This window comes from Pseudomonas fragi, from assembly GCF_900105835.1.
Lineage (GTDB): Bacteria > Pseudomonadota > Gammaproteobacteria > Pseudomonadales > Pseudomonadaceae > Aquipseudomonas > Aquipseudomonas fragi.
The window spans coordinates 2,938,031-3,050,596 of the sequence record NZ_LT629783.1; the positions used below are offsets into that span (position 1 = coordinate 2,938,031).

Here is a 112,566-nt window from a genome sequence, read left to right on the forward strand (position 1 = left end):
GGCCGCACCGCACTCACGCCGCAGCTTGCTGCCGACGTATTTCTCGACTTCCATCGAGGTAAACGGGTGCTTGCCAGCGCGCTTGCAACGCACCGAAAAGAGTTTGCCCGCCAGTGCATCGCCGAAGTGCAGCTTGCACTTCTCAACGATGTCGTCGAAGTCGCCCAGAGGGTACTCGTCGACCTGCAGGAAATGCGCGATGCCCGGCATGCAGCTCAGGCGTTCGGTCATTTCTTTCAAGGCTTTAGGGTCGGTTACGCGCGTTTGCAGCTCGATGTTGTCCCACACGCCCGTCACCACCACAGCCGGGTCCAGATCGCGGAGCACAGTGCGGATGTTTTTGGCCAATTGACGGACGAAACGCATCCGAACCGGACGGCTCTTGATAGTGATTTCGGGGAAGACTTTAACGATTAGTTTCATGAAAACAGCGCGCGAGCAGCCTGCCAAAAAAGGGGGGCGCGGATTATAGCGGAAATTGCTCAAGGTTTAACCAGTTATCGTACAAACGGTTTTCGTCGCACCAAAATGGAACATAAACGCTCGATTTCGCTTCATTTGGGTGCGATAAACGCCGCTAATCGGTAGTCTGCCCCGCTTACCTGCTTGAGATTGGCGCATTACGCCCAAGTCGGGGCACTGGCATGCAATTTGCTCCCTTGTGAGGCAGGTTGCCTTGGCAGAGTATTCGCGCCGGCATCAACCACTTATTAAGGGCATTCCACTACCCGCCCTAAGCCACCCCGGAGGACACTATGTCGAAGTCGGTTCAACTCATCAAAGATCATGACGTCAAGTGGATTGATCTGCGCTTCACTGATACCAAAGGCACTCAGCACCACGTGACCATGCCGGCCCGTGATGCGCTGGATGAAAACTTCTTCACCGACGGCAAAATGTTCGACGGCTCCTCCATCGCTGGCTGGAAAGGCATCGAAGCGTCCGACATGATCCTGCTGCCAGACGACAGCACGGCCGTTCTGGACCCGTTCACCGAACAGCCTACGCTGATCCTGGTGTGCGACATCATCGAACCTTCGACCATGCAGGGCTATGACCGCGACCCACGCGCCATCGCTACCCGTGCCGAGGAATACCTGAAGTCCACCGGTATCGGCGACACCGTTTTCGTTGGCCCGGAGCCAGAGTTCTTCATCTTCGACCAGGTGAAATTCAAGTCCGACATCTCCGGTTCGATGTTCAAGATCTACTCCGAACAAGGTTCGTGGATGTCCGACCAGGACGTGGAAGGCGGCAACAAAGGCCACCGTCCTGGCGTCAAGGGCGGCTATTTCCCGGTTCCGCCATTCGACCATGACCACGAAATCCGTACCTCCATGTGCAACGCCATGGAAGAAATGGGCCTGGTTATCGAAGTTCACCACCACGAAGTGGCAACTGCTGGCCAGAACGAAATCGGCGTGCAGTTCAACACCCTGGTGAAAAAAGCTGACGAAGTTCAGACCCTGAAGTACTGCGTACACAACGTGGCAGACGCCTACGGCCGTACCGCTACCTTCATGCCAAAGCCTCTGTACGGCGACAACGGCTCGGGTATGCACGTTCACATGTCCATTTCCAAAGATGGCAAGAACACCTTCGCAGGCGAAGGCTATGCCGGCCTGTCCGACACTGCCCTGTACTTCATCGGCGGTATCATCAAGCACGGTAAGGCCCTGAACGGCTTCACCAACCCGGCTACCAACTCCTACAAGCGTCTGGTACCAGGTTTCGAAGCGCCGGTCATGCTGGCCTACTCGGCTCGTAACCGTTCGGCTTCGATCCGTATTCCTTACGTGTCCAGCCCTAAAGCTCGCCGTATCGAAGCTCGTTTCCCGGACCCGGCAGCCAACCCATACCTGTGCTTTGCCGCACTGATGATGGCTGGTCTGGACGGTATCCAGAACAAGATCCACCCTGGCGACGCAGCTGACAAAAACCTGTATGACCTGCCGCCTGAAGAGGCCAAAGAGATCCCACAAGTTTGCGGCAGCCTGAAAGAAGCCCTGGAAGAGCTGGACAAGGGCCGTGCGTTCCTGACCAAAGGCGGCGTTTTCAGCGACGACTTCATCGACGCGTACATCGCCCTGAAAAGCGAAGAAGAAATCCAGGTTCGTACCTTCGTACACCCACTGGAATACGAGCTGTACTACAGCTGCTAATCCGGTGACGCCCGCGCAAGCGGCGTGATTCGAAAAAGCCTCCTTCGGGAGGCTTTTTTGTGGGCGTCGTCTTACGCAAGCATCGGATCAGAGCCTCTGGATTCGTGTCAGTCCCTGACAGCCACCTGATTGGGTGATGGGTAGTTTATGGCCCTCAACCACTGGAGACTGACATGCACCCCCTACTCACCCTCAAAGCCCTGCTGTTGTCGTTCGCCTGCCTGCTTCTGCTGGGCTGCGCCAGCCCACCCACTGCTGTGAAGGTCGAGCAACTGCTCAAGACCGGGCAATCGTGGATTGGCACCCCTTACACCTGGCCGGACGGCAAGCCGGAATTCACCGTGGTCAAAATCACCCTTCCGGCCAGCACCGCACTGAAATGGCACACGCACCCCATGCCTAATATCGCCTATGTGGTGGCTGGCGAACTGACGGTTGAAACCGAAGACGGCCTGCACAAAACCACACTTAGGCCTGGCCAGGCACTGCCCGAGATGGTCAACACCGCCCATCGCGGCACCAGCGGAAAGGCCCCGGTTGAACTGATCGTGTTCTATGCCGGCACACCTGGCATGCCCTTGTCCCATTAACCACGCAAGGCCCGTAGCAGCTGCCGGAGGCTGCGTCCGAGCGCGAAGCGGTCGCCACATCAGAGATCGCGGTGTCTCAGTTCAATCGCGCACTCAGGGTTTGCGACCGCTGCGCGCTCGAACGCAGCCTTCGGCAGCTGCTACAGACGCCCGGCTGCGGCAATAACAACAATCCCATGCCCTTTTTCAAGCAACTGAATCCATTCACCTAAATTGCACTATATTGGTGCAACTATAGTTTGATAGTGCATTAACCAGCCCAATTTGGTTCAAAAACACTCGCGAGCCGGATTGCGGCGATATGCGTTCAAGTTGTAAACGCCTATTTCAGGGGGGCGACGCTTCTTTTCGGAGCCTTGGTTTGGTTTTTGCATTTTCCTTGCACCAGCGCTTCACCCGCGCACGCAATCCGGGATCGGCCCATGACCATCAGTGACGCCCTGCACCGACTGTTACTCGACAACCTGACCACCGCAACGCTTCTACTCAATGCCGACCTGCGCCTTGAGTACATGAACCCGGCGGCAGAGATGCTGCTGGCGATCAGCGGTCAACGCAGTCACGGGCAATTCATCAGCGAGCTGTTCACTGAGTCCACCGAGGCACTGCACTCGCTGCGCCAGGCGGTTGAGCAAGCACACCCGTTTACCAAGCGCGAAGCCATGCTGACCTCGCTGACGGGCCAGAACCTGACGGTGGACTATGCAGTAACGCCCATCTTGAGCAACGCCGGCACCCTGCTGCTGCTTGAGGTGCACCCCCGCGACCGCCTGCTGCGCATCACCAAAGAAGAAGCCCAGCTGTCCAAGCAGGAAACCAGCAAGATGCTGGTGCGCGGCCTGGCCCACGAAATCAAGAACCCGCTGGGCGGCATTCGCGGCGCGGCCCAGTTGCTGGCCCGCCAACTGCCCGACGAAAACCTGCGCGACTACACCAACGTCATCATTGAAGAAGCTGACCGCCTGCGTAACCTGGTCGACCGCATGCTGGGCTCCAACAAACTGCCGTCGCTGGCCATGACCAACGTCCACGAAGTGCTTGAACGCGTGTGCAATCTGGTCGAGGCCGAGACACAGGGCAGCATCACGTTGGTGCGTGACTATGACCCCAGCCTGCCCGACCTGCTGATCGACCGTGAACAGATGATCCAGGCAGTACTCAATATCGTGCGCAACGCGATGCAGGCCATCGGCAGCCAGAACGAGCTGCGCCTGGGGCGCATCAGCCTGCGCACCCGCGCCATGCGCCAGTTCACCATTGGCCATATACGCCACCGGCTGGTCACCAAAATCGAAATTATCGACAACGGCCCGGGCATACCGGCCGAACTGCAGGACACCCTGTTTTTTCCGATGGTCAGCGGCCGCCCGGACGGTACCGGGCTGGGCCTGGCCATCACGCAAAACATCATCAGTCAGCACCAGGGGTTGATCGAGTGTGAAAGCCACCCCGGCCACACACTCTTCTCGATCTTTCTACCACTGGAACAAGGAGCCGCATCGACATGAGCCGAAGTGAAACCGTGTGGATCGTCGACGACGACCGTTCAATCCGCTGGGTCCTGGAAAAAGCCTTGCAACAGGAAGGCATGACCACACAAAGTTTCGACAGTGCCGATGGGGTCATGAGCCGACTGGCTCGCCAGCAGCCTGACGTGATCATTTCCGATATCCGCATGCCCGGTTCCAGCGGCCTGGACCTGCTCGCCAAAATCCGCGAGCAACACCCGCGCCTGCCGGTGATCATCATGACGGCTCATTCCGACCTGGACAGCGCAGTGGCGTCCTACCAGGGCGGGGCATTCGAATACCTGCCCAAACCGTTCGACGTCGACGACGCCGTGTCCCTGGTCAAGCGCGCCAACCAGCACGCCCAGGAACAACAAGGCCTGGCCGTGGCGCCGACGCTGGCCCCCACCCCGGAAATCATCGGCGAAGCGCCGGCCATGCAAGAGGTGTTTCGGGCCATTGGCCGCCTGAGCCACTCCAACATCACGGTGTTGATCAACGGCGAGTCAGGCACGGGCAAAGAGCTGGTGGCCCACGCCCTGCACCGCCACAGCCCGCGCGCCGCATCACCGTTTATCGCGTTGAACATGGCTGCGATCCCCAAGGACCTGATGGAATCCGAGCTGTTCGGCCATGAAAAAGGCGCTTTCACCGGCGCTGCGAACCTGCGCCGCGGCCGTTTTGAACAGGCCGATGGCGGCACTTTGTTCCTCGATGAAATCGGCGACATGCCGGCCGACACCCAGACCCGCCTGCTGCGGGTGCTGGCCGATGGCGAGTTCTACCGGGTTGGCGGGCACATGCCGGTCAAGGTCGATGTTCGCATCATCGCCGCCACGCACCAGAACCTGGAAACCCTGGTGCAGGCCGGCAAGTTTCGTGAAGACCTGTTTCACCGCCTGAACGTGATCCGCATCCATATCCCGCGCCTGTCGGACCGCCGCGAAGATATCCCGACCCTGGCCCGGCATTTCCTCAGCAGCGCTGCGCAAGAGCTGTCAGTGGAGCCCAAACTGCTCAAGGCCGAGACCGAGCAATATCTGAAAAACCTGCCGTGGCCGGGCAATGTGCGCCAGCTGGAGAACACTTGCCGCTGGATCACGGTGATGGCATCGGGTCGCGAAGTACATATCGGTGACCTGCCCCCTGAGCTGCTGAACCTGCAACAGGACGCCTCCCCTGTCACCAACTGGGAGCAGGCGCTGCGCCAGTGGGCTGATCAGGCGCTGGGGCGTGGCCAGTCCAATCTGCTCGACAGTGCCGTACCCACCTTTGAGCGGATCATGATCGAAACCGCGCTCAAGCACACCGCAGGCCGTCGCCGCGACGCTGCGGTGCTGCTGGGCTGGGGCCGCAACACCTTGACCCGCAAGATCAAGGAACTGGGCATGAAGATCGATGGCGACGAGGATGAGGGCGACGAGGCCTGAAGCCGTTCAAAAGCGCCCTCACCCCAACCCTCTCCCGGAGGGAGAGGGAGCTGATTGGCGGTGTTGCATAAATCTGCTTTTGCTTTTAGTCCCCCTCTCCCTCCGGGAGAGAGAGCTGATTGGTGGTGCTGCATAAATCTGCTTTTGCTTTTAGTCCCCTCTCCCTCCGGGAGAGGGTTAGGGTGAGGGGCTCTTGATCTGACCGCACCACCCTCAAGCAACCTGCCCCAATATCGTGCACAGCTCTAGCCCAAGGGTTTGCGCCAAACCCTGGAACAAAATCAGCCCCCAAACAAAAGCCCCGGAATCCGGGGCTTTTGCGTACTCAAGAGGCAATTTTTACAAAGAGTCAAAAACTGGCACGCCCCCTGCAATACCTATTACACGCAACACCGGTTTAGGGGACCTTGATACAGGCAGGTCAAGACTCCCCACTTTTACACCCGCAGCCTTGATGCCTTTTGCATCAACGCGCACAACGCTTTTGGGGAACCCGGTACAGGCAGGCTGGAATTCCCTCTTTTATTACTCTCGCAGGTTCACCTGCAACCGCCAGCGCCCATCCTGCGGCGCCCCGGCCCAGTCGCCCCGCAAGGCACGGGCCGCCACCAGGGTCAGCAGCAACCCGCTATCTGTATCACGCACCCGCCAGTTCACACTCTTGCCGTTAAACGTCAACTGGCCGCTCTGCACCTTGCCCTTGGCATCGAACAGCAACCCCAGCGTGCCGTCGACCAACTCGCCATGCAGCTTGGGCTCGGCGCTGAACCACACCACCAGGCCACCGGGCAGCACGTCCACCTGTTGCAGCTCAACCGGGGTTGGCGCGGTCAAACGACCGATCATCATCCCCACCATCACGCCCACTATCACCAAAGAACCCAAAACCCGTGGCCATAGTTTCGGTCGCGGGTCTTCTTCAGGCGTAGAATGCTGCCCATCTTTAAGTTCGGAGCCGTGCATGTTTCACGTCATCCTTTTTCAACCAGAAATTCCGCCGAATACCGGCAACATTATCAGGCTGTGCGCCAACAGCGGCTGCCACCTGCATTTGATCGAGCCTATCGGTTTTGAGCTGGACGACAAGCGCTTGCGCCGGGCAGGGCTCGATTACCACGAGTATGCGCCACTCAAGCGGCATGCCGACCTGGCCAGTTGCCTTGAAAGCCTGGGCCATCCGCGCCTGTTTGCCTTCACCACCAAAGGCTCGAAGCCGTTTCACGACGTGCAGTTTGCCGAGGGCGATGCCTTTCTCTTCGGCCCTGAAAGCCGTGGCTTGCCGCCTGAGGTGCTCGACGCCCTGGACGGCGATCACCGCCTGCGCCTGCCCATGCGCGAAGGCTGCCGCAGCCTGAACCTGTCCAACACCGTGGCCGTGGCGGTGTACGAAGCCTGGCGCCAGCAAGGGTTCAAGTAATCACACCACCCCTGTGGGAGCGGGCTTGCCCGCGATGCAGGCTACGCGGTGTACCTGTTGCACTGCAGCGATTCCATCGCGAGCAAGCCCGCTCCAACACACAAAAAAAGCGCCCTTAAGGCGCTTTTTTTGTGGCATCGGCTGTTTATTGAACAGTCGGGCTGCCTTCTTCCTGCATGCGCTGCAGTTCTTGCGCGTACAGGGCATCGAAGTTCACCGGAGCCAGCATCAACGCCGGGAACGAGCCGCGAGTTACCAGGCTGTCCAGGGTTTCACGGGCATACGGGAACAGGATGTTCGGGCAGAACGCGCCCAGGGTGTGGTTCATCGACGCTGGATCAAGGTTTTTGATCAGGAAGATGCCAGCCTGTTGCACTTCAGCAATAAACGCCACTTCGTCGCCGTTTTTAACGGTAACCGACAGGGTCAGAACCACTTCGTGGAAGTCGCCTTCCAGCGGCTTTTGACGGGTGTTCAGGTCCAGGCCAACGCTCGGCTCCCACTGCTGACGGAAGATCGCCGGGCTTTTTGGCGCTTCGAACGACAGGTCACGCACGTAGATGCGCTGCAGGGAGAATTGTGGAGCGGTGTCTTCATCGCTAACAGCAGCGGTGTTCTGTTGGTCAGTCATCACAGATCCTTGTTGATCTTGGGGCTTATAGAGAATGAGAGTCAGACGTTCAGCAGCGCATCCAATTTACCTGCGCGCTCAAGAGCAAACAGGTCATCGCATCCGCCAACATGCTTGTCACCGATCCAGATTTGCGGGACCGACGTGCGACCGGCCTTCTGCGCCATCTCGGCGCGTACCTGTGGCTTGCCGTCGACCTTGATTTCTTCGAAGGCAACACCCTTGTTCTCAAGCAGGGCCTTGGCCCGCATGCAGTAAGGGCAGTAGTCGCTGGAGTAAACGATGACCTTGGACATGCTTACTTCACCACTGGCAGGTTGTCGGCGCGCCAGCTGGAGATGCCGCCAGACAGCTTGGCCGCATTGTAGCCAGCCTTGAGCAGCTCACGGGCATGGCCGCCCGAGTGCTGGCCGGCAGCGTCGACCAGAATGAGGGTCTTGCCCTTGTGCTTGTCCAGCTCGGCAATGCGCGCCATCAGTTTGTCTTGCGGGATATTAATAGCACCCACGATGTGGCCGGCGGCAAAATCCTTGGCCGGGCGAATATCAATCACCACACCTTCGTCGCGATTGACCAGGCCGGTCAGTTCGCCCGTGCTGATGCTGCGCCCGCCACGGCTCATCTCGTGGGCGATCAACAGCGCCAGCAGGATGACAAACGCGCCTACAAGCAGGTAGTGAGAAGTCGCAAATGCAATCAGGTGCTCAACCATCAGAAGGTTCCAGGGTCGTAAAATGTGGGCCAGTATACACAGCCACCTTGGTCGGCCAAACCCCGCCCGGCGGTGACGCCACATGAACTTCGCTTTAAACTGCGCGTCCTCTGCATACCTTCTTATAAACCAGCCACGAGTGGGATCTATGACTACCACGCCTAAACCTTTGGTCCTGATCATCCTGGATGGCTTCGGTCACAGTGAAAGTCACGAATACAACGCCGTTTATTCGGCCAAGAAACCGGTGCTGGATCGTCTTTGCGCGAGCATGCCGAACGGCCTGATCTCGGGTTCGGGCATGGATGTCGGTCTGCCTGACGGCCAGATGGGCAACTCCGAGGTCGGCCACATGAACCTGGGCGCCGGCCGCGTGGTGTATCAGGATTTCACCCGTGTCACCAAATCCATCCGCGATGGCGAGTTCTTTGAAAACCCGACCATTTGTGCCGCGGTCGACAAGGCCGTGGGTGCAGGCAAGGCCGTGCATATCCTGGGTTTGCTGTCCGATGGTGGCGTACACAGCCATCAGGACCACCTGATCGCAATGGCCGAGCTGGCCTTTAAACGCGGCGCAGAAAAAATCTACCTGCACGCCTTCCTCGATGGCCGCGATACCCCGCCAAAAAGCGCGGCTTCGTCCATTGAGCTGCTGGACGAGGCGTTCAAGGACCTGGGCAAGGGCCGTATCGCCAGCCTGATTGGCCGTTACTTCGCAATGGACCGCGATAATCGCTGGGACCGCGTAGAGCAGGCGTACAACCTGATCGTCGACGGCAAGGGCGAGTTCAACGCCGCCACCGCCCAACAAGGCCTGGAAGCGGCCTACGAGCGTGGCGAAAGCGACGAGTTCGTCAAGGCCACCACCATCGGCGAGCCCGTGAAGGTTGAAGACGGCGACGCCGTGGTCTTCATGAACTTCCGTGCCGACCGCGCCCGCGAACTGACCCGGGTGTTCGTTGAAGATGATTTCGACGCCTTCGCCCGCGCCCGTCAGCCAAAGCTGGCCGGTTTCGTGATGCTGACCCAATACGCTGCCAGCATCCCGGCGCCCAGCGCATTTGCCCCCGGCAGCCTGGAAAACGTACTGGGCGATTACCTGGCCAAAAACGGCAAAACCCAGCTGCGCATCGCCGAAACCGAAAAATACGCCCACGTGACCTTCTTCTTTTCGGGCGGGCGTGAAGAACCGTTCCCGGGCGAAGAGCGCATTCTGGTGCCGTCGCCGAAAGTCGCCACCTACGACCTGCAGCCGGAAATGAGCGCCCCCGAAGTCACCGACCATATCGTCGACGCCATCGAAAACCAGCGTTATGACGTGATTGTGGTCAATTACGCCAACGGCGACATGGTCGGCCACAGTGGTGTATTCGACGCCGCCGTCAAAGCGGTTGAGTGCCTGGATGCCTGCGTGGGCCGTATCGTTGAAGCGCTGGACAAGGTTGGTGGCGAAGCCCTGATCACCGCTGACCACGGCAACGTCGAGCAAATGGAAGACGAGTCCACAGGCCAGGCACACACCGCCCACACCTGCGAACCCGTACCGTTCATCTATGTGGGCAAGCGTGCGCTCAAGGTTCGCGAAGGCGGCGTACTGGCCGACGTGGCGCCGACCATGCTCAAGCTGCTGGGCCTGCCTCAGCCGCAAGAGATGACCGGCAAATCGATTCTGGTTGACGCATAAAACAATGCAATGCCTGTGGGAGCGGGCTTGCTCGCGATACCGGCGACGCGGTGCATCAGGCATTGTGTGGTGATGCTATCGCGAGCAAGCCCGCTCCCACAGGATCAACGGCTACAATTTCACCTTCATCCATTTCTTATAGGTGACGAGGGCGGGCATACTAGGCCGTCCCGTTCCCCAGGTGTCGCCCGCCCCATGCTTCGCGCCCTTATAGCCCTGACCCTCGCATGCCTGCTCCAACCGGCGTTTGCCGACGAGCGCGCGCAAACCCAACAGCAGCTGGATGCTACGCGCCAGGATATCAGCGAGCTGAAAAAGCTCCTGGGCAAGCTCCAGGAAGAAAAATCCGGCGTGCAGAAAGACCTGCGCGGCACCGAAACCGAAATCGGCAAGCTGGAGAAGCAGGTAGAAGCCCTGCAACAAGAACTAAAAAAGAGTGAAGGCGAGCTGCTGCGCCTAGATAGCGAGAAAAAAAAACTCCACAGCGCAAAACTTGAACAGCAACGCCTGATCGCCATTCAGGCCCGTGCCGCCTATCAGGGCGGGCGTCAGGAATACCTGAAGATGCTGCTCAACCAGCAAAACCCCGAGAAGTTCGCCCGAACGCTCACCTATTACGATTACCTGAGCGAAGCCCGCCTGGCCCAGCTCAAGGGTTTTAACGAAACCCTGCGCCAGTTGGCCAATGTCGAAGCCGATATCAACTTGCAGCAAGCGCAACTGCTGACCCAGAAAAGCAGCCTGGACGCCCAGCGCGCCGAGCTCGACAAGGTGCGTGCAGAGCGTCAGCAAGTCCTGGCCAAGCTCAATACCGACGTCAAGGACCGCGACCAGAAGCTGCAGGCTCGCGAGCAAGATCAGGCCGATCTGGCTAACGTCCTCAAGACCATCGAAGAAACGCTCGCCCGCCAGGCCCGCGAAGCCGAACAGGCACGACAAAAAGCCCTGATTGCGCAACAGGAAGCCGAGAAAAAACGCCAGCGCGAGGCTGCCTCGGTGGCCACCGACGCCCCGCGCAAACCGGTGCAATCCACGCCGGGTCCCTTGGTCTCCAGCGCAGGTGCGTCCTACGGCGGTGCTTTTTCTCAAGCCCGGGGCAAACTTCCGTGGCCGGTTGATGGTCGACTGCTTGCACGCTTCGGTGAAACCCGTGGCGACGACTCGCGCACCAAGTGGGACGGCGTGATGATCAGTGCAGGTGCCGGCACCCAGGTACACGCCGTACACGGTGGTCGCGTGGTGTTTGCCGACTGGCTGCGCGGTGCAGGCCAACTGGTGATTCTGGACCACGGTAATGGTTTCTTAAGCTTGTATGGCCACAATCAGACGTTGCTCAAGTCTGCCGGCGACGTTGTAAAAGCCGGCGAGGTGATTTCCACCGTGGGCAACAGCGGTGGTCAGGCCACGCCAGCACTGTATTTTGCTATTCGTCAGCAGGGACGCCCAAGCGACCCTGCACAATGGTGTCGCACTCAGGGATGAGTCCATCACCTTTAATACGTAGGAGTTCGCTCAACATGCCGCATTTGTCCCGCCTCAACTCGCTGGCCCTGACGATCGCTCTGCTGATCGGCTCGCCATTGGCATTTGCTGCCGAGCCGAGCATTCCGCCAGCCGGGGCTGCTACCAGCGCCAAGGCACCGCTGCCTCTGGAAGAGCTGCGCACATTTGCCGAGGTCATGGATCGGATCAAGGCCGCCTATGTTGAGCCGGTAGACGACAAAACCCTGCTGGAGAATGCCATCAAGGGCATGCTCAGCAACCTCGACCCGCATTCTGCCTACCTGGGGCCGGAAGATTTCGCCGAGCTGCAGGAAAGCACCAGCGGCGAGTTCGGCGGGTTGGGTATTGAGGTCGGCACTGAAGACGGCAACATCAAAATCGTCTCGCCGATCGACGACACCCCTGCCAGCAAGGCCGGCATCCAGGCCGGTGACTTTATCGTCAAGATCAATGGCCAGCCCACTCGCGGCCTGAGCATGACCGAAGCCGTGGACAAAATGCGCGGCAAGATCGGCCAGAAAATCACCCTGACCCTGGTGCGCAACGGCGGCACGCCTTTCGACGTGACCCTGACCCGCGCCAATATCCAGGTCAAGAGCGTCAAGGCCCAGCTGCTTGAAGATGGCTACGGCTATATCCGTATTACCCAGTTCCAGGTCAAGACCGGCGAAGAAGTGGCCGCAGCACTGTCCAAACTGCGCCGCGAAAACGGCAATAAACGCCTCAAGGGCATCATCCTCGACCTGCGCAACAACCCGGGCGGCGTGCTGCAGTCGGCAGTTGAAGTGGTAGACCATTTCATCACCAAGGGTCTGATCGTCTACACCAAGGGCCGCATTGCCAACTCGGAGCTGCGTTTCTCGGCCACCGGCAAGGACTTGAGCGAAGGCGTGCCATTGGTGGTGCTGATCAACGGCGGCAGCGCCTCGGCGTCCGAGATCGTCGCCGGTGCCTTGCAGGATCAGAAACGCGGCGTGGTGATGGGCACCACCAGCTTCGGCAAAGGCTCGGTGCAAACCGTACTGCCACTGAACAATGACCGCGCGCTGAAGATCACCACGGCGCTGTACTTCACTCCGAACGGGCGCTCGATCCAGGCCCAGGGCATCGTGCCGGACATCGAAGTCAGCCGCGCCAAGATCACCCGCGAGCAAGACACCGAGTACTACAAGGAGGCCGACCTGCAAGGTCACCTCGGCAATGGCAACGGCGGTGCCGACAAACCGACCGGCTCCGGCCCCAAAGCCAAGCCAATGCCCCAGGACGATGACTTCCAGCTGAGCCAGGCCCTGAGCCTGCTTAAAGGCTTGAGCATCACACGCGGCAACTGAGGTGCGTCTTCCCCTGGCCTTCGCCCTGCTCTGCTGCCTGACCGGTGCCGCCCACGCGGCACCGGCCAGCGCGCCCGCCACACCGCACAAGGCTTACTTGAGCCTGATCATCGATGACCTGGGGCAAAACCTGCCCCGGGACCGCCGCGTGCTGGCCTTGCCCGGCCCGGTTACCACCGCTGTGATGCCCGACACCCCCCATGCCGCCGAGTTTGCCCGCGAAGCCCACAAGGCCGGCAAGATCGTGATCTTGCATATGCCGATGGACCCGGCCACCGGGCCTTTTGCCTGGCACCCGGACTTGCCAGTCGACGAACTGGCAAAACGCCTCAACGCCGCATTCAAGGCCGTGCCCTACACCAGCGGCATCAACAACCATATGGGCAGCCGCATGACCTCCCAGCCGCAAGCAATGGCCTGGCTGATGGGCAATTTGCAGCAGCGCCATAAGTTCTTTGTCGACAGCCGCACCAGCGCGCAAACGGTCGCCGCAGCCGAAGCACAAAAAATCGGCCTGGCCAGTGTTTCGCGGGATGTGTTTCTCGATGATGTGCGCACAGAACAGGCGATCACCACGCAACTGCAAACCGCGATCAAGTTGGCGCACAAGCAGGGTTCGGCAGTGATGATCGGCCATCCTTATCCACAGACCCTCGCTGTGCTCGAACGCGAACTGCCCAGGCTCAAGGCCCAGGGCATTGACTGGATCGATATCAGGCAGATGATCGGTGTGCGCAGCAACAAGGCGATGGCCGGGCATGGGAAGGATGGGGTTTATCGCTGAAAACGGGATACGCACCAGCTGGCTCTTGTGGGCGCTGGCTTGCCTGCGATGCAGGCATGCGGTCTGTCAGGCAAACCGGGGGGATGCCATCGCGGGCAAGCCCGCTCCCACAGGTTAGGCAGTACCTGGGGTTACAGGTACTTCGCGCTGATCTTCTGCAGCACGCCCTCAGCCCTTAGCTGATCCAGCGCCTTCTGCAACTTGCTCACCAACTCGTCAGGCACATCCTTGTTCAGCGCCAGATACAACTCGGCCTGATGAAAGCGCAACACCGTCTTGAACCCGGAAATCCCCACTTGCCGCGCCAAAAACTGCCCGGCCGGCGCCCCCGTGGCCCACAGGTCGATTTGCCCGGCCTGCAACTTGCGGGCGTTGTCCTGATCACGCAACACGATCACCGGCGCCAGCCCCTGCTTCTCAAGGGACAGGGCAATGGCGTCGCCCTTGTAAGCCCCCACCCGGTACTGGCGGGCCTGTTCAAGGGACGTCAGGGTAATCGGGCTATCCCCTCGGGCCAGCAACACCCAGTCGTCCGGGCCGATGGGGCCTACCCACTTGAACAGTTTTTCACGCTCGGGCACGCGGGCCGTGACGAACACGCCGTAGCCGGGGTTTTCAAGGGCGAGGTGATAAATACGCTCCCAAGGGAAACGCAGGGTCATGCTGTAGGAGATATCGGCACGTTTAAAGGTTTCACGCAGGATATCGACGGCGATGCCTTCAATATTGTCGTTTTGCGCAAAATTCTTGCCGTTTTTGGCCATGTTGTAGGGCGGGAAGTTTTCAGTCAGCAATACGATCGACGGGTTCGACGTATCGGCCGCAAAAGCGGTACTCGCCAGCCACATCGTGGAACTGACGAGAACAGGCAAAAAGCGTTTGAACATGACAGGCGACCTGAATCCATGGCGTGCTCAAGAGTGCCGTGGGCACGCCATGCTGTCCAGTAGCCTTTGGCCTTAACGGACCACGATTCCGCGCTCAGCCATGTACGCCTTGGCCTCTGGCACAGTGTATTCGCCGAAGTGGAAAATACTCGCTGCCAGTACCGCACTGGCGTGACCTTCAAGGATGCCGTCAGCCAGGTGCTGCAAGTTGCCCACGCCACCCGAGGCAATCACCGGAATGCCCAGCGCATCGCTGATGGCACGGGTCACGCCCAGGTCAAAACCACTTTTCATGCCGTCCTGATCCATGCTGGTCAGCAAGATCTCGCCAGCGCCCAGGCCTTCCATCTTCATTGCCCACTCGACCGCATCGAGCCCGGTAGGCTTGCGCCCGCCGTGGGTGAAAATCTCCCAGCGCGGGGTTTCGCCCGGCAAGGAGACTTTCTTGGCATCAATGGCAACCACAATGCATTGCGAACCAAAATGCTGCGCCGCTTCGCCCACAAACTCGGGGTTGAACACCGCTGCAGTGTTGATCGAAACCTTGTCGGCCCCGGCATTGAGCAGGTTGCGGATGTCCTGGATGCAGCGCACGCCGCCGCCAACGGTCAGCGGGATAAACACCTGGCTGGCCATGCGCTCGACGGTATGCAGCGTGGTGTCGCGACCATCGACGCTGGCAGTGATATCGAGAAAGGTAATCTCGTCAGCACCCTGCTCGTCGTAGCGACGAGCGATTTCCACCGGGTCGCCGGCATCGCGAATGTTCTCGAACTTGACGCCCTTGACGACCCGGCCGTTATCCACGTCCAGGCAAGGGATGATGCGTTTGGCCAGCGCCATGGGTCTCTCCTCAGGCCTTGTAGCTGTCGCAGAAGGCTTGAGCCTCGGCTACATCCAGCGTGCCTTCATAGATGGCACGACCGGTGATGGCGCCGACGATGCCAGGAGCCCTGGCATCCATCAGGGCCTTGATATCACCCAGGTTGTGGATGCCACCCGAAGCGATCACCGGGATGCTGGTAGCAGCAGCCAATGCAGCGGTATAGCTAACGTTACAGCCCTGCATCATGCCGTCTTTGGCAATGTCGGTATAAACGATGGCCGACACGCCGTCCGCTTCAAAACGCTTGGCCAGGTCGATGACCTGCACGGTGCTGACTTCAGCCCAGCCGTCGGTGGCCACGAAGCCGTCTTTGGCATCCATACCGACAATGATCTTGCCCGGGAATGCGCGGCAGGCCTCGGCCACGAACTCCGGGTTTTTCACTGCCTTGGTGCCCAGGATCACATAGCTCACGCCCGCCTTGACGTAATGCTCGATGGTTTCCAGGGAGCGAATCCCGCCGCCGATCTGAATCGGCAGGTGCGGGTACAATTTGGCAATGGCAGTGACCACTTCGCCGTTGACCGGCTGGCCTTCAAAGGCACCGTTCAGGTCGACCAGGTGCAGACGGCGGCAACCGCCCTCTACCCATTTGGCAGCCATGCTCACCGGGTCATCGGAAAACACCGTGGAGTCTTCCATGCGGCCCTGACGCAGACGTACGCAGGCACCGTCTTTAAGATCGATAGCGGGAATAATCAGCATGTGGCAAACCTTCAAATTCGGGAGTCTGAGACTCGGAAATCAGTTCTTCTCGAGCGCCCACAGGTCGCTTTCGATGCTCTCGAACCTCTCTTTGAGGTGCGCTTGCACATCGAAAATCGCCCGATTGTAGTAATGCGGGGCGATTTCGCGGGTGAACAGCTCAAGGATTTCAGCCGCCTCGAACGAACCCAGGTCCAGTTCGAAGCGGTCTTCCATAAAGCGTTTGATCTTGCTGTTGGCTTCGCTCTCTTGCTCGGGGGTGAGCGTGAGAATCGGCGGCTTCTTGCGCGGCGCCATTACCAGCGGCCATCCCAGGCCGCAAAGTTTTCCAGCAGCTGCAAGCCGTGGGTATGGCTTTTTTCCGGGTGGAACTGCACCGCGAAGCGCGAGCCCTCGGCCAGCGCTGCGGCGAAATCAACACCGTAATGCCCGCCACCGACTACCTGGCGGGGATTGCCCGCCGCAATGTAGTAGCTGTGTACAAAGTAGAACCGCGCCAGGTCGGGGATACCGTGCCACAGCGGGTGATCGACTTTTTGCTGCACTTCGTTCCAGCCCATGTGCGGCACCTTGAGGTGCTCGCCGTCTTCGTGCAGGTCCTTGCCGAAGAACTTCACGGCGCCCGGAAACAGGCCGATGCAATCAACGCCGCCGTTCTCTTCGCTGCTGTCGAGCAAGGCTTGCATGCCGACACAAATACCGAGAAACGGACGATCCTGACTGACTTCGCGTACCAGCGAGTCAAAACCCAGACGACGGATTTCCGCCATGCAGTCGCGAATCGCGCCCACACCCGGAAACACCACGCGGTCGGCTTCGCGAATCACGCTGGCATCGCTGGTAATCAGCACCCGGCCGGCGCCAACGTGCTCCAGCGCCTTGGCCACCGAGTGCAGGTTACCCATGCCGTAATCGATTACCGCAACTGTCTGCATCAGAGCACGCCCTTGGTAGAAGGCATTTGCCCAGCCATGCGCTCATCCAGTGCAACGGCCATGCGCAGCGCGCGGCCGAAAGCCTTGAACACGGTTTCGATCTGGTGGTGGGTGTTGGTACCGCGCAGGTTGTCGATGTGCAGGCTGACATTGGCGTGGTTGACGAAGCCCTGGAAGAACTCCTGGAACAGGTCAACGTCGAAACCGCCTACGGTGGCGCGGGTATAGGGAACATGCATTTGCAGACCAGGACGACCGGAAAAGTCGATGACTACACGGGACAGCGCTTCGTCCAGCGGGACATAGGCGTGGCCGTAGCGGGTCATGCCTTTTTTGTCGCCGACGGCTTCGCTGAAGGCTTTACCCAGGGTAATGCCGACATCCTCGACGGTATGGTGATCGTCGATATGCAGGTCGCCTTTGCACTCGATGTCCAGGTCGATCAGCCCATGTCGGGCGATCTGGTCGAGCATGTGCTCAAGAAAAGGAACACCGATATCGAATCGGGCCTTACCGGTACCATCCAAGTTGATCGAGGCTTTAATCTGGGTTTCCAGAGTATCGCGCTCGACTGACGCCTTACGTTCGGCCATCACCAGCTCCGCAAAATCATTGGGCGAAAAAGGTGGCCATTATAGGCACGGGTCAGGCAAACAGAAACATTAAGGGTGCGGTGGCTGACGTAATGCGCATTGACGCACAGGCCGCGCCGCCTGAATCGCGAGCAAGCCCGCTCCCACAGAGACGCAATCCGTCTGTGGGAGCGGGCTTGCTCGCGATGGCGTCAGCGCAGACTCAACACGTCAATCAGTGAAACAACACCGCCGTCTTCTGCACCGTTACCCACACGCCCCACAGCAAGGGAATGCCCACGGCCAGCCAGGCGGCGATCACCAATGGCCGGCTGCCCGGCGCGGCTTTCCACTCCAGCGATGTGCTGGCGTCTGCGCCCTTGTCGTGCCCCAGCGCCTGTTCGGCTGCCAGTTCGGCGTCGGTCATAAAGTATTTGTCGGCCACCGGGCGCACCAGCAGGTTGCAGATAAAGCCCAGCACCAGCAGCCCGGCGAGGATGTACAAGGTGATGTCATACGCCGCCGCACGCTCTACCCCGATGCTCAGCTGATACTCGCGCAGGTAGTTGACCAGCACCGGCCCCAGCACGCCCGCAGCGGCCCAGGCCGTCAACAGGCGACCGTGGATCGCGCCGACCATTTGCGTACCGAACAGGTCGGCCAGATACGCCGGCACCGTGGCAAACCCGCCGCCGTACGTCGACAGGATGATGCAGAACGCCGCCACGAACAGCGATACGTTGCCCAGATGGCCCAGGTTCGGAATCATCGCGTACAGCGCAAAGCCCAGTGCGAAGAACACAAAGTAGGTGTTTTTTCGCCCCAGGTAATCCGAGAACGACGCCCAGAAGAATCGCCCGCCAATGTTGAACAGGCTCAGCAAACCGGTGAACCCCGCGGCAATCGCGGCGATCTGCGCCAATTGCGCGGCATCCAGCTGGCTGAAGGTGAGGTCATTGCCCAGCAACTTGCCCGCGAACACTTCCTGCAACAATGGCGAAGCCATGCCCAGGATGCCGATACCGGCCGAAACGTTAAGGCACAACACCAGCCACACCAGCGCAAACTGGGGGGTTTTCCAGGCCACACTGACGTGTACATGGCGCTGGGTGATCATCGCGTTAGACGCTTTTTTTGCCGGTGCCTTCCAGCCCTCAGGCTTCCAGCCGGTTGGTGGCACGCGATAAGACAAGGCGCCGCCGATCATGAACACGAAGTAAATCGCCGCCATTGCCACAAAGCTCTGCCACACGCCCACACCGTCAGGCCCGGCAAAATGGTTCATCAGTGCTGCAGCCAGCGGCGCACCCACCATTGCCCCGCCACCAAAGCCCATGATCGCCATGCCCGTAGCCATGCCGCGCTTGTCCGGGAACCACTTGATCAGTGTCGAAACCGGCGAAATATAGCCCAGCCCCAGGCCAATACCGCCGATAACCCCCGAGCCCAGCCACATCAACCAGATCTGGTGGGTATAAATACCCAATGCAGAAATCAGCAAGCCGCCGCACCAGCACAACGCCGACACCACACCGGCCTTGCGCGGCCCGGCGTGCTCAAGCCAGCCACCCCACACGGCTGCAGAGCAACCGAGGAAGATGAAAAACAGGGTGTAGATCCAGCCGAGCATCGAAATCGGCCAGTCGCATTGCGACGAGAACACTTGCGCGATAAAACCCATGTCCGGTGCGCAGGCCACCGGCGCAGTCACGCCCAGGGCTTTGGACAGCGGCAACCAGAACACCGAAAAACCATACGCCATGCCGATGCACAGATGGATGGCCAGTGCAGCTGGCGGCACCAGCCAGCGGTTGAAGCCGGGTTTGGCTATGATGCGTTCCTTGGACAGGAACGCAGGCTGTAGAGCAGGACTGCCTGCAGCGTTGCTGCTAGTCATGGTTATTTCCCCCAGGTAATGAAGTGATTCCCCGGACACACTCGACCCCTGACTTTGGCGCCCTTGGGCACACAGCCGTTTTTGTTGGGTAAAGACGCGGCATTTCGCCGCAGAAGGCCCGAAAAACAGACGAAGATTACCATTTGAGCGCAGGCCTGGTCCTAACCTGATGTGGTCTTTGGCCGAGCAACTGATCCGCAACTATCCACCCCCCAGTCAGCGTGCGCGTGGCGCTATACTCTGCGGCTGAATTTAAAACTTACCTTCACACAGACCTACAAGGACTCGCCCATGAAAGCGTTCGGCAAAATCCTGGGTCTGGTGCTTCTCGGATTGTTGCTGATCGTCGTGGCCCTGGGTTTTGCCCTCAGCCATCTGTTCGATCCCAACGACTATAAAGACGAGATCCGCCAGATAGCCCGTGACAAAGCCCACATTGAGCTGACCCTCAATGGCGACATCGGCTGGAGCCTCTTCCCCTGGCTTGGCCTGGAGCTGCACGACGCCAGCGTCGCCACCCTCGCGGCGCCAACCCAGCCTTTTGCCGATCTGCAGATGCTCGGCCTGTCCGTGCGCGTGCTGCCACTGCTGCGCAAAGAAGTGCAGATGAGCGACGTGCGCGTCGAAGGCCTGAACCTGCGCCTGACCCGCGACAAGGACGGCCACGGTAACTGGCAGGACATCGGCAAACCGGCCACCGCCGCCACCGCGCCAACCGCCGGCACCGAACCCGCTGCGGCCAGCAAGCCTGACAGCGTCAGCCAGCCGCTCAAGCTCGATATCGACAGCCTGACCGTGAACAACGCGCGGGTTGAATACAACGACGAGCAAAGCGGCAAGCAGTTCAGCGCCGAGAGCATCCAGTTGAGCACCGGCCCGGTTCACGAAGCCACCAGCATCCCGGTCAAGCTGACGGCCTTCCTGGGCACCAACCAGCCAGTGATGCGAGTCAAGACTGAAGTCGACGGCAAGCTGCGTTTTGACCGCGTGCTCAAGCGCTATCAGTTTGAAGACATGAAGGTCACGGGCGAAGCCTCGGGTGAACCGCTGCAGGGCAAAACCATGACGTTCGCCGCGCAGGGGCAAATCCTGGTTGATCTGGCAGCGAACGTCGCCGAATGGAGCGGCCTGAAGATCTCCGCCAACCAGCTGCGCGCCCTCGGTGAACTCAAGGCCAACAGCCTCGACACCACACCGCAAATCAGCGGCGGCCTGTCGATTGCCCAACTCGACCTGGCGCGGTTCCTCGACAGCATTGGCCACCCGCTACCTGCGATGGCACCGGGCAGCCTGAGCAAGGTCGAGCTGGTCAGCCGCCTGTCGGGCACGCCCACCAGCGTGACCCTTGACGAGCTGAACCTGAAAGTCGATGACAGCACCTTTACCGGCCTTGTCGCCATTGACGACTTCGCCAAACAAGCCGTGCGCATCCAGCTCAAGGGCGACACTTTCGATGCCGATCGCTACATGCCGCCAAAATCGGCCGAAGCCAACAGCGCCAGCGTTGCGCGCAAGGCCGAAGTACAGGGCAGCGAAGCCGGCGCCCTGGCCGCATCGGGCGATACGCCACTGCCCGACGCACCGACCAAAAGCGGCTGGAGCACCGCCAAAATCATTCCGGTCACCCGCCTCAAGGCGCTCGACCTGAATGCCGATATCAGTTTTGGTCAACTGACCCTGAGCAAACTGCCGATCCAGAATGCCGCGCTCAAGGCCAGCAGCAAGGCAGGCGTGCTGACCCTCGAAAACCTCAGCGGCAGCCTCTACAAAGGCAGCTTTGCCGCCAACGGCAGCCTGGACGTACAACCCATGCTGCCGGTGGTCAAACTGCAGACCCGCATCACCAATGTGCCGGTAGAAAAAATCCTGCAAAGCCAGGGGCAAAAACCACCGGTGACCGGCCTGCTGACCCTCAACAGCAACGTCACGGGCAGCGGCAACAGCCAGAGTGAGCTGATTTCCAGCCTCAACGGCACCGCCAGTTTTGTGCTCAATGACGGCGTGCTGCTCAATGCCAACCTTGAGCAACAGCTGTGTAAGGGCATCTCCGTGCTTAACCGCAAGACCTTGAGCGGCGCCCCTTTGGGCAAAGACACCCCGTTCAAGGAGCTCAAGGGCAGCCTGGTGTTCCGTAACGGCGTAGCCAGTAACCCGGACATGATCGTGCGCATCCCCGGCCTGAGCGTTAAAGGCGATGGCGACATCGACCTGCGCGTGCTGGGCATGGACTACCGCCTGGGCATCGTGATTGAAGGCGACACCCGTGCCATGCCGGACCCGGCGTGCCAGGTGGGCAAGAACTTTGTCGGCATCGAGCTGCCATTGCGCTGCCGCGGCCCGCTGGAACTGGGGGCCAAGGCCTGCCGTCTGGACAAGGAAGGCCTGGGCAAGGTCGCAGCCAAGGTTGCGGGCAACAAGCTCACCGACAAGCTTGAAGAAAAGCTTGGCGACAGGGTCAGCCCTGAACTTAAAAACGCCCTCAAGGGGCTGTTCAACCGATGAGAGACGAGCAATTTTCAACGGCGGTACTGGACTGGTATGACCACCACGGCCGCCACGACCTGCCCTGGCAACAGGGCATCAACCCGTACCGGGTGTGGGTCTCGGAAATCATGTTGCAGCAAACCCAGGTCAGCACCGTGCTGAACTACTTCGACCGGTTCATGGCTTCACTGCCGACGGTCGAGGCCCTGGCCGCCGCCCCGGAAGACGAAGTGCTGCACCTGTGGACCGGCCTTGGCTACTACACCCGTGCGCGCAATTTGCAAAAGACTGCCAAGATCGTCGTCGCCGAATATGGCGGCCAATTCCCCCGCGATGTGGAGAAACTGGTCGAGCTGCCCGGTATCGGCCTGTCCACAGCCGGTGCAATTGCCAGCCTGAGCATGGGCCTGCGGGCGCCGATCCTGGACGGCAACGTCAAGCGGGTGCTGGCCCGCTACACGGCGCAGGAGGGCTACCCGGGCGAACCCAAGGTGGCCAAACAGCTGTGGGCCACTGCCGAGCGCTTCACCCCCCACGACCGTGTCAACGCCTACACCCAGGCGATGATGGACATGGGCGCCACGCTCTGCACCCGCAGCAAGCCCAGTTGCCTGCTGTGCCCACTGGAAAGCGGCTGTGAAGCGCATTTGTTGGGCCTGGAAACCCGCTACCCGATCCCCAAGCCGCGCAAGACCATCCCGCAAAAGCGCACGCTGATGCCGATGCTGGCCAATGCCCGGGGCGAGATCCTGCTTTACCGCCGTCCGTCGACCGGTTTGTGGGGCGGCCTGTGGAGCCTGCCCGAGCTGGATGACCTGCAAGACATCGAGCATCTGGCCCTGCAACACTCCCTGGCCCTGGGCGCGCAACACGAACTGCCCGGCCTGACCCATACCTTTAGCCATTTCCAACTGGCCATCGAACCCTGGCTGATCCACGTCAACGAGTCTGGCCATCACGTGGCCGAGGCCGACTGGCTCTGGTATAACCTCGCCACCCCGCCGCGCCTGGGCCTTGCCGCCCCGGTCAAGAAGCTGCTCAAACGCGCAGCCGACCTATTGAACGCTGGAGAGACGTCATGACCCGCACCATCATTTGCCGCAAGTACAAAGAAGAACTGCCTGCCCTTGAGCGCGCTCCGTTTCCGGGTGCCAAAGGCCAGGACATTTTTGAACACGTTTCGGCCAAGGCCTGGGCTGACTGGCAAAAACACCAGACCCTGCTCATCAACGAAAAGCGCTTGAACATGATGAACGCCGAAGACCGTAAATATTTGCAGGGCGAAATGGACAAGTTCTTCAGCGGCGAAGAATACGCCCAGGCCGAAGGCTACGTTCCGCCAACCGAATAAACCCCGGTTTTAAAGGCTTTGGTCCGTAAGCGACGGTAATAATTAAATATTTTTCAAAAAAGTGTTTGACGGGTTATCGAAAAAGGCTTCTAATGCGCCCCGTTGCCCAGATAGCTCAGTCGGTAGAGCAGGGGATTGAAAATCCCCGTGTCGGCGGTTCGATTCCGTCTCTGGGCACCACATTCAGTTTTGATGTGGTGTTCACACCACGCCAAAACACAGAAAAACCCGCCTAGTGCGGGTTTTTTTTTGGCCGCAATTTATACCCGGCGGCGCCACCTCTCTTGGCGATTGCAAAGAGATGGGGTTCAATCCTCTGATCAGCCTGCAAAGGACACACCTTTATGTCATCGCCAAAAAAGCAGCAAAAAAACGCGCAGCGGGCCAAAACCAAAGCCAAGCAGAACCGCGTGGGCAAACCGGCCAAGGCATCGGCCGGGGCACTGATCGACAATCCGTTCGATGATGTGAAGATCGACCTCAGCACCTTCAACTTCCAGGACATCCTCGACAACGGTTTCGACCCGGCCGATTTCGACGACCTGTTCCAGGCCATGAAGGCCGCCGAAGCCATCAACCTGCAGACCCTGTGCCTGGTGTTCCTGCAATACCCGGTACTGGAGCTGGTGATCTCGGAAGAGGAAGAAGAACCGGCCACCGATTTCCTCATGGGCCTGTTGATCGAATACCGCATTGCCGTGCATGGCGACGATGAAGACAGCGCCGTGGCCTGGATCGAAACCCCGGCATTCCAGAAAGCCTACGTCGAAGCTTCGCGCCTGCTGACAGAGCGCAACGCCCGGAGCGTGCACTGACCGCAGCCCTGCTCGAACCTGTCAGCCGGGCGTTCACCGAGCCTGCTGCTGACGGTTACCTGCTGGGCGGTTTCGAATGGCGTCAGCGCACACCGGACAGCACGCGGGCAGTAGTCATCATCAACGCCGCCACCTCGGTGCGTTGCCAGTATTACTCGCGGTTTGCCGAATACCTGTTCAGCCACGGCATGGATGTGATGCTGTTCGATTACCGCGGCATCGGTGCCTCACGCCGCGGATCGTTACGCGGCTTTGCGGCCTCCTGGTCAGACTGGGGCGCACTGGACACAGACGCCATGCTCAAGCGCGCCCTGCGCGAATACCCCGGCCAGCCGGTCGACGTGGTTGGCCACAGCTTTGGCGGCTGCGCGGCGGGCCTGGCGGCGTCCGGGCAAGCTATTCGCCATCTGGTGACAGTGGGCGCGCAATTTGCCCACTGGCGCGACTACGCGCCCGCACAACGCTGGCAGATGCTCGCCAAATGGCACGGAGTCATGCCGTTGCTGACCCGTGTGTGCGGCTACTTCCCCGGCAAGCGCCTGGGTTGGCTTGAAGATACCCCGGCCGGCGTGGTCAAGGACTGGGGTGCCTTCAGCACGCGCTTCGAACAACTCCCCAGCGCACGCAGCCTGGCTGCCCTGCCCTTTGCCGACGTTAGCGCCAGAACCCTGGCCATCAGCTTCAGCGACGACCCTTTTGGCACCGTGGCGGCCATCGACCGATTGCTGAGCTACTTCAGCGCCAGCCCGCGTACGCATCTGCGTATCAAGCCGCAGGATATTGGCGAAACAGCCATCGGCCATTTCGCGTTTTTCCATAGCCGCTTTCAGAGCAGCTTATGGCCGATTGCCTTGCAGTGGTTGCAGCAGGGGGAATTGAGCGCAGATGTGCCAGGCCAGGTACTCAGCCGCACCCCCTGAAAGACCGCGTCGCCCCTATCGCGAGCAAGCCCGCTCCCACAGGTTTTGCCAAGCTCATAACACGGGATGCCGGCAGGGCCATTGTGGGAGCGGGCTTGCTCGCGATGCAGGCACCACAAATGGGTCTGGCTGACGCCACCTCAAACCATCAACGCGCCGTACAGCCTTCAGGCTTGAACACTCGCTCACTGGACGGCGGATTATTCGCCAGCTTGCTCACCGGCCTGCGCGGGCGCACCAACAGCTCGCCCCCACAATTGGGGCAAAGCCCGCCCAAATGCTGTTCGGAACACGTCGCGCAAAAGGTGCACTCGAATGAACAAATCCGCGCTTGTGCTGAATCTGGCGGCAAATCGCAATCACAGCATTCGCAATTGGGGCGTAATTCGAGCATGAGCACCTCACATTGAATCGGTAATTTTCATCTTTACATTTAAGACGCTTCCCGCAAAAAACCAACTGCCAATACAAAATGGCAGTGACATTCTCAATGCCCCCTTTGGTCAATGCGCGGCACTTGCCATGACCCTACCGCTTCCCGTGAACACACCCAACACCGCTCTGAGCCCCCTGCTCAACTCCTTGAGCGAACTGATCCGCCAGGCCCGGCAAAAAGCCCTGCGCGTGGTGGATACGCTGCAAGTGCAAACCTGCTGGAACATGCGGGGGTTTTATCAGGCATTTCCAATTTGGAACGCAGTGCGTACCGAATTGAGCTAGACCCATTACCGCACCCTGCTACGGGTCGAAAGCGAGCATGCTCGCCAGTGGTACATGAACGAAGCCGCCACGCTGAACTGGTCTACCCGCACACCCATGCCAACCGCCGTTCTGCCCGGTTTTGTGGCAAATTAATTGCACTTTTTTATTGCCATGACCTCCTACAGTCATGAGCGCCGATTTCACGCGCACACAGAGAGCCGTCTTACAAGGCATGTCACAAGACCAACCTTTATCAGCGGTATCGGCCGTTCTGCATGAGCTGCGCGCCGGCACACATACACGTCATGTAGCCCTTGAGAAACGCCTGCCGTTTTTCAGCGACACACTCGACCTTGAACGCTATACGCGGCTGCTAAGCGCCTATTACGGGTTCTACCACGAACTGGAGAACCGGCTGCTGCACAGCCCCTGGCATGTGGACGGATTTGACCTGCAGCAACGGCTCAAGACCCCCGCACTGGGTAAGGACTTGCAGGCTCTGGGTGTAAGCGTTCAACCCCTTGCGCTGTGCGAAACCCTGCCCGCAATACACAGTCAAGCCGCCATGCTGGGGGTGCTGTATGTGCTGGAAGGCGCCACCCTGGGCGGTAACATTCTGCGCAAGCAGATGTCGGAACGCCTGGGCCTGGAAGCGCACAACGGCTGCGCTTTTCTTTACGTCTACGGCGAAGCGACCGGCCGGCAGTGGAAGGCGTTTATGGATTTTCTGGGCAGCGTGCCCCTCGATGCACAAGCGCGAGGCGAAACCGTACAGGCTGCCCGCTCTACGTTTAGCTGTTTCGAGCACTGGCTCGAACGTCAGGAGGTTTTGTTATGAATCCACAGGACCCTCAAGCTTTTGAACGCTTGCTGGCCAATTGTGCTGATGAACCCATTCGCTTTCCCGGAGCAATTCAGCCCCACGGTCTGCTGGTCACACTGTCGGAGCCCGATCTGCAGATCCAGCAGGTCAGCGCCAATGTGCAGGCCATGTTCGGCATCAGTGCCGAATCGCTACTGGGCCTGCCGCTGGCCGCGCTGAGCGGCTCCGAGGCCGCCAACGCAGTGCAGCAGGCCGCGGTCTACGCCACCCTGGCCGATGCACCGCCTTTGGCCCTGACGCTGCTGGGGCGTGAATACGAAGGCCTGCTGCACCGCGACAAGGGCATTCTGGTTCTGGAGCTGGAACTCAAGCCCGACGCTTCGCAAATCCACAGCACCATGAACAAGGTGCGCAACCTGAGCCGCATGCTGCAACGCCTGCAAGGGGCCAAGACCCTCACCGCACTGTATGAAATTTGCGTACGCGAGATCCAGGCGCTGACGGGCTACGACCGCGTTCTGATCTACCGCTTTCAGGATGAAGGCCACGGCCAGGTCATCGCGGAAGCTTCTTCGCCCGCGATGGAGTTGTTCAACGGCATGTTTTTCCCTGCCTCCGACATCCCGGAGCAAGCCCGCGAGTTGTACCGCACCCACTGGTTGCGCATTATTCCGAACGCCGATTACCAGCCCGTGCCGCTGATTCCCACATTGCGCCCGGACACCGGCGAAGCACTGGACCTGAGCGGGGCCGTGTTGCGCAGCGTTTCGCCGATTCACTGCCAGTACATGAAGAACATGGGCGTGCTGTCGTCCATGAGCATTTCGTTGATGGACGGCGAGCGCCTGTGGGGCCTGATCAGTTGCGGGCATCGCCAGACGCTGCATGTACCCCATGAACTGCGCATGGCCTGCCAGACCATCGGCCAGGTGCTATCCCTGCAGATCAGCGCCCTGCAAACCCTGGAAATCAGCCGTCAGCGCGAAGCCAAGATGGATGCCCTGGTGCGCCTCAACGCGGCCATGGTGCACAGCACCGAAGCCGTGTTTGATGGCCTGGCGCAAATGCCCGAAGCCTTGATGGCACTGACCGGCGCCAGCGGTGTGGCGATTATTGAGGACAAGGTGCTGCACCGTTATGGCCAGTGCCCGTCCCCCGAAGCCACCCGTGAGCTGTACCAATGGTTCAAGGACAGCGCCCAGCCGGTGTTCTCCAGCCATAACCTCAGCGCCCTGCATGCCCCGGCGGCGCAGTACAAGGACATCGCCAGCGGCTTGTTGGCCATGACCCTGCCCAAGCCCGTGGACAACGCCGTGCTGTGGTTTCGCAGTGAGGTCAAGGAAAGCATCCAGTGGAGCGGCGATCCCAACAAGCCGCTGAACCTGGAAGCCGGCAGCAACGGCCTGCGCCTGAGCCCGCGCACCTCGTTCGAAATCTGGAAAGTCGAGATGGACGGCATCTCGACCAAGTGGAGCCACGGCGATCTGTTTGCTGCCAATGACCTGCGCCGCTCGGCCCTGGAAAACGACCTGTCGCGCCAGGTGCTGCGCGAGCAACAGGCCGTGCGCGCACGGGATGAACTGGTGGCAGTGGTCTCCCACGACCTGCGCAACCCCATGACCATTATTTCGATGCTCTGCGGCATGATGCAAAAGGCCTTCAGTAGCGACGGCCCTCATACGTCGCGGCGCATCACCTCGGCCATCGACACCATGCAACAGGCCAGCAGTCGCATGAGCGTGCTGCTCGACGACTTGCTCGACACCTCGAAAATCGAAGCCGGGCGCTACACCATCAGCCCGCAGCCGCTGGATGTTAGCCAGATTTTTGAAGAGGCCTTGTCGTTGCTTGCGCCGCTGGCGCTGGACAAGGCCGTGGAGCTGACCTTTCACGCCGAGCCCGATCTGAAAATCAACGCCGACCCCGAGCGGCTGTTCCAGGTGCTGTCCAACCTGATCGGCAACGCGATCAAATTCACCCCCGCACAGGGCAAAATCGGTGTGGCGGCCATGTCCAACGGGGACGATATCGTGTTCAGCGTGCGGGATTCGGGCAAGGGCATTGCCCCCGAGCAGTTGCCATATATCTTCGACCGCTACTGGACGGCAAAGGAAGGCAACGCACTGGGCACGGGCCTGGGGCTGTATATCTCCCAGGGCATTATCAAGGCCCACGGCGGCCAGTTACTGGCCGAAAGCACACCGGGAGAAGGCAGCGAGTTTCGCTTCACGGTCCCAAGAATGGTCTGATGGTTAACAGCGCAATGCCCTGCAGCTATCACATTTGAATGCTGCATAAAAACGGCCGCCTCCTTGACGGGAGAGCGGCCGTTTTACATCCACCCCATCAGCTGAAGGCGTTGATAAACCAGGTGATCATCGGGATCGCCACGATATCGATCAGCACCGCCCCACACAGCGGCACGATGATAAAGGCCTTGTACGAGAAGACTTTATAGTGATCGCAGATGGCCCCCATATTGGCCACGGCATTGGGCGTCGCGCCCAGCCCGTGCCCCATGAAGCCCGCGCACAAGACCGCGGCGTCGTAGTTGCGGCCAAACAGGCGGAACAGGACGAACACGCACAGCAGGATCATGATCACCACCTGCACCACCAGAATCACCAGCAACGGCAAGCCGAGCTTCTCCAGCTCCCAGAACTTCAAGCTCATCATGGCCATGGTCAGGAACATGCCCAGGCACACATCGCCGATCGTGCTGACGGCATGGTCAGGCACCTCGATCACCTGGGCCCGGTCATTGAGGTTGCGCAGGATGATCGCGACGAACATGGCCCCCACATAGCTCGGCAACACGATACCCAGATGCTGCTGCAAGCTGGAGCCCAGCCAGAACCCCAGCACCATGATCACCACAATACAGGTCAACAAACGCAGCAGGGTTGCGGCATCCAGCGCGGCCACAGGGGTGTGGACCACCTCTTCGAACGCCTTGAGGCTGCCCGCGGCTTCGGCCTTGACCACCAGCTTGTTGCGCTCGATCAGCCAGCGCGCCAGCGGGCTGCCCAGCAAACCACCAGCCACCATGCCAAAGGTTGCAGCGGCCAGCGCGGCAGTCGTAGCCCCGACCGCCCCCAGGTTTTCAGCAATCGGTCCAAAGGCTGCCGCCGCACCAAAACCGCCCTCCAGTGACACCGCCCCGGCCATGATCCCCAGCAACGGGTCGATGCCCAGCAGCTTGGCCACACTCACCCCCACCACGTTTTGCACCAGCGCCAGGCCCCAGCACGCGCCCAGGTAGATAAACAGCAGCTTGCCGCCCTTGCGCAACAACCCCAGGCTGCCGCCCAAACCTACGGTGGTGAAGAACGCCACCATCAGCGGGGTTTGCAGGCTGGTGTCGAGGGTCAGGTTGAGCAGTTGCTGATCACGTAATAACCAGATCACCAAGGCAAACCCGAAACCACCGATGACCGGTGCAGGGACACACAATTGACGCAGCCAGTAGCTGCGCTTTTTCAGTTGGGCACCCAGGCCCAGCAGGAGTAACGCGAGAGCAAGGGTGCTCAGCGCATCCAGTTCGAATGTCAGCATGGCGAATTTCTCTTTTTCTTATGATTCAACAAGCGGTTTCAGGGATTTGCGTAAAACTTAATCAATCAGGCTGGCGAGCAGACGCGCACCAATGCGGGCGGTTCGGTTATCGATGTCCAGGCTCGGGTTGAGCTCGGCGATGTCGGCCATGCGCAATTTGCCGCTGGCTTTGGCGTGGCGCACCAGATGCTCGACGATCTGCATGTCCACCCCGTGGGCAGACGGCGCACTGACGCCGGGTGCCTGGCTGGCGGGCAGGACATCGAGGCAAAGGGTCATGTAGAGGTGATCGACGTCTTGCAGGAAATCATCGATCAACGCTTCGCAGGCGCGGATGTCCCAGCTGTTCATTTGCCGGTCGAGGCGGTAACGCACATTCAGGCGTTCGGCCTGTGCAAACAGGGCCTGGGTATTGTTCAACTGGCTGACACCCAGGCAGCAATAAGTGAACGGCATGTCGAAACGCTGGCAAGCCTCGGCAATCTGCCGGAAGGGTGTGCCTGAGCTGCTTTGTTCGGCGTGGCGCAAATCGAAATGCGCATCGAAATTGAGAATACCGATCCGTGGCTGCGGGTGTTTGCGGCGCAAGTGATCGAGCAGACCACTGAAGCTGGCAAAGGCGATTTCGTGCCCGCCACCCAGGCCCAATGGCAAATGCCCCTGGTCGAGCAAATGGCTGACCTGTTCGCCATAGCCTTGCTGTGCCCCCTCCAGATCCTCGCCCGCGCAGCTCACATCACCGGCATCGTACAGCGGCGCGTGACCGTGCCATGCCAGGTTGGCCAAGGCCTTGCGCAAAGCCTGCGGCCCCTTGCGTGCGCCGGTACGGCCCTGATTGCGCCTGACCCCTTCATCGCAGGCCAAACCAATCAATGCAGCCCCCGCTGGCAGGCCATCGGCCACAGGCTTGACCCATTGATGCCAGCGCAACGCGCCCTGCCCTTCAGCGGCATCAATACGGCCTGTCCACAAGGACATGTCGGGTACAACCGTCATGTTTGAAACTCCAGTCAAATTCAGTCGAGCCGGGCGCTCAGGCGCAGGGCTACGTCCTGGGTCCAGCGGATCAGGCGTTCACTGCGGGTGTGTGCCCGGGTGGCCGGGGCCATGAGGCTGATGGCGCCTTGCAGGCGATTGCGGCTGTCGAGCAGCGGCGCGCTGATACCCCAAATACCGTCGTCGATCTCACTCACACTCACGGCATAACCGGCAGCGCGGATCTGGGCAAAGCTGCGCTGATAGGTGGCAACTTCTTCAGGCTCGACGCCTTGCGCCAGAAGCGCCGACACGCTTTGCGCCTCATCCATATACGCCAGCAGCACCCGCGCAGAAGCGCCGACCAACAGCGGCTGGGCCAGCCCTTTCTGGTAACAGCAGCGCAGGGGTTGCGGGCTGTCGACCAGCTCAATGCAAATCGCCTGACCGTTGCTCGGCACCATCAAGGCCACGCTCTCCTGGCTTTGCTCGGCCAGACGCTTGAGTTCAGGTTTGGCCAGCGTCACCAGCACCGCTTCGCGGTCGAATTTTTTCGCCAGCTGCAAACAGGCAGGCCCTGGCAGATAGCGGCCCTGGCCGTTCTCTTCGGCCAGGCCCCAGCGCAACAGCGTGTTGAGGTGGCGATAGGTGCTGCTCAGCGGCTGCCCCAGTTGCTCGGAAAGCGCCTTGGCGGAGATCGCCTCAGCGGATTGCCCCAGACTGACGAGGATTTGCAGCAAGCGATCAGTTGGCGTGTTGTAGTTCATTGTCGGCCCCATGCTCTTGCCTGCATGGTGCACGGTGTTTCCCATTAGCTGAAATTCGATTCCCACTGAATGGGAAAAAACCGCCAGATAGTGATCAGCGGTCGCAAAATGACCACCTTACAGGCACAAAAAAACCGCCATCCCGAAGGATGACGGTTTTTCTGGGTATTCAACCGCGAGAACCGTCCTGGCCTCAGTTGAGTACCGGTGCCCCCAACTTCTCAATGCGACGACGGCGTGCCACCAGCAGGCCTGCCACCACCACCAGAATGCTTAGCAAACCGGTAGCCATGATTTCAACGCGATGCGCTTCCTGGAACAGCATGACCGTCAGAATAGCCACGATAAAGACGATTACTGCATAGGTCAGGCCCGGGAACAGCCACATCTTGAACGAAATATTCTCGCCCAGAGCCGTGCGCTTCTGGCGCATGCGCAGTTGCGACACGGCAATCACCAGATACACCAGCAATGCAATGGCACCAGAGCTGGCCAGCAGGAACTCGAACACGGCTGCCGGAGCCACGTAGTTGGCGAATACCGCTACAAAGGCTGCGCCCGTGGACATCATCACCGCCCAGTAAGGCGTGCCCGCAGCGTTGGTGCGCTTGGCCGCGGCCGGTGCATCACCACGTTTGCTCAGGGAGTAGAGCATGCGCGAAGAGGTGTAGAGCGCCGAGTTCAGGCAACTGGTGACGGCAATCAGTACCACGATATCCACGATCAGCTTGGCATTCGGGATGCCCATGCGATCAAGCACGGTCTGGTAGGAACCCAACTGCGCCAGGCTCGGGTCGTTCCACGGCACCAGGGCCACAACGATGAAAATCGACACCAGATAGAACAAGCCAATACGCCAGATCACCGAGTTGGTGGCCTTGGTGATCTGCTTGCTCGGGTCTTTGGATTCCGCCGCCGCGATGGTGACGATTTCAGTGCCCATGAACGAGAACATGGTGGTCAGCATGGCAGCCAGAACGGCGCCCATGCCATTGGGCATAAAGCCGATGGTATCGGACAGATGCGCGACACCGCTGACCTGGCTGGTAGGCAGATAGCCGAAAATGGCCAGCAGACCCAAAATGATAAAGCCGATAATCGCCAGCACCTTGACCAGCGCAAACCAGAACTCGAACTCGCCGTAGTTCTTGACGCTAAACAGGTTGGTGGCGGTCAGCAACAGGGTGATGACCAGGGTAAACACCCAGATCGCCGTGCCCGGGAACCACGCATGCAGGATGGTACCTGCGGCGACAGCTTCCAGCGGGATCACCAGGACCCAGAACCACCAGTACAGCCAGCCAATGGTAAAACCGGCCCAGTGCCCGATGGCACGGTCGGCGTAAGTGGAGAACGAACCGGTGTCCGGCGAGGCAACGGCCATTTCGGCCAGCATGCGCATCACCAGTACAACCAGCGTGCCTGCTGCGGCATAGGCCAGCAGCACAGCGGGGCCCGCCTGGGCAATCGCGTGTCCGGAACCGACAAACAAACCGGCGCCGATAACACCGGCAATCGACAGCATGGTCACATGCCGTGGTTTGAGCCCTTGTTCCAGGCCGCTAGAGGATTGCGTATTGCTCATTGGGACTACCTTTCATTGAAGCCATTCCGAGCACCCGCGTTGACCTTCGTAAAAAGTAACCAACGGGGCGTTTAGAATCCTTGACGCAATAAGTGAGCCAGAATGTGACAAATGCACGGTTTGCGCGGGCTGCAACGATTTGCAACAGACGTTGCAAGCCATTGAGGCTAATGGCTTTTCGCCCATTCGTTACCGAAACACTCAGTTACGCGGCTGTCGGCGCACCAAAAATACCCAAAACCGCCCATATGGCCCAAAAGCAGTGCACATCTTTAACCTTTAGTAGGTTCGCGCTTCCAACACCGGGCCAAAGCTGGCAACATCGCGACCTTTTTTAAGCGACACCTGTCTGGCCGAACGGCGAAATACAGGGTCGGTTGTTGTCGGCGCGACACTCTGCTGTAGCGATGCGACAAACTGCCACCCCCACGCCTTTTGTGTCTTCAGGGCGGCTGGTTGCCTCTGCAACCCTATGCTAGCTTGGCCTGCGCCAGGAAGGCCGCCCAACAGCAGGATCGCACCCGAACACAATGAGGAACGCACATGGCTTTGGCCACGCCCGCGCTTGAAATCCGCAACTTGCACAAACGCTACGGCGAGCTTGAGGTACTCAAGGGTATCTCGCTGACCGCACGCGACGGCGACGTGATCTCGATCCTGGGTTCTTCCGGTTCCGGCAAGTCCACTCTGCTGCGCTGCATCAACCTGCTCGAGAACCCCCACGAGGGGCAGATCGTGGTCGCCGGTGAAGAGCTCAAACTCAAGAAAGCCAAAAATGGCGAACTGATCGCGGCCGACGGCAAGCAGATCAACCGCATGCGCAGCGAACTGGGTTTTGTGTTTCAAAACTTTAACCTGTGGCCGCACATGACCATCCTCGACAACATTATCGAGGCGCCACGTCGCGTGCTGGGGCAAAGCAAGGCCGAGGCCATCGAAGTGGCTGAAGCGTTGCTGGCCAAGGTCGGCATTGGCGAAAAACGCCATGCCTACCCCTCTGAATTGTCCGGCGGCCAGCAGCAACGCGCAGCGATTGCCCGCACCCTGGCCATGCAGCCCAAAGTCATTCTGTTCGATGAACCGACATCGGCACTTGACCCGGAAATGGTTCAAGAAGTACTTAGTGTGATCCGCGCGCTCGCCGAAGAAGGTCGCACTATGCTGCTGGTCACCCACGAGATGGGCTTTGCCCGCCAGGTGTCCACCGAAGTAGTGTTTTTGCACCAGGGCCTGATCGAAGAGCAAGGGTCGCCAGAACAGGTGTTCGACAACCCGGTTTCGGCGCGCTGTAAACAATTCATGTCCAGCAACCGCTAACGGAGCAACACGAATGCAGACCTATAAAAAGCTTCTCATGGCCGCTGCCGCCACACTGGTTTTCAGCGCCAACGCCCTGGCTGTAGACAAGTACAAAGTCGGTATTGAAGGGGCTTACCCACCGTTCAACAACAAGAACGCCAGTGGTGAAGTCGTCGGCTTCGACCCGGACATCGCCATGGCCCTGTGCGCCAAGATGAAAGCCGAGTGTGAAATCGTCACCTCGGACTGGGACGGCATCATCCCGGCCCTGAACGCCAAAAAGTACGACTTCATCGTGTCGTCGCTGTCGATCACTGACGAGCGCAAGCAGGCGGTGGACTTCACCGACCCGTACTACTCCAACAAGCAGCAGTTCATTGCGCCGAAAAAAGTCGACTTCAAAACCGACCTCGCGTCCCTCAAGGGCAAGGCCCTGGGCACCCAGCGTTCGACCCAGGCCGCAACCTGGCTGGATGACAACCTGGGCACTGACGCTACCATCTCCCTGTACGACACCCAGGAAAACGCCTACCTCGACCTGACGTCGGGCCGCGTAGATGCGCTGCTGGCTGACAAGTATGCCAACTACGACTGGCTGAAAAGCCCGGCTGGCCAGGCATACGAGTTCAAGGGTGAGCCGGTCAACGAAGACGACAAGGTCGGTATTGCCCTGCGCAAGGGCGACAACGAACTGCGCGCCAAGCTGAACCTGGCCCTCAAGCAAATCGTTGAAGACGGCACGTACAAGAAGATCAACGACAAGTACTTCCCGTTCAGCATCTACTGACCTGCCTGACCGGTGCGCCTGCGGGCGCGCCGGTCCCTAGCAAAGCCTGCCTACCCCATGACTATCGATTTATACGGATTCGGCCCGGCGCTTGCCGCTGGCGCGCTGATGACCGTCAAACTGGCACTCACTGCGCTGTGTCTGGGCCTGGTGCTCGGATTGCTCGGTGCCTTGGCCAAGACGTCCCCCTTCAAACCGCTTAGATGGTTGGGCGGCGCCTATTCGACCCTGGTTCGTGGCGTGCCCGAACTGCTCTGGGTGTTGCTGATCTACTTCGGCAGCGTGAATCTGGTGCGCGCCATCGGCGAATACATCGGCATGCCCGACCTCACCCTCAGCGCCTTTGCCGCGGGTGTGCTCGCCTTGGGCCTGTGCTTTGGTGCCTATGCCACCGAAGTATTCCGTGGTGCCATCCTGGCCATCCCCAAGGGCCACCGCGAAGCGGGCATGGCACTGGGCCTGTCCAAACCACGGATCTTCACCAAGCTGGTGCTGCCGCAAATGTGGCGCATCGCCCTGCCCGGCCTGGGCAACCTGTTCATGATCCTGATGAAAGACACCGCACTGGTGTCGGTTATCGGCCTTGAAGAAATCATGCGTCAGGCGCAAAACGCCGTGACCTTCGCCAAACACCCGTTCACCTTCTACATGGTGGCAGCCGTGATGTACCTGGGTCTGACCGTACTGGCCATGGGCACCATGCACGTGCTTGAAAAACGCGCAGCGCGCGGCTTCGTGAGGAGGACGTAATGGAGTGGGAAGTAATCCTCAAGTGGCTGCCCAAGCTGATGCAGGGCGCAACCCTGACCCTGGAGCTGACCGCCATCTCGGTGATCGCCGGTCTGATCGTGGCCATCCCGCTGGGCATCGCCCGCTCGTCCAAGCTCTGGTATGTGCGTTCGCTGCCTTACGCCTACATCTTTTTCTTCCGTGGCACGCCACTGCTGATCCAGCTGTTTTTGGTCTATTACGGCCTGGCGCAGTTCGATGTGGTGCGTGAAAGCGCGTTGTGGCCGTACCTGCGCAGCCCGTTCTGGTGCGCGATCATCACCATGACCCTGCACACCGCCGCCTATATCGCCGAGATCCTGCGCGGTGCGATTCAGGCCATCCCGCCGGGTGAGATCGAGGCGGCACGGGCGCTGGGCATGTCGCGCTTCAAGACCCTGGTGCATATCGTCCTGCCTCGCGCGGCGCGCATCGGCCTGCCGGCCTACAGCAACGAAGTGATCCTGATGCTCAAGGCCAGCTCGCTGGCAAGTACCGTGACCCTGCTGGAACTGACCGGCATGACCCGCACCATCATTGCGCGCAACTACCAGACAGTGGATATGTTCCTGGCTGCCGGGGCCATTTACCTGATCATGTCGTTTGTGCTGATCCAGGGCTTCAAACTGCTGGAGCGCTGGTTGCGCGTCGATGCCTGCCAGGGCCGCTGACCTGCTGGCCCGCTTCGAGGCGCTGGACAGGTTTCTGCACGACCACCAGCACCTCTGGCGCCCACGGCCCTTCACTCACCTGAACCTGCCGTGGGAAGCGCAACACCCCGAACTGGCGCAGTGGTTGCGCCAGCGTTCGCTGCAAGACGCCGAAGCCAGCCACAACCATCCCCAACTCTTGCCCGCCCCTGCGCCATTCCCTGAACTGGCGGCGACCTCACTCGCCCTGAGCCGGGTCGAGCGCTTGCCCACCCACGCCCTTGCACCCGCCAACCCGCGCTTGCAGGTGGATGTACCGGGGCGCAAATGGCAACAGATCGAAGCCTTCGCCCAAAGCCTGAGCTTTGCGCAAAAGCCCGCCCACTGGCTGGACTGGTGCTCGGGCAAAGGCCATCTGGGGCGACGGTTGTTGAGCACCGACCAGCAGCTGACGTGCCTGGAATACGACCCGGCCCTGATCGAGGCCGGGGAGCAACTGAGCCAGCGCCATCACTTGCCCGCCCGGCATGTGCAACAGGACGTACTCGCCCCCGACACGGCCATGCAGCTCACCGCCCACATGACCCCCGTGGCGCTGCACGCCTGCGGCGATCTGCATGTGCGCCTGCTGCAGTTGGCCACGGCGGCAGGCTGTGGACAACTTGCCGTGTCACCCTGCTGCTACAACCGCATCAGCGCGACGCACTATCAAGCGTTATCCACAGTGGCCAAGGCTTCGCACCTGCAGTTGTCACTGGAAGACCTGAGCCTGCCCATGAGCGAAACCGTGACCGCCGGCAGCCGCGTGCGGCGCCAGCGCGACGAGTCGATGGCACGGCGTTTGGGTTTTGATTTGTGGCAACGCCAGCATCGTCAGTGCGACGAATACTTATCCACACCCTCGCTGCCGAGTGCCTGGCTGGGCAAACCGTTTGCCGAGTATTGCGAGGGGTTGGCGACGCTGAAGAACTTATCCACAAGCGGCGACGAAGACTGGCCAGCACTGGAAGCGGCAGGCCGGGAGCGCTTGGCGCAGGTGCGCAACCTGGAGTTGGTGCGCGGCCTGTTTCGCCGCCCGCTGGAGCTGTGGTTGGTGCTCGACCGGGCGCTGTACCTGCAAGAAAACGGCTACGAGGTACAGGTCGGCGAGTTTTGCGACAGCCAGCTGACGCCGCGCAACTTGATGGTGCTTGCGCAGCGCTGTGGATAACTCTGTGAGAGCAGGCTTGTTGTGGGAGCGGGCTTGCCCGCGATGGGATCGCCGTGGTTTACCTGAAAAACCGCAGCGCCTGAATCGCGAGCAAGCCCGCTCCCACACAGGTTTTTGCAGGCCTACGAACCGCGATACGTCGAGAACCCATAAGGGCTGAGCAACAACGGGATGTGGTAATGCTGATCCACATTCTTCACTTCAAAAATCACCGGAATTTCCGGGAAAAACGTATCGCGGCCCACCTTCTTGAAGTACTCGCCGGTCTTGAACACCACCCGGTACTCCCCCGCTTCAAACGCCTGCTTGCCCGGGAACAGTTCGCCGATACGTCCCTGTTCATTGGTCACGCCCTGGGCCAGCGGCTGCCAGTCTTTGCCTACGTGTTTTTCCAGGGTCACGTTGACGCCCGGGGACGGCAGACCATTTTCCAGGTTGAGCACATGCACGCTCAACGGGTTACCCGCCGCCATTGCCAGGCTCGACACCGCACTCAGACTCAACGCCGCCAGGGTGATTCGCAACGATTTCATGGATATTCCTCAGTGGTTAAAAAGTAATCAATGTTGAATGGTCAGGCCAACTTGCCCGGCAGCCTTGATCGCGCAGGCTTCGTCCTGCTCAGCACCGCCCGCCCCGGCCACGCCCAGCGCGCCCACCAGTTCCCCTTCGGCGAATAACGGCACACCGCCGCCCAACAGCAACAGCTCGGCGATGGAGTTGAGATTGGCGGCCTCGGGGTTGTTACGCGCACGCTCGGCAAACAGGCGGGTCGGGGTTTTGGTCGACAGCGCGGTATAGGCCTTGCGCTGGCTCGCCAGCAGGTTGTGCGGGCCAACGCCTTCCGGGCGCTGCGCCATCAGCACGTTGCCACCGCGGTCGAGCACGCTCAGCGCCCCGGTGCAGTGCTTGAGGGTCGCGTCGGCCAACTGGCGGGCGGTGGCCAGGTCCAGATCGGCATGGCGCGCCAGATTCGGCGCCGCCTGGGCCGCGCCGGCAACGCCAACGGCAGTCCACAGCAACAAGGTTTTCAGCATCATGGGCAAGCTCCTGTACGAATGGGGCCACCGTAACCTGCGACCTTCGTCAGAACCCCGTCAGTTGCATTACAAGTTTGTAATAGGCAACACCGCCGAAGGCGCCTAGCCTGTGCAGACGATTGATCGAGGTGTGCGATGCGTTTGTTAGTGGTTGAAGACGAAGCCAAGACGGCCGACTTCCTGGCCAAGGGCCTCAGGGAGTCCGGGTTTGCCGTGGATGTGGCGCTGAACGGCCTGGACGGGCGTTACTTTATCGAGCAGCAGGAATACGACCTGATCATCCTCGACGTCATGCTGCCGGGGCTCAATGGCTGGCAATTGCTGCAACTGATTCGCCAGCGCGGCGCCACGCCAGTACTGTTCCTGACCGCCAGGGACGCCATCGAAGACCGCGTGCGCGGCCTGGAGCTGGGCGCCGACGACTACCTGCTCAAACCCTTCGCCTTTGCCGAGTTGCTCGCCCGGGTCCGCACCTTGCTGCGCCGCGGCCCCCTGCGCGAGGCCGAGTCGTATGCCATCGCCGATCTTGAAATCGACGTGCTGCGCCGCCGCGTCAGCCGGGGTGGCCAGCGCATCAGCCTGACCAACAAGGAATTCGCCCTGCTGCAACTGCTGGCCAGCCGCCAGGGCGAAGTGCTGTCCCGTACCCTGATCGCTTCGCAGGTGTGGAACCTCAATTTCGACAGTGACACCAATATGGTCGAAGTCGCCGTGCGCCGCCTGCGGGCCAAGATCGACGACCCCTACATGCCCAAGCTGATCCACACCGTGCGCGGTGTGGGTTATCAACTGGAAGCGCCCGATGAGTAAATCCATCGCCTGGCGTCTGGCGCTGGCGATTGCCCTGACCTGTGCGCTGGTGCTGAGTGCGGTGGGGGTGTTCCTGTACCGCTCACTGGCTGCAGAATTGACCTTTCGCGACGATCAGGCCCTGCTCGGGCGCCTTGAACAAGTGCGCGCCCTGCTGCATGACAGTGACAGCCTCGAAGCCCTGCAAGAGCGCCCACGCCTGTACCAGAACATGCTCGGCAACCTGGACAGCGTGCTGCTGGTCAAGCGTGCCGATGGCAGCCCGCTCATCGCCATCAACCCCCACCAACAAGCCTTGCCGGACTTGCCACCCATCGCCCAGGACCGGGCGCCGCAGCGCGCCGATATCAAGACCGTGGACGCGACCGTATTGCTCGCCGGCATGGCCCGTGGCCCGGCCAATGAAATCCTCAGCGTGACCGTAGGCAAGCGCCTGGATGAGCGTGAGCAAATGCTCGCCAGTTACCGCATGCGCTTGTACATGGCCGCCGGGCTGGGCACCTTGCTGGCCTTCGGCCTGGGCTTGCTGCTGTTGCGCCGTGGCCTCACGCCGCTGCGCGAACTGGCCCAGGCCATGCGCCATATCGACCCGCGCAGCCTTGACCGGCGTATGCCCACCGAAACCATGCCCAGCGAGCTCAAGGAGCCGGTGCTGGCCCTCAACGCCATGCTCGCGCGGCTGGAAGACAGCTTTGCCCGGCTGTCGCAGTTTTCCGCCGACCTGGCCCATGAAATCCGCACGCCGCTGCACAACCTGCTGGGCAGCAACAGCCTGGCCCTGAACCAGCAACGCAGCGCGGCTGAGTACCAGGAGGTTCTGGCATCGAATATCGAGGAATATGAACGGCTCAACCGCATGGCTGAAAACCTGATGTTCCTCGCCCGTGCCGAGCACGGGCAGCGCCCGTTGCAGCTGCAAACCCTGGACCTTGGCGAAGTGGGTGACGGGCTGTGTGATTACTTCGAGGCGCTGGCCGAGGATCGCGGCTTGCTGCTGGAAAATCAGCTGCGCGGGCCGTTAACGGTGGATCAGCAACTGCTGCAACGGGCACTGGGCAACCTGCTGGCCAATGCCGTGCGCCATGCCCGGGCGGGTTCAACCGTGAGCCTGCAGCGGCACGATGAGGCGGGAATGTGCTGGATCGGCGTGCACAACCTCGGCCAGCCGATTGACCCGCAGCATATCGACAGGCTGTTCGACCGCTTTTACCGGGTCGACCCGTCGCGGGCCCAGCCGGGGGATTCGGGCGGTCTGGGGCTGGCGATCGTGCAGTCGATCATGCAATTGCATGGCGGGCAGGTGCGGGTGATCAGCAATGACAGCGGCACCCTGTTTGAGCTGGGGTTTGCCCTCTAAATCCCCACGCCCCTGTGGGAGCGGGCTTGTTGTGGGAGCGGGCTTGCTCGCGATTCAGGCGCTGCGGTCTGTCAGGTAAACCACAGCGATCCCATCGCGAGCAAGCCCGCTCCCACATGAGCAAAGTCATACCCCCTGAAGCAAACGTTCCAGCTCTTCGATGCGCGCCAGCAAGGCCTGGCGTTCGGCGCGTTCGCGAGTGATGTCGTCGATCACGCTGATCAGGTGCTCGGGGCTGTCGTCCTGGGAGTTGCGCTGCAACGAGGTGCGCACATGGGTCCAGATAAAATGCCCGTCCTTGCAGCGCAGGCGCTTTTCCAGGTCGTAGTTGCTGATCTTGCCCTCGAGCAATAGCTGCAACTGCTCCAGGTTGGCCTGCAGGTCATCGGGGTGGGTAAGGTCCTGGAAGGTCAGCTGGCGCAGCTCCTGCTCGCTGTAACCGAGCAACTGGCACAGGCTGTCGTTGACCCGACGCCAGCTGCCGTCCAGGTCCACATAGGCAATGGCGCCGCAGGCCAGTTCGAACAGCGCGCGGAAGGCTTCTTCGCTTTTGCGCAAGGCTTGTTCGGCGGTTTTACGGGCGGTGTTGTCCATGCTGATGCCGATCATTTTCACCGGGCGCCCGGCGCTGTCGTTCAGCGGCATGGCCCGCGACGAAATCCAGCGCATCTCGCCATCGGGGCGAAATATCCGGAAGTCGTATTCATAGGGCGTGTTGTTGGCGAAGCACTCGTCGTAGAGCGCATTCATGACCACCTTGTCTTCAGGCAGTACATGGGGCCAGAAATCGTCGTTGCTGTTGACCTGCCAGCCGTACACCCGCTCGACGTTGGCCGAGTAGAACACCTCGTCGGTGATCAGGTTCCACTCCCACGTCACGATCCCGGCGTTCTCTTGCGCCAGGGTCATGCGTGCTTCGCTTTCCATGATGTCGGCGATGTACTTGCGGCGCACATCGGTCATCGGCAGCTCCACCGAGGCCGCCCCCTGCAGGTCCTGCACCGCCTGTTCGCCATAGCGCAGCCACACCCAGTTGACCTTGAACAGGTCAGCCAGTTTGCGCAGATTGCTGTAGTCGATTTCGCCACCACGGGTCCATTTATGCACCGCCGTACGGGAAATGCCCAAGGCAGTGCCGACCGCTTGCAAGGTCATTTTGTGGTGTTCGAGCAGCTCCTTCAGGCGAAAGGCAAAGCTATCTTCAGTCATGACAAGTCCGTGATCACGCAAGGCGCAGGGCGTCGCGATTATACACACACCCCTGTCGCCCCCCGGCGCGATCACGCCAAGCGCATTACAAGTCCAGCACCAGCCGCTCGCCCCGGGCACGGGACACGCAGATCATCATGGTTTGCTGGGCGGCCTTTTCGTCATCGCTCAAATATTGATCATTGTGCGCCGCTTCGCCCTCAAGGATGCGCGTCTCGCAGGTGCCACACACGCCTTCGCGGCACAGGCATTCAACGTCGACATTGGCTTTTTCGATGGCCTTGAGAATGCTCATGCCTGCTTCGACGCGCAGCTCCTGGCCGGACTTGGCCAATACCAGCGTAAAAGCGCCGCCGGTCACGGGCGCGGCGGCGAACTGTTCCCAATGCACGCGATCATCGGCCAGGCCCAACTGCTTGCCGGTGGCGATCACCGCATCGATCAACGGTTTGGGGCCACAGACATAGACGTGCGCATCGCTGGCCAGCGCGCCCATCAGTTCGACCAGGTTCAGTGACTGCCCCAGGCTGTCGGCATACAGCCGAGTACGGTCGGCATGAGGTCCGGCGCTGAGTTCATCCTGGAACGCACCGTGCTCGGGGCTGCGGAAGGCATAGTGCAGCTGGTAGTCGGCGCCGCTGTCGCGCAGTTCATAAACCTGCGACAGGAACGGGGTAATGCCGATGCCACCAGCAATCAACACATGCCGGCCGGCCTTGGGGTCGATGGCAAACAGGTTGTTGGGTGTGGAAATCATCAGCTCGGTGCCGACTTCGACCTGCTGGTGCATGAAGGCCGAGCCGCCTTTGGATTGCTCCTCAAGGCGCACGCCAATCTGGTAACTGGCAGTCTGGCGCGGGTCGCTCATCAATGAATAGGCATTGCTGTGCTGACGGCCGTCGGCGTCTTTCATCTGCACGATGATGTGGCTGCCACCGGTGAAATCCGGCAGCAATTTGCCGTCCTGACGTACCAGGGTGAAACGTTTGATCAGCGGCGTCACCTGCTCCACCCCGATCACACGGGCGGCAAGCATTTGATATGTGTTGGCCATCGCAAAACCTCTACTGCGCTAAAGGGCGGCACTCGCGTACCGCCTGATTCATGACCCGGTGCGGTCGGCTCAGACCGCCAGGCACAGGTATTTCAGTTGCAGGTAATCTTCGATCCCGTATTTGGAACCTTCGCGGCCCAGACCGGATTGCTTGACCCCGCCAAACGGCGCGACTTCGTTGGAAATCAGCCCGGTATTGACGCCGACCATGCCGTATTCCAGTTGCTCGGCGATGTGCCACACGTGGCCGATATCACGGCTGTAGAAGTAGGCCGCCAGGCCGTACAACGTGTCGTTGGCCAGGGCCACGACTTCAGCGTCGCTGTGGAAGCGCACCAGGGGCGCAACCGGGCCGAAGATTTCCTCGTCCAGCAGCAACATGCCTTTGCGGATATCACCCAGAACGGTGGGTTCGAAGAACTGCTCGCCCAGCGCGTGCACGCCGCCGCCCAGCAACAGGGTCGCGCCCTTGCTCACGGCGTCGTCGATCAGCAGGCGCACTTTTTCCACGGCCTTGAGGCTGATCAGCGGGCCGATTTGCGCACCGGTTTCATTGCCATGGCCAACCTTCAGCTGCGCGACTTTGGCGGCGAATTTACTGGCAAACTGGTCATAGACCGCGTCATGCACATAGAAGCGGTTGACGCACACGCAGGTTTGCCCGGCGTTGCGATATTTGGCGGCGATGGCCCCCTCAACGGCGGCCTCGATATCCGCGTCGGCGAACACGATAAACGGCGCGTTGCCGCCCAGCTCCAGCGAGACTTTCTTGATGCTCTCGGCGCACTGGCTCATCAGCAGGCGACCCACCGGGGTCGAGCCGGTAAAGCTCAGTTTGCGCACCAGCGGGTGGCCGGTCAGCTGCGCGCCAATGGCCTGGGCATCGCCCGTCACAATATTCAGCACACCGGCCGGGATGCCTGCACGCTGGGCCAGTTCCGCCAGGGCCAGGGCCGAAAACGGTGTTTCGTTGGCCGGCTTGACCACAATAGTGCAACCGGCTGCCAGCGCCGGCGCGACCTTGCGGGTGATCATCGCCGCCGGGAAATTCCACGGCGTAATAGCAGCGCAGACACCGATGCCCTGCTTGATCACCAGCAGGCGCTTGTCGGTAGACGGCGATGGAATCACGTCGCCATAAATGCGCTTGCCCTCTTCGGCAAACCACTCGATAAACGATGCGGCGTAGCGAATCTCGCCCACGGCTTCATGCAGCGGCTTGCCCTGTTCCAGGGTCATAAGCTGCGCCAGATCGTCTTCGTGTTGCAGGATCAGCTCGAACCAGCGGCGCAAGATCTGTGCGCGGTCCTTGGCCGTGCGCTCGCGCCAGGCGGGCAACGCGGCGTCGGCGGCTTCGATGGCGCGAATCGCTTCGCTGCCACCCATAAGCGGCACATTGCCGAGCAACTGGCCCTGGGCCGGGTTGGTGACATCTACGGTTTGCCGGCTGTCGGCATTCACCCAGGCTCCATCGATAAAAGCCTGTTGGCGAAACAATTGGGGGTCGTTGAGCTGCACGCAGGACACTCCTCTTTATGGGGTAAAACGCCGCAGGCACACTGCGGCGTGATCGGGATCAGTCGTCCAGATGGGCGACGGCGATCAGGTTGTGGAAGTGCGCAATGCCGTGCTCGCTCATGCCGCTGCGGGTGCGGTCGGCCATGATCCGGCCCTGGCCGCGATAACCACGCGATTGCAGGCCGCGCTGCACGCTCTCGACCAGACGCAGGTCTTCGGGGCGGAACACGTCGCGGTACCACTCGATCAGCGCCTGCTGCTCGGGGGTGATGTCCTTGTTGAGGAAGTAGATGTCGTAGTGCTGCATGGTCACGCCAGCGCTGACCGGGAACTCGTAGATCACGGTCATGAAGTTGCCGCCCGGTGGCGCGTTGAACATGGTGCACGGCCAGGCCCAGAAACCGCTAAAGGAAGGATCTTTGATCGATTCATCGAACTTGAAGGATTTTTCCGACGACTTGGCGTGCCCGAATTGCAGCGACCAGTTGCCGTGCAGGGTGTGCCAGTACTCGTCGACGCTCACCGAATCGGCAAAGCCGGGGTGGGCCGGGGCGCAGTGGTAACACTCCAGGTAGTTGTCGACGATGGACTTCCAGTTGGCCGGCGTATCGCTGACGAAACGGGCCGCCAGGTGCAGGTCATCCACCACCGGGCAGGCTTCGCGCAGGCGGGCTTGCAGGCCCGGCAGTTGCTCTTCCACGGTGCCGGCTTCGTTGTTCATGTTGATGTAGATGAAACCGGCGTATTCCTCGACCCGCAGGGCCACGAGGCTGGAGTTTTCCTTGTCGAAATTGACCACGTTGTCGCAGTTGCGCGCGTGGGCCAGTTCGCCATCGAGCTTGAAGGTCCAGGCGTGGTACGGACAGGTGATCACGTTTTTGGCCTTGCCGCTGCCGCTCAGCAACTGATGGCCACGGTGCGGGCATACGTTGTAGAACGCGCGCAGCACACTGTCGCGACCGCGCACGACGATGATGCTTTCGCCGATCACTTCGCGGGTGATGTAGTCGTTGCTATTGGCAACTTCGCTGCGGTGACCAACACAAATCCAGGTGTTGGCGAAGATCTTTTCCTTCTCCAGCTCGAACACGCTCTGATTGGTGTAGTAGGACGCGGGAATGGTGTGCGCTTCGTCAGCATTGGTGCAGAAGTCGGCAGGCAATTTCACGATAGTGTTCATCTGGTCTCTCTCAGGCAATTCAGAGGGCGGGGCAGGCCGCACGTCGCCCTGTTTCAGGCTGTTTTTATGTAACCAGTGAATTACAGACAACCACTGGTTAACAAGACATGCAAAAAAAACCGCTCAGGTCCCGGCACCGGAGTGCCGGGGCCTGCGCGTGGTTCACAACAACAATCAGCTCAGGGCTGCGGGTACCGCTTTCGCCTCGACCTTGAGTGCAGGGCTGTGGGCTGCGACTTCAAACGCCGCCACATAATCAAGGTCGTTACCGCGAGATACGGCTTCCTCCTCGATCAGATAAGCCGGCATGGCGCTGTAGTCCTCGAACATCCATTTGAGGAAGCCGTAGATCTTGGTCAGCAGGATCACCATGAACGGAATGGCAGTCAGCACCACGGCGGTTTTCATTGTCGACAGCGAGACCTTGGCAAACAGCATGGCCAGCGGCACCAGGGTCAGGGCGATGCACCAGAACAACCGGTGAGTCGGCGACGGATCCTGGCCTTCCTGCATGTTGCGGGTACTGGTGGCGGCCACGGCGTAGGCCGCTGCGTCCATGTGCGAGGCGCAGAACACCGCCATGATGAACAGGTAAACGCCCAGGAAGATCTGGCCGAACGGCAGCGCACTGAGCAGCATCTCCACCGCCGTTTCACCGCCCTGCTCGGTCAGGATGCGCGGCACATCAATGGCCCCGCTCATGAACTGGTGCATGCTGTAGCTTTCCAGCGTGCCGAAGAAGAACCAGCAGCCAAAACTGCCGCCCATCAACATCGCGGCGACCACTTCTTTCATCTTGCGGCCCTTGGACACACGGGTCACAAACATGGCCACGCCCGGTGCGTAGGAAACCCACCACAGCCAGTAGAAAACCGTCCAGTTGCGGGTGAAGGCACCATCACCTTGCGGGTCGGTAAACAGGCTCATGTGTACGTAGTTCTGCATCATCAGGCCAATGGAATTGGCGGTGTTGTTGATGATGAATTGCGTGGGGCCAACCAGCAGCACCACGCCGGCAAACACCAGCGCGCCGATACACACCATCTTCGACAGACGCTGCATGCCACTGGCAATACCGATGTAGGAACTGAGCGAGAACACCACCGCCACCACACCGATCACCATCAATTGGGTGGTGAAGGTATCCGGCATGCCGGTCAGCGCCGACAGGCCGCGGGTCAGGGTGGAGGCGGTGAGCACCAGGGATACGGTCAGGGCGCCAAACATGGTCAGCAAAAACACCAGGTCGACGATCCGCCCTACTGGCCCCTGGGCCTTGAAACCGGTGACGGCTTCGATGACGGAAGACAGGCTCAGGCCGCTCTTTTTGCGCACATGGAAGTGATATGCCATCGCCAGAGACGACAAGGCGTACAACGACCAGGCACTGATCCCCCAATGGAAGAACGAATAACTGACGCTGTAATCCAGCGCTTCTCGCGAGCCTGCGGCAATGTTCAGACCGGGCGTCTGGTAGTAATACGCCCACTCCATCACGCCCCAGTACAGGGTCGACGAGCCCATGCCCGCGCAGATAAACATGAACACCCAGGTGACCGTCGGGTATTCGGCTTTGCCGTTACCCAGGCGGATGTTGCCGTACTTGCTGAACGCGATGTACAGCACCACCAGGGCGCAGCAAAACACGAACACCTGCACCGAAGTGCCAAAGGTACGGGAGGCCAACTCGAACAGCATGTTGGCGGTGGTCTCGGCTTGTTGCGGAAAGAAGGCAAGGCCTGCAACGGTGGCCAGTACAGCAATCAGGCTAGTTGATATCAAAAAGACATCTTTTTTATTGTTATTGGACATTTAAGTCTCCAGAGAGAGAGTTTTTTCTCTTACTGCACGGTTCTACGTCAGCACTTACCGCTGTTAAGGACTCCTTTCACGCCGTTGAACCCGAACGTTAACTATCAGTTAACGCATATCTTTCGGTTAACAATATGCCCTGAGATTTGGTCTTTTGCAACTGGATCCGCAGGAATTTTCGCCATACCCCACTCATCTTTGAACACGCCAAAAAGCCCGCCAAACCCCCGTTTTTCGGGAGGTTTAGCGGGCTTGCAAGTGTCTGTTCCGCGGCTTTTGCCTTACGCGGCCGGAACGTTACGCCAGTGCAGCGGCGATCGCTTTTCCGACGTCCTGAGTCGATGCCGTGCCACCCAGATCCGGTGTTTTCGGACCACTGGCAATCACATTTTCGATGGCACGCAAGATCCCGTCATGGGCGGCCTGATAACGCTCATCACCCTTGCCCAAAAATTCCAGCATCAGCGCACCCGACCACACCATCGCGATCGGGTTGGCGATGTTTTGTCCGTAAATATCCGGTGCCGAACCGTGTACCGGTTCAAACAGTGACGGGAAGTTGCGTTCCGGGTTGAGGTTGGCCGATGGCGCAATGCCGATGGTGCCCGCACAGGCCGGGCCGAGGTCGGAGAGAATGTCGCCGAACAGGTTGGAGGCCACTACCACATCAAAACGGTTGGGCTGCAGGACGAAACGGGCGCACAGAATGTCGATGTGCTGCTTGTCCCAGCTGACCTGTGGATAGTTGGCCGCCATCGCTTCGGTGCGTTCGTCCCAATACGGCATGCTGATGGAAATACCGTTGGACTTGGTGGCCGAAGTGACGTGCTTGCGTGGGCGCTCCTTGGCCACTTCAAAGGCGTACTTGAGAATCCGGTCTACGCCGCGTCGGGTAAATACGGATTCTTGCAGGACCAATTCGTTTTCGGTGCCTTCAAACATCCGCCCGCCTACCGAGGAATATTCACCTTCGGTGTTTTCACGGATCACCACAAAGTCGATATCGCCGGGCTCACGCCCCGCCAGCGGGCATGGCACGCCAGGGAACAGGCGCACCGGGCGAATGTTCACATATTGATCGAAGTCGCGACGGAACTTGAGCAACGAACCCCACAGCGAGATGTGATCCGGCACCTTTTCGGGCCAGCCCACGGCACCAAAATAGATGGCGTCGAAGCCCTTGAGCTGCTCGAACCAGTTGTCCGGCATCATCTGCCCGTGACGCTCGTAGTAATCGCAACTGGCCCACTCGATGATCTCGATCGACAGGTCCAGGTTCCACTTTTTGGCCGCCGCTTCCACAACGCGCAGGCCTTCCGGCAGTACTTCGTTACCAATACCGTCACCGGCGATGGCGGCAATTCTGAATGTCTTGCTCATGGGGCGAACTCTTGATGAGGAGAAGTGGGCCCATGATATAAAGCGCCAATACAAAGATAATCAGGCGAACTGATGATGGATAAGACACGATTCGTGAACAATCTGCCGAATCTCGACGACCTGCGCGTGTTCGTGGTCGTGGCCCGGCGCTCCAGTTTTGCCGCCGCGGCCAGCGAGCTGGGGGTGTCCCCGGCGTATGTCAGCAAACGCATCCAACTGCTGGAGCAAAGCATTGGCGTGCGCCTGCTGCACCGCACCACCCGTCGCGTGGCCGTCACCGATGATGGCGAGCGTGTCTACCACTGGGCCTTGCATATCTTTGATGCCGTGGAGCAAATGAGCGACGAAGTGTCGGCGCTGCATCAGGAGCCCCGGGGGCAGTTGCATGTCGTCAGCAGTTTCGGATTAGGCCGTCGCCATGTTGGCCCCGCGCTATCAGAACTGTCGCACCGCTACCCAGCGCTGGACATCCGCTTCGACATGTTCGACCGCCTGGTGGACTTGATCGAAGAAGGCTACGACCTGGATATCCGCATCGGCGACCACATTGCGCCCAACCTGATTGCCAAACTGCTGGCCAACAACGCCCGCGTGCTCTGCGCCAGCCCGGAGTACCTGCAACGCCACGGCGAGCCGCGTACCCTGGCGGAACTGGCGGGCCACGAATGCCTGGTGATCAAGGAGCGCGACCACCCGTTCGGGCTGTGGCGCCTGCAAGGGCCGCAGGGCGAAGAAAGCGTGAAAGTTACCGGCGCGCTGTCGGCCAACCACGGCGAAGTGGTGCACCAATGGGGGATCGACGGACGTGGCATCCTGCTGCGCTCGCAGTGGGACGTGCGCGAAAGCCTGGAAAACGGCAAGTTGGTACATATCCTTCAGGACTATCGCCAGCAGGCCAATATCTGGGCGGTCTACGCAGCGCCACTGGCCAATTCGGCCAAAGTCCGGGTCACGGTCGAGCACTTGCGCCAGTACTTCGACGAGCGCCGGTCAGAAACGTGAAAATAGTCTGTTATCAGGGGTTTACAAGCTCAAACATCCGGGTATACTCGTCGCCCATAACGCCGGTATAGCTCAGTTGGTAGAGCAACTGACTTGTAATCAGTAGGTCCCGAGTTCGACTCTTGGTGCCGGCACCATACGCAATACCGAAAGAGGCTCACCGCAAGGTGGGCCTTTTTTGTTTTCGGGGTTTGGAGAAGACTGAAGAGCACCACATGGTGACGCTCTTGAACCGATCAAAAGTTCTGAACGCTCAGCTCGCGCAATGCCGCTGTTGCCAGAAACCCTGAACGGGACGCATAGCGGTGGTCCCTGCTGACTCGTTCATCGATGCGCTGCAACAGATTCTCTGGCAAAGACGCATTGAACCGAACCGACTTGCCGAGATAAGGCGTCAAATCAAAGTCAACGATTGCCCATATACCGCCGACATAATCCGGATTCTCCAGATGGGCGTCCACGTCCTTGCCCTGCGGTAGCTCACCGCCGTCCGCAACAATACCTTCCAGATGCAAAGCCAATGCTTCCTGCACGTTATCCAGCGCTTGCGAAAAGGTGGCCCCTGCAGAAAAACAGCCCGGCACATCAGGCACCGTTACGCTGAATTCGGAATCTGCGTCTTTATGTATTACCACTGGAAATTTCATGACCGTAACTCTCCTTTGAGACCTGCGGATTTGAGAATGCTGTGCAGCGTCCCTTTGGCAATTTCTGTCCTGGGATGCGGAACCGTTACCCGACCCGCTTTGGCTGGGTGCTTGAACTGATGGTGACTTCCTTTAACCGCGATCTCAAACCACCCATCCGCCATCAGCAACTCGATAAGTTCACGACTTCGCATTTGATCACCACGCATTGTGTGTACGCTACACACCACTGAAAAATGGTGCAACCGAAAAATACACACACTACACACAGAAAAACACGATCGGCTTAGAGTTGTGTTACACGCTGTGCACTCGGACGAATCAATTTCCAGCAGTGCTGCCCCTGCCCGCCCCCCTCCCAATAAAACCCTCTTGCATAAACACTCTGCCATCACAATAATGCGAACAATTACCAATTACATTTTGGTCGCATCCTTATGTCGGCGCTCGATCATTCAGTTCTTCAGCAGCTCTACAGTGAGCACAACGGTTGGCTAAAGGGCTGGTTGCGCGCGCGCCTGGGCAATACGGCGGATGCCTGCGACCTGGCCCAGGACACGTTCCTGCGGGTGATGACCGCACGCCATGACGCCCCCATCCGCGAGCCACGCGGGTATCTGAGCGCCATCGCCCGTTCGCTGTTGATCGACAAGGTGCGCCGCCGCACCATCGAGCAGGCTTATCTGCAGGCATTGGCCCTCAAGCCCGAGCCTGTGGATATTTCCCCCGAAGTCCGCCTGTCGATTATCGAAACCCTGGTTTCCATCGACAGCCTGCTCGATGAGCTGGGGCCCCGCACACGGGATATTTTCCTGGCCGTGCAGCTTGAAGGCTTGACCTATGTGGCCGCCGCTGAGCGCTTTGTGGTGTCGGTCACCACGGTCAAGAATCATTTGATTCGCGCCATGACCCGCTGCCTGTTGCTGGTCGACAGTTGATGCCCACCGCCCTGGACTTCAAGACCCTTGAAGCCGCTGCCACCTGGTATGTACAGCTTAACGACGGCAGCGCCGACGAGGCACGCACCCGCGCCTGGCAAACGTGGCTCAAAGCCAGCCCACAACACGCCGCAGCCTGGGCCCGGGTCGAAAAGTTGCAACGCCAATGGGCGATGATCGCGCCAAAAGCAGCCCTCAGCAGCCTGGATGCCGCCAGGGCCCAGCGCCGAGACGTGCTGAAAATACTCGGCATGCTGCTGGCCGTTGGCAGCGGGACATGGCTGGCTGCCGGGCAGGTGCCCTATCGCTCGATGCTTGCCGAACACCGCACCGGTTTCCGTGAGCGGCGCTCGCTGCGCCTTGACGATGGCTCGCAGCTGGAGCTGAACACCGACACGGCGCTGGATATCCACTTCGACGCAAAACAGCGGCTGATCCGCCTGCACCGTGGCGAAATTCTGGTGCAGACCGCCAGGGACCCAGGCCAGCGGCCCTTTATCGTCCACACCGAAGACGGCAGCGTGCGCGCCCTCGGCACCCGCTTCAGCGTCCGGCAGTTGCCCGGGCAAACGCGGGTCGGCGTGGAGCAATCGGCCGTCGAGATTCGTCCATACGGGCACATCGACCAGTGCCTGCGCCTGGAGGCCGGGCAACAAGTGACGTTCGACAGCGATGACATCGGCGTGGTCGAGCGTTTGCCCCTTGCCTCCACGGCCTGGGTAAAAGGCATGTTGAGCGTGGACGACTGGCGCCTGGGCGATTTTGTCGAGGCGCTGGGCCGCTATCGCCCGGGGGTTCTGCGCTGCGCGACAGCGGTGGCGGACTTGCGCATCTCCGGGGCTTTTCGTATCGATGACACTGAAACAATCCTGGAAAACCTGAGCAAAACCCTACCAGTGAAGGTGCGTTTTCTGACCCGCTACTGGGCCAGCATCGAGCCGGCCTGAGTGCAGGGGCAAATGCTTTGGCCTTTAACCTTGCTGATTTTGATTCTCATCCGTCAATGACATAAGTCGCGATCACAGCGAATTTCTGCCATGACAACGCAAGGATCACCCAATGCCCCCGCTTCGCCGCATTGCCACCACTCAATTAACCCGCGCTGTGCGCCTGGCGGTATTGGGCGCGTCCCTCGCCAGCCTCTACGGTTTTGCCCTGATGCCCACCGAGGCGTCGGCGCAAAGCCAGACGGTGTATCGCATTGGCGCAGGTCCTCTAGGCAGCGCCCTCACCCAGTTCGGCGTGCAAGCGGGGGTTACCATTTCGTTCGACACTGAACAGGCCCGCAATCTAACTACCGCCGGGCTCGAAGGTTCATACAGCATCGAGGAAGGCCTGGACCGCCTGCTCGCCAACAGCGGCTTGCAAGCTGAGCGCCAGAGCAATGGCGGTTATGTACTGGTCGCCAGCGGCACTGCAGATGCTCTGGAGCTGGGGGCCACCCAGGTGATCACCAACCAGCTGGGCACCGTCACCGAAGGTACCGGTTCCTACACCCCGGGCGCCATTGCCACCGCTACCCGCCTGGTGCTGACACCCCGCGAAACACCCCAGTCGATCAGCGTGGTCACCCGCCAGCACATGGATGACTTCGCCCTCGACAATGTCGACGACGTGATGCGCCATACCCCGGGCATTACCGTCTCGGCCTATGACACCGACCGCACCAACTACTACTCGCGCGGTTTCTCGATCAACAACTTCCAGTACGACGGCATTCCTTCTGCCGTGCGTAACGTTGCCTATTCGGCGGGCAACACCCTGAGCGACATGGCGATCTATGACCGCATCGAGGTACTCAAGGGCGCCTCGGGCCTGCTCAGCGGCGCAGGCTCCCTGGGCGGCACCATCAACCTGGTGCGCAAGAAGCCCACCAGCGATTTTCACGGCCATATCACCACAGGCGCGGGCTCGTGGGACAGCTATCGCACTGAAGTGGACGTCAGCGGCCCGCTGACCGAAAGCGGCAATGTGCGCGGCCGTGCAGTAGCGGCCTATCAGGACAGGCAGTCGTATATCGACCGCTATTCCAACCAGACCTCGGTGTTCTACGGCATCCTCGAAGTCGACCTCACGCCCGACACCCTGCTCACCGTGGGCGCCGATTATCAGGACAACAAACCCCAGGGCTCGACCTGGTCGGGAAGCTTCCCGCTGTACAACTACGCGGGCGAGATCAACAGCGCCAAACGCTCGTTCAGCAACGCCACCGACTGGAGCAGCTGGCAGCAATACACCCGCACCGTCTTTGCCACCCTTGAACAGGACCTGGGCAGCGGCTGGGTGGCCAAGCTGCAACTGGATCACAAGCTCAATGGCTACGATGCCCAGCTGGGTGCCATCCAGTTCAACCAGCCGGCGGCCGACGGCACTGCCAAAATCAACGCTCAGCGCTACAAGGGCGATACCACCAGCGACGCGGCCGACCTGTATGTCAGCGGCCCTTACGAATTCCTCGGCCGTGAGCATGACCTGGTCCTGGGCGGCTCGATCAGCACCGCCAACTGGAAAGGCAAAGGCTACTGGGACGTGACCTTCGCCCAACCCAACCTGGTCGATTACTTCAACTGGGACGGGCATCTGGCCAAGCCCGACTGGGGCAATGCATCACAAATCAACGACGACACCGTGCGCCAGACCGGCATGTACGCCACGACCCGCCTGAATGTCACTGATGATTTGAAAGTGTTTCTGGGTGGCCGGGTGGTCGACTACACCCTGACCGGTACCACCAATACCTATCGTGAATCGGGGCGCCTGATTCCCTACGCCGGCATCACCTATGACCTGACCGACTACCTCACTGCCTACGCCAGCTACACCGACGTGTTTATGCCGCAGGAGTTCTACAACCTCGACCGCAACAGCAAGCTGATTGACCCGGACGAGGGCGAAAACTATGAAATCGGCCTCAAGAGCGAATTTTTCGATGGCCGCCTGAACGCCAGCCTGGCGTACTTCGAGGTCAAGGAAAGCAACCGGCCCATCCCCGACGACGCCTGGAACAACCTGCAACCCACCCCGCCCAACTACGCCTTCAAGGGCACCGCCGCGAAAACCAAGGGCTACGAGCTGGAAATTTCCGGTGAGCTGAGCCCGGGCTGGAGCCTGCAGGCGGGGTACACGCACAAGGTGGTGCGCGATGATACCGGCAAGAAAATCTCGACCTTCGAGCCCGAAGATCAACTGAGCTTCTACACCATCTACAAACTCAAGGGCGATCTGAACAAAGTCTCGGTGGGCGGTGGCGCACGCTGGCAGAGCACGTCCTGGCAGGAGATGTACAACAGCCCCAAGGACCGGTACGAAGACTTCTCGCAAAAACCCTACTGGGTGGTGGACTTGATGACCCGTTACCAGTTCACGGAAAACCTGTCGACCACGCTCAACGTCAACAACGTGTTCGACAAGTACTACTACACCAACATCGGCTTCTATAACTCGGCGATTTACGGCGAGCCGCGCAACTTTATGCTGACCACCCGCTGGGATTTCTGACCGCAGCCGCTATTGCGGGAGCGAGCCTGCTCGTTCCCGCAAATCCCCCGACAGATGACCCCACATCATCTGTACCGTGAAAAACCATCCTTTGTCAGCCCTCGCAGATGTGACCTCTAATTACCGGAAGCAAAGTGACGTCGATCACTTATTTCAACAATAAAAGCGCCTCCCGGAGCACTCTCCATGCACAGCGGTCCCACTCTATTGTTGGTGTTGTTTTGCGCCATCGCCCTGATCGTTTTTCTTATCGTCAAAGTCCGCGTTCATGCCTTTCTGGCCCTGACCGCAGCGAGCTTTGTGGTGGGGATCGGGTCGGGCATGCCACTGATAAAAATTGCTTCGTCGTATGAAGCCGGTGTTGGCGGAACCCTCGGGTTTCTGGCCACGATCATTGGCCTGGGCGGGATTCTGGGCAAGATGCTGGAGGAGTCCGGCGGCGCGGAGCGCATCGCACAGGCGCTGTTGCGCGCCCTGGGCAAGGAACGGGCCTCGTGGGCCATGATGCTGGTCGGCTTTATTGCCGGCATCCCGGTGTTTTTCGAAGTGGGCTTCGTGCTGCTGATTCCGCTGATCTATGTGGTCGCCAAAGAAACCAAAATCAATCTGCTGTACCTGGGCGTACCGCTGGCCGTGTCACTGATGGCCGTGCATTGCATGCTGCCGCCACACCCTGCCGCGATGGCGATCACCGGGATGCTGGGCGCCGATGTCGGCAAAGTGATCATGTATGGCCTGATTGTCGCGCTGCCGACCGCCATGATTGCCGGGCCGCTGTGGGTCAAGCTGGTGTGCAAGCCCGAGGCACCGGCCACTCAGGAAGCGTTTTTGAACGAGCACTGTGAAGACAGCCAAAGCCGTGACTTGCCGGGCCTTGGCATCACTCTGCTGACCATCGCCCTGCCGTTGCTGTTGATGGTCGGTAAAAGTTTCGCTGCCGGCCTGCCCCATGATTCCACGGCATTCAGCGTGATTTCGTTTCTGGGCACGCCCCTGATCGCCCTGTCGATTGCCGTGGTGTTTGCCTACTGGGCGCTGGGTTTGCGCCGCGGCCTGTCGATGGCCGACTTGCTCGCCTACACGCAAAAGAGTTTTCCGCCACTGGCCGGCATCCTGTTGATTATCGGCGCCGGTGGCGCATTCAACGGCATCCTGATCGACAGCGGCGTGGGCAATGCGCTGTCCGCCTCGTTGACCCAACTGAACATGAACCCCATCGTGCTGGCATGGCTGGTGGCCGGTTTGATGCACTTCGCCGTCGGCTCGGCAACGGTGGCAATGATCAGCGCCGCAGGTATGGTGTTACCCATGCTGGGCGCGCACCCAACGGTGAGCAAAGAAATCATCTGTATTGCCATCGGTGCCGGGGCAATGGGCTGGACCCACGTTACGGATTCGGCCTTCTGGGTAGTCAAGGAGTACCTGGGCGTATCACTGACCGACGCCTTGAAAACCTTCACCACGGCCACCGTACTGGCGTCGACGATCGCTCTGGGCCTGACCCTGCTGCTGTCGCGCTTTGTTTGATTGAACCGGTATTTTCCGCCTTAACGTTTAAAGGGACCCCGTCATGATTTTGGGCAGAACACTTGAAAGCTGGTGCGCCAGTTACCCGCTGATTCGCGAGCTGGTCGCACTGCAAGAGACCACCTGGTTCAACCCTGGCGTGGCACCGGTCGCGCAGGCGCTGGGCGATGTAGGGCTGAGCGCTGCCGACGTCGCCGATGCCAGCGCCCGCCTGGCGCGCTTTGCCTCTTTTCTTGAGCATGCCTTCCCGGAAACCGCAGGCAGTGGCGGCATTATCGAGTCGGACATTGTCCCGCTCACCCACCTGCAGCCCTTGCTCGCCGAGCGCTACAGCCAGCCGTTGACCGGCGCACTGTGGCTCAAGCGCGATAGCCATCTGCCGATTTCGGGTTCGATCAAGGCGCGTGGCGGTATTTATGAAGTGCTCAAGCATGCCGAAGACCTGGCCCTGGCCGGTGGCCTGCTGACCCTCGATGACGACTACGCGCTGCTGCACAGCGACAAGGCGCGGGCCTTTTTTGGCCAGTACAAGATCGCCGTGGGCTCCACCGGCAACCTTGGCATGTCGATCGGCATCATGGGCGCCGCGCTGGGCTTTGATGTCACCGTGCATATGTCGGCGGACGCCCGGCAATGGAAGAAAGACAAACTGCGCTCCCACGGTGTCACCGTGGTCGAGTACGAAAGTGACTACAGCGTGGCCGTGGCCCAGGGTCGCCAGCAGGCAGAGTCCGACCCGGCCTGTCATTTTGTCGACGATGAAAACTCGGTCAATCTGTTCCTCGGTTACGCCGTGGCCGGCGAGCGTTTGAAGCAACAACTGGCCGCAGCGCAAATCAGCGTGGATACGCAACATCCGCTGTTTGTATACCTGCCCTGCGGTGTGGGTGGCGCGCCCGGCGGCGTGGCTTTCGGCCTCAAGCTGGCCTTCGGTGACGCGGTGCACTGCATCTTCGCCGAACCCACTCATTCACCGTGCATGATGCTGGGTGTGTACACCGGGCTGCATGATGAGGTCAGCGTGCAGGATTTCGGCATCGATAATGTCACGGCAGCAGACGGTCTGGCGGTCGGCCGTGCATCGGGTTTTGTCGGCAAGGCCATGCAGCGTCTGCTCGACGGTTTCTACACCGTCAGCGACGAAGAAATGTACAGCCTGCTGGCCCTGATGGAACGCAGCGAAGGCATGCGCCTTGAGCCTTCGGCACTGGCAGGTGTACCCGGGATTGCCCGGGTGCAGGGCGAGCAGCAAGGCTACCTGGCGCGCGCCGGGCTGGACTCGCAAGCGATGCAAAATGCCACCCATCTGGTTTGGGCAACGGGGGGCAATATGGTGCCTGCCGACGAAATGGAGGCCTACCTGGCCAAGGGCCGTGAGCTGCTGGGCTGATTCAGGCGCAAAGCGGATGTGGCAAGATGCTCCCATCGCCACATCCCGCCAGAAGCCGGCCTTTGGCTTGAGGGAAAACCACCGTGCTTAACCTTCCGCCCCGCATCAGCTCACGGCTCAACAGCAGCCAGTTCGCCAATCTGCATACCTTTCTGGTGGCCGCCCGCCATCTAAGTTTTGCCCGAGCGGCGCAGGAACTGTGCCTGACCGCCAGCGCCGTCAGCCATCGCATCAGTCGGCTTGAAACCGCGTTGAACATGAAACTGTTCCAGCGCCTTACCCGCCAGGTCAGCCTGACTGACGAAGGCGAACGAATTTTCGAGATTTTGCAGAGTGCAATGGGGGAATTGTCCGAGGCACTGGAGCAATCATCCGAGGCGGAAATTGCCGGTTCAATAGCCCTCTACGCCAGGCCGTCGGTGGCCCAATGCTGGCTGGTGCCGCGGCTGGCGGACTTTATCGAGCGCTACCCGCTGGTGTCACTGGACCTGCGGGTGGGCAATGACAATGTCGACTTTCGCACACGCAAAATTGATTTGGCCCTGTACTACGCCAACGGCGAATTCCCCGGCCTGACCAGCCATCGATTGATGCGCGAACAAATGGCGCCGGTGTGCAGCCCGGAATATGCGCAGCGTCACCGTCTGTATGAGAACCCGCAAAACCTGAGCCACTGCACCACCCTGCACGACTCCCTGGCCTGGGACCATGCCGCCTATGACGCCGAGTGGACCTTGTGGGCCGAACAGCACCACCTGCTCGCGGCACTGCCCAAGCGCACCCTGACCTTCGACCGTTCGGACCTCTGTGTCACGGCAGCGATGAGCCACGCAGGCATCGCCATCGGCCGTCAGCAACTGGTGCAAAAACGGATTGATCGCGGCGAACTGGTGCTGCCTTTTGGCGGTTTCAGCCAGTGTGGCCACTACGATTACTATCTCGTGCACCCGCCGCTCAGCGTAGTACCCAAGCGCTTGCAGGTGTTTATAAGCTGGTTGCACGAGTGTGCCGGGGAAGGATCTGCAGAGTTTACGTAATCACTTCTACTCAGCAAAGTTTTCGATTTTGATCTGACCATCCGGAAAGGTCGCGATAATTTCCAGTTCCCCGCCCATCGCCTGGATGTAATTGCGCAGCGTACTGATATACATGTCCGTACGCCGCTCCATTTTAGAAACGGCTGCCTGGTTGATATTCAGTGCTTTGGCCAGCGTTTCCTGACTGAGCGCCTGGGCTTTGCGCAGCTCATGCAATGGCATTTCTTGTAAATGCTGGACGTACAAAGCCTGGGCTTGCGCCCGCGCCTCTGGGCTCATGCGCGCTTCAAGCCCGGAAAATTTTTTAGCCATTATTCTGGCCCTCTTCAATCAGTGTTTGTAAATGAACGTCGTAAAGCCTTTGTGCAACAGGGACGTTCTCTTCATACCACCGGTCATGGCCGGTCTTGTCACCGCCAATCAACAGCAAGGCGCAGCGACGCGGGTCAAAGGCATAAAGCACCCTATAAGGGCGGCCCGCATGCTGTACACGCAGCTCTCGAAGGTTGCCATGCCGCGAACCCTTGATATCGCTGCAATGGGGGAAGCGCAGGGCCGGCCCGAGCAGCTCTAGCAATTTGACACTGGCCGCCACGCTGACCTGTTCCTTTTCACTGAGCCTTTCCCACCAGTGGCCAAATTCGTCGGTGTACTCAACGTTCCATGTCATGCTCAAAATATGCCACCCAAGGAATATAATCTCAAGGGAATAATCTTAAGCACTTCAGCTAATGGCCAACTAGTTCTAGGCCCAGCTCAAGTGTGAGTGATGGTTTCATCCGGATACGTCCCTTGCGCCGCGGTTAATCGCGGCCAAAAAAAACGCCCCGAACCAGTCGGGGCGTTTTTGTTCAGATGTCCAGCCTGTTTAGCAGGCGGGTAGCATCAGAAAATGCTGATCGGGTAATCAACAAATACGCGAACTTCGTTGCCGCCCACGTTGTAGTCGCTGGCGTTGTTGGATACGCGCAACCACGAGCCACGCAGACGCACGCTCAGGTCCTTGACGGGGCCGCTTTGTACGACGTACTTGGCCTGGTTGAAGATTTCGCGCTCGGTACCACGGCCACGGTCGGAACCGTCGTCGATGTTGGTACCGCGAACGTAGGCGATGTTGTAGGTCAGGCCCGGAATGCCAACGGCACCGAAGTCGAAGCCATAACCCAACTGCCACGAACGTTCGTCCTTGGCGTTGAAGTCGGACCAGTAGGAGTTGGCCAGCAGGATGGTGTTGCCGCCATCGCCCACGCCGCCTGCGTTGCGGTAGCCGCCGTACGGGTAGCCGATTTCGCCGGTGCTGCTCTGGTACGCCAGGGTCACGGTGTGTGCGCCAAAGGCGTAGGTGCTTGCCAGGCTCCAGATCTTGTTGTCCTGGCCGTCCACTTTCAGCACGTCACGGGCGTAGTCTTCTTTGACATGGGTACGGTAGCCGTTGAAGTCAAACGTCAGGGACTGTTTGTCTTGCAGCGGGATCGCGTAGGTCACGCCCACATACTGCTTGTTCAGCTCGTCTTCCATTTCGGAGCCGTACAGGGACGCCGACAGGTTGTCGGTGAACTTGTAGCTGCCGCCGAACACGTTGATGCTCTTCAGGTCGCCGCTGTCGCGTGCTTCAGCACTTTTACGCGACTCTGCGGTGAAGCGACCGACGTTGATTTCCAGGCCGTTGATTTCCTTGGAGGTCAACAGGGTGCCGGTGAAGCTTTCTGGCATCAGACGCGAGTTGTCATACATCAGCACCGGCAGCGCCGGCATTTGGTCGCCGTACTTGAGCACCGTGTTGGAGAAACGCACTTTCACCGCAGCGCCAGCCTTGGCGATGTCGTCAGCCGCTTTACCGCTGGCGCCCTGCTTGAAGAAGTCGATACCGCCCGCGCCGCTTTTGCCACGGCCGCCATCCAGACGCAGTGCGTAGATGCCAAAAGCATCCACACCCACGCCCACGGTGCCTTGGGTGAAGCCCGAGGTGAAGGTACCGAGGAAACCCTGGCCCCATTCGGCTTTGTCTTGTTTGTGGTTTTTGTAGTCACGGCTGATGTAGGCGTTGCGCGCCAGTACATTGAGGTGGCTGTCTTCTACAAAACCTTTTGCGTCAGCTTGATCGTTAGCCATTGCCTGGGTAGCACTCAGTACGCCCAGAGCGAGAAGACCTATCCGTTTGTTCAACATATTATTTTCCTTATTTCTGAATAGAAGCGCGCTGTGGGATTCAAGCTGAAACATTGAGTGGTGGTTGCTTCACATAAACAAAAAAGACCCGCACGAAGACTGTGCAGGTCTTTCGAAAAGTTGGTGTATGGCTTATCGCCACAGGCGTTGGCAGGGATCCTAGCCGCCGTGAAGGCGAGGTGTCAATTTCGTGAAAAATTTGTTAATTACCGTCACTTGAGAAAGTTCTGACCGATATGTCAGCAATTGTTACTGGCAACCACTCAGACCGCAGGCTGGCGCGGAAACGGTTTCGCCTTCGGCGGGCACGCCCTCCTGCTGGCGCAGCCAGGCTGCAAAGGCTTCGGGCTTGCCCATATACGGCCCCAGATCGATCACCCGGTATTGCCCGGACTGCTCAAGTAGTACGGTCGGAAAGCCCTGGCCGCCTACCCGTGACAACAATTGGCGGCTGGCCTTGAAGTGCGCCTGCGTCACTTCGCCGCTTATCGCAGCGTAAGCGGCGCGGAAGTCATCGGCATCCAGGCCCATTTCGGCGGCCACTGCCAGCAACACTTCTTTATCGGCAATCCGCCGGCCCTCTGCGTAATGCGCCGTTTGCAACAGCCCCAGCATGTCGAGGCCGCGTCCAGCCAATTGCTCGGCGGCCAGCACCGCGGTGGTCGGCGGCGCCGAATCGAATACTGCCGTGGTGTCGCGCAGCAAACCCTCAAAGTACGACTCGCCAAAGGGCTGCCCGGTGTATTGGGCAATGCGATGGTCATGGGGCATCACGTAATCACGCAATTGCGCCGACACCGTCTGGCGTTGTGCGCCGGCCATCATTCCGCCGCCGTGGGCCACCACCGGCAAAACTCCCCGCGCTGCCTCGATAAGCGGCTTGGCGCCATAGCACCAACCGCACAGGGGGTCGTAGATGTAATGCAGGACAGATGGAAGGGTCATGACTGGCTCCGGAAAATTAAAAAATCAGAATGCCAGCCTAGCCTTGCGCGGCCGGGGGAAAAACGCCGGTATGCCTTTTAGTGTGTTGCGTGAACCGGGCGAATCAGCTGCGGCAAGGGTTGCAGGGCTGAGAAATAAATAGATACATATTTGCAGGTGTCTCAATTGGTAATTCTTAACATAAAGCAACAAGAACCATTACCATTCGCGCCCTAAAAATATAACCAACTATTACAACTGCCGGACACCCCTCAACCATGCTCTCCCCTCGCCGTTTAACGCCCTTGAATCTGGGGCTGTGTGCCTTGCTGTACGCCGGATTCAGTAACGCTGCCACCGTGCTTCCCGAACTGTCGATCAGCGCCAGCGAAGCCGAAGCAGATGACCCACGGGTCAAGGACGTCACCACCGCCACCCGCACCTCAACCCCGGCGCGCTATGTGCCACAAGCCATCGACTCGGTAAAAACCGCTAACGTCCTCGATTACGGGATCAACAGCATTGGCGAAGCCCTGAGCGGTATTCCCAACGTCAGCAGCACGGCCGACACGCGCTTTGACAGCCTGCGCATTCGCGGTTTTGACGCCAGCAACGACTTTTACCTGGATGGCATTCGCGACGACAGCCAATACGTGCGCGACCTGCACAACATCGAGCGCATCGAAGTGCTCAAAGGCCCTGCGGCAGTGTTATACGGTCGCGGTAGCCAGGGCGGGATCATCAACCGCGTCAGCAAAATGCCGCAGTTCGGTCGCCAGTCGAGCGTTCAGGCCCAGGGCGGCAGCGAGGATTTGCGCAGCCTGTATGCCGACCTCAGCACCGACCCGAGTGACACCATCAGCCTGCGCCTGAACATGGGCAACGAAGACAAAAACAGCTTTCGCGATCACGTCAGCGGTAACCGCCAACTGTTTGCACCCTCGATGAGCTGGCAAATCACCCCCGACCTGAACTGGCTGGTGCAATACGAATACAACCGCTACAACCGCACCCCGGATCGCGGCATTCCGAGCATCGACGGGCGCCCGGCGGATGTCAGCCGTGGCACCACCTACGGCGGGCAAAACGATTTTATCGACGATAAAGTCCAGAACCTGCGCTCGCGCCTGAGCTATGAACTGAGCGATAACTGGCAACTGCGCCATACCCTGGGCGTGTTCAAACTCGACAGCCAGTTCGAAAACACCTACCTGACCGGCTACGACCCGAAAATCAACAAGGTCAACCGCCAGAGCTGGCAGCAGGACATGACCACCCGCAATATTTTCAACAACATCGAAATCGAAGGTGGCTTTGACACGTTCGGCCTGGAGCACCGCCTGCTGACCGGGCTGGAACTCGGCAGCCAGCGCCGCGACCCCAAGCTCTACAAAGCCGGGGGCGTACCGCCCGTAGATGTGTACAACCCCGATCGCAGCCTGCGCCCGACCGGGCCGATGGTAATTTCCAGCGACAACCACACCGAAGTCGAGAGCCAGGGCCTGTATATCCAGGATCAGCTTCGCCTCAACGATCAATGGCAGGTACTGGCCGGCTTGCGTTACGACCGCTTTAACGTCGAGACCACCAACCATCTCAGGCCCTTGATCCCGACCGAAGAACGCAAAAGCCACAGCACCAGCCCGCGCCTTGGTGTGGTCTGGACGCCGCTGCAAAACCACTCGTTCTACGCCTCGTGGACCAAGACCTTCTCCCCTGTGGGCGGCGGCTTGATCGGCATCACCCCGGGTGCTGCAGGCAACGCCAACGACCTGAGCCCGGAGCTGACCAAGCAAAAGGAAATCGGCGTAAAGAGCGACTGGCTGGATGACCGTCTGAGCACCACCCTGGCGGTGTACGAGCTGGAACTCTACAACCGCCGCACCAAGGACCCGGACGACCCGACCATCACCCTGCTCTCCGGCCTGCAACGCTCACGCGGCATCGAACTGACCGCCAGCGGCAAGCTGGGCGGCAACTGGTACATGCGCGGCGGCGTGGGTGTGCAGGATGCAACGGTGGTCAAGGACAACAACGGGCTTGAGGGCAAACGCATCAATGGCGTGGCCAAGCACAATGGCAGCCTGTTTATTACCTGGAAGCCGGAGATGGGCTGGTACGCCGAAACGGGCCTGACCCTGGTGGGCCAGCGTTACGCCGACAACCAGAACACCGTGATATTGCCGGGCTACGGACGCTGGGATGCGCTGGCGGGTTATCGCGAAAAAGACTGGGATGTGAGCGGGGCGCTGACCAACCTGACTGACCGTTACTACTATGCGTCGGCCACCAGTGCGGCGCAGATCATGCCGGGCGAGCCGCGCAGCCTGGTGATGACGGGGACGTACAAGTTCTGAACAAATAGCGACCCTGTGGGAGCGGGCTTGCTCGCGATTGAATCACCGCGGTATGTCAGACAGACCGCAGCGCATTTATCGCGGGCAAGCCCGCTCCCACACCAGTCAGATTTTGTACGGCGCAGGCTGTTGCTGGGTCAGGCAATGGATATTGCCGCCACCCAGCAACAATTCACGACCCGGCACCATGACCACTTCGTGCTGCGGGAAGATCTTCTGCAGGATGGTCTTGGCCTGCGCATCCATCGGATCGTCAAAGCTCGGCGCGATGATGCCGCCGTTGACGATCAGGAAGTTCACATAAGAACCCGCCAGACGCTCGGTCGGATTACGGTCCTGGCTACCCGCCACCTTGTCGACACCGTCACACTCTTCCTGGGTCGCATACATCGGCCCCGGGATCGGCATTTTGTGTACCACGAACGGCCGCCCCTTGGCGTCAGTGCTGGTTGCCAGCACATTCATCGCTGCATGGCAGCGCGCGTAGTTGGGGTCTCGCTCGTCGTCGGTCCAGGCCAGCAACACCTCACCCGGCGCAACGTAGCAGCAGAAGTTATCCACATGGCCGTCGGTTTCGTCGTTGAACAGGCCGTCCGGCAGCCAGATGATCTTGTCCACGGCCAGGTGCGAACGCAGTACGTCTTCGATTTCTTCCCGTGACAGATGCGGGTTGCGGTTGCGGTTCATCAGGCACTCGGCCGTGGTGATCAGCGTGCCTTCGCCATCGACGTGGATCGAGCCGCCTTCAAGCACAAAGCCTTCGGTGTAGTAACGCGGGCAACGCTCGATTTCCAGCACCTTGCTGCCCACTTGTTGGTCACGGTTCCACGGGAAGTACAAACCGCCGTCAAAACCGCCCCAAGCATTGAAATCCCAGTTTACGCCGCGCACTTCGCCGCTGTGGTTGATCACGAACGTCGGGCCGCTGTCACGTACCCAGGCATCGTCGCTGGAGATTTCGACCACCCGAATATTCGGTACATCGAGTTGCGCGCGGGCATTTTCGTACTGGCCTGCGGACACACCGACAGTGACCGGTTCAAAACGCGCAATGGCTTTGGCCACCGCGGCGTGGGCCGCCTGGGCCGGCTTGCCGCCCAAGCGCCAGTTATCCGGGCGCTCGGGCCAGATCATCCAGGTTTGGGTCTGCGCAGCCCATTCGGCAGGCATATGAAAGCCGTCAGCGCGCGGCGAACTGTGCAAAGTGGTCATCTGGACTCCTGGAAAGCGTCTGGGTGTTGAGTACGAAAAAACATGACAGTGGACGCAGCTCAGTACTGCGTCAACGGCGAGCATCTTTATAGCCGATAAATATCGGCAATAAAATCCATTTACTCATGAGAAATGATATTTAGTCGAAAATATATCGATATAAATCTGTATTTCCAGGTTCGCACACAAGTTCCCGACAACGCCCACTTGCACCCCCCGGCGCATCCCCACAAGCTATGCCTCATATGTTTAAAGGCCTTCAGGGAATAAGGAATCACCACATGCGCATTTTAGTCACCGGCGGCGCCGGTTTTATTGGTTCAGCGTTGATCCGTCACCTGATCAAAAATACCGGGCACGAAGTCCTCAACCTCGACAAGCTGACCTACGCCGGTAACCTGGAATCGCTGCAAGGCATTGCCACCGATACCCGCTACGAGTTCGTGCAGGCTGATATCGTCGATCAGGCGGCGGTCAGCGCGATCATTGCGCGTTTCCAGCCCCAGGCGATCATGCACCTGGCGGCCGAGTCCCACGTTGACCGTTCCATCGACGGGCCGTCGGACTTTATCCAGACCAATATCGTCGGTACCTACAGCCTGCTCGAAGCTGCCCGCGCCTACTGGCTGACCCTGCCCGAGCCGGAAAAAAGCGCCTTCCGCTTCCACCATATTTCCACCGACGAAGTGTATGGCGACCTGCACGGCGTCGACGACCTGTTCACCGAGACCACGCCCTACGCGCCAAGCTCGCCGTATTCGGCCAGCAAGGCAGCGTCCGACCACCTGGTCCGCGCCTGGAACCGCACCTACGGGTTGCCGGTACTGCTGACCAACTGCTCGAACAACTACGGGCCGTTCCACTTCCCCGAAAAACTGATCCCGCTGGTGATCCTCAACGCCCTGGCCGGTAAACCGCTGCCGGTATACGGCAACGGCCTGCAAGTGCGTGACTGGCTGTTCGTCGAGGACCACGCCCGCGCCCTGCTTAAAGTGGTGACCGAAGGGGTGGTGGGCGAGACCTACAACATCGGCGGCCACAACGAGCAGAAGAATATCGACGTGGTGCGCAGCATCTGTGCCCTGCTCGAAGAACTGGCACCCGCACATCCGGCAGGCGTGGCGCAGTTTGCCGACCTGATCACCTTCGTCCAGGACCGCCCGGGCCACGACCAGCGCTACGCGATTGACGCCAGCAAAATCGAGCGCGAGCTGGGCTGGGTACCCGAAGAAACCTTCGACACCGGCCTGCGCAAAACCGTGCAGTGGTATCTGGACAACCTGGAGTGGTGCCAGCGTGTGCAAGACGGCAGCTACCAGGGCCAGCGCCTGGGCTTCACCGAACCAAAGGACCTGATCGCGTGACTGATTTCAAAACCCCCTTGAAAATCCTGATCAGCGGCAAGACCGGTCAAGTGGCCGTTGAGCTGCAAAAGCACCTTGCCGGCCTGGGCGAGTTGATCGTCCTGGGCCGCGATGTACTGGACCTTAGCCAGCCCGACCAAATCCGTGCCCAGGTGCGGGCGCACAAGCCGGACCTGCTCATCATTGCCGCAGCCCACACCGCCGTGGACCAGGCCGAAAACGAGCCGGAACTGGCCTTCGCGATCAATGCTATCGCCCCGGGCGTGTTTGCTGAAGAAGCGGCGGCCCTGGGCATCCCCTTGATTCACTACTCCACCGACTACGTGTTCGATGGCCGCAAGCCTGCGCCCTATACCGAAGACGACGCCACCAACCCGCTGGGCGTGTATGGCAAAAGCAAGCTGGCGGGTGAGCTGGCCATCGCGGCGAGCGGTGCCCAACACTTGATCCTGCGCACCAGTTGGGTGTACTCGACCCACGGTAAAAACTTCCTGCTGACCATGCAGCGTTTGCTGCAGGAGCGTTCAGAGCTACGCGTGGTAGCAGATCAGATCGGCGCGCCGACCTGGGCCGGCACCATCGCCCAAAGCACGCGGGCATTGATCGAGCGCTGGCAGTCAGGTGATGCCGCAGCATGGGGCACCTATCACCTGACCGCCAGTGGCGAAACGTCCTGGTTTGGCTTTACCCAGGCCATCGCCGGGCACCTGACGGCACAAGGCAAGGCGTGCGCAACGCTGGAGCCCATCCCCGCCAGCGCCTACCCGACGCCTGCGGCACGGCCACAGAACTCGCGCCTGGATTGCAGCAAGCTGGCCCGCGAATGGGGCGTCACCCAGCCCGACTGGGAAGCTGCATTGAGCGCGTGCCTGGCCGAGCAACCAGACTAACGCCAATCCCCTTGTGGGAGCGGGCTTGCTCGCGATGACATCACTGCGGTCTGCCTGACAAACCGCGCCGTTTGCATCGCGAGCAAGCCCGCTCCCACAGGGTTCGTTGGGTATACTGCAACGTACTCTTGCGGCGCAGCTTTCCGATGATCACCACCTCCTCCGTTCCTCGCAGACCCCGCTGGCGCAGCCTGGCCTTGTTGGCGATATGCCTCGCACCTTTGTTGTGGCCGCTGCAACACCTGGCCGAGCGCTATTATCGCAGTGAGCTGGCCGGGCAAAACCGCCAGACCCTCGACCTGTATGTCGCCAATCTGCTGGGTACGCTGCATCGCTATGAAGTGCTGCCGCAGATTCTCGGCCAGTTACCTGACCTGCGCGAGCTGCTGGCAGACCCGGAAAGCCCGCAGGCCCTGAGTAAAGCCAATCAGTTACTCAGCGAAATCACCAGCCAGACCGGCGCTGAAGTCATGTACCTGGTGGATGCTCATGGCGACACTATTGCGACTTCGAACTGGAACAAAAGCGACAGCTTTATCGGGCGCAACTTCGCCTTCCGCCCCTATTTCAGCGAAGCGATGCAAGGCAAGCTCGGGCGCTTTTTCGGCCAGGGCACTACCTCCGGAAAACGCGGCTACTACTTTGCCGCACCGGTTGAGGTAGACAACCAAAAGCTTGGCGTACTGGTGGTCAAGGTCGACCTGGACCATACCGAGCGACTCTGGGGCAAAACACCGGAACAACTGTTACTGACCGACAGCAATGGCGTGGTCATTCTCACCTCGCGCCCTGAATGGCGCTTCAGGTCCACCCGTGATCTGTCTGAGGAAGAACGTCAGGCCATTTTCGCCATCCTCCCCTACCCGACCCGCGACCCCAAGCCCCTGGCGCTCGACCCCAGTGCCTGGCTGGTACAGACACAAACCATCGACGAAACGGGCTGGCAGGCGAATATTCTTGCCCCTCGCACATTGATCGACCGCTCGGTGCGCACGGTGCTGGCCATCGGTGGCGCCACCTTGCTGGTGGTCATGCTGCTAATCGGCTTGATGATGCAGCGCCGGCGCCACTACCTGGACCGCATCGCGTTTGAAGCCAAGGCTCGCCGCACTCTGGAAATGCGTGTGGCAGAGCGCACCAGCGACCTTGAAGGGCTTAACCGGCGCCTGCGTGAAGAGGTGCTGGAACGTGAGCATGCACAACAGGAGCTGGTGCGCGCCCAGGACGATCTGGTGCAGGCCGGCAAACTCTCGGCGCTGGGCACCATGTCGGCCAGCATCAGCCACGAACTCAACCAGCCGCTGGCGGCCATCCGCAGTTATGCCGAAAACGCCGAAGTGCTGCTCGACCACCAACGTATCGACGACGCACGCGGCAATCTCAAGCTGATCAACGAACTGACCGGGCGCATGTCTTCGATCATTGCCCACTTGCGCGCCTTCGCCCGCCGCGACCGCCATGCCCCGGAGAGCGTCGCCTTGCAGCCGGCACTGGACGATGCCCTGGCATTGCTGGCCAAGCGCCGACGCAGCATGGAGGTCGAGCTGATCCGTGACTTGCCCGCCGCCACGCTATGGGTCGAAGCCGGGGAAACCCGCCTGCGCCAGGTGCTGGGCAACCTGCTGGCCAACGCCCTCGACGCCCTGACGGAAAAAGGCCCGCCGCGACGCTTGTGGCTAAGTGCCCAATCCACCCCGGAGGGCGTCACTGTGTACATTCGCGACAACGGCCCGGGGTTTTGCATGGAAGCTCTGGGCCGTGCTGGAGAGCCGTTCTACACCACCAAAACGCGCACTCAGGGGCTGGGGCTTGGCCTGGCCATTTGTGACACGCTGATCCGCGCCTTTGGCGGCGAATTGCTATTTGCCAACCACAAGGAAGGCGGTGCTTTAATTACCTTGCGGCTGCGCGCCGGTGCGCCGGGCGTGAGCTTGCAAGCTTCGGAGGACTCCAGGTCATGAGCCAGCCTATCGATCCACGGGTTCAGGTCATCCTGATCGATGATGACCCACACCTGCGCCAGGCCCTGTACCAGACTCTGGACCTGGCCGGCCTCAACGTGCTGCCGCTGGCCGAAGCCAACGGCCTGGCCGAGCGCATCGGCCGGGACTGGCCGGGGGTGGTGGTCAGTGATATCCGCATGCCGGGCATGGACGGCCTTGAGCTGCTGGCGCAACTGCATGGCCAGGACCCGGAACTGCCGGTGCTGCTGATCACCGGTCACGGTGATGTACCGCTGGCAGTGCAGGCCATGCGCGCCGGCGCCTATGATTTCCTTGAAAAGCCCTTTGCCAGCGATGCCCTGCTCGACAGCGTGCGCCGGGCCCTGGCCTTGCGCGCCCTGGTCATGGACAACCGCAGCCTGCGCCTGGCGTTGAGTGACCGCCAGTTGCTGAGCACGCGCCTGGTGGGGGTATCCCCGGTCATGCTGCGCTTGCGTGAACAGATCGGTGCGCTGGCAGCCACCAAGGCCGATGTGCTGATCCTCGGCGAGACCGGCTCCGGCAAAGAAGTGGTTGCACGCGCGCTGCATGATTTATCGGCGCGGCGTCACGGTCCGTTTGTGGCGATCAATGCCGGGGCCCTGGCAGAGTCCGTGGTTGAAAGCGAGCTGTTCGGGCATGAGCCCGGCGCCTTTACCGGCGCGCAAAAGCGGCGCATCGGCAAGTTTGAATTTGCCAATGGCGGCACCCTGTTCCTCGACGAAATCGAAAGCATGAGCCTGGATGTGCAGGTCAAATTACTGCGTTTGCTGCAAGAGCGCGTGGTCGAACGCCTGGGTGGCAATCAACTGATCCCGCTGGATATCCGCGTGATCGCCGCCACCAAAGAAGACCTGCGCCAGGCCGCCGATCAGGGCCGGTTCCGTGCGGACCTGTATTACCGGCTCAACGTGGCGCCCCTGCGCATCGCCCCCCTGCGTGAACGGGGTGAAGACGTGCTGATGCTGTTCGATTACTTCGCCGGTGAAGCCAGCGTGCGCCACGACCTGACCCCTAACGTGCTGCAACCGGCACAGCGGGCACTGCTGCTGCGCCACACCTGGCCGGGCAACGTGCGCGAATTGCAAAACGTCGCCGAGCGCTTTGCCCTTGGCCTTGAACTGGCGTTGGATAACTCGGCTGAAGGCCTGCCCGCAGCAGGTAATGAAGTCTCGGGAGGCCTGAGCGAGCAGGTCGAGCATTTTGAAAAAAGCCTGATTGCCGCCGAACTTGAGCGCTCCCACAGTTCCATGCGCAGCCTGGCCGAGGCCCTGGGTGTGCCGCGCAAAACCCTGCACGACAAACTGCGCAAGCACGGGCTGAACTTCGACAGCGCCAGCCATCCCCACCCAGATGAACTTGATTAAAGAGGCCGCAGCATGAACCGCGACAGTCGTTATCTGGAGTCAGTTCTTCACCACGACATCCCGCTGACCCGGGAAATGGGCCTCAAGGTGCTGGGCTGGCAAGACCGCCAGTTGCGCCTGCAGTTGCCGCTTGAAGCCAATATCAACCACAAGAGCACCATGTTCGGTGGCAGCCTGTATTGCGGGGCGGTGCTGGCGGGCTGGGGCTGGCTGCATTTGAGCCTGCGCGAAGCGGGGATCGAAGACGGGCATATCGTGATTCAGGAAGGTCATATCAGCTACCCGCTGCCGGTGACCGAGGACGCCATTGCGGTATGTGATGCGCCGGATGATGGGTCGTGGAACAAGTTTTTAGCCATGTACAAACGCCACGGCCGGGCGCGGCTGACCCTGGACACCCGGGTGATCAATGCGCAAGGCGGGGAAGATGCGGTGAAATTCAGCGGGCAGTATGTGTTGCATCGCTAAGCCCCAAGAGCCCCTCACCCCAGCCCTCTCCCCGAGGGAGAGGGGGCTAAATGGTGGAGATTTTCAGCGCGCGCGCGGCCAGTCCCCTCTCCCTCCGGGAGAGGGTTAGGGTGAGGGGCTTTTGACTTTGGCCAATGCCAACAGCTGCTCACGCCACGGCGCCTTTGCAGGCAACGCCAAAAACGATTCATTGAGCAACGACGCCCGGGCCGGATAACTGAACGGTTCACCATCCAGTTGCAGCACCACACCACCGGCACCTTCCAGCACACCCTGAGCCGCCGCCGTGTCCCACTGCGAAGTCGGGGCCAGGCGCGGATAACAATCCGCCGCCCCTTCAGCCAGCAAACAGAACTTCAACGAACTGCCCACACTGACCAACTTCAATTCACCCAGATGCTCACTCAACCCGGCCAGCAAACGCTCCTGCTCTGGGCTGGAATGGCGGCGGCTGGCGACCACGGTCAACGCCTCACCCGCAGGCGGCGAGTTGCGCACGCTGATGGGCACCACTGCATCACCGTCCGCACGCCACGCGCCCAACCCTGCACCACCGTAGTAGCAACGGCCACTGGTGGGCATCGACACCACGCCAAACACCACGCAACCCTGCTCGATCAACGCGATGTTGACGGTGAACTCTTCACTGCCGGAAATAAATTCCTTGGTGCCATCCAGCGGGTCGACCAGCCACCAGCGCGTCCAGCTGGCACGCACGTTTTGCGCGATATTGGCGTCTTCTTCCGACAGCACCGGGATGATCGGGTCCAGTGCGGTCAGGCCATCGAGCAAAATATGATGGGCGGCCAGGTCAGCGGCGGTTACCGGCGAATCATCGGCCTTGGCGGTGACTTCAACGCCGGCACGCCAGAACGGCAGGATCGCGTCGCCAGCGGCATGGGCCAGTTTGATCACGCCTTCAAGCAGGGGATGGGGCAAACCGCTCACGGCTGGAACACTCCACGCTGGGTCAGCAGATCGCGGGCCAGATACAGCGCGGCCAGGGCTCGGCCTTCGCTGAATTGCGGGTTAAGCACCAGGCTCGACAGTTCACGCAGATTCACGCGATCAACGCGCATCGGCTCAGGTTCATCACCCTCCAGATGCTCTTCGTAAAGATCGGTAGCCAGCACCACCTGGATCTTCTGGCTCATGTAACCGGGGGACAGGGACAGCTCGGTCAAGTGCTCAAGCTGGCGAGCACCGTAGCCGGCCTCTTCCTTCAGCTCGCGCTCGGCGGCGGCCAGCACGTCTTCGCCCGGCTCGATGAGGCCCTTGGGCAGCGACACTTCATATTCATCAGTGCCGCCACAATATTCTTCGACCAGAATCGCGTGTTCCGCGTCGATCATGGCCACAATCATCACAGCGCCATAGCCATTGCCGCGCCCCACCAACCGTTCGTAAGTGCGTTCAACGCCATTGGAGAAGCGCAGCTGCACTTCTTCGACCCGAAACAATCGGCTACTGGCAACAATTTCACGGGCAAGTACGGTGGGTTTTTGGCGCATAGCGGCTCCTCAATATGAACGGGGTACTATACCCCGGCTTTTCCGATTGTCTGTGTCGGAAATTTTTACCTGTGGGAGAAGTTTTGCATGACCGTTTTACCTTGGCGCGACATCGATACCGTGCTGCTCGACATGGACGGCACGCTGCTCGACCTGCATTACGACAATCATTTCTGGCTGGAGCACCTGCCCCAGCGCTATGCCGAGTTGCATGGCATCAGCCGGGCGATGGCGGATCTGGAGCTGACGCCGCTGTTCGAGGGCAACGCAGGCCAGTTGAAGTGGTACTGCCTGGACTTCTGGAGCCAGGAGCTGAAAATCCCGGTGCGCGAACTCAAGCTCGAAACCGCTCATCTGATTGCCCTGCGCCCCGACGCCGATACTTTTCTGGCGGCCATCAAACAAGCCGGCAAGCGGGTGATCATGATCACCAATGCGCACCGTGATTCGTTGTCCCTGAAAATGGAGCGTATCGAGCTGGCGCCCTATTTCGAGCGTTTGATCAGCTCCCACGACTATGGTTACCCCAAGGAAAGCCCGGCGTTCTGGGATGCCCTGCAAGCTGATATCGGCTTTGACCCAGGCCGCAGCCTGTTTATCGACGACACCCTGCCGATACTGCGCAGCGCCCGTGATTTCGGCGTGGCCCACTTGCTGGCAGTCAAACAGCCCGACAGCCAGAAAGGCCCGAAAGACACCGCGGAGTTTGCCGCGCTGGGCGACTATCGCGAGTTGCTGGAAGGGCTGTGACCCCCTGAACCGTGGGAGCGGGCTTGCTCGCGATGGCAGCGGCGCGGTCTAACTGAATGACTGCGGCGTCTGCATCGCGAGCAAGCCCGCTCCCACCGGGTGCTGTCGGGTTACTCAGGAATACGCAGCGTCTGACCCGGGTAGATTTTGTTCGGGTCCTTGAGCAGCGGCTTGTTGGCTTCGAAAATCTTGTTGTACTGGTTGGCGTTGCCGTACACCTGCAGCGAAATGGCACTCAGGGTGTCGCCCTTTTTCACCACCACAAAACGCGAAGCCACAACGGCCGGGCCTGTGACCGTAATCTGGTCTTCAACACTGGCCACGCCTTCGATATTGCCCGCCGCCAGGATGATTTTTTCTTTCTCTTCCTGGGTCGCCACCTCACCGCTGACCGTCACTTTGTCACCGTCCACCGTGGCGGTGATGTTGGGGTTGCCCAGGCCCACTTCCTGCACATGCTTCTTGAGTTCCTCACCCGCATTGGCGTTGCCCGGTGTCAGCAGGTTGATCAGTTTCTCGCCGGCTTCTTTCACAAAGCTGAAAATACTCATACATCACGCTCCTAGGGTTGGAAGATCCAGACCCCAGAGCGTAGACCATCATTGGCACCAGCAAGCGCGTTAGAATCGCGCACTGAAATGCGCCCGGAGCGACGATGGACATCAAACAGCTGAAATTCCTTATTGCCCTGGATGAAACCCGGCATTTCGGCCAGGCCGCCGCCCGTTGCCATATCACCCAGCCCACCCTGTCCATGCGCTTGCGCAGCCTGGAGCAGGAACTGGACCTGCAACTGGTCAATCGCGGCCAGCGCTTCGAAAGCTTTACCGCCCCCGGCGAGCGGGTGCTGGCCTGGGCCCGCACCGTGCTGGCCGCCTACGACGGCTTGCAGGCCGAAGCCGCGGCCTGTCGCGGCAACCTTATCGGCACCCTGCGCCTGGGAGTTGTACCGCTGTCCAGTTTTGACCCCCTGCCTTTGTTGCAGCACTTGCACCAGCAACACCCCGAGCTGAGGTTTGAACTGTCGGCACTCAGTTCCGGGCAAATCCTCGAACAATTGGCCAGTAACCAGTTGGACCTGGGCGTCTCCTACCTGGAGCGCCTTGACCATGAACGTTTCGACGCCCTTGCCCTGGAAGAAACCCGCATGGGCCTGCTTTACGACCAACGGTATTTCAGCTTTGGCGAAGCGCCCCTGAGCTGGGAGGCGTTGACCGCACTGCCGCTGGCCCTGCTCAGCAGCGGCATGCACTTTCGCCAGTCCATCGACCACAACTTCCACAGCCGCGGCCTGACACCGCAACCCCTGCTGCAAACCGATGCCGTTCATCAACTGTTACAAGCTGTCCACGGTGGCTTGTGCTGCGCCGTCATGCCCCTTGAAGGAGGCCTGGAAGCCCTGACCGAGCACCTGCGCCTGCACCCCATTGAAGATGCCCGCACCCTGGCCCGCCTGGGCTTGATCATGCGCCGCGAGGCCCCGCGCTCGGCCCTGGCCGAAGCCTGTTTTGCGTTCTATGCGAAATCGCCAAACCCTTCATGATCGACGCCCTCTATCAATAGATCAGCACTGACGATTAGACGCGACACGGTGTCGCGCCTAGGCTTAAGGCTCAATTGATTGTCGGTATCGCCTTATGAACGCCAAGCGCCCCCTGTGCGCGGCGCCTGCCATTGCTGCGTCCGCGCCTGCTGCCAGCCAGAGCTATGACTACGTCAACCTGGACCACAGCGGTGGTGCGCAAACCGCACTGGCTGAAGAGGTCGCCCTGGCGATTGCCTATAACGGCATCAGCCAGGCCGTGATGCTGGTCACCCCGACCGACCTTGAAGACTTTATCGTCGGCTTCAGCCTGGGCAGCGGCATCATTCAAGACCCCAGCGAAATCTACGACCTCAAACTGACCGGTGCAGGCTCTGCGCAATACGCCCAGGTAGAAATCGCCAGCCGGGCGTTCTGGAACCTCAAGCAGCAACGCCGCCAACTGGCCGGCACCAGCGGTTGCGGTCTGTGTGGCGTGGAAGCGGTGGAACAGGCCTTGCCGGATCTGCAGGTTTTGCCCGGTGCGCCCTTGCCGCCGGCACAGTGGCTGGAAGGCCTGCGCCAGCGTATCAGCGACTTTCAACCCCTGGGCCAGCACTGCGGTGCCGTACACGCTGCCGTTTATATGGATGGCCAGGGCCAGTTGCTGCTGGGCCGCGAAGACATCGGCCGGCACAACGCCCTGGATAAATTGATCGGCGCGCTGGTGCGGCAAAACATCGACCTGGCCGGCGGCGCGGCAATCGTCACCAGCCGTTGCAGCCTGGAACTGATTCAAAAAGTGTTGCGCGCCGGCATCCAGACCCTGATCAGCCTGTCCTCGCCCACCGGCCTGGCGCTGCAATGGGCGCGGCGGCACAACCTCAACCTTATTCATCTGCCACAAAAAAGCGCGCCACGGGTCTACAGCCCCGCGCAGGAGAATCAACCGTGAGCATCCACCATCAAGCCGATAAAACCCCGACTCCCCGCTACAAGCCCTACAAAGGCCCGGCCGGTGGCTGGGGCGCGCTGATCAGTGTGGCGCAAGCCTGGTTGACCAGCGACAACGCGCTGAAAAACCTGCGCATGATGCTCAAGACCAACCAGAACGGCGGCTTCGACTGCCCGGGCTGCGCCTGGGGCGACTCGCCGGAAAGCGGCCTGGTCAAGTTCTGCGAAAACGGCGCCAAGGCGGTGAACTGGGAAGCGACCAAGCGTCGCGTCGATGCCGCGTTTTTTGCCAAGCACAGCGTCAGCGCGCTGCTGGAGCAAAGCGATTACTGGCTCGAATACCAGGGCCGCCTGACCGAGCCCATGAGCTACGACCCGGAAACCGACCGCTACACCCCCATCAGTTGGGATGCGGCGTTCGCCTTGATCGCCAGGCACTTGCTCAACCTGGCCAGCCCCAACGAAGCCGAGTTCTACACCTCGGGCCGGGCCAGCAACGAAGCGGCGTATTTGTATCAATTGTTTGTGCGCGCATTTGGCACCAACAACTTTCCGGACTGCTCGAACATGTGCCACGAGGCCAGCGGCGTAGCGTTGGCACAAAGCATCGGGGTGGGTAAAGGCACCGTGACGTTCGATGATTTCGAGCACGCGGATGCAATTTTCGTATTGGGGCAAAACCCCGGCACCAACCACCCGCGCATGCTCGAACCGCTGCGCGAAGCAGTCAAACGCGGCGCCCAGGTGGTGTGCGTCAACCCGCTCAAGGAGCGCGGCCTGGAACGCTTCCAGCACCCGCAGCACCCGCTGGAAATGCTCACCAACGGCGACCGCCCGACCAACACGGCCTACTTGCGCCCGGCACTGGGCGGCGACATGGCCCTGTTGCGCGGCATGGCCAAATTTTTGCTGCAATGGGAGCGCGATGCCCAGGCCGCAGGCGAGCCGGCGGTATTCGACCACGCCTTTTTGAATGAACACACGGCGGGCGTTCTGGATTACATCTCCAGCCTCGATGACACCTCGTGGGATCACATCGTGGAGCAATCGGGCCTGACCCTGGTGGATATCGAACGCGCCGCGCGCATGTACCTCAAGGGTAAAAACGTGATCATGTGCTGGGCGATGGGCATCACCCAGCATCGTCATTCGGTGCAGACCATTCAGGAAATCGCCAACCTGATGCTGTTGCGCGGCAATATCGGCCGCCCCGGCGCCGGCTTGTGCCCGGTACGCGGCCACAGCAACGTGCAGGGCGATCGCACGATGGGCATCAACGAACGCCCGCCGGTGGCCTTTCTCGATTCGCTTGAGCGCCGTTTCCAGTTCAAAGTGCCCCGTGACAACGGCCACAACGTGGTTGAAGCCATCCACGCCATGCTTGAAGGCCGCGCCAAGGTATTTATCGGCCTGGGCGGCAACTTCGCCCAGGCGACACCAGACAGCCCGCGCACTGCGCAAGCGCTGCGCAATTGCGAGCTGACCGTACAGATCAGCACCAAGCTCAACCGCAGCCACCTGATGCACGGCAAAGAAGCCCTGATCCTGCCATGCCTGGGCCGTACCGACATCGATATCCAGGCCGAAGGCCCCCAGGCGGTCACGGTGGAAGACTCGTTCAGCATGGTCCACGCCTCCAATGGCCAGTTGCAGCCACTGTCGAACCACATGCGCTCGGAGCCCGCGATCATTGCCGGCATTGCGGCGGCCACATTGGGCGCACACCCGATTGACTGGAACTGGGTGGTCGCCGACTACCGGCGCATTCGCGACCTGATTGCCGACACCATCCCGGGCTTCAAGGACTTCAACACCCGCATCGAGCACCCAGGCGGCTTCTATCTGGGCAACTCGGCCGGTGCGCGAGTGTGGAATACGCCGTCCGGGCGTGCCAACTTCCGCCCCAACGTCCTGCCGCAAGACCTGGTGGACGCCCGTACCCGCGCCACCGGAAAACTGCCGGACCTGATCCTGCAATCGATGCGTTCGCACGATCAGTACAACACCACCATCTATGGTCTCGATGACCGCTACCGTGGGGTCAAGGGCCAGCGTGACGTACTGTTCGTCAATGAAGCCGACATCATCCGCCTGGGCTTCAAGCCGGGGCAGAAGGTCGATATCGTATCGATCTGGGATGACAAGCATGAGCGCAGGGTGAAGAACTTCACCTTGCTGGCCTTCGACATTCCTGCCGGGCAAGCCGCGGCGTACTACCCGGAGGTCAACCCGCTGGTGCCGCTGGAAAGCACGGGCGATGGCAGCCATACGCCTACGTCGAAGTTTGTGGCGATTTGCCTTGAGCCGGCCAGCCCGTCGACGTTGATCATGGCCAAGGCCAGCTGAGCACTTTTTGTTCGTTTGTGGTGGGAGCGGGCTTGCCCGCGATGGCATCGCCGCGGTTTGACCGTCATCCCGCGGTGCCTGAATCGCGGGCAAGCCCGCTCCCACATTCAAGCAGCCCGCCTCTGAACTGCGGCCACAAAAAAGGCCGTTTTCCTACGAAAACGGCCTCACCGAACTAGCTAACAGACCGGCAAAAACCGATTAAGTTCCCCAGCAAAAACAACAACTTATAGAATTGTGTACAACTCGTGTTACTCGTCGGATTTCGATTGTCACCAACCGCTTGCAGCCTCAGGATCGCGCCGTCATCTCTTTGAGGCTCATTTATGAAGCTCACCTCGATTCTCTTGTTGTCCCTTGGCCTGGTCAGTGGCGTAGCCTCGGCCGGTGGCACCACCGAAGCCGGTGTAGGCGGCGCATTAGGCGGGGTTCTTGGCGCCGTTGTTGGCCAACAGCTCGGCGGCTCGACCGGTTCTGCGATTGGTGCAGGTGTGGGTGGTGCGGCAGGTAGTGCCGTAGGTGCCGACAAACGCAGCCGTGGCGAAGCAGCCATTGGCGGCGCGCTGGGTGCTGCAGGCGGCAACGTGCTGGGCCGCAGTGTCGGCGGCAGCACAGGTGCCCTGGTAGGCTCGGCCGCTGGCGGTGGTGCCGGTGGCGCGCTGGGTAACTACATGGGCAATAAAAGCGACAGCGACGATCGCCGCTATCGCGACCGCGATAACCGTCGCTACTACCGCGACGACCATCGCGGCCGTGGCCACGCGTATGGCCATCGCAAAAACAAGCATCGTCACAACGACTGATGCGTAAAACGGGAGCCGCAAGGCTCCCGTTTTTTTTGGCCTGCGCCAGCTCCAGGCAAATTGTTTCAATGCATTACGCCCGCCTGTTTTGGCCCTGATCATGCAATCTGCATGCACCGAAAAAACCAGCCATTTGCAAGCCATTGAAAGGTATGGAATTACCTGCAGGCATACGGTTGGCACATCCCCTGCAATGACCTGAATGAACGCTGCACTTCCTACCATTCAGGAGCACAACAACAATGATCGGGACCACTGAGCACTATCCCGCAGCCCTACAAGATTCCTCTGGCCAATCAGGTGTTTCCTGGGCCGCGATCTTTGCCGGCGCTGCCACTGCTGCCGTCCTTTCCCTGCTGCTGCTGATGCTGGGCGCGGGGCTTGGATTTTCAGCCGTCTCGCCTTGGGCCAATGAAGGCGTGGGCGCCAAGGGCCTGGGCATTACCGCCATTATCTGGCTGGCGATCACCCAGATCATTGCTTCCGGCATGGGTGGTTATCTGGCCGGTCGCTTGCGGGTCAAGTGGACTAACTTGCATGGCGATGAAGCCTACTTTCGCGACACCGCCCATGGTTTTCTCGCCTGGGCCGTGGCCACGCTGGTCACTGCTACCCTGGTTGCAGGCTCGGTCAGCAGCGTAATCGGCAGCGGCGTGCAAGCCGGGGCCAGCGTGGCGTCAGGTGCCGCATCGGCGATCAGCAGTGCAGCCGGCAGCGCCGCCGCAAGCCAGGGCGATAAAGGTTCGGACTACTTTATCGACAGCCTGTTTCGCGATGAACGCGGTACCGCTGTCAGCGAAGACGCCGCTCATGGCACCGTGGCGCGCATCTTTGCCCACAGCCTGGCCAATGACGGCCAATTGAGCAGCGAAGACCGTACCTACCTGGCCCAGATCATCGCCCAGCGCACCAACCTCAGCCAGCCGGAAGCCGAGCAACGGGTCGACCAGGTTTACGCCAAGGCCCATCAGGCCGTTGAAGAGGCCAAGGTCAAGGCCAAGGAAGCTGCTGACACGGCCGCCAAGGTCGCCGCCTGGTCCACCCTGTGGATGTTTATCACCCTGCTGATCGGCGCTTTCTTTGCCAGCCTGTGCGCCACCTTCGGCGGCCGTCGCCGCGATGCCGTGATCTATCTGACCCCCACCACCACAACCCCGCTGGTTTAACTCGGGCTATTCACTGACTGGAGAATAAAATGCGCTCACTTCTGCTGTTTTTCCTCGGTATTCCAATTCCGATCATTATCCTGATTGCGTTGTTTGTTCACTGATAACAGTGCGCAAAACCAACCGACGGCCTTCCTTGCGAAGGCCGTTTTGCGTGCAGGGCTTCAGACTGGCAGGCAGGTGGTGGACTTGATCTCGGACAACGCCACAATCGAGTTCACCTCTTGAATGCCTGGCACCATCGACAACTTTTCAAAGAAAAACCGCTCATAGGCCTCAATATCGGCTGTCACGATGCGCAGTAAAAAATCCACCGCGCCCATCAGCACATAACACTCCAGCACTTCGGGAAAACCACGGATCGCGTCAGTAAATTCGGTGAAGTTTGAGCGACCGTGGGCATTAAGTTTGATCTCGGCAAAAATTTGCGTGTTGAGGCCGATTTTCTTGCGATCGAGCAACGTCACCTGGCCACGAATGATGCCTTCGTCCTTCATCCGCTGGATCCGCCGCCAGCAGGGTGATTGCGACAGCCCCACCTTCTCCGCGATCTGCGCACTGGACAGCGAAGCGTCCTCTTGCAGCAGGGCCAATATGCGGCGGTCGTAAGCATCCAGCTCGCTTTGCATAGAAATACCTTTGAATGAATAATTCGAGACTTGATCAAGTCTATTTATCGTCAATTCAAAGCATCTTAGATAAAAAAATTCCCGCGCGACGTGTAAATATTTCCCCAGCCTGAACTGGAGCCCTTGCATGCCGCATCTGGAAGTCATCACCCCCTCACCTCGCCCCGACGTCTGGGCCAGCAATGCCGCGCCTTGCCAGGTGCTTTTCCGTATCCAGGCCGAAGCCGATGCCGACGTGCTGTGCCGGGTGCTCAACCTGTTTGCCTTGCAGCAACTGATCCCCCAGCAAGTGCAAGCGCTACGCGACGGTGACACCCTGAGCATTGAAATCCGCAGTCACGAGCAGAGCTGGCACCGTGCCCAGATCATTGGCGAAAAACTGCGCAACCTGATCAGCGTTATCGACCTGCAGGTGCAACCCGTGCCAGCCGCCAAGGACCCGGCAATGCAAGCCTGCGGGTAATAGTTCGCAACCATTGGCCGCCGGCAGGGCACCGCAGTGCAACTAGGCTTTAAAGGTTCATGGCCGGACAAGGATCTGTCTGCGCCGATGCCTCAAGGAGCTGTTATGCGCATCACCCCCTCCCATGACCGCTGGCTGGACCTCGACACTCTGTTATCCGCGCTGCTGGCGCAAAACCGTATCTCGCAACGTTGCGCCGAGCAGGCCTTGCTGCGCAGTCATGAAGCACCCGCCGCCGCCCTGCACCCCCTGGTATTTCTTGCGCAGCAACAATTTTGCGATGGCGGCCGGGACGGCAAGATGCTCGACCTTGAAACCCTCACGGCCAACCATGCCGGGCAACCCTACCTGCGCCTTGACCCGCTCAAGGTGGATGCCGCCACAGTGACCGGGGCAATGTCCCTGGCCTTTGCCCAGCGGCATGGCATCATCGCGGTGGCGGCCGATGCCTCAGCCATTACGATTGCCAGTGCCCAGCCCTGGGTCAGCAGTTGGGAGGCCGACTTGCGTCAGTCGCTCAAGCGCCCGATCCGGCGGGTCATTGCCAACCCCCTGGAAATCCAGCGCCTGAGCGTGGAGTTTTTCCATCTGGCCAAATCGGTCACAGGGGCTGCGCTCAACGACCAGAAAACCAGCCCCCTGGCCAATTTCGAACAGCTGCTGACCTTGGGCACAGGCGACCGGGAGCCGGACGCCAACGACGCCCACATCGTCAATATCGTCGACTGGCTGTTTCAGTACGCCTTTGAGCAGCGCGCCAGCGATATCCACCTGGAGCCCCGCCGTGAAAAGGGTTGCGTGCGTTTTCGCATCGACGGCGTGCTGCATGATGTTTACCAGTTCCCGCCACAGGTCGCCGTGGCCGTGGTCAGTCGCCTCAAGAGCCTGGGCCGGATGAATGTCGCCGAAAAGCGCAAACCCCAGGACGGCCGGATAAAAACCCGTCTGCCGCAGGGTGCTGAGGTGGAGCTGCGACTCGCCACCCTGCCCACCGCCTTTGGCGAAAAAATGGTGCTGCGCATTTTTGACCCGCAGGTGCTGCTCAAAAGCTTCGACCAACTGGGCCTCAGCCCCGAAGACAGGCAACGCTGGCAGCAAATGACCACCCGCGCCAATGGCATTGTCCTGATCACCGGCCCCACCGGCTCAGGCAAGACCAGCACCCTGTATGCAACGCTCAAGCAACTGGCCACTCCCCAGGTCAACCTGTGTACCCTCGAAGACCCCATCGAGATGATAGAGCCGGCGTTTAACCAGATGCAGGTGCAACCCGGCATCGACCTGACATTCGCCAATGGCGTGCGGGCACTGCTGCGCCAGGACCCGGACATCATCATGCTCGGTGAAATACGCGATCTGGAGACCGCTGAAGTGGCCATTCAGGCCGCTCTGACCGGCCACCTGGTGCTCTCGACCCTGCACACCAACGACGCCCCCAGCGCCATCAGCCGCCTGCTGGAACTCGGGGTCGCGCCCTATTTGATCAAAGCCACCTTATTGGGGGTGATGGCCCAGCGGCTGGTGCGCACCCTGTGCCCTGACTGCAAGGCCGCGCAGCCGCTAAGCCCGGACGCATGGTCGGGCTTTGCCCCGGGCTGGGCCCATGCACCCCCCATAACGGTATACCGCCCCGTGGGCTGTACCCAGTGCCGGGCTAGCGGCTACCGCGGGCGCATCGGTGTGTGCGAAATCATGGTGTTGAGCGAGCAGCTCAAGGCACTGATTGGCCCGCAGACTGATCTGAGCGCCATTCGTCAGCTGGCAAGCGCTCAAGGCATGCTCAGCCTGAGGCTGGCAGCCGCTCACAAAGTCGCCTCTGCCGCGACCTCCCTGGAAGAAGCACTGCGAGTTACCCCCGCGTAGTTGAATTGTTTTGACTAAAATCTAATCAGCCTGGCAATTTTCTTGATCGTTACACTCGGCGTTCGTTTGTTTCTTACACCTCAAAAACAAGGAATGATCATGCAAGCGGGTACAGTGATCCTGTTATTTGTCGCCCTGGCTATCGCCGTGCTCTTTATGGGCTTCAAGGTGGTGCCGCAAGGGTATCAATGGACGGTGGAGCGCTTCGGGCGATACACCAACACCCTTAAACCGGGCCTGAACATCATCATCCCGGTGATGGACCGCATCGGGCGCAAGATCAACGTGATGGAAAGCGTGCTCGATATCCCGCCGCAAGAGGTAATTACCGCCGACAACGCCACGGTACAGATCGATGCCGTGTGTTTCTTCCAGGTGGTCAACACGGCGCAAGCCGCCTATGAGGTCAACAACCTCGAGCATGCCATTCGCAACCTGCTGCAAACCAATATCCGCACCGTGCTGGGCTCCATGGAGCTGGATGCCATGCTTAGCCAGCGTGATGGCATCAACGAAAAACTGCTGCGCACGGTCGATGAAGCAACGGCACCGTGGGGCATCAAGATCACCCGTATCGAGATCAAGGACATCAGCCCGCCAGCCGACCTGATGGCCGCCATGTCCGGGCAAATGAAAGCCGAACGTATCAAGCGTGCACAAATTCTTGAGGCAGAAGGGCTGAGGGCCGCAGCCATCCTGACCGCCGAAGGCAAAAAACAGGCGCAGATCCTCGAAGCCGAAGGCGGTCGCCAGGCGGCGTTCCTCGAATCCGAAGCCCGCGAACGCCAGGCCGAAGCCGAAGCCCGGGCCACACAAGTGGTGTCAGAAGCCATTGCCTCAGGCAACGTGCAGGCGATCAATTATTTTGTGGCGCAAAAATACATCGATGCGTTGGGTAAGCTGGCTTCTGCCAATAACAGCAAGGTCATCCTCATGCCGCTGGAGGCCAGCCAGGTCATCGGCGCAGTGGGTGGCATCGGCGAAATCGTCAAAGCCACTTTTGACAGCAAAAAGGCCTGACGCATGTGGGAGTTCCTGCAACACCTGAACTACTGGGACTGGCTGGCGCTGGGCACGGTACTGCTGATTCTTGAGGTCCTCGGTGCCGGTGGCTACCTGCTGTGGACAGGTATTGCCGGCATCATCGTTGCAGCATTGACCTTCCTGTTCCCCGCACTCTCCTGGACCCTGCAACTACCGCTGTTTGGGGTGCTGGCGATTCTTACAGCGGTGTTCTGGTGGAAGCGCCAGCGCAGCAATGTCGACAGTGGCGACCAGCCAAACCTCAACCGTCGCGGCCATGAACTGATCGGCCGCACGTTTATTGTGCAACAGGCAATTGTCGAAGGGCGGGGCAAAATCAAGGTCGGCGACAGCGTGTGGATGGCCGTAGGGCCGGACGCTGCCGTGGGGACCACCGTGCGCGTGACAGAGCAAAACGGGACGGTGCTGAGCGTAGAAATTGTGCCTTGAGGTTACGGAACTCCGGGGGGCTAAATACAATCCAATCCGATAGCTAATCTATTCGGAGTCACCGCCATGCGTCTCAAATATGCTGTAGCCGCTATTGCCTTGTTGTCCCTTCCTGTTGGCTCTGCGATGGCCGACAGCTTCTGGCGCAATGTGTTGTCATCCGGTGCCACTACCGGGTCCACCTACCTGACGTTCAAAAAAGACCGCAAAGTCATTGCCGCTCAAGATGACGCAGGCAGCTTCGTAGCCAGCAACGGTTCGATCCGTGGCCCGTACCTGGAGTCGGCCATGCAGCAAGTGCGCGCTGACAACCCGAACCTGAAAGTCAGCGACATGGATCTTGCCAACGCGATCCTGGCTAAAAACGCTTCAGCGGAGTAATTATCTCCATCTGTAGCAGCTGCCGAAGGCTGCGTCCGGCTGCGAAGCAGTCGTAAAAGCTGTTCCCACGGTGTGTCTGACACAGTGCGATCGCAGACTTTACGACTGCTTCGCAGCCGGACGCAGCCTTCGTCCCTCGGCAGCTGCTACGCAATACACACCGGGGCCCTTGCGGTTCAGCTGCCATACAGAATTTTCACCAGAGGTGAGCGATCCTGCGGGTATGATCTTGAGCGCTATGCTAGTGCTCTACGATTACCCCATTTCACTCACATCGGACGTCCTGCCTCTATGAGCTCGCTGCCTTTCCTGCCGTTTTCCAAACCCACCATTGATGAAGCCACCATTGCTGCCGTGGGCGACGTGTTGCGCTCGGGCTGGATCACCAGCGGGCCCAAGGTTCAGGCATTCGAAGCGCAATTGTCCGAGTACTTTGGCGGGCGCCCGGTGCGCACCTTCAACTCCGGCACCTGCACCATGGAAATCGCTCTGCGCATCGCCGGTATCGGTGCTGGCGATGAAGTGATCACCACGCCGATTTCGTGGGTCGCCACGGCCAACGTGATTATCGAAGTCGGTGCCACGCCAGTATTTGCCGATATCGACCCGGTAACCCGCAATATCGATCTGAACAAGCTCGAAGCAGCCATTACCCCGCGCACCAAGGCCATTATTCCGGTGTACCTGTCGGGCTTGCCGGTGGATATGGACGCGCTCTACGCGATTGCCAAAAAACATAACCTGCGCGTGGTTGAAGATGCGGCTCAAGCCCTGGGTTCCAGCTGGCAAGGTGAGCGCATTGGCGCACGCGGCGATTTCGTGTCTTTCAGCTTTCAGGCCAACAAGAACATCACCTCATCCGAGGGCGGTTGCCTGGTACTGAACAACGAAGAAGAAGCACGACTGGCCGAGAAATATCGCCTGCAAGGCGTGACCCGTACCGGTTTCGACGGCCTGGATGTCGATGTGCTGGGTGGCAAGTTCAATATGACCGACATTGCCGCTGCGATTGGTCTGGGCCAGTTTGCCCATATCGAAACCATCACCGCCCATCGTCGGGCGCTGGCCAAGCATTACTTCGAATGCTTCGGGGCGGATTTCGAGGCTGAATACGGCGCGCAACTGCCGGTGGCGGACTTCAACAACACCAACTGGCACCTGTTCCAGCTTGTGCTGCCTGAGCGCAAGGACGGCCAGCCTGCACGCGCAACCTTTATGAAGGAAATGCAGGCACTGGGTGTAGGCATCGGCTACCACTACCCGCCGATTCACTTGCTGAGCCTGTATCGTGCGTTGGGCTTTAAGGAAGGGATGTTCCAGGTGGCCGAACGTGTCGGGCGCCTGATCGTGTCGTTGCCGATGTTTACAGCGATGACCAAGGCCGATGTAGAACGTTCGGTGGCGGCAGTAAAAGCAGTCTTGAGCGCCGCATAAGGCGGCATGTGGGAGCGGGCTTGCTCGCGATACGGCTCACGCGGTCTGTCAGACAAACCGCAGTGATACCCTCGCGAGCAAGCCCGCTCCCACAATTATCAAGCCGATATTACTCGCCGATGGCAGCCTTGTAGCCCGCAGCGTCCAGCAGTTTTTCCAGCTCGGCGGTGTTGCTTGGCTTGAGCTTGAAGATCCAGCTGGCGTACGGTTCGCTGTTCAGCGACTCCGGGCTGTCAGCCAGGGCTTCGTTGACGGCAATCACTTCCCCCGATACCGGCGAGTAAATGTCAGACGCGGCTTTTACCGACTCCACAACGCCTGCGGTATCGCCTGCCGCAAACACTTTGCCGACTTCGGCCAGTTCAACGAATACCACATCCCCCAAGGCTTCCTGAGCGTGATCGCTGATGCCGACGGTAACCGTGCCATCCGCCTCCAGGCGTGCCCACTCGTGACTTTCAGCAAAGCGCAACTCGGCAGGGATCAGGCTCATATTCAGTGTCCTCAAGAAGAAATGTCAGCGGCGCACACTCAGTGCACGCCCGCCAGTAAACGTTAGATCAAGGCTTTGCCAAGACGTACAAAAGTCGGTTTGACTACGCGAACCGGGTACCACTTGCCACGAATTTCGACCTCGGCACGGTCAGCCGTTGCCATCGGAACTCGCGCCAGAGCGATCGATTTGCTTAGCGTAGGAGAGAAACTACCACTGGTGATCTCCCCTTCGCCAACATTGGCGATGCGAACCACCTGGTGAGCGCGCAAAACACCACGTTCTTCAAGCACCAAACCCACCAGTTTGAGCTGCACGCCACCGGCCATTTCGGCCTCCAGCGCTTCGCGGCCCACGAACTTGCGCGAGGCAGGCTCCCAGGCGATGGTCCAGGCCATATTGGCGCAAAGAGGGGAAACAGACAGGTGAATATCCTGCCCGTAGAGGTTCATGCCGGCTTCCAGACGCAGGGTATCGCGGGCGCCCAGGCCGATAGGTGAAATACCGGCACCCACCAGATCGTTGAAAAAAGCCGGGGCCTGATCGGCAGGGAGCACGATTTCAAGGCCTTCTTCGCCGGTGTAGCCGGTGCGGGCAATAAACCAGTCGCCGCAGCTCTGCCCTTCAAAGGGCTTGAGCTGCTGGATCAACTGGCCACGGGCCTGGCTCACCAGCTCGGCGACTTTATGCCGCGCCTGTGGCCCTTGAATGGCCAGCAGGGCCAACTCCGGGCGCTCCTGCAATTGCACGTCATAGCCGCGGGACTGCGCCTGCATCCAGGCCAGATCCTGATCGCGGGTGGCGGCATTGACGATTAGCCGGTAACCGTCGGGCATCAGGTAGACAATCATGTCGTCGACCACGCCGCCCTGCTCGTTGAGCATGGCGCTGTACAAGGCGCGGCCGGGGGTGTTCAGGCGTTCGACATCATTGGCCAGCAAATGCTGCAGCCATTGCTTGGCCTGTAGCCCGGCGATGTCGATCACGGTCATATGCGAGACATCAAAAACCCCACAGTCGCGACGCACCTCATGGTGTTCCTCAACCTGCGAGCCGTAATGCAAGGGCATATCCCAACCGCCAAAATCGACCATTTTCGCGCCCAGGGCGAGATGCAGGTCATACAGAGGCGTACGCTGTCCCATGGGTTTCTCCTTCCGGGCTTGGCGAAGGTGCGGACAGGCTGCGGAGCATTTCAAGCCAAAAAAAGTGGCTTTCTTACATCACGCAGAAACCTGGCCTGACAGACAGACCGCACCGAATGCCGCGCATTGTAGCCGCATGCAGGAGGACTGGCACCTAACCGATGCGATGGGCCGAGCGTCGGATCAAACCGATGACCGGTAACAAACCCACCAGCACCAGGGTCAAGGCTGGCAGCGAAGCCCGCGCCCATTCGCCCTCGCTGGTCATCTCGAAGATGCGCACGGCCAGCGTATCCCAGCCAAACGGGCGCATCAGCAAGGTCGCCGGCATCTCCTTGAGCACATCGACAAACACCAGTAGCGCAGCGCTCAAGGTGCCCGGCAGCAGCAGCGGCAGATACACTTTGAAAAACAGTCGCGGACCACTGACGCCCAAACTGCGAGCGGCTTCCGGCAAGGAAGGACGAATGCGCGCCAGGCTGTTTTCCAGCGGGCCGTAGGCCACGGCAATAAACCGCACCAGATATGCCAGCAGCAGGGCCGACAGGCTGCCGAGCAACAAGGGCTTGCCCGCGCCACCCAACCAGCCCGAGACCGGGATAACCAGCTCGCGGTCCAGATAACTGAACGCCAGCATGATCGACACCGCCAGCACCGAGCCCGGCAAGGCATAGCCCAGATTCGCCAGGCTGACCCCGGCACGGATGGCCGGGGTGGGTGCCTGCCGTCGGGCAAAGGCCAGCACCAGCGCCACGCTGACGGTAATCAGCGCTGCCATTGAGCCCAGATACAAAGTGTGCAGGATCAAGCCGGTGTAACGCTCATCCAGGTCAAAGCGCCCGCGCTGCCAGAACCACACCACCAGTTGCAGCATCGGGATCACGAACGCACAGGCAAATACCAGCAGGCACCAGCCGCTGGCCAGCCACGCCTTTGGCCCGCGCAGGTGATACAGGGCGCTGACCCGTGGCCGTTCGTTACCGGCCCGGCTGGCCCCGCGAGCGCGGCGCTCGCCATAGAGCACCACCATGACCACCAGCAACAGCAGGCTGGCCAGTTGCGCCGCCGTCGACAGACTGAAAAAGCCGTACCAGGTTTTGTAGATGGCGGTGGTGAAGGTGTCGAAATTGAACACCGACACGGCGCCAAAATCGGCCAGGGTTTCCATCAATGCCAGTGCCACGCCTGCGCCAATCGCCGGGCGCGCCATCGGCAACGCGACACGCCAGAACGCCTGCCACGGGCTTTGCCCCAGAACCCGCGCCGCTTCCATCAGGCCTTTGCCCTGGGCCAGAAACGCCGTGCGCGCCAGCAGGTAGACGTAGGGGTAGAACACCAGGATCAGCACGATGATCACCCCCCCCGTGGAGCGCACCCGGGGCAGCCGCAGGCCCATGCCGAACCATTCACGCAGCAGGGTCTGGACAGGCCCGGCGAAATCCAGCAAGCCAACAAACACGAACGCCAGCACATAGGCGGGGATCGCAAACGGCAGCATCAGCGCCCAGTCCAGCCAGCGCCTGCCGGGGAACTCACACAGGCTGGTCAACCAGGCCAGGCTGACGCCCAGCAGCGTGACGCCGATGCCCACACCCACGATCAGGGTCAGGGTGTTGCCCAGCAGGCGCGGCATCTGCGTGTCCCACAAGTGGCTCCAGATCTGGGTATCAATGCTTTGCCAGGACAGCAGCAGCACGCTCAGCGGCAGCAGCACCAGGGCAGCAATGACAAAAACCAGCGGGTACCAGCGACGTTGGGCAGGATGGGCCACGAAAAACTCTCGGAGGTGGATGGGACAATGCGAAAACAAATGTGGGAGCGGGCTTGCTCGCGATACAAACGCCGCGGTTTCCAATAAAACCCCGGCAATGCTATCGCGAGCAAGCCCGCTCCCACAGGTATTACTTCATGGTTCGATCAATTCCAGCCGGCACGATCCATCATGCGAATGGCTTCGGCTTGGCGCTTGCCTGCCACTTCGACCGGCATTGCGTCGGCCTTGAAGCTGCCCCAGCTAGCGACTTCAGCCGAAGGTGCAACGCTCGGGTTGGCCGGAAATTCCTGGTTCACGCCTGCAAAAATCGATTGGGCTTCAGGGGTGGTCATCCACTCCACCAGGGCCTTGGCCGCTTCAGGGTGCGGCGCGTACTTGGTCAGGCCAATGCCCGACAGGTTGACGTGAACGCCACGGTCCGCCTGGTTGGGCCAGAACAGTTTAACTGCCAGATCCGGCTTCTGCTTGTGCAGGCGGCCGTAGTAGTAGGTGTTGACGATGCCCACGTCGCACTGCCCGGCGTTGATTGCTTCAAGCACGGCGATGTCATCCGAAAACACGTCGGTGGACAGGTTGTTGACCCAGCCTTTGAGGATTTCTTCGGTTTTTTCCGGGCCGTTCACTTCGATCATGGTGGCGGTCAGCGACTGGTTGTACACCTTCTTGGCGGTGCGCAGGCACAGGCGGCCTTCCCAGTTCTTGTCGGCCAACGCCTCGTAGGTCGACAGTTCTTCAGGTTTAACCCGGTCGGTCGAATAGGCGATGGTTCGTGCACGCAGGCTCAGGCCCGTCCATTCATGGCTGGAGGAGCGGTATTGCGGCGGGATGTTTTTGTCGATCACCTCGGACGTGAACGGCTGCAGGATGCCCATTTGCTCGGCTTGCCACAGGTTACCGGCGTCTACGGTGAGCAACAGGTCGGCGGTGGCGTTCTGGCCTTCTGCCTTGATGCGCTGCATCAGCGGCGCTTCCTTGTCGGTGATGAACTTGATCTTGACCCCGGTTTTGGCGGTGTACGCGTCAAATACCGGTTTGATCAGCTCGTCGATACGCGAAGAGTAAACCACCACTTCATCGGCGGCAGAAACGCTGCTCGCAAATACGGTAAGGGCCAGGGCAGTCAGTAGACGCTTGGGTGCCAACATGGAGGGCGGTCTCTCTTGATGCGAATCGGGCGTAAATGGTAGTGAATCACATTTCCCATCTCAACCTAACTCGAAGCGGAGCCGTTACCAGATGTTGCTAAGTACTCGTAGCAGCTGCCGCAGGCTGCGTTCGGCGGCGAAGCCGTCGCAAGCGCGAAGTCTGCGGTGTGTCAGGCTCACGGTGAACACTGACTCTACGACGGCTTCGCCGCCGAACGCAGCCTTCGGCAGCTGCTACAAGATCAAAGGCATCAGTCAGGGTTTGGCCAGCGGCGGCAGGTCGCCACTCAAGCCCAGTGCCTGACGCACAAACAGGGCTTTAGCTTCGGGCATTTTATTCACCCATTTCAAACCGGTATTACGCAGCAACCGGGCAGTCAGTGAGTCCGCCTGGAACAACCGCTCAAAGCCTTCCATCGCCGCCATCAACGCCAGGTTATGCGGCATGCGCCGACGTTCGAACCGGCTCAGCACACGCACATCAGCCAAACGCTCGCCACGGTCAACCGCGTGCAGCAGCACATGCGCCAGCACCGCCGCATCCAGGAAGCCCAGGTTCACGCCCTGCCCGGCCAGCGGGTGAATGGTGTGCGCCGCATCTCCGATCAACGCCAGGCCTTCAGCCACATAACGTTTGGCATGACGCTGACGCAGTGGCACGCATACCCGTGGATCGGCACTCAACACGCTGCCCAGACGGCCTTCAAAAGCCAGCTCCAGCTCGCGGCAGAACGCTGCGTCGTCCAGCGTCATCAGGTATTGGGCTTGTTCGGGGGTGGTCGACCAGACAATCGAGCACCAGTCCTGCTGACCGTCACGTTCCAGCGGCAAAAATGCCAGCGGGCCGTTATCGGTAAAACGCTGCCAGGCCGTCTGCTGGTGCGGCTCGGCGCACCGCACGCTGGTGACGATGGCGTGGTGCTGGTAATCCCACTCGCGGGTCTCACAGCCGGTCAGGCGGCGCACAGCCGAGTTCGCCCCATCGGCAGCAATCACCAGCGGCGCCCGCAAGGTGCGGCCATCGGCAAGGGTCAGCAGCCAGTCGTCGCCAGAGCGGCGCATCTGCTCCATGCGCGCATTGGCCAGCATCTCGATAGAGCTGCCCTGCAGGCACTCCAGCAGGGCGTCCTGGACCACACGGTTTTCGACGATATGGCCCAGCACCTCGGCATGCACGCTGGCCGCCGAAAAGTGGATCTGCCCGGTGCCGCTGCCATCCCACACGTGCATGTGCGAATACGGGCTGGCGCGGCGGCGGGTGATGCCGTCCCAGGCGCCAAGGCGCTGCAAGATGCGCTGGCTGGCGGCCGACAGGGCACTGACCCGGGGTTCGAAGGGCGCTTCGGCGGCAAAGGGCTTGACGCTCAGCGGGCCGCCGTCGAGCAGCAGGATTTTCAGCCCGCTGTCCTTGAGCGCCAGCGCCAGTGCGCTTCCGACCATTCCGGCCCCAACAATCAGCAGATCTGCGCGCATTTCCATGCTTTAAGCCTGTCTCGCTAGCGGCGTACGCCGCACCTGAAAAAATGGATCGACACGGGGCGCGTTCGCCCCGCTCGTCATCAACTGTCTGCGCGGGTGCCCAGGCCCATCGCCTGGCGGGCAAACCATCGTTTGGCCGGGGGCAGCAGATCGAGGCCGAGCAAGCCCAGGTTTCGACCAAACGAAACCAGCGGTTGCTCACTGCCAAACACCCGCGTCACTTTGTCCGAGAACCCGATGGTCAGTTGCTGGTCGAGTTGTTGCGCCTGTTGATAACTCAACAGGGTCGCGAAATCACCCGGGTTCTTGTCACTGGCCAACAAAGCGTCGGCCAGCGCCTGGGCATCACGCAGGGAAAGGTTGAAGCCCTGCCCCGCAATCGGATGCAGGCTATGGGCGGCATTGCCCAGCACCGCCAGATGCGGGCGTACCTGCTCTTGCGCTTCAATCAGGGTCAGGGGGTACAGATGCCGCGCACCCACTTGTTTGAGAGTGCCCAGACGATAGCCGAAAACGCCCTGCAACTCGCTGAGAAAGCTGCGTTCGTCCAGGGCCGCCAGACGCTGCGCGTCCATCCCCAGACGAGTCCACACCAGCGCGCAGCGGTTGTCAGGCAACGGCAGCAAGGCCATCGGGCCTTCGTCGGTGAAACGTTCGAACGCCATGCCGGCGTGGGGCTGGCTCGGGGTGATATTGGCAATCAGCGCGCTCTGGTTGTACGGCTGCTGGCGCACATGGATGCCCAGCTTCTCGCGCAAGCCCGACCGCCCGCCATCGGCCAGGACGGCAAGGTCGCAGTCCAGGGCGGTTTCGTCGTTAAGGGTCAGGCGATAGCCGTCTTCCAGCGGTTGCATGTGGATAACTTCAGCCGGGCAACGCCAGCTGATCACGTCCGGGTCCAGGCTTTTCCACAGGCACTGGCCCAGCCAGGCGTTTTCGACCACATAACCCAGCGCTGGCACGCCTTCTTCACTGGCCGACAGCCGCGCCGTCGAGAAGCGCCCGCGGTCTGACACATGAATGTCCTTGATCGGCTCGCCGCGCTCGGCAATCGACCGCCACAGGCCCAGGCGCTCGTAGATGATCCGCGCGCCATAGCTGAGCGCCGAGGAACGGGCATCGTAGCTGGGCTGGTAGCTGTTGCCGGGTGCGAACGGCTCGATCAGCACGATCTTCCAGCCACGGGCCTTGGCCCCGGCCTGCAACGCCAGCGCCAGGCTCGCGCCTACCAGGCCGCCACCGATAATGGCCAGATTGACGCGACTCATGCCGCGCCCGCCATCAACGCTTCGATCTCGGCGACGGTTTTAGGCACATCGCCAGTCAGGATTTCACAGCCGTGTTTGGTGACCACCACGTCGTCCTCGATGCGCACGCCAATGCCGCGCCATTTTTTCGCAACGTTGAGGTTGACCGGGCTGATATAGATGCCCGGCTCCACGGTCAGGGTCATGCCCGCTTCCAGCACGCGCCACTCACCCTCGACCTTGTATTCACCCACGTCATGCACATCGAGCCCCAGCCAGTGGCCGGCGCGGTGCATATAAAACGGTTTATAGGCTTCACTGGCGATCAGTTCGTCAACGTCGCCCTGCAACAGCCCCAGCGCCACCAGTCCGGCGGTAATCACCTGCACCGTGGCTTCGTGGGCCTGGTTCCAGTGCTTGTCGGGGCCGATCTCGGCAAATGCCGCTTCCTGCGCCGCCAGCACCAGCTCGTAGATGGCTTTCTGCTCCGGCGAGAACCGGCCGTTAACCGGGAACGTGCGGCTGATATCGCTGGCGTAGCAGTCGATCTCGCAGCCGGCATCGATCAACACCAGGTCGCCGCTTTTGAGCTGTGCGTCGTTCTCCTGGTAATGCAGGATGCAGCTGTTATCGCCAGAGGCGACGATCGAGCCATAAGCTGGCATTTTTGCCCCGCTTTTACGAAATTCGTAATCCAGCTCGGCCTCCAGGCTGTACTCATGCAAACCGGCACGGCTGGCCTGCATGGCCCGCACATGGGCGCGAGCCGAGATTTGCGCCGCATGGCGCATGACCTTGAGTTCTGCCGCCGATTTATACAGGCGCATGTCGTGCAGCAGATGATCCAGAGCAACGAATTCGTTGGGTGGCTGGGCGCCGAGGTTGGCCTTGGAGCGAATCGCGTTGATCCAGTCCATCAAATTGCGATCGAATTCGGGATTGCCGCCCATCGCCGAGTACACCCGGCTGCGGCCTTCAATCAGCCCCGGCAGGATGTCGTCGATATCGGTGATCGGGAACGCGTCGTCGGCACCGAAGTCGCGGATCGCGCCCTCTTGCCCGGCCCGCTTGCCGTCCCACAATTCACGCTCGGCATTGCGTTCGCGGCAAAACAGCACGTACTCGCCATGAACCCGGCCCGGGATCAGGACAATCACCGCCGCAGGCTCGGGAAAGCCGCTCAGATACTGGAAATTGCTGTCCTGGCGGTAAACATGTTCGACATCGCGATTGCGAATGGCCACCGCCGCTGCGGGGAGGATCGCAATGCTGTTGGGCTCCATCTGCGCCATGAGTGCCTTGCGGCGACGTGCGTATTCCGATTTCGGGATATGGATCATGGGCAGACGGTTTCCCTCTTGTCGTTCAATCAGTGCAGCGAAGGCTTGGCGGGCGCGGCTTCAGCGGTTTTTTTGGTTTCGGTGAACAGCAACAGCGGCGCGACGCGCAGGTATTCCATCACTTCCATGTAGTCGCTTTCGCCGTCTTCGGACTCTTCCAGGGCATCTTGCACCTGGGCGATGGCCGCCAGGTCGCGCAGCACTTCATTGGCTTCATCGCTCAACGAATAGGCGCGGCGGGTCAGGCCGAAACCGGACAGGAACCCCTGGCACCACTGGCCCAGGGCAGCGGCACGCTCAGTCAATGGCGCGTCATCGGTGGGCAGCAACAGCACCACGGTCATGTCGTCGCTGGTCAGTTCACCCTTGACCATCTCTTGCAATCCGATCAAGGCATTGCGTACGTTGTCTTGTGGCTCGCCTGCCAGCAGTTCGGCGGCTTCGACCAGCCAGGCGTCAGCATCGAAACCGGAACCGGCACAGCTGCGACCCAGCAGGTGGCCATGCAGTTCGGCAGGCGAGACGGAGTGGCCGTTGGCGGCCAGCAGGGTTACAAAGGCTTGATACGGGGAATTCTGAATAGGCATGGTCAGCTAGGCGCCAAGCGGCGCTATGTCTAGAATGGAGGGCTTGTATCCTAGCATCGGCAGACGTGCCAGACCATCGAGGCGTCAGTCCCCATCCATCAGAAAATTCACAGTAGGACACAATGGAAGACACCGACCTGCATGCACTGATGGCCAGACTCGAGCTGCTGATTGCCCGGGTTGAGCAACTTAACCGGCAAAACGCACTCTTAATTGCTCAGGAAAAGACTTGGCGCGAGGAACGCGCGCACCTCATTGAAAAAAACGAAATCGCCCGGAACAAGGTGGAATCGATGATTTCGCGCCTCAAAGCCCTGGAGCAAGACTCATGAGTTCAAGCAGTAGCGTCACCGTGCACATCCTCGACAAAGAGTATTCGATCATGTGCCCCCAGGAAGAACGCAGCAACCTGGTGAGCGCCGCCCGCTACCTGGACGGCAAAATGCGTGAAATCCGCAGCAGTGGCAAAGTCATTGGCGCCGACCGTATCGCCGTGATGGCCGCGCTGAATATCACCCACGATCTGTTGCACAAACAGGAAGTCGCCGAAGTTCAAACCAGCAGTTCCACCCGCGAACAGGTGCGCGACCTGCTGGATCGCGTTGACCTGGTGTTGGCCACTGATCCGAACGAACGCCAAAGCTGATTCAAGACGTTACTTTGGGGTATACTCGCGCCACTCCCTGGAGTATTCGCCAGTTAGCGATGTCCCTGAGCCGATTCGCACTACCCTGGAGCTTGCACGTTGGGCCGGTGTGCATGTCCGCTAGACGGAAAGCCTTAAGGTCTACTGCAACTTCCACCTTGAACTTTCGGGTTCAAGGGCCAAGCCGACAGCGGTACGTCGGGGAGCCTGATTTCCGAGCGCAATGCCAGCAACCCGCTGGCATTGGCTTGCACGAGCCACCACCCGGTGCCTCGATCCTGAACAGCACGCCATATGAACGAACCTGCGACGCCTACCCGCCCGCAACTTCGCCGAATGCTGCGCAAAGCCCGCCGCGACCTGTCGCCCTGCGAGCAACGCCAGGCCGCCCGTGGCCTGTACCGGCAACTGGCGCAACACCCGCTGTTTCGCCGCGCCAAACACATCGCCCTGTACCTGCCCACTGACGGTGAAATCGATCCGCGCCTGCTGCTGCGTGAAGCCCAGCGCCGGGGCAAGATCACCTACCTGCCGGTGCTCAGTGCGTGGCCGAAAACCAAAATGGTGTTTCAACGCATTGCCCCCGGCGAAACGCTGCGCCCCAACCGTTTTCGCATTCTCGAACCCCACATCAACCGCGCACGCCAGCGCAAGGTCTGGGCACTGGACCTGGTGCTGCTGCCGCTGGTGGGGTTTGATGCTACGGGTGGGCGACTGGGCATGGGCGGCGGCTTTTATGACCGCAGCCTGGCGTATCAGGCCAGACGCCAATGCTGGCGCAAGCCGACACTGGTAGGGCTGGCCCACGAATGTCAGAAGGTCGAGAGCCTGGCCCAGGCCAGTTGGGATGTCCCTTTACAGGGCACGGTCTCGGACAGGCAGTGGTACATCGCCCACTGACAGGCCATCCATCAAGGTTTAGCGTTTGAAAGGTTGTACTTGCTGTTGCGCCAGCTCAATCGGCGCGTCGCTCGAATTCGACCACAAACTTTGCGCATAGCCCGTTGTAACCACACCCAAACCGAACAAAATAACCAGCATCCACAGTAAATCCGGTTTGCGTTTCATCGATTGCCCTCCTTAAGGCAAATCAACACGATGACAGCGACGGTTTTTGTTATAGGCCGTGCAGCAGCGTCAAGCTTAAAAGGCGGGCATTTTGCGGCAACACGAAGACACACGCAAACGCTGGCGTCAACCGACTGTCGGTTTAGTTAAATATAGTCGGGCAAATTAACCACAGCATGTTTCTGGAGTAAAAAATGGCCTATTGGTTGATGAAATCCGAGCCTGACGAGTTCTCGATCAAGGATTTGCAAAAGCTCGGTGAAGCGCGCTGGGATGGCGTGCGTAACTATCAGGCGCGCAATTTCATGCGCGCCATGGCGGTGGGTGACCTGTTCTTTTTTTACCATTCCAGCTGCCCCGAACCGGGTATTGCCGGAGTGGGCCGAATCGTTGAAGCCGCTTACCCCGACCCGACCGCCCTGGACCCAGAAAGCCATTACTTCGACCCCAAGGCCAGTGCTGAAAAAAACCCGTGGAGTGCGCTGCAGGTGGCCCATGAGCAGACGTTCTCCAGGGTGATCAAGCTCGACTACCTCAAGCAGCAAACTGCCCTGGCCGAAATGCCGCTGGTGCAAAAAGGCAGCCGCCTCTCGGTGATGCCCGTGACCGATGAGCAATGGGCCGTGGTGATGGGGTTGCTGTAGAGCGGATCGCTGTGGGAGCGGGCTTGGTGTGGGAGCGGGCTTGCTCGCGATGGGATCGCTGTGGTTCACATGTCAGACATCACCGCCTGAATCGCGAGCAAGCCCGCTCCCACAACACTCCCGCTCTCACCTGACAAGCAGCATCCGCTTTTAGCGTCTACGCTCTGGACTTCCTTTGACTGGCATCAAGTCGCAACCGCCTTGAAACCGTCAAACTAGAGCGCTCTGTGACACAGGATGTCGGCATGTCTAGCAACCACCGTATTTCCCATTATTTCGTTATCCCTTTGGCTGTCTTGCTGATTGCAGCAGGCGGGTTCGGTTATTGGAAATCCCAGCACGACCGCCTCCCTGAAGGCATCAGCATGGGCAACGGTCGGCTCGAAGCCACGGAAGTACAAATCGCAGCCAAAATACCCGGGCGCCTGGCCGAAGTACTGGTCGATGAAGGTGACCGCGTCACCCAGGGCCAATTGCTGGCCCGCATGGACACCCGCACCCTGGAGGCCAGCCGCGCGCAAGCCGAAGCCGAAGTGCTGCGCGCCCGCCAGACCCTGGCCGCCAACGAAGCCAACGTGCAACTGCGCCAGAGCGAGAAGCTGCTGGCCAGCCAGGAACTCACGCGTTTTCGCCAACTGGCCAAGCGCGGTTTTGCCAGCGGCCAGCAACTGGACCAGCAACAAGCCCGATACGACACCAGTAACGCCGCAGTCGTCGCCGCCCAGGCCCAGGTCGCCGCCGCCAAGGCCGCGATCGGCTCATCCCAGGCCCAGGTCGCACAGCTGACCAGCGAAATTGACGACAGCAGCCTGCGCGCGCCCATCAACGGCGTGATCCAGTTGCGCCTGGCCGAGCCCGGTGAAGTCCTCGGCTCGGGTGGGCGGGTATTTATGATGATCGACCCCAGCGACCAGTACATGAACCTGTACATGCCCGCTTCGGTGGTCGGCAAATTGACCGTGGGCTCTGAAGCCCGCATCGTGCTCGACGCCCTGCCAGACCGGGCACTACCGGCCAAAGTCACCTTTGTCGCGGCCAAATCCCAGTTCACCCCCAAAGAAGTTGAAACCCGCGACGAGCGGCAAAAGCTGGTGTTCCGGGTAAAACTGCGCCTCACCGACCCGGGCGCCGTACCACAGGCCAAACCGGGCATGCCGGGCGCCGGTTATGTGCGAACCGCCGATGTACCGTGGCCGGCTAATCTGCAATGAGCGATCTGGCGCTAAACGCCAGTGGCATCAGCCACAGGTACGGTAACCAGCAGGCACTGCTGGACATCACGTTCAGCCTGCCCAAGGGCACGCGTTGCGGGCTTATCGGGCCTGATGGCGCGGGCAAGTCGAGCCTGCTGGGGCTGATTGCCGGGGTCAAGAAGCTCCAGGAGGGTACTCTTGAGGTGCTCGGCGGCCCGATTGATAACCGCCGGCATCGCAACACCCTGTACCCGCTGATCGCGTTTATGCCCCAAGGCCTGGGCGGCAACCTTTACCCGGAACTGTCGATCAGCGAAAACATCCGCTTTTTCGGCACCTTGTTTGGCCTGTCGAAAGACGACTGCGAACAACGCATGGCCGAACTGCTCAAGGCCACCGACCTTGAAAGGTTTGCCGAGCGCCCGGCGGGCAAGCTGTCAGGTGGCATGAAGCAAAAACTCGGGCTGTGCTGCGCGTTGATTCACGAGCCCGACCTGCTGATCCTCGACGAACCCACCACGGGTGTTGACCCGCTGTCACGTCGACGCTTCTGGGAACTGGTGGAGGATGTGCGCAGCCAGCGCCCGCAACTGACGCTGCTGGTGGCGACGGCCTATATGGAAGAGGCCGAGCAGTTCGAACACTGCCTGATGCTGGATCGCGGCAAATTGATTGCCACCGGCCTGAGCCAGGAACTGGCGGCGGTCACCACCACCGGCAAGCTCGACGAGGCCTTCACCCACTATCAGGGCGACAGCGGCCACAGCAGCGAGCCACTGGTGATTCCGCCGCGCACCAGCGACAACAGCGATATCGCCATTGAAGCCCACGACCTGACGCTCAGGTTCGGCGATTTTACCGCGGTGAACAAGGTCAGCTTTGCCATTGGCCGGGGCGAGATTTTCGGTTTTCTGGGCTCCAACGGCTGCGGCAAGACCACCACCATGAAGGTCCTCACCGGGCTGATGCCCGCCACCGAAGGCAGCGCCAAACTGCTCGGCAACCCGGTAAATGCCAAGGACCTGGCCACCCGCAAGCGCGTGGGTTTCATGTCGCAGAGCTTCTCGCTGTACGGCGAGTTGAGCGTGCGGCAAAACCTGGTGCTGCACGCGCAACTGTTCGACTTGCCCAAGGCCGAAAGCGAGCCGCGCATCGAAGAGTTGATCGAGCGCTTCGATCTTGGGGACGTGGCCACACAACAGTCCGGCGAGTTGCCCCTGGGCCTGCGCCAGCGCCTGTCGCTGGCGGTGGCCGTGCTGCATCGCCCCGAAGTGCTGATCCTCGACGAGCCCACTTCGGGCGTCGACCCGGCCGCCCGCGATGACTTCTGGCGCCTGCTGATCGAGCTGTCCCGCGAGCAGGGGGTGACCATCTTCCTGTCCACCCACTTTATGAACGAAGCCCAGCGCTGCGACCGTATTTCGTTGATGCACGCTGGCAAGGTGCTGGCCTGCGACACACCCGATGCGCTGCAGCAGCAATTCCACGGTGACACCCTGGAAGCAGCGTTTGTCACCTGCCTGGAGCAGGCCCAGAACGATCAGGACGCCAGCGCGGCCTCTGCGCCGGAGCCCGTCGCCACGCCTGCAGTCAATACGCCGCCACCGGTCAGCAAAAGGGGTTTCAGCCTGACCCGGCTGATTGCCGTGGCCAGTCGCGAATCCAAGGAGTTACTGCGCGACAAGGTACGCATGGCCTTTGCCTTGCTGGGCGCGTTGTTCATGATGGTGATTTTCGGCTACGGCATTTCCCTGGACGTGGAAAACCTCGCCTTCGCGGTCTACGACCAGGACCAGAGCCCGCAAAGCCGCGCCTATCTCGAGGCATTCCGCGGTTCCCGTTATTTCGAAGAGCACACGCCGATCCGCAGTGCGGATGAGTTGCACAAACGTCTGCAACGCTCGGAAATAAAAATTGCCCTGGAAATTCCTCCGGGGTTTGGCCGCGACTTGTATGCCGGGCGCCAGCCGACAGTTGCCGCATGGCTCGATGGTGGCATGCCGTTTCGCGCCGAAACCAGCCGCAGCTATGTGCAGGCCGTGCATCAGGCCAACCTGGAGCAACTGGCCACCTTGAGCAGTCAGGCGCAAAACCGGCAAGCCGCAGTCAAGCTGGAAACCCGCTTTCGCTACAACCAGGATGTCATCAGCGTCAATGCCATCGGTCCCGGCGTCATGGCGCTGATCCTGGCGTTTATCCCGGCCATGCTGACCGCGCTGGGCATTGTGCGTGAAAAAGAACTGGGCTCCATCACCAATTTTTACGCCACACCGCTGACACGTCTCGAATTTCTGCTGGGCAAACAGGCGCCATACCTGGCGGTAAGCCTGGTCAACCTGGCGTTGCTGGTGGCCATGAACCGCTGGCTGTTTGGCGTACCGTTCAAGGGCAGCGGCTTGACCCTGGCGCTGGGCGGGCTGCTGTATGTGCTGTCGACCACCAGCATGGGCCTGCTGATTTCCGCCTTCACCCGCACCCAGATCGCTGCGATCCTGGGCACCATGATCATCACCAGCCTGCCGACCATTCAGTTTTCCGGCCTGCTGGTGCCGCGCTCCTCGCTGGAAGGTGCGTCGGCAGTGATGGGCATGCTGTTCCCGGCCGGGCACTTCCTCGATATCGCAGTGGGCACCTTCACCAAAGCGCTCGACCTGCGCCAGTTGTGGCCGCAATGCCTGGCGCTGTTCGGCTTTTTTGTTGCGTTTACCGGGCTGAGCCTGATCATGCTCAAGAAGCAGGAGGTTTGATGCACAAGCTCTCGCACATCCTGCGCCTTGGCCTTAAAGAACTCACCAGCCTGCGTCATGACAGCGTGCTGCTGTTGTTCTTGCTCTATGCCTTTACGGTGGCGATTTATATGCCGGCGTCGAGCTCGATCATCGGCGTGCACAACGCCAGCGTTGCCATCATTGATGAAGACCACAGCCCCCTGTCACGCAAACTCGGCGAATCGCTGCTGCCCCCGGAGTTCAAAGCGCCACAAGCCTTGCCTTATGACCAGCTCGATCAGGCGATGGATAACGGCCAATACACCTTTGTGATCAATGTGCCAGCCAACTTCCAGGCCGACTTGTTGGCAGGTCGCCAACCCGGCCTGCAGGTCAACGTCGATGCCACCGCGATGAGTCAGGCCTTTATGGGAGCGGGCTATATAGGGCAGATTTTCCAGCGCGAACTGCTCAACTATGCGGGCCAGGGTGACGCGGCGGCAAAAAGCCCGGCACTGATTTCCAGCCGCGCATTGTTCAACGCCAACCTGGAAGGCGGCTGGTTTTTGGCCGTAATCCAGATCGTCAATAACATCACCATTCTGGCCATTGTGCTGACAGGCACCGCGTTGCTGCGCGAACGCGAGCACGGCACACTCGACCATTTGCTGGTGCTGCCACTGACGGCGCTGGAAATCATGCTGGCAAAAATCTGGAGCAACATGCTGGTGGTCGTGCTGTGCACCTGGGTGTCGCTGGAAGTCATCGTCAAATGGGCGCTGGGCGTGCCACTGGCGGGGTCGTTGACCCTGTTCTTGCTGGTCACCGCGCTGTACCTGTTTGCCAGTACCGCGCTGGGGATCTTCCTTGCGACCCTGGCGCGTTCAACACCGCAGTTCGGTTTGCTGGCCATCCCGGTGATCATTCCGATGCTCCTGCTCTCGGGCGGCAGCACGCCGCTGGACAGCATGCCCGTGTGGCTGCAATGGGTGATGCAGTGCTCGCCGTCGACCCACTTTGTCAGCCTGAGCGCGGCGATCCTGTTCCGCGGTGCGGGGGTGAGCGTAGTTTGGCCGGACTTGCTGGCCCTGGCAGGTATTGGCCTGGTGTTCTTCGCCATTGCCCTGGCACGGTTTCGCAAGAGTCTGGCGTCGTAAGCCCGGGCACGGGTTATGTGGGAGCGGGCTTGCTCGCGATGCAAGCGCCTCGATACGTCAGACAGGTCGAGGTGAAACTATCGCGAGCAAGCCCGCTCCCACACAAAAGCCAGGCCGGTATCTGCGTCTTCACTGAACAATCAGGTTATTGAACAGCAGATCGTCCACCATCGGTTTGCCGGTTTCGGCAGTCATGACCTGCTGGATTTGTTTCAAGGCTTCCTGGCGCAGCTTCTCCTTGGCTTCAACACTGCCCAGGGTTTCGCTGGTCTGCTGGGTAAACAGCCCCACCAGTTGATTACGGATCAAGGCGTCATTGGTTTTAACCGCCTTGGCCGCATCGGCCCCCGTCACACGCAAGGAAATATCAGCCTTGTACACCTTGAGCCGGGCGCTGCCGTCCAGGCCATAGTTACCTACAAATGGCGGGCTCAGGCTGATGTAGCTGACCTTGTCGCCGCCTTCCTGCGCCTCTTCCCCGACCGCCGCCATCGGCAAGGTCAAGGCCAGCATCAACATGATCCACGCTTTCACAATTCGCTCCTTTATTACAGTTTGGCGGGCAAGCATACCCGGGCCTTTCCACCTTTATCGGCCAATCCCGGCAAAGCCGTAGCCTGCTGATTCAACGCTCCCTGGGTGCCAATAGCGCCTGGACGCTCTCGGGCAACATCTCGAAAAACTTGCGACTGGGCTTGCGTCGGCAGGCTTCAACCACCTTCACGGTGTCCCGCGCCAGTTCGTACAAAGCTGTTGCCAACAATTCGAGAGGATACTGCCCTGCCTCATATTCCTCGATCAGTCGATGGCGGGTTTGCCTGAACAACGTCAGTTCAACCAGGGGCAAGTCGACGCCGCGACGTATATGACGGGTGATTTCCCGGTTCAACTTGAGACAGGTTGCGCTGCTGATATCGGGCGTAGGTGCCTGCGCCTGCGCAACGGACGCCATCAACATCACCACAAGCCAGACCAGATGATTCATCGCTTTCCCCCCGCGCCGACAAGGGCGCAAAGGGCAAATATTATGGGTATGCCCCGCGATATCTCAGTTCACAGGCTCCGATCCTGTCGTGGGATGGCTCCGATTCAACGGCCAGCGCACTCTTTAAGTCGTCGGTTTGAAGGGGCCGCAACGCTTGAGCCGCGCCTCCAGGTTACGATCCGGCATGGCGTGGCTGCGCAAAGCGCTCACGGTCTGTTCAACATAATCGCGAGTGGTGCCGTAGCGCCCGCTGGCGTTGGCCAGTACCTGGCTCAACACGCCATCTGGCAGGTTGCCCGCATAGCTGGGCAAATGCCGCTCCAGCACAAAACCCAGGGCTTGTACCTGGCTGCCATCTTCCAGTCGGCAGGTGAGCCAGTGCGGCCGATACGAGGGCACCGGCATCTCCCGCAGCCACAGGGCGTGCAGCGCAGCATCGAGGTTTTCTTCCGGCAAGCGGTAGGCAAAGCCACTGCACGAGCCGCCACGATCCAGGCCAAACACCAGCCCTGGCCATTGCGGCGTGCCACGATGCTCGTGGGACCACAGATACAGCCCGCGATGGTAGCCATGCACCCGTCCACGCACACGCTCAACCGCCGCGCATTCCGGGCGCCAGATCAATGAACCATAGGCAAATAGCCACACCGGCCCACCTTGATGGCGCGCCATAGTGCTGTGCAGGGAGGTGAGAAGTTGTTCCGGGGTCAACGGCGCCCCGAGATCGAGTCGCGGCGGATAATCCAGATTCAGGCAGACAGATTCACGCGTAGTCAGTGCAGGTGGCATTGGGTCCTACAGGCATTACATGTGGTAAACAAAATAACGACATGAATCTTATAGCACCCAATAGTCTATGGCCCGCACCGCAAGACGTATGGTTCGATGGCGAGATGATGCAATTGCGCTTAAACCCGCTTCGTTCAGGGAATGTTCAAGCGCCCCCTTTATAGTTGCCAGCCGCAGGCGCACACCCAACGAGGTTGTTGAATGAAATACATTGGGATTTGCTACCTGTTGATCCTGGCTTATACCAGTTCAGCATTGGCACAAGACGGCACGCAGCAAAAAGACGACGGGTTCTGGTATGTGCAAACCAGTGTCTATACCCGGCACTTCTCCCCCGACCCTGAGCACAACAACAATCAGGACCTGATCGGTATTGAGCGCCATGACGCTTCAAACTGGTTGTTCGGCGCGGCGACCTTTCGCAACTCGTTCCGCCAGCGGTCGTACTACGCCTACGCGGGCAAACGCTTTGATAGCGACACTTACCCGGTGTATCTGAAGCTGACAGGCGGCCTGCTGGAGGGCTACCACGGCGACTACCAGGACAAGATCCCGCTCAACCGCTTCGGCGTGGCCCCAGTGATCATCCCCTCGGTGGGCGCGTATTACGGCCCGGTCGCCGCCGAGCTGGTGTTGCTCGGCTTCAATGCGGCAATGATCACCACAGGCCTGCGGTTTTAAGGGCAGGGCTTAACTGGTCGCTGTGGGAGCGGGCTGCCCGCGATAGTTTCAACGCGGTGTAACAGTTACATCGCGTCGCTTGCATCGCGAGCAAGCCCGCTCCCACACATTCAACCCCGTGGGCAATAGGCAAACACATCGGCGCGCATCTGGTGCGCGTCCATGCCAGCAGCCACCAGCGCGTCCAGCGTGCCGTAGATCATCGCAGGCGAGCCACTGGCATATACATGCACACTGGCCAGATCGCTGATGTCTTCGCACACGGCTTCATGCAGCATGCCGCAGCGCCCTTCCCAGCCACATAAATCACTCACCACCTTGTGCAGAAACAGGTTGGGGGTTTTCTCCCATTCGGCCCATTCGTCCAGGGTGTAGAAGTCTTCAGGCCGACGCACGCCCCAATACAGATGCACCGGGTGCTTGAAACCCTTGGCCCGGCAATGCTCGATCAGGCTGTGCATTTGCGCCATACCGGTGCCCGCCGCGATCAACACCAGCGGTCCGTCCGGCAGCTCGGACAAGTGCGTATCACCGAAAGGCAGCTCAAGGCGAACCATCTTGTTGCGCTGCAACTGCTCGATCAGGTTGCGGGCGCTGTCTTCTCGCACCAGCACGTGCAACTCAAGGTCGCGCCCCGAGTGCGGTGCACTGGCCAGCGAGAATGCCGACTTGTCACCGTTTTCACGCTCCAGCATCACGTATTGACCAGCGTGATAACGCGGCGGCTTGCCCGCAGGCGCACGCAAGCGCACCCGCCACACATCGCCACCCATATCGACACATTCGGTCAACTGACACGCCAGGCTACGCACCGGTAATTCTCCCAACGCAAGCACGCCATCCCACAACACCACACAGTCTTCAAGGGGGGCCGCCAGGCAGGTATAGAACTCGCCATGATCACGCACGTCACCCGCCTGCTCCACCTGGCCTTCAACCAGCAAGGCCGCACACACATGGCAATTACCATTGCGACAGCTTTGCGGGCATTCATAGCCCAGGCGCTGCGCCGCATCGAGAATCCGCTCGCCAGGCAAGGTTTCCAGCACCGCACCTGAAGGCTGCAAGGTTACACGCATCAATCTATTCCTAATTGATTCCAGATGTCATCGACCCGGCGAGTGACCGCCTCATCCTTGACGATAACCCGACCCCATTCGCGGGTGGTTTCACCCGGCCATTTGTTGGTCGCATCCAGGCCCATCTTCGACCCCAGGCCGGAAACCGGCGAGGCAAAGTCGAGGTAGTCGATGGGCGTGTTGTCGATCATTACCGTGTCGCGCTTGGGGTCCATGCGCGTGGTAATGGCCCAGATCACATCGTTCCAGTCACGGGCATTGATGTCGTCGTCGGTCACGATAACGAACTTGGTGTACATGAACTGGCGCAAAAACGACCACACACCCAGCATTACGCGCTTGGCGTGCCCCGGGTACTGCTTTTTCATGGTCACGATGGCCATGCGGTACGAGCAGCCTTCAGGCGGCAGGTAAAAGTCGGTGATTTCCGGGAACTGCTTTTGCAGGATCGGTACAAACACTTCGTTGAGCGCCACACCCAGAATCGCTGGCTCATCCGGTGGACGGCCGGTGTAGGTGCTGTGATAGATCGGTTTGACCCGATGGGTGATGCGCTCGACGGTAAACACCGGGAAGCTGTCCACTTCGTTGTAGTAACCGGTGTGGTCGCCATAAGGGCCTTCAGGGGCCATCTCGCCGGGGTGGATCACGCCTTCGAGGATGATTTCGGCAGTGGCCGGCACTTGCAGGTCATTGCCGCGGCACTTCACCAGTTCGGTGCGGTTGCCCCGCAGCAAGCCGGCAAAGGCGTACTCGGACAGGCTGTCGGGCACCGGGGTAACGGCGCCAAGAATAGTCGCCGGGTCTGCGCCCAGGGCCACGGACACCGGGAATGGCTGGCCGGGGTGTTTTTCGCACCAGTCGCGGTAGTCCAGCGCACCGCCACGGTGGCTCAACCAGCGCATGATGACCTTGTTGCGGCCAATCACCTGCTGACGATAAATACCGAGGTTCTGACGGTCCTTGTTCGGCCCCTTGGTCACGGTCAGGCCCCAGGTAATCAGGGGCGCCACATCGCCCGGCCAGCAATGCTGCACCGGAAGCATGGCGAGGTCGACGTCATCACCCTCAATGACCACTTCCTGGCACACCGCGTCCTTGACGACTTTCGGCGCCATGGCAATGATCTTGCGGAAGATCGGCAGCTTGGACCACGCGTCTTTCAGACCTTTAGGCGGCTCGGGCTCCTTGAGGAACGCCAGCAGCTTGCCGATTTCGCGCAGCTCGCTGACAGACTCGGCGCCCATGCCCATCGCCACGCGCTCTGGCGTGCCGAACAAGTTGCCGAGCACCGGGATCGTGTGGCCAGTCGGGTTTTCGAACAGCAAGGCCGGGCCTTTGGCTCGCAGCGTGCGATCGCAGATTTCGGTCATCTCCAGGACTGGAGAAACGGGAATCTGGATGCGTTTCAATTCTCCGCGCTGCTCTAGCTGCTGCACGAAATCCCGAAGATCCTTGAATTTCATTGACGGTGGCACCCCTAAAATAGGCGTACATCCTACCTGCTATGCCGGCCGCTGGCAGCTTATCGCTGCTCAGCGGGCGGTATTGGCCTGCTCCGGGGCACGCAACGCCAGGTCATCGAACAGCGGGGCCAATGCCGGAAGAACCAGGCGAGCGCCGATTTCGGACAGGTGATTGTCATCGGTGTACAACGAATGACCGTCCTGTTCGGCCCGGCACAACCCTGAGGCATCACACAGCTGCGGGGTCGGGTCCAGTACCTGCACATGGGAATCAGCGGCCGCGATATCGGCAAACAGGCGGTTGATAAACGCTTTTTGCCTGAGGTGGTCTTCGACCGGCATGCCGACATCGGCGGTGGGCTGGTGCAGCATCGCCAGGCGGCTCAGGCGGTACGGCGGATTGAACGGTTGCAACGGCGCCTCCTTCATCAGCCACACGCGGTACCCGGCCTTGCGCAATTGCTCGACCCTCGCCCGCAAGCCATCGGTCAACCGTTGTTCGGCGACCGCGCGATCATAGTGGCCATTGCTATCGCGCAACGCATGGCCGTGATCGCCCTTGGCATCGCCATACAAGTACAGGCTCCAGCGCGCCACCAACAGGATATCGCGCACGGGCTCGGTCGCCAGGGTGCGTTCGACACGACGGTTGTACTCGGCGCACCGCGTACCGTGCTCCAGCCCTTCAAGCGGCAGGCAACCGGCTGAACTGGCCAGCATCACATTGACGCCATGCTGGCGGGCGCTGTCTTCCAGTGCCGGGATCAGGGCCGTGGCGTGGCTGTCGCCCCACACCAGCAGTTGAGCCGGCGCGGCGGGCGATTGGCCGTAACGGCAGAATGGCGTGTCGGCCGGGCTCTTGTCATCGGTGATGCAGGCCATCAGTTCAGGTCGCCATTCGCTGGCCCGTGCGTATTGCAACGCCTGCTCGGACAAGCGCGACGGCAGGCCATCGGTCCAGCGCAGCGCCTGGCCGGCGATCCCCAATACCAGAATGCCCAAGCCCGCCGCGACGAGAACCTGACGACGCCCAGCCAACAATCGACGCTCACGAAACGGCGTTTCGACAAAGCGCCAGGACAGATAGCCGAGGATCAGCGTCAGCGCGATCAACGCGCCGGTCAATGCAGGGCCGAACTCATCCGCGCCGGCATAACTGCCAAACACGAAAACCGGCCAGTGCCACAAATACCAGGAATAGGAAATCAGCCCGAGCCCGACCATTAACCGCGTGCTCAACACACGCCCGACCCAGGTGCTCTGATGCTCATTGGCCCAGATCAGGGCCACCACGCCCAGTACGGGCAGCAACGCCGCGGTACCCGGGAAGGGTGTGCTGTTGTCATAACCGAACACGGCAACAAGAATCAGGCCCATGCCCAACAGGCTGATGCCTTGCGCCGCCGCTGGGGTCAGGCGTTTCTGGCTGGCAGGCGCAATCGCCAGCATGGCACCTGCCAACAGCTCCCATGCCCGCATCGGCAACAGGAAAAACGCTTTTTCGGGATGGTAGGCCACAGCCCAGACGCTGAGCCCGAACGACACCAGCAACAGGCTGAACAACGCCAGCCGCCAGTGCTTGAACCGGCTGCAAAGCAGGGTCAGCAGTAACGGAAAGACAATATAGAACTGCTCTTCAACCGCCAGCGACCAGGTGTGGAGCAGCGGCTTGAGGTCACTGGCAGCATCGAAATAGCCTTCCTGGCGCATAAACAGCAGGTTGGACACGAACATCACCTGGTAACGCACCGAGCGCCCCAGCTCTTCGTAGTCCTTGGGCGCCATCAGGAACCAGCCCACGGCCAGCACAGCAGCCATCATCACGAACAAGGCCGGCAGGATGCGCCGTGCGCGACGGGCCCAGAACTCGACAAAACTGAAACGCGCCGCCTGATGCTGGCGCCAGATGATTGAAGTGATCAAATAACCGGAAATGACGAAGAACACATCAACGCCAACAAATCCGCCCGAAAAACCCGGCACTCCAAAATGGAACAACACCACGGCAAGTACAGCAACAGCGCGCAGGCCATCAATGTCCCTGCGATAAACAAGAGAGCTCATATACGCTTACAACTCATCGATAGATTATTTTTATTGACCGGAGTTAAGCACAAACCTTCCTTTTATTTTTTGGAAAAAAAAAGGCGCCCTCGCGGGGCGCCTTATTTTTGTACGAGAAACCGTGTTACTTGCGTTTCATCGACAGGAAGAACTCATCGTTGGTCTTGGTCTGTTTCAACTTGTCGACCAGGAACTCGATGGCTGCCACTTCGTCCATCGGGTGCAACAGCTTGCGCAGGATCCACATGCGTTGCAGCTCGTCGTCTGCAGTCAGCAACTCTTCGCGGCGGGTGCCGGAACGGTTGATGTTGATCGCAGGGAAGACGCGCTTTTCAGCGATCTTGCGGTCCAGAGGCAGTTCCATGTTACCGGTGCCCTTGAACTCTTCGTAGATCACTTCATCCATCTTCGAGCCGGTTTCAACCAGCGCGGTAGCGATGATGGTCAGCGAACCGCCTTCTTCGATGTTACGCGCAGCACCGAAGAAACGCTTTGGCTTCTCAAGGGCGTGAGCATCGACACCACCGGTCAGCACCTTGCCGGAGCTAGGGATAACGGTGTTGTAGGCACGAGCCAGACGGGTGATGGAGTCGAGCAGGATCACCACGTCCTTTTTGTGTTCGACCAGGCGCTTGGCCTTCTCGATCACCATTTCGGCAACCTGCACGTGGCGAGTTGGCGGCTCGTCGAACGTGGAGGCAACCACTTCGCCGCGCACGGTGCGCTGCATTTCGGTTACTTCTTCCGGGCGCTCGTCGATCAGCAGAACGATCAGGTGCACTTCAGGGTTGTTACGCGAAATGTTCGACGCGATGTTCTGCAGCATGATGGTCTTGCCCGCTTTTGGCGGAGCAACGATCAGACCGCGCTGACCTTTACCGATCGGAGCGCAGAGGTCGATCACACGACCGGTCAGGTCTTCGGTGGAACCGTTACCGATTTCCATCTTCATGCGTACAGTCGGGAACAGCGGGGTCAAGTTCTCGAAGAGAATCTTGTTTTTCGCGTTCTCGGGACGATCGTAGTTGATCGTGTCGACTTTCAGCAGTGCGAAGTAACGCTCGCCTTCTTTTGGCGGGCGGATTTTACCGACGATGGTATCGCCGGTGCGCAAGTTGAAGCGT

The 112,566-nt window shown here is 60.2% G+C and carries 108 protein-coding genes, 2 tRNA genes, 1 other RNA gene and 1 pseudogene (2 of these 112 only partly in view); 60 read left to right on the forward strand and 52 right to left on the reverse strand.

Annotated elements, in window-relative coordinates; all coding sequences use genetic code 11:
• A protein-coding gene (gene thiI, locus BLU25_RS13320) for a tRNA uracil 4-sulfurtransferase ThiI (protein WP_029611684.1) crosses the window boundary here: on the reverse strand, positions 1–423 show its start. The gene continues 1,032 nt to the left of window position 1, outside the view; 423 of the gene's 1,455 nt are visible here — the first part of the coding sequence; its start codon is at positions 421–423; its stop codon lies beyond the left edge, outside the window.
• Between the two features lie 332 nt (positions 424–755).
• Here thiI and glnA point away from each other — a divergent pair, with 332 nt between their 5' ends.
• The 4 genes from glnA (at position 756) to ntrC (ending at position 5,690) form a co-directional block, all read left to right on the forward strand.
• The gene (gene glnA / locus BLU25_RS13330; RefSeq protein WP_016783124.1) at positions 756–2,162 is read left to right on the forward strand and encodes a glutamate--ammonia ligase; all 1,407 of its coding nucleotides are present in this window, start codon (positions 756–758) and stop codon (positions 2,160–2,162) included.
• Positions 2,163–2,335: 173 nt separating this feature from the next.
• Positions 2,336–2,752, forward strand: a complete 417-nt coding sequence (locus BLU25_RS13335) for a cupin domain-containing protein (RefSeq protein ID WP_016783123.1) — start codon at positions 2,336–2,338, stop codon at positions 2,750–2,752.
• 422 nt (positions 2,753–3,174) lie between these two features.
• On the forward strand, positions 3,175–4,260 hold the full coding sequence (glnL, locus tag BLU25_RS13340) for a nitrogen regulation protein NR(II) (protein ID WP_016783122.1): 1,086 nt from the start codon (positions 3,175–3,177) through the stop codon (positions 4,258–4,260).
• Positions 4,257–5,690 carry a nitrogen regulation protein NR(I) gene (gene ntrC, locus BLU25_RS13345; protein ID WP_016783121.1) on the forward strand — a complete coding sequence of 478 codons (1,434 nt, stop codon included), beginning with the start codon at positions 4,257–4,259 and terminating at the stop codon, positions 5,688–5,690. Before glnL ends, ntrC begins: the two co-directional genes overlap by 4 nt.
• A 525-nt stretch (positions 5,691–6,215) precedes the next feature.
• Here ntrC and BLU25_RS13350 read toward each other — a convergent pair.
• Positions 6,216–6,653: a hypothetical protein gene (locus tag BLU25_RS13350; protein ID WP_029611683.1), complete on the reverse strand. Its 438-nt coding sequence runs from the start codon at positions 6,651–6,653 to the stop codon at positions 6,216–6,218.
• Here BLU25_RS13350 and trmL point away from each other — a divergent pair.
• Positions 6,652–7,107: a tRNA (uridine(34)/cytosine(34)/5-carboxymethylaminomethyluridine(34)-2'-O)-methyltransferase TrmL gene (gene trmL, locus BLU25_RS13355; RefSeq protein ID WP_016783119.1), complete on the forward strand. Its 456-nt coding sequence runs from the start codon at positions 6,652–6,654 to the stop codon at positions 7,105–7,107. The two genes, BLU25_RS13350 and trmL, sit on opposite strands and share 2 nt — an antisense overlap.
• 145 nt (positions 7,108–7,252) lie before the next feature.
• On the opposite strand, the gene secB is transcribed toward trmL, so the two are convergent.
• Genes secB through BLU25_RS13370 form a run of 3 tightly spaced genes read right to left on the reverse strand, consistent with a single transcriptional unit; the run spans position 7,253 to position 8,450 of the window.
• Entirely contained in the window at positions 7,253–7,738 is a 486-nt protein-coding gene (gene secB / locus BLU25_RS13360) for a protein-export chaperone SecB (RefSeq protein WP_003438592.1), read from the reverse strand.
• A gap of 41 nt (positions 7,739–7,779) precedes the next feature.
• On the reverse strand, positions 7,780–8,034 hold the full coding sequence (gene grxC, locus BLU25_RS13365) for a glutaredoxin 3 (RefSeq protein ID WP_016783118.1): 255 nt from the start codon (positions 8,032–8,034) through the stop codon (positions 7,780–7,782).
• 2 nt (positions 8,035–8,036) lie between these two features.
• Positions 8,037–8,450: a rhodanese-like domain-containing protein gene (locus tag BLU25_RS13370; protein WP_016783117.1), complete on the reverse strand. Its 414-nt coding sequence runs from the start codon at positions 8,448–8,450 to the stop codon at positions 8,037–8,039.
• Positions 8,451–8,598: 148 nt separating this feature from the next.
• Here BLU25_RS13370 and gpmI point away from each other — a divergent pair, with 148 nt between their 5' ends.
• From gpmI to BLU25_RS13390, 4 genes are all read left to right on the forward strand, one after another.
• On the forward strand, positions 8,599–10,134 hold the full coding sequence (gene gpmI, locus BLU25_RS13375; RefSeq protein WP_016783116.1) for a 2,3-bisphosphoglycerate-independent phosphoglycerate mutase: 1,536 nt from the start codon (positions 8,599–8,601) through the stop codon (positions 10,132–10,134).
• A 195-nt stretch (positions 10,135–10,329) separates the two neighbouring features.
• Positions 10,330–11,616 (forward strand): murein hydrolase activator EnvC family protein, encoded by a 1,287-nt coding sequence (locus BLU25_RS13380; protein ID WP_016783115.1) that lies wholly within the window; start codon positions 10,330–10,332, stop codon positions 11,614–11,616.
• 35 nt (positions 11,617–11,651) lie between these two features.
• The gene (locus BLU25_RS13385) at positions 11,652–12,968 is read left to right on the forward strand and encodes a S41 family peptidase (RefSeq protein WP_016783114.1); all 1,317 of its coding nucleotides are present in this window, start codon (positions 11,652–11,654) and stop codon (positions 12,966–12,968) included.
• Position 12,969: 1 nt separating this feature from the next.
• Positions 12,970–13,752: a divergent polysaccharide deacetylase family protein gene (locus tag BLU25_RS13390; RefSeq protein ID WP_016783113.1), complete on the forward strand. Its 783-nt coding sequence runs from the start codon at positions 12,970–12,972 to the stop codon at positions 13,750–13,752.
• A 131-nt stretch (positions 13,753–13,883) separates the two neighbouring features.
• Here the strand turns inward: BLU25_RS13390 and BLU25_RS13395 are convergent, their stop codons facing one another.
• The 7 genes from BLU25_RS13395 to BLU25_RS13425 all read right to left on the reverse strand — a co-directional run bounded on the left by BLU25_RS13395 (position 13,884) and on the right by BLU25_RS13425 (position 19,634).
• Positions 13,884–14,639: a substrate-binding periplasmic protein gene (locus BLU25_RS13395; protein ID WP_083369680.1), complete on the reverse strand. Its 756-nt coding sequence runs from the start codon at positions 14,637–14,639 to the stop codon at positions 13,884–13,886.
• 72 nt (positions 14,640–14,711) lie between these two features.
• A complete protein-coding gene (gene hisF / locus BLU25_RS13400; protein ID WP_003438568.1) occupies positions 14,712–15,482 on the reverse strand; it encodes an imidazole glycerol phosphate synthase subunit HisF in 771 nt (256 codons plus the stop codon).
• A gap of 10 nt (positions 15,483–15,492) precedes the next feature.
• Entirely contained in the window at positions 15,493–16,230 is a 738-nt protein-coding gene (gene hisA, locus BLU25_RS13405; RefSeq protein WP_016783111.1) for a 1-(5-phosphoribosyl)-5-[(5-phosphoribosylamino)methylideneamino]imidazole-4-carboxamide isomerase, read from the reverse strand.
• Between the two features lie 39 nt (positions 16,231–16,269).
• A complete protein-coding gene (locus BLU25_RS13410) occupies positions 16,270–16,527 on the reverse strand; it encodes a DUF2164 domain-containing protein (RefSeq protein ID WP_016783110.1) in 258 nt (85 codons plus the stop codon).
• On the reverse strand, positions 16,527–17,165 hold the full coding sequence (gene hisH, locus BLU25_RS13415; RefSeq protein WP_016783109.1) for an imidazole glycerol phosphate synthase subunit HisH: 639 nt from the start codon (positions 17,163–17,165) through the stop codon (positions 16,527–16,529). The genes BLU25_RS13410 and hisH overlap by 1 nt, the downstream gene beginning before the upstream one ends.
• A complete protein-coding gene (hisB, locus tag BLU25_RS13420) occupies positions 17,165–17,758 on the reverse strand; it encodes an imidazoleglycerol-phosphate dehydratase HisB (protein WP_016783108.1) in 594 nt (197 codons plus the stop codon). The genes hisH and hisB overlap by 1 nt, the downstream gene beginning before the upstream one ends.
• A gap of 214 nt (positions 17,759–17,972) precedes the next feature.
• Complete coding sequence (locus BLU25_RS13425) at positions 17,973–19,634, reverse strand: OFA family MFS transporter (RefSeq protein WP_016783107.1); 1,662 nt, start codon at positions 19,632–19,634, stop codon at positions 17,973–17,975.
• Between the two features lie 291 nt (positions 19,635–19,925).
• Between BLU25_RS13425 and BLU25_RS13430 the strand changes: the two genes are divergently transcribed.
• From BLU25_RS13430 to BLU25_RS13455, 6 genes are all read left to right on the forward strand, one after another.
• Positions 19,926–22,136, forward strand: a complete 2,211-nt coding sequence (locus BLU25_RS13430; protein ID WP_083369681.1) for an AsmA family protein — start codon at positions 19,926–19,928, stop codon at positions 22,134–22,136.
• Entirely contained in the window at positions 22,133–23,200 is a 1,068-nt protein-coding gene (mutY, locus tag BLU25_RS13435; RefSeq protein ID WP_016783105.1) for an A/G-specific adenine glycosylase, read from the forward strand. Before BLU25_RS13430 ends, mutY begins: the two co-directional genes overlap by 4 nt.
• Positions 23,197–23,469: an oxidative damage protection protein gene (locus BLU25_RS13440; protein ID WP_016783104.1), complete on the forward strand. Its 273-nt coding sequence runs from the start codon at positions 23,197–23,199 to the stop codon at positions 23,467–23,469. The genes mutY and BLU25_RS13440 overlap by 4 nt, the downstream gene beginning before the upstream one ends.
• Before the next feature lie 104 nt (positions 23,470–23,573).
• Positions 23,574–23,649, forward strand: a tRNA-Phe gene (locus BLU25_RS13445).
• Between the two features lie 164 nt (positions 23,650–23,813).
• Positions 23,814–24,284, forward strand: coding sequence for a hypothetical protein (locus BLU25_RS13450; RefSeq protein WP_016783103.1), 471 nt, complete (start codon positions 23,814–23,816; stop codon positions 24,282–24,284).
• Positions 24,285–24,343: 59 nt separating this feature from the next.
• Entirely contained in the window at positions 24,344–25,204 is an 861-nt protein-coding gene (locus tag BLU25_RS13455; RefSeq protein ID WP_029611682.1) for an alpha/beta hydrolase family protein, read from the forward strand.
• A 148-nt stretch (positions 25,205–25,352) separates the two neighbouring features.
• Here the strand turns inward: BLU25_RS13455 and BLU25_RS13460 are convergent, their stop codons facing one another.
• Positions 25,353–25,598 (reverse strand): DUF1272 domain-containing protein, encoded by a 246-nt coding sequence (locus BLU25_RS13460; RefSeq protein WP_081481089.1) that lies wholly within the window; start codon positions 25,596–25,598, stop codon positions 25,353–25,355.
• 128 nt (positions 25,599–25,726) lie between these two features.
• On the opposite strand from BLU25_RS13460, the pseudogene BLU25_RS13465 reads away from it, so the two are divergent.
• The 3 genes and pseudogenes from BLU25_RS13465 to BLU25_RS13475 form a co-directional block, all read left to right on the forward strand.
• Positions 25,727–26,014: pseudogene (locus tag BLU25_RS13465) on the forward strand (DUF1016 N-terminal domain-containing protein); the annotation flags it as partial.
• 124 nt (positions 26,015–26,138) lie between these two features.
• Complete coding sequence (locus tag BLU25_RS13470) at positions 26,139–26,744, forward strand: biliverdin-producing heme oxygenase (RefSeq protein ID WP_016783100.1); 606 nt, start codon at positions 26,139–26,141, stop codon at positions 26,742–26,744.
• Positions 26,741–28,978 carry an ATP-binding protein gene (locus tag BLU25_RS13475; RefSeq protein ID WP_016783099.1) on the forward strand — a complete coding sequence of 746 codons (2,238 nt, stop codon included), beginning with the start codon at positions 26,741–26,743 and terminating at the stop codon, positions 28,976–28,978. The genes BLU25_RS13470 and BLU25_RS13475 overlap by 4 nt, the downstream gene beginning before the upstream one ends.
• A 97-nt stretch (positions 28,979–29,075) precedes the next feature.
• On the opposite strand, the gene gltS is transcribed toward BLU25_RS13475, so the two are convergent.
• The 4 genes from gltS to gabP all read right to left on the reverse strand — a co-directional run bounded on the left by gltS (position 29,076) and on the right by gabP (position 33,611).
• On the reverse strand, positions 29,076–30,284 hold the full coding sequence (gene gltS, locus BLU25_RS13480; RefSeq protein WP_016783098.1) for a sodium/glutamate symporter: 1,209 nt from the start codon (positions 30,282–30,284) through the stop codon (positions 29,076–29,078).
• A gap of 57 nt (positions 30,285–30,341) precedes the next feature.
• Positions 30,342–31,280 carry a formimidoylglutamase gene (hutG, locus tag BLU25_RS13485; RefSeq protein ID WP_016783097.1) on the reverse strand — a complete coding sequence of 313 codons (939 nt, stop codon included), beginning with the start codon at positions 31,278–31,280 and terminating at the stop codon, positions 30,342–30,344.
• 20 nt (positions 31,281–31,300) lie between these two features.
• A complete protein-coding gene (locus BLU25_RS13490; protein WP_016783096.1) occupies positions 31,301–32,026 on the reverse strand; it encodes an IclR family transcriptional regulator in 726 nt (241 codons plus the stop codon).
• 193 nt (positions 32,027–32,219) lie between these two features.
• Positions 32,220–33,611: a GABA permease gene (gabP, locus tag BLU25_RS13495; protein ID WP_016783095.1), complete on the reverse strand. Its 1,392-nt coding sequence runs from the start codon at positions 33,609–33,611 to the stop codon at positions 32,220–32,222.
• Positions 33,612–34,154: 543 nt separating this feature from the next.
• On the opposite strand from gabP, the gene BLU25_RS13500 reads away from it, so the two are divergent.
• From BLU25_RS13500 to BLU25_RS13520, 5 genes are read left to right on the forward strand one after another with little or no spacing between them, the layout of a single operon-like run.
• Entirely contained in the window at positions 34,155–34,928 is a 774-nt protein-coding gene (locus BLU25_RS13500) for an ABC transporter ATP-binding protein (protein WP_016783094.1), read from the forward strand.
• A 13-nt stretch (positions 34,929–34,941) separates the two neighbouring features.
• Positions 34,942–35,697 (forward strand): ABC transporter substrate-binding protein, encoded by a 756-nt coding sequence (locus BLU25_RS13505; RefSeq protein WP_016783093.1) that lies wholly within the window; start codon positions 34,942–34,944, stop codon positions 35,695–35,697.
• 57 nt (positions 35,698–35,754) lie between these two features.
• Positions 35,755–36,447 (forward strand): ABC transporter permease, encoded by a 693-nt coding sequence (locus BLU25_RS13510; protein WP_029611681.1) that lies wholly within the window; start codon positions 35,755–35,757, stop codon positions 36,445–36,447.
• Entirely contained in the window at positions 36,447–37,136 is a 690-nt protein-coding gene (locus tag BLU25_RS13515; protein ID WP_016783091.1) for an ABC transporter permease, read from the forward strand. The genes BLU25_RS13510 and BLU25_RS13515 overlap by 1 nt, the downstream gene beginning before the upstream one ends.
• Positions 37,117–38,325, forward strand: coding sequence for a methyltransferase (locus tag BLU25_RS13520; RefSeq protein WP_016783090.1), 1,209 nt, complete (start codon positions 37,117–37,119; stop codon positions 38,323–38,325). Before BLU25_RS13515 ends, BLU25_RS13520 begins: the two co-directional genes overlap by 20 nt.
• A gap of 122 nt (positions 38,326–38,447) precedes the next feature.
• Here the strand turns inward: BLU25_RS13520 and uraH are convergent, their stop codons facing one another.
• Positions 38,448–38,858, reverse strand: coding sequence for a hydroxyisourate hydrolase (gene uraH / locus BLU25_RS13525; protein WP_016783089.1), 411 nt, complete (start codon positions 38,856–38,858; stop codon positions 38,448–38,450).
• Between the two features lie 27 nt (positions 38,859–38,885).
• Positions 38,886–39,365: a GlcG/HbpS family heme-binding protein gene (locus BLU25_RS13530; protein ID WP_083369682.1), complete on the reverse strand. Its 480-nt coding sequence runs from the start codon at positions 39,363–39,365 to the stop codon at positions 38,886–38,888.
• 135 nt (positions 39,366–39,500) lie between these two features.
• On the opposite strand from BLU25_RS13530, the gene BLU25_RS13535 reads away from it, so the two are divergent.
• The gene (locus tag BLU25_RS13535) at positions 39,501–40,175 is read left to right on the forward strand and encodes a heavy metal response regulator transcription factor (protein ID WP_016783086.1); all 675 of its coding nucleotides are present in this window, start codon (positions 39,501–39,503) and stop codon (positions 40,173–40,175) included.
• Positions 40,168–41,532: a heavy metal sensor histidine kinase gene (locus tag BLU25_RS13540; RefSeq protein WP_083369683.1), complete on the forward strand. Its 1,365-nt coding sequence runs from the start codon at positions 40,168–40,170 to the stop codon at positions 41,530–41,532. Before BLU25_RS13535 ends, BLU25_RS13540 begins: the two co-directional genes overlap by 8 nt.
• 126 nt (positions 41,533–41,658) lie before the next feature.
• On the opposite strand, the gene BLU25_RS13545 is transcribed toward BLU25_RS13540, so the two are convergent.
• The 6 genes from BLU25_RS13545 to BLU25_RS13570 all read right to left on the reverse strand — a co-directional run bounded on the left by BLU25_RS13545 (position 41,659) and on the right by BLU25_RS13570 (position 49,685).
• A complete protein-coding gene (locus BLU25_RS13545; RefSeq protein WP_016783084.1) occupies positions 41,659–42,741 on the reverse strand; it encodes a PAS domain-containing protein in 1,083 nt (360 codons plus the stop codon).
• Between the two features lie 85 nt (positions 42,742–42,826).
• The gene (locus BLU25_RS13550; protein ID WP_016783083.1) at positions 42,827–43,795 is read right to left on the reverse strand and encodes a PDR/VanB family oxidoreductase; all 969 of its coding nucleotides are present in this window, start codon (positions 43,793–43,795) and stop codon (positions 42,827–42,829) included.
• A gap of 69 nt (positions 43,796–43,864) precedes the next feature.
• On the reverse strand, positions 43,865–45,313 hold the full coding sequence (locus BLU25_RS13555; RefSeq protein ID WP_016783082.1) for an NAD-dependent succinate-semialdehyde dehydrogenase: 1,449 nt from the start codon (positions 45,311–45,313) through the stop codon (positions 43,865–43,867).
• Positions 45,314–45,371: 58 nt separating this feature from the next.
• Complete coding sequence (locus tag BLU25_RS13560; protein ID WP_016783081.1) at positions 45,372–46,493, reverse strand: aromatic ring-hydroxylating oxygenase subunit alpha; 1,122 nt, start codon at positions 46,491–46,493, stop codon at positions 45,372–45,374.
• 174 nt (positions 46,494–46,667) lie between these two features.
• On the reverse strand, positions 46,668–48,305 hold the full coding sequence (locus BLU25_RS13565; RefSeq protein ID WP_016783080.1) for a BCCT family transporter: 1,638 nt from the start codon (positions 48,303–48,305) through the stop codon (positions 46,668–46,670).
• A 297-nt stretch (positions 48,306–48,602) separates the two neighbouring features.
• Positions 48,603–49,685, reverse strand: a complete 1,083-nt coding sequence (locus BLU25_RS13570; protein WP_016783079.1) for a tartrate dehydrogenase — start codon at positions 49,683–49,685, stop codon at positions 48,603–48,605.
• A 75-nt stretch (positions 49,686–49,760) separates the two neighbouring features.
• On the opposite strand from BLU25_RS13570, the gene BLU25_RS13575 reads away from it, so the two are divergent.
• Entirely contained in the window at positions 49,761–50,687 is a 927-nt protein-coding gene (locus BLU25_RS13575; protein ID WP_016783078.1) for a LysR substrate-binding domain-containing protein, read from the forward strand.
• Positions 50,688–50,748: 61 nt separating this feature from the next.
• Positions 50,749–50,824: transfer RNA gene (locus BLU25_RS13580), tRNA-Thr, on the forward strand.
• A gap of 99 nt (positions 50,825–50,923) precedes the next feature.
• Here BLU25_RS13580 and BLU25_RS13585 read toward each other — a convergent pair.
• Positions 50,924–51,334 (reverse strand): type II toxin-antitoxin system HicB family antitoxin, encoded by a 411-nt coding sequence (locus BLU25_RS13585; RefSeq protein WP_016783077.1) that lies wholly within the window; start codon positions 51,332–51,334, stop codon positions 50,924–50,926.
• Positions 51,331–51,528: a type II toxin-antitoxin system HicA family toxin gene (locus BLU25_RS23975; RefSeq protein ID WP_081481088.1), complete on the reverse strand. Its 198-nt coding sequence runs from the start codon at positions 51,526–51,528 to the stop codon at positions 51,331–51,333. Before BLU25_RS23975 ends, BLU25_RS13585 begins: the two co-directional genes overlap by 4 nt.
• Positions 51,529–51,771: 243 nt before the next feature.
• Here BLU25_RS23975 and BLU25_RS13595 point away from each other — a divergent pair, with 243 nt between their 5' ends.
• From BLU25_RS13595 to dsdC, 6 genes are all read left to right on the forward strand, one after another.
• Positions 51,772–52,272 carry a sigma-70 family RNA polymerase sigma factor gene (locus BLU25_RS13595; RefSeq protein WP_016783075.1) on the forward strand — a complete coding sequence of 167 codons (501 nt, stop codon included), beginning with the start codon at positions 51,772–51,774 and terminating at the stop codon, positions 52,270–52,272.
• Positions 52,272–53,219, forward strand: a complete 948-nt coding sequence (locus BLU25_RS13600) for a FecR domain-containing protein (protein WP_016783074.1) — start codon at positions 52,272–52,274, stop codon at positions 53,217–53,219. Before BLU25_RS13595 ends, BLU25_RS13600 begins: the two co-directional genes overlap by 1 nt.
• A gap of 112 nt (positions 53,220–53,331) precedes the next feature.
• Positions 53,332–55,770, forward strand: coding sequence for a TonB-dependent siderophore receptor (locus BLU25_RS13605; protein ID WP_016783073.1), 2,439 nt, complete (start codon positions 53,332–53,334; stop codon positions 55,768–55,770).
• A gap of 186 nt (positions 55,771–55,956) precedes the next feature.
• Complete coding sequence (locus BLU25_RS13610; protein WP_016783072.1) at positions 55,957–57,297, forward strand: GntT/GntP/DsdX family permease; 1,341 nt, start codon at positions 55,957–55,959, stop codon at positions 57,295–57,297.
• A gap of 43 nt (positions 57,298–57,340) precedes the next feature.
• On the forward strand, positions 57,341–58,687 hold the full coding sequence (dsdA, locus tag BLU25_RS13615; protein ID WP_016783071.1) for a D-serine ammonia-lyase: 1,347 nt from the start codon (positions 57,341–57,343) through the stop codon (positions 58,685–58,687).
• 83 nt (positions 58,688–58,770) lie between these two features.
• On the forward strand, positions 58,771–59,724 hold the full coding sequence (gene dsdC, locus BLU25_RS13620; RefSeq protein WP_016783070.1) for a DNA-binding transcriptional regulator DsdC: 954 nt from the start codon (positions 58,771–58,773) through the stop codon (positions 59,722–59,724).
• Positions 59,725–59,730: 6 nt separating this feature from the next.
• On the opposite strand, the gene BLU25_RS13625 is transcribed toward dsdC, so the two are convergent.
• The 4 genes from BLU25_RS13625 to BLU25_RS13640 all read right to left on the reverse strand — a co-directional run bounded on the left by BLU25_RS13625 (position 59,731) and on the right by BLU25_RS13640 (position 62,838).
• Positions 59,731–60,036: a helix-turn-helix domain-containing protein gene (locus BLU25_RS13625; RefSeq protein WP_016783069.1), complete on the reverse strand. Its 306-nt coding sequence runs from the start codon at positions 60,034–60,036 to the stop codon at positions 59,731–59,733.
• A complete protein-coding gene (locus BLU25_RS13630; protein WP_016783068.1) occupies positions 60,029–60,394 on the reverse strand; it encodes a type II toxin-antitoxin system RelE/ParE family toxin in 366 nt (121 codons plus the stop codon). Before BLU25_RS13630 ends, BLU25_RS13625 begins: the two co-directional genes overlap by 8 nt.
• 215 nt (positions 60,395–60,609) lie before the next feature.
• A complete protein-coding gene (locus BLU25_RS13635) occupies positions 60,610–61,893 on the reverse strand; it encodes an OprD family porin (protein ID WP_016783067.1) in 1,284 nt (427 codons plus the stop codon).
• Positions 61,894–62,142: 249 nt separating this feature from the next.
• Entirely contained in the window at positions 62,143–62,838 is a 696-nt protein-coding gene (locus BLU25_RS13640) for a DsbA family protein (protein ID WP_016783066.1), read from the reverse strand.
• Between the two features lie 257 nt (positions 62,839–63,095).
• Here BLU25_RS13640 and BLU25_RS13645 point away from each other — a divergent pair, with 257 nt between their 5' ends.
• Positions 63,096–65,174: a TonB-dependent receptor gene (locus tag BLU25_RS13645; RefSeq protein ID WP_029611677.1), complete on the forward strand. Its 2,079-nt coding sequence runs from the start codon at positions 63,096–63,098 to the stop codon at positions 65,172–65,174.
• A 105-nt stretch (positions 65,175–65,279) separates the two neighbouring features.
• Here BLU25_RS13645 and aguA read toward each other — a convergent pair whose 3' ends face one another.
• On the reverse strand, positions 65,280–66,386 hold the full coding sequence (gene aguA / locus BLU25_RS13650) for an agmatine deiminase (protein WP_016783064.1): 1,107 nt from the start codon (positions 66,384–66,386) through the stop codon (positions 65,280–65,282).
• A gap of 281 nt (positions 66,387–66,667) precedes the next feature.
• On the opposite strand from aguA, the gene rfbB reads away from it, so the two are divergent.
• The 5 genes from rfbB to BLU25_RS13675 all read left to right on the forward strand — a co-directional run bounded on the left by rfbB (position 66,668) and on the right by BLU25_RS13675 (position 72,457).
• Positions 66,668–67,750: a dTDP-glucose 4,6-dehydratase gene (gene rfbB, locus BLU25_RS13655; RefSeq protein ID WP_016783063.1), complete on the forward strand. Its 1,083-nt coding sequence runs from the start codon at positions 66,668–66,670 to the stop codon at positions 67,748–67,750.
• A 17-nt stretch (positions 67,751–67,767) separates the two neighbouring features.
• Complete coding sequence (gene rfbD / locus BLU25_RS13660) at positions 67,768–68,640, forward strand: dTDP-4-dehydrorhamnose reductase (protein ID WP_029611676.1); 873 nt, start codon at positions 67,768–67,770, stop codon at positions 68,638–68,640.
• Between the two features lie 146 nt (positions 68,641–68,786).
• Entirely contained in the window at positions 68,787–70,601 is a 1,815-nt protein-coding gene (locus tag BLU25_RS13665) for a sensor histidine kinase (protein ID WP_016783061.1), read from the forward strand.
• The gene (locus tag BLU25_RS13670; protein ID WP_016783060.1) at positions 70,598–71,989 is read left to right on the forward strand and encodes a sigma-54-dependent transcriptional regulator; all 1,392 of its coding nucleotides are present in this window, start codon (positions 70,598–70,600) and stop codon (positions 71,987–71,989) included. The genes BLU25_RS13665 and BLU25_RS13670 overlap by 4 nt, the downstream gene beginning before the upstream one ends.
• Positions 71,990–72,001: 12 nt before the next feature.
• Positions 72,002–72,457 carry a YiiD C-terminal domain-containing protein gene (locus tag BLU25_RS13675; protein WP_016783059.1) on the forward strand — a complete coding sequence of 152 codons (456 nt, stop codon included), beginning with the start codon at positions 72,002–72,004 and terminating at the stop codon, positions 72,455–72,457.
• Positions 72,458–72,562: 105 nt separating this feature from the next.
• Here the strand turns inward: BLU25_RS13675 and cysQ are convergent, their stop codons facing one another.
• Both cysQ and nudE read right to left on the reverse strand, forming a co-directional pair.
• The gene (gene cysQ / locus BLU25_RS13680) at positions 72,563–73,405 is read right to left on the reverse strand and encodes a 3'(2'),5'-bisphosphate nucleotidase CysQ (RefSeq protein ID WP_016783058.1); all 843 of its coding nucleotides are present in this window, start codon (positions 73,403–73,405) and stop codon (positions 72,563–72,565) included.
• Complete coding sequence (gene nudE / locus BLU25_RS13685; RefSeq protein WP_016783057.1) at positions 73,402–73,968, reverse strand: ADP compounds hydrolase NudE; 567 nt, start codon at positions 73,966–73,968, stop codon at positions 73,402–73,404. Before nudE ends, cysQ begins: the two co-directional genes overlap by 4 nt.
• An 87-nt stretch (positions 73,969–74,055) precedes the next feature.
• Here nudE and yrfG point away from each other — a divergent pair, with 87 nt between their 5' ends.
• On the forward strand, positions 74,056–74,718 hold the full coding sequence (yrfG, locus tag BLU25_RS13690) for a GMP/IMP nucleotidase (RefSeq protein WP_016783056.1): 663 nt from the start codon (positions 74,056–74,058) through the stop codon (positions 74,716–74,718).
• Between the two features lie 110 nt (positions 74,719–74,828).
• Here yrfG and lysM read toward each other — a convergent pair whose 3' ends face one another.
• Positions 74,829–75,269, reverse strand: a complete 441-nt coding sequence (gene lysM / locus BLU25_RS13695) for a peptidoglycan-binding protein LysM (protein ID WP_016783055.1) — start codon at positions 75,267–75,269, stop codon at positions 74,829–74,831.
• Positions 75,270–75,373: 104 nt separating this feature from the next.
• Between lysM and BLU25_RS13700 the strand changes: the two genes are divergently transcribed.
• The 5 genes from BLU25_RS13700 (at position 75,374) to BLU25_RS13720 (ending at position 81,509) form a co-directional block, all read left to right on the forward strand.
• Positions 75,374–76,261: a LysR family transcriptional regulator gene (locus tag BLU25_RS13700; protein ID WP_016783054.1), complete on the forward strand. Its 888-nt coding sequence runs from the start codon at positions 75,374–75,376 to the stop codon at positions 76,259–76,261.
• Between the two features lie 94 nt (positions 76,262–76,355).
• Positions 76,356–77,195 carry a formate dehydrogenase accessory sulfurtransferase FdhD gene (gene fdhD / locus BLU25_RS13705; RefSeq protein ID WP_016783053.1) on the forward strand — a complete coding sequence of 280 codons (840 nt, stop codon included), beginning with the start codon at positions 76,356–76,358 and terminating at the stop codon, positions 77,193–77,195.
• The gene (locus tag BLU25_RS13710; protein WP_016783052.1) at positions 77,192–79,540 is read left to right on the forward strand and encodes an FdhF/YdeP family oxidoreductase; all 2,349 of its coding nucleotides are present in this window, start codon (positions 77,192–77,194) and stop codon (positions 79,538–79,540) included. Before fdhD ends, BLU25_RS13710 begins: the two co-directional genes overlap by 4 nt.
• Positions 79,541–79,866: 326 nt before the next feature.
• Positions 79,867–80,343, forward strand: coding sequence for a glycine zipper domain-containing protein (locus tag BLU25_RS13715; RefSeq protein WP_016783051.1), 477 nt, complete (start codon positions 79,867–79,869; stop codon positions 80,341–80,343).
• A gap of 242 nt (positions 80,344–80,585) precedes the next feature.
• Positions 80,586–81,509, forward strand: coding sequence for a hypothetical protein (locus tag BLU25_RS13720; RefSeq protein ID WP_016783050.1), 924 nt, complete (start codon positions 80,586–80,588; stop codon positions 81,507–81,509).
• 164 nt (positions 81,510–81,673) lie between these two features.
• Here the strand turns inward: BLU25_RS13720 and BLU25_RS13725 are convergent, their stop codons facing one another.
• Entirely contained in the window at positions 81,674–82,138 is a 465-nt protein-coding gene (locus tag BLU25_RS13725) for an Lrp/AsnC family transcriptional regulator (protein WP_016783049.1), read from the reverse strand.
• Positions 82,139–82,265: 127 nt separating this feature from the next.
• Between BLU25_RS13725 and BLU25_RS13730 the strand changes: the two genes are divergently transcribed.
• From BLU25_RS13730 to BLU25_RS13755, 6 genes are all read left to right on the forward strand, one after another.
• Positions 82,266–82,601: a hypothetical protein gene (locus tag BLU25_RS13730; protein WP_016783048.1), complete on the forward strand. Its 336-nt coding sequence runs from the start codon at positions 82,266–82,268 to the stop codon at positions 82,599–82,601.
• Positions 82,602–82,706: 105 nt separating this feature from the next.
• Positions 82,707–84,464, forward strand: coding sequence for a type IV pilus assembly ATPase TfpB (tfpB, locus tag BLU25_RS13735; protein WP_083369684.1), 1,758 nt, complete (start codon positions 82,707–82,709; stop codon positions 84,462–84,464).
• Positions 84,465–84,563: 99 nt separating this feature from the next.
• Positions 84,564–85,484, forward strand: coding sequence for an SPFH domain-containing protein (locus tag BLU25_RS13740; protein WP_016783046.1), 921 nt, complete (start codon positions 84,564–84,566; stop codon positions 85,482–85,484).
• Positions 85,485–85,487: 3 nt separating this feature from the next.
• Positions 85,488–85,937 carry an NfeD family protein gene (locus tag BLU25_RS13745; RefSeq protein WP_016783045.1) on the forward strand — a complete coding sequence of 150 codons (450 nt, stop codon included), beginning with the start codon at positions 85,488–85,490 and terminating at the stop codon, positions 85,935–85,937.
• A 66-nt stretch (positions 85,938–86,003) separates the two neighbouring features.
• Positions 86,004–86,318: a DUF2388 domain-containing protein gene (locus BLU25_RS13750; protein WP_016783044.1), complete on the forward strand. Its 315-nt coding sequence runs from the start codon at positions 86,004–86,006 to the stop codon at positions 86,316–86,318.
• A 291-nt stretch (positions 86,319–86,609) separates the two neighbouring features.
• Positions 86,610–87,752 carry a DegT/DnrJ/EryC1/StrS family aminotransferase gene (locus BLU25_RS13755; RefSeq protein ID WP_083369685.1) on the forward strand — a complete coding sequence of 381 codons (1,143 nt, stop codon included), beginning with the start codon at positions 86,610–86,612 and terminating at the stop codon, positions 87,750–87,752.
• 109 nt (positions 87,753–87,861) lie between these two features.
• Here BLU25_RS13755 and gcvH read toward each other — a convergent pair whose 3' ends face one another.
• The 8 genes from gcvH to BLU25_RS13795 all read right to left on the reverse strand — a co-directional run bounded on the left by gcvH (position 87,862) and on the right by BLU25_RS13795 (position 96,962).
• Positions 87,862–88,245, reverse strand: a complete 384-nt coding sequence (gcvH, locus tag BLU25_RS13760) for a glycine cleavage system protein GcvH (RefSeq protein ID WP_016783042.1) — start codon at positions 88,243–88,245, stop codon at positions 87,862–87,864.
• A gap of 62 nt (positions 88,246–88,307) precedes the next feature.
• Positions 88,308–89,390, reverse strand: a complete 1,083-nt coding sequence (gene gcvT, locus BLU25_RS13765) for a glycine cleavage system aminomethyltransferase GcvT (protein WP_016783041.1) — start codon at positions 89,388–89,390, stop codon at positions 88,308–88,310.
• A 154-nt stretch (positions 89,391–89,544) separates the two neighbouring features.
• Entirely contained in the window at positions 89,545–91,161 is a 1,617-nt protein-coding gene (locus tag BLU25_RS13770; RefSeq protein ID WP_016783040.1) for an ABC transporter permease, read from the reverse strand.
• Between the two features lie 146 nt (positions 91,162–91,307).
• Complete coding sequence (locus BLU25_RS13775) at positions 91,308–92,309, reverse strand: extracellular solute-binding protein (protein ID WP_016783039.1); 1,002 nt, start codon at positions 92,307–92,309, stop codon at positions 91,308–91,310.
• A gap of 255 nt (positions 92,310–92,564) precedes the next feature.
• On the reverse strand, positions 92,565–93,782 hold the full coding sequence (locus BLU25_RS13780) for a 2-octaprenyl-3-methyl-6-methoxy-1,4-benzoquinol hydroxylase (protein ID WP_172832042.1): 1,218 nt from the start codon (positions 93,780–93,782) through the stop codon (positions 92,565–92,567).
• Positions 93,783–93,868: 86 nt separating this feature from the next.
• Positions 93,869–95,056, reverse strand: a complete 1,188-nt coding sequence (gene ubiH / locus BLU25_RS13785) for a 2-octaprenyl-6-methoxyphenyl hydroxylase (protein ID WP_016783037.1) — start codon at positions 95,054–95,056, stop codon at positions 93,869–93,871.
• Complete coding sequence (gene pepP, locus BLU25_RS13790; protein ID WP_083369686.1) at positions 95,053–96,375, reverse strand: Xaa-Pro aminopeptidase; 1,323 nt, start codon at positions 96,373–96,375, stop codon at positions 95,053–95,055. The genes ubiH and pepP overlap by 4 nt, the downstream gene beginning before the upstream one ends.
• 29 nt (positions 96,376–96,404) lie before the next feature.
• Positions 96,405–96,962, reverse strand: coding sequence for a YecA/YgfB family protein (locus BLU25_RS13795; RefSeq protein ID WP_016783035.1), 558 nt, complete (start codon positions 96,960–96,962; stop codon positions 96,405–96,407).
• Positions 96,963–97,084: 122 nt separating this feature from the next.
• On the opposite strand from BLU25_RS13795, the gene BLU25_RS13800 reads away from it, so the two are divergent.
• The 4 genes from BLU25_RS13800 to BLU25_RS13815 all read left to right on the forward strand — a co-directional run bounded on the left by BLU25_RS13800 (position 97,085) and on the right by BLU25_RS13815 (position 98,508).
• Positions 97,085–97,294, forward strand: a complete 210-nt coding sequence (locus tag BLU25_RS13800; RefSeq protein WP_016783034.1) for a TIGR02449 family protein — start codon at positions 97,085–97,087, stop codon at positions 97,292–97,294.
• On the forward strand, positions 97,291–97,608 hold the full coding sequence (locus BLU25_RS13805; protein WP_016783033.1) for a cell division protein ZapA: 318 nt from the start codon (positions 97,291–97,293) through the stop codon (positions 97,606–97,608). Before BLU25_RS13800 ends, BLU25_RS13805 begins: the two co-directional genes overlap by 4 nt.
• 31 nt (positions 97,609–97,639) lie before the next feature.
• Positions 97,640–97,817: non-coding RNA, 6S RNA (ssrS, locus tag BLU25_RS13810), on the forward strand.
• Between the two features lie 85 nt (positions 97,818–97,902).
• Positions 97,903–98,508 carry a 5-formyltetrahydrofolate cyclo-ligase gene (locus BLU25_RS13815; protein WP_029611674.1) on the forward strand — a complete coding sequence of 202 codons (606 nt, stop codon included), beginning with the start codon at positions 97,903–97,905 and terminating at the stop codon, positions 98,506–98,508.
• Positions 98,509–98,526: 18 nt separating this feature from the next.
• On the opposite strand, the gene BLU25_RS23600 is transcribed toward BLU25_RS13815, so the two are convergent.
• Positions 98,527–98,676, reverse strand: coding sequence for a hypothetical protein (locus BLU25_RS23600; protein ID WP_016783031.1), 150 nt, complete (start codon positions 98,674–98,676; stop codon positions 98,527–98,529).
• A 194-nt stretch (positions 98,677–98,870) separates the two neighbouring features.
• On the opposite strand from BLU25_RS23600, the gene BLU25_RS13820 reads away from it, so the two are divergent.
• The 4 genes from BLU25_RS13820 (at position 98,871) to BLU25_RS13835 (ending at position 104,378) form a co-directional block, all read left to right on the forward strand.
• Positions 98,871–99,320: an EVE domain-containing protein gene (locus tag BLU25_RS13820; RefSeq protein WP_016783030.1), complete on the forward strand. Its 450-nt coding sequence runs from the start codon at positions 98,871–98,873 to the stop codon at positions 99,318–99,320.
• A gap of 245 nt (positions 99,321–99,565) precedes the next feature.
• Entirely contained in the window at positions 99,566–100,531 is a 966-nt protein-coding gene (locus BLU25_RS13825) for an HlyD family secretion protein (protein ID WP_016783029.1), read from the forward strand.
• Entirely contained in the window at positions 100,528–103,260 is a 2,733-nt protein-coding gene (gene rbbA / locus BLU25_RS13830; RefSeq protein WP_016783028.1) for a ribosome-associated ATPase/putative transporter RbbA, read from the forward strand. The genes BLU25_RS13825 and rbbA overlap by 4 nt, the downstream gene beginning before the upstream one ends.
• On the forward strand, positions 103,260–104,378 hold the full coding sequence (locus BLU25_RS13835) for an ABC transporter permease (protein ID WP_016783027.1): 1,119 nt from the start codon (positions 103,260–103,262) through the stop codon (positions 104,376–104,378). The genes rbbA and BLU25_RS13835 overlap by 1 nt, the downstream gene beginning before the upstream one ends.
• Positions 104,379–104,507: 129 nt before the next feature.
• Here the strand turns inward: BLU25_RS13835 and BLU25_RS13840 are convergent, their stop codons facing one another.
• From BLU25_RS13840 to BLU25_RS13850, 3 genes are all read right to left on the reverse strand, one after another.
• Positions 104,508–104,912 carry a flagellar basal body-associated protein FliL gene (locus BLU25_RS13840; protein ID WP_016783026.1) on the reverse strand — a complete coding sequence of 135 codons (405 nt, stop codon included), beginning with the start codon at positions 104,910–104,912 and terminating at the stop codon, positions 104,508–104,510.
• 91 nt (positions 104,913–105,003) lie between these two features.
• On the reverse strand, positions 105,004–105,363 hold the full coding sequence (locus tag BLU25_RS13845) for a hypothetical protein (RefSeq protein WP_016783025.1): 360 nt from the start codon (positions 105,361–105,363) through the stop codon (positions 105,004–105,006).
• A gap of 123 nt (positions 105,364–105,486) precedes the next feature.
• Complete coding sequence (locus BLU25_RS13850) at positions 105,487–106,152, reverse strand: gamma-glutamylcyclotransferase (protein WP_371838301.1); 666 nt, start codon at positions 106,150–106,152, stop codon at positions 105,487–105,489.
• Positions 106,153–106,353: 201 nt separating this feature from the next.
• Here BLU25_RS13850 and BLU25_RS13855 point away from each other — a divergent pair, with 201 nt between their 5' ends.
• A complete protein-coding gene (locus BLU25_RS13855) occupies positions 106,354–106,833 on the forward strand; it encodes a hypothetical protein (protein ID WP_016783023.1) in 480 nt (159 codons plus the stop codon).
• A 110-nt stretch (positions 106,834–106,943) separates the two neighbouring features.
• On the opposite strand, the gene BLU25_RS13860 is transcribed toward BLU25_RS13855, so the two are convergent.
• The 4 genes from BLU25_RS13860 to rho all read right to left on the reverse strand — a co-directional run.
• Positions 106,944–107,912 carry a CDP-6-deoxy-delta-3,4-glucoseen reductase gene (locus BLU25_RS13860; RefSeq protein WP_016783022.1) on the reverse strand — a complete coding sequence of 323 codons (969 nt, stop codon included), beginning with the start codon at positions 107,910–107,912 and terminating at the stop codon, positions 106,944–106,946.
• Complete coding sequence (ubiD, locus tag BLU25_RS13865; protein WP_029611671.1) at positions 107,912–109,378, reverse strand: 4-hydroxy-3-polyprenylbenzoate decarboxylase; 1,467 nt, start codon at positions 109,376–109,378, stop codon at positions 107,912–107,914. The genes BLU25_RS13860 and ubiD overlap by 1 nt, the downstream gene beginning before the upstream one ends.
• A 69-nt stretch (positions 109,379–109,447) precedes the next feature.
• Positions 109,448–111,442, reverse strand: coding sequence for an acyltransferase family protein (locus BLU25_RS13870; RefSeq protein WP_016783020.1), 1,995 nt, complete (start codon positions 111,440–111,442; stop codon positions 109,448–109,450).
• 124 nt (positions 111,443–111,566) lie between these two features.
• Positions 111,567–112,566 carry the 3' portion of a transcription termination factor Rho gene (gene rho, locus BLU25_RS13875; protein WP_016783019.1) on the reverse strand. 260 nt of this gene lie beyond the right edge of the window, so the window shows 1,000 of its 1,260 coding nt (coding positions 261–1,260); its start codon lies beyond the right edge, outside the window — the gene reads right to left on this strand; the stop codon is at positions 111,567–111,569.

What these genes read in the sequence shown, in the direction of transcription:
- glnA (WP_016783124.1), top strand. Translation starts at nt 756, where the DNA reads ATGTCGAAGTCGGTTCAACTCATCAAAGATCATGACGTCAAGTGGATT.
- BLU25_RS13335 (WP_016783123.1), top strand. Translation starts at nt 2,336, where the DNA reads ATGCACCCCCTACTCACCCTCAAAGCCCTGCTGTTGTCGTTCGCCTGC.
- glnL (WP_016783122.1), top strand. Translation starts at nt 3,175, where the DNA reads ATGACCATCAGTGACGCCCTGCACCGACTGTTACTCGACAACCTGACC.
- ntrC (WP_016783121.1), top strand. Translation starts at nt 4,257, where the DNA reads ATGAGCCGAAGTGAAACCGTGTGGATCGTCGACGACGACCGTTCAATC.
- trmL (WP_016783119.1), top strand. Translation starts at nt 6,652, where the DNA reads ATGTTTCACGTCATCCTTTTTCAACCAGAAATTCCGCCGAATACCGGC.
- BLU25_RS13350 (WP_029611683.1), bottom strand. Translation starts at nt 6,653, where the DNA reads ATGCACGGCTCCGAACTTAAAGATGGGCAGCATTCTACGCCTGAAGAA.
- secB (WP_003438592.1), bottom strand. Translation starts at nt 7,738, where the DNA reads ATGACTGACCAACAGAACACCGCTGCTGTTAGCGATGAAGACACCGCT.
- grxC (WP_016783118.1), bottom strand. Translation starts at nt 8,034, where the DNA reads ATGTCCAAGGTCATCGTTTACTCCAGCGACTACTGCCCTTACTGCATG.
- BLU25_RS13370 (WP_016783117.1), bottom strand. Translation starts at nt 8,450, where the DNA reads ATGGTTGAGCACCTGATTGCATTTGCGACTTCTCACTACCTGCTTGTA.
- gpmI (WP_016783116.1), top strand. Translation starts at nt 8,599, where the DNA reads ATGACTACCACGCCTAAACCTTTGGTCCTGATCATCCTGGATGGCTTC.
- BLU25_RS13380 (WP_016783115.1), top strand. Translation starts at nt 10,330, where the DNA reads ATGCTTCGCGCCCTTATAGCCCTGACCCTCGCATGCCTGCTCCAACCG.
- BLU25_RS13385 (WP_016783114.1), top strand. Translation starts at nt 11,652, where the DNA reads ATGCCGCATTTGTCCCGCCTCAACTCGCTGGCCCTGACGATCGCTCTG.
- BLU25_RS13395 (WP_083369680.1), bottom strand. Translation starts at nt 14,639, where the DNA reads ATGTTCAAACGCTTTTTGCCTGTTCTCGTCAGTTCCACGATGTGGCTG.
- hisF (WP_003438568.1), bottom strand. Translation starts at nt 15,482, where the DNA reads ATGGCGCTGGCCAAACGCATCATCCCTTGCCTGGACGTGGATAACGGC.
- hisA (WP_016783111.1), bottom strand. Translation starts at nt 16,230, where the DNA reads ATGCTGATTATTCCCGCTATCGATCTTAAAGACGGTGCCTGCGTACGT.
- BLU25_RS13410 (WP_016783110.1), bottom strand. Translation starts at nt 16,527, where the DNA reads ATGGCGCCGCGCAAGAAGCCGCCGATTCTCACGCTCACCCCCGAGCAA.
- hisH (WP_016783109.1), bottom strand. Translation starts at nt 17,165, where the DNA reads ATGCAGACAGTTGCGGTAATCGATTACGGCATGGGTAACCTGCACTCG.
- hisB (WP_016783108.1), bottom strand. Translation starts at nt 17,758, where the DNA reads ATGGCCGAACGTAAGGCGTCAGTCGAGCGCGATACTCTGGAAACCCAG.
- BLU25_RS13425 (WP_016783107.1), bottom strand. Translation starts at nt 19,634, where the DNA reads ATGACTAGCAGCAACGCTGCAGGCAGTCCTGCTCTACAGCCTGCGTTC.
- BLU25_RS13430 (WP_083369681.1), top strand. Translation starts at nt 19,926, where the DNA reads ATGAAAGCGTTCGGCAAAATCCTGGGTCTGGTGCTTCTCGGATTGTTG.
- mutY (WP_016783105.1), top strand. Translation starts at nt 22,133, where the DNA reads ATGAGAGACGAGCAATTTTCAACGGCGGTACTGGACTGGTATGACCAC.
- BLU25_RS13440 (WP_016783104.1), top strand. Translation starts at nt 23,197, where the DNA reads ATGACCCGCACCATCATTTGCCGCAAGTACAAAGAAGAACTGCCTGCC.
- BLU25_RS13450 (WP_016783103.1), top strand. Translation starts at nt 23,814, where the DNA reads ATGTCATCGCCAAAAAAGCAGCAAAAAAACGCGCAGCGGGCCAAAACC.
- BLU25_RS13460 (WP_081481089.1), bottom strand. Translation starts at nt 25,598, where the DNA reads ATGCTCGAATTACGCCCCAATTGCGAATGCTGTGATTGCGATTTGCCG.
- BLU25_RS13470 (WP_016783100.1), top strand. Translation starts at nt 26,139, where the DNA reads ATGTCACAAGACCAACCTTTATCAGCGGTATCGGCCGTTCTGCATGAG.
- BLU25_RS13475 (WP_016783099.1), top strand. Translation starts at nt 26,741, where the DNA reads ATGAATCCACAGGACCCTCAAGCTTTTGAACGCTTGCTGGCCAATTGT.
- gltS (WP_016783098.1), bottom strand. Translation starts at nt 30,284, where the DNA reads ATGCTGACATTCGAACTGGATGCGCTGAGCACCCTTGCTCTCGCGTTA.
- hutG (WP_016783097.1), bottom strand. Translation starts at nt 31,280, where the DNA reads ATGACGGTTGTACCCGACATGTCCTTGTGGACAGGCCGTATTGATGCC.
- BLU25_RS13490 (WP_016783096.1), bottom strand. Translation starts at nt 32,026, where the DNA reads ATGAACTACAACACGCCAACTGATCGCTTGCTGCAAATCCTCGTCAGT.
- gabP (WP_016783095.1), bottom strand. Translation starts at nt 33,611, where the DNA reads ATGAGCAATACGCAATCCTCTAGCGGCCTGGAACAAGGGCTCAAACCA.
- BLU25_RS13500 (WP_016783094.1), top strand. Translation starts at nt 34,155, where the DNA reads ATGGCTTTGGCCACGCCCGCGCTTGAAATCCGCAACTTGCACAAACGC.
- BLU25_RS13505 (WP_016783093.1), top strand. Translation starts at nt 34,942, where the DNA reads ATGCAGACCTATAAAAAGCTTCTCATGGCCGCTGCCGCCACACTGGTT.
- BLU25_RS13510 (WP_029611681.1), top strand. Translation starts at nt 35,755, where the DNA reads ATGACTATCGATTTATACGGATTCGGCCCGGCGCTTGCCGCTGGCGCG.
- BLU25_RS13515 (WP_016783091.1), top strand. Translation starts at nt 36,447, where the DNA reads ATGGAGTGGGAAGTAATCCTCAAGTGGCTGCCCAAGCTGATGCAGGGC.
- BLU25_RS13520 (WP_016783090.1), top strand. Translation starts at nt 37,117, where the DNA reads ATGCCTGCCAGGGCCGCTGACCTGCTGGCCCGCTTCGAGGCGCTGGAC.
- uraH (WP_016783089.1), bottom strand. Translation starts at nt 38,858, where the DNA reads ATGAAATCGTTGCGAATCACCCTGGCGGCGTTGAGTCTGAGTGCGGTG.
- BLU25_RS13530 (WP_083369682.1), bottom strand. Translation starts at nt 39,365, where the DNA reads ATGATGCTGAAAACCTTGTTGCTGTGGACTGCCGTTGGCGTTGCCGGC.
- BLU25_RS13535 (WP_016783086.1), top strand. Translation starts at nt 39,501, where the DNA reads ATGCGTTTGTTAGTGGTTGAAGACGAAGCCAAGACGGCCGACTTCCTG.
- BLU25_RS13540 (WP_083369683.1), top strand. Translation starts at nt 40,168, where the DNA reads ATGAGTAAATCCATCGCCTGGCGTCTGGCGCTGGCGATTGCCCTGACC.
- BLU25_RS13545 (WP_016783084.1), bottom strand. Translation starts at nt 42,741, where the DNA reads ATGACTGAAGATAGCTTTGCCTTTCGCCTGAAGGAGCTGCTCGAACAC.
- BLU25_RS13550 (WP_016783083.1), bottom strand. Translation starts at nt 43,795, where the DNA reads ATGGCCAACACATATCAAATGCTTGCCGCCCGTGTGATCGGGGTGGAG.
- BLU25_RS13560 (WP_016783081.1), bottom strand. Translation starts at nt 46,493, where the DNA reads ATGAACACTATCGTGAAATTGCCTGCCGACTTCTGCACCAATGCTGAC.
- BLU25_RS13565 (WP_016783080.1), bottom strand. Translation starts at nt 48,305, where the DNA reads ATGTCCAATAACAATAAAAAAGATGTCTTTTTGATATCAACTAGCCTG.
- BLU25_RS13570 (WP_016783079.1), bottom strand. Translation starts at nt 49,685, where the DNA reads ATGAGCAAGACATTCAGAATTGCCGCCATCGCCGGTGACGGTATTGGT.
- BLU25_RS13575 (WP_016783078.1), top strand. Translation starts at nt 49,761, where the DNA reads ATGGATAAGACACGATTCGTGAACAATCTGCCGAATCTCGACGACCTG.
- BLU25_RS13585 (WP_016783077.1), bottom strand. Translation starts at nt 51,334, where the DNA reads ATGAAATTTCCAGTGGTAATACATAAAGACGCAGATTCCGAATTCAGC.
- BLU25_RS23975 (WP_081481088.1), bottom strand. Translation starts at nt 51,528, where the DNA reads ATGCGAAGTCGTGAACTTATCGAGTTGCTGATGGCGGATGGGTGGTTT.
- BLU25_RS13595 (WP_016783075.1), top strand. Translation starts at nt 51,772, where the DNA reads ATGTCGGCGCTCGATCATTCAGTTCTTCAGCAGCTCTACAGTGAGCAC.
- BLU25_RS13600 (WP_016783074.1), top strand. Translation starts at nt 52,272, where the DNA reads ATGCCCACCGCCCTGGACTTCAAGACCCTTGAAGCCGCTGCCACCTGG.
- BLU25_RS13605 (WP_016783073.1), top strand. Translation starts at nt 53,332, where the DNA reads ATGCCCCCGCTTCGCCGCATTGCCACCACTCAATTAACCCGCGCTGTG.
- BLU25_RS13610 (WP_016783072.1), top strand. Translation starts at nt 55,957, where the DNA reads ATGCACAGCGGTCCCACTCTATTGTTGGTGTTGTTTTGCGCCATCGCC.
- dsdA (WP_016783071.1), top strand. Translation starts at nt 57,341, where the DNA reads ATGATTTTGGGCAGAACACTTGAAAGCTGGTGCGCCAGTTACCCGCTG.
- BLU25_RS13625 (WP_016783069.1), bottom strand. Translation starts at nt 60,036, where the DNA reads ATGGCTAAAAAATTTTCCGGGCTTGAAGCGCGCATGAGCCCAGAGGCG.
- BLU25_RS13630 (WP_016783068.1), bottom strand. Translation starts at nt 60,394, where the DNA reads ATGACATGGAACGTTGAGTACACCGACGAATTTGGCCACTGGTGGGAA.
- BLU25_RS13635 (WP_016783067.1), bottom strand. Translation starts at nt 61,893, where the DNA reads ATGTTGAACAAACGGATAGGTCTTCTCGCTCTGGGCGTACTGAGTGCT.
- BLU25_RS13640 (WP_016783066.1), bottom strand. Translation starts at nt 62,838, where the DNA reads ATGACCCTTCCATCTGTCCTGCATTACATCTACGACCCCCTGTGCGGT.
- BLU25_RS13645 (WP_029611677.1), top strand. Translation starts at nt 63,096, where the DNA reads ATGCTCTCCCCTCGCCGTTTAACGCCCTTGAATCTGGGGCTGTGTGCC.
- aguA (WP_016783064.1), bottom strand. Translation starts at nt 66,386, where the DNA reads ATGACCACTTTGCACAGTTCGCCGCGCGCTGACGGCTTTCATATGCCT.
- rfbB (WP_016783063.1), top strand. Translation starts at nt 66,668, where the DNA reads ATGCGCATTTTAGTCACCGGCGGCGCCGGTTTTATTGGTTCAGCGTTG.
- BLU25_RS13665 (WP_016783061.1), top strand. Translation starts at nt 68,787, where the DNA reads ATGATCACCACCTCCTCCGTTCCTCGCAGACCCCGCTGGCGCAGCCTG.
- BLU25_RS13670 (WP_016783060.1), top strand. Translation starts at nt 70,598, where the DNA reads ATGAGCCAGCCTATCGATCCACGGGTTCAGGTCATCCTGATCGATGAT.
- BLU25_RS13675 (WP_016783059.1), top strand. Translation starts at nt 72,002, where the DNA reads ATGAACCGCGACAGTCGTTATCTGGAGTCAGTTCTTCACCACGACATC.
- nudE (WP_016783057.1), bottom strand. Translation starts at nt 73,968, where the DNA reads ATGCGCCAAAAACCCACCGTACTTGCCCGTGAAATTGTTGCCAGTAGC.
- yrfG (WP_016783056.1), top strand. Translation starts at nt 74,056, where the DNA reads ATGACCGTTTTACCTTGGCGCGACATCGATACCGTGCTGCTCGACATG.
- lysM (WP_016783055.1), bottom strand. Translation starts at nt 75,269, where the DNA reads ATGAGTATTTTCAGCTTTGTGAAAGAAGCCGGCGAGAAACTGATCAAC.
- BLU25_RS13700 (WP_016783054.1), top strand. Translation starts at nt 75,374, where the DNA reads ATGGACATCAAACAGCTGAAATTCCTTATTGCCCTGGATGAAACCCGG.
- fdhD (WP_016783053.1), top strand. Translation starts at nt 76,356, where the DNA reads ATGAACGCCAAGCGCCCCCTGTGCGCGGCGCCTGCCATTGCTGCGTCC.
- BLU25_RS13715 (WP_016783051.1), top strand. Translation starts at nt 79,867, where the DNA reads ATGAAGCTCACCTCGATTCTCTTGTTGTCCCTTGGCCTGGTCAGTGGC.
- BLU25_RS13720 (WP_016783050.1), top strand. Translation starts at nt 80,586, where the DNA reads ATGATCGGGACCACTGAGCACTATCCCGCAGCCCTACAAGATTCCTCT.
- BLU25_RS13725 (WP_016783049.1), bottom strand. Translation starts at nt 82,138, where the DNA reads ATGCAAAGCGAGCTGGATGCTTACGACCGCCGCATATTGGCCCTGCTG.
- BLU25_RS13730 (WP_016783048.1), top strand. Translation starts at nt 82,266, where the DNA reads ATGCCGCATCTGGAAGTCATCACCCCCTCACCTCGCCCCGACGTCTGG.
- tfpB (WP_083369684.1), top strand. Translation starts at nt 82,707, where the DNA reads ATGCGCATCACCCCCTCCCATGACCGCTGGCTGGACCTCGACACTCTG.
- BLU25_RS13740 (WP_016783046.1), top strand. Translation starts at nt 84,564, where the DNA reads ATGCAAGCGGGTACAGTGATCCTGTTATTTGTCGCCCTGGCTATCGCC.
- BLU25_RS13745 (WP_016783045.1), top strand. Translation starts at nt 85,488, where the DNA reads ATGTGGGAGTTCCTGCAACACCTGAACTACTGGGACTGGCTGGCGCTG.
- BLU25_RS13750 (WP_016783044.1), top strand. Translation starts at nt 86,004, where the DNA reads ATGCGTCTCAAATATGCTGTAGCCGCTATTGCCTTGTTGTCCCTTCCT.
- BLU25_RS13755 (WP_083369685.1), top strand. Translation starts at nt 86,610, where the DNA reads ATGAGCTCGCTGCCTTTCCTGCCGTTTTCCAAACCCACCATTGATGAA.
- gcvH (WP_016783042.1), bottom strand. Translation starts at nt 88,245, where the DNA reads ATGAGCCTGATCCCTGCCGAGTTGCGCTTTGCTGAAAGTCACGAGTGG.
- gcvT (WP_016783041.1), bottom strand. Translation starts at nt 89,390, where the DNA reads ATGGGACAGCGTACGCCTCTGTATGACCTGCATCTCGCCCTGGGCGCG.
- BLU25_RS13775 (WP_016783039.1), bottom strand. Translation starts at nt 92,309, where the DNA reads ATGTTGGCACCCAAGCGTCTACTGACTGCCCTGGCCCTTACCGTATTT.
- BLU25_RS13780 (WP_172832042.1), bottom strand. Translation starts at nt 93,782, where the DNA reads ATGCGCGCAGATCTGCTGATTGTTGGGGCCGGAATGGTCGGAAGCGCA.
- ubiH (WP_016783037.1), bottom strand. Translation starts at nt 95,056, where the DNA reads ATGAGTCGCGTCAATCTGGCCATTATCGGTGGCGGCCTGGTAGGCGCG.
- pepP (WP_083369686.1), bottom strand. Translation starts at nt 96,375, where the DNA reads ATGATCCATATCCCGAAATCGGAATACGCACGTCGCCGCAAGGCACTC.
- BLU25_RS13795 (WP_016783035.1), bottom strand. Translation starts at nt 96,962, where the DNA reads ATGCCTATTCAGAATTCCCCGTATCAAGCCTTTGTAACCCTGCTGGCC.
- BLU25_RS13800 (WP_016783034.1), top strand. Translation starts at nt 97,085, where the DNA reads ATGGAAGACACCGACCTGCATGCACTGATGGCCAGACTCGAGCTGCTG.
- BLU25_RS13805 (WP_016783033.1), top strand. Translation starts at nt 97,291, where the DNA reads ATGAGTTCAAGCAGTAGCGTCACCGTGCACATCCTCGACAAAGAGTAT.
- BLU25_RS13815 (WP_029611674.1), top strand. Translation starts at nt 97,903, where the DNA reads ATGAACGAACCTGCGACGCCTACCCGCCCGCAACTTCGCCGAATGCTG.
- BLU25_RS23600 (WP_016783031.1), bottom strand. Translation starts at nt 98,676, where the DNA reads ATGAAACGCAAACCGGATTTACTGTGGATGCTGGTTATTTTGTTCGGT.
- BLU25_RS13820 (WP_016783030.1), top strand. Translation starts at nt 98,871, where the DNA reads ATGGCCTATTGGTTGATGAAATCCGAGCCTGACGAGTTCTCGATCAAG.
- BLU25_RS13825 (WP_016783029.1), top strand. Translation starts at nt 99,566, where the DNA reads ATGTCTAGCAACCACCGTATTTCCCATTATTTCGTTATCCCTTTGGCT.
- rbbA (WP_016783028.1), top strand. Translation starts at nt 100,528, where the DNA reads ATGAGCGATCTGGCGCTAAACGCCAGTGGCATCAGCCACAGGTACGGT.
- BLU25_RS13835 (WP_016783027.1), top strand. Translation starts at nt 103,260, where the DNA reads ATGCACAAGCTCTCGCACATCCTGCGCCTTGGCCTTAAAGAACTCACC.
- BLU25_RS13845 (WP_016783025.1), bottom strand. Translation starts at nt 105,363, where the DNA reads ATGAATCATCTGGTCTGGCTTGTGGTGATGTTGATGGCGTCCGTTGCG.
- BLU25_RS13850 (WP_371838301.1), bottom strand. Translation starts at nt 106,152, where the DNA reads ATGCCACCTGCACTGACTACGCGTGAATCTGTCTGCCTGAATCTGGAT.
- BLU25_RS13855 (WP_016783023.1), top strand. Translation starts at nt 106,354, where the DNA reads ATGAAATACATTGGGATTTGCTACCTGTTGATCCTGGCTTATACCAGT.
- BLU25_RS13860 (WP_016783022.1), bottom strand. Translation starts at nt 107,912, where the DNA reads ATGCGTGTAACCTTGCAGCCTTCAGGTGCGGTGCTGGAAACCTTGCCT.
- ubiD (WP_029611671.1), bottom strand. Translation starts at nt 109,378, where the DNA reads ATGAAATTCAAGGATCTTCGGGATTTCGTGCAGCAGCTAGAGCAGCGC.
- BLU25_RS13870 (WP_016783020.1), bottom strand. Translation starts at nt 111,442, where the DNA reads ATGAGCTCTCTTGTTTATCGCAGGGACATTGATGGCCTGCGCGCTGTT.